This is a genomic window from Pseudomonas sp. 31-12, from assembly GCF_003151075.1.
Classification (GTDB): Bacteria; Pseudomonadota; Gammaproteobacteria; order Pseudomonadales; family Pseudomonadaceae; genus Aquipseudomonas.
The window spans coordinates 5,888,798-6,002,914 of record NZ_CP029482.1; the positions used below are offsets into that span (position 1 = coordinate 5,888,798).

104 protein-coding genes, 4 tRNA genes and 2 pseudogenes (1 of these 110 running past the window's edge) are annotated in these 114,117 nt (G+C 59.5%); 51 read left to right on the forward strand and 59 right to left on the reverse strand.

Annotation, left to right across the window (positions count from 1 at the left end):
- Positions 1-17: 17 nt before the first annotated feature.
- The 3 genes from ilvC to DJ564_RS27780 are packed head-to-tail and all read right to left on the reverse strand — an operon-like array spanning position 18 to position 3,301.
- A complete protein-coding gene (gene ilvC / locus DJ564_RS27770) occupies positions 18-1,034 on the reverse strand; it encodes a ketol-acid reductoisomerase (RefSeq protein ID WP_007948647.1) in 1,017 nt (338 codons plus the stop codon).
- A gap of 48 nt (positions 1,035-1,082) precedes the next feature.
- The gene (gene ilvN, locus DJ564_RS27775) at positions 1,083-1,574 is read right to left on the reverse strand and encodes an acetolactate synthase small subunit (RefSeq protein WP_003205610.1); all 492 of its coding nucleotides are present in this window, start codon (positions 1,572-1,574) and stop codon (positions 1,083-1,085) included.
- 2 nt (positions 1,575-1,576) lie between these two features.
- The gene (locus tag DJ564_RS27780) at positions 1,577-3,301 is read right to left on the reverse strand and encodes an acetolactate synthase 3 large subunit (RefSeq protein WP_109636224.1); all 1,725 of its coding nucleotides are present in this window, start codon (positions 3,299-3,301) and stop codon (positions 1,577-1,579) included.
- A 399-nt stretch (positions 3,302-3,700) separates the two neighbouring features.
- Between DJ564_RS27780 and DJ564_RS27785 the strand changes: the two genes are divergently transcribed.
- Positions 3,701-4,114, forward strand: a complete 414-nt coding sequence (locus DJ564_RS27785) for a DUF4124 domain-containing protein (RefSeq protein ID WP_109634862.1) — start codon at positions 3,701-3,703, stop codon at positions 4,112-4,114.
- An 18-nt stretch (positions 4,115-4,132) separates the two neighbouring features.
- On the opposite strand, the gene DJ564_RS27790 is transcribed toward DJ564_RS27785, so the two are convergent.
- The 3 genes from DJ564_RS27790 to mrcB are packed head-to-tail and all read right to left on the reverse strand — an operon-like array spanning position 4,133 to position 7,528.
- Positions 4,133-4,468, reverse strand: a complete 336-nt coding sequence (locus tag DJ564_RS27790; RefSeq protein WP_109634863.1) for a YqcC family protein — start codon at positions 4,466-4,468, stop codon at positions 4,133-4,135.
- Positions 4,468-5,187 carry a M48 family metallopeptidase gene (locus DJ564_RS27795; protein WP_109634865.1) on the reverse strand — a complete coding sequence of 240 codons (720 nt, stop codon included), beginning with the start codon at positions 5,185-5,187 and terminating at the stop codon, positions 4,468-4,470. The genes DJ564_RS27790 and DJ564_RS27795 overlap by 1 nt, the downstream gene beginning before the upstream one ends.
- 16 nt (positions 5,188-5,203) lie before the next feature.
- Positions 5,204-7,528 (reverse strand): penicillin-binding protein 1B, encoded by a 2,325-nt coding sequence (gene mrcB / locus DJ564_RS27800; protein ID WP_109634867.1) that lies wholly within the window; start codon positions 7,526-7,528, stop codon positions 5,204-5,206.
- Between the two features lie 118 nt (positions 7,529-7,646).
- Here mrcB and DJ564_RS27805 point away from each other — a divergent pair, with 118 nt between their 5' ends.
- The 3 genes from DJ564_RS27805 (at position 7,647) to DJ564_RS27815 (ending at position 10,152) form a co-directional block, all read left to right on the forward strand.
- Complete coding sequence (locus tag DJ564_RS27805) at positions 7,647-9,203, forward strand: bifunctional aminoglycoside phosphotransferase/ATP-binding protein (protein WP_109634869.1); 1,557 nt, start codon at positions 7,647-7,649, stop codon at positions 9,201-9,203.
- A 91-nt stretch (positions 9,204-9,294) separates the two neighbouring features.
- Entirely contained in the window at positions 9,295-9,639 is a 345-nt protein-coding gene (locus DJ564_RS27810) for a pentapeptide repeat-containing protein (protein WP_109634870.1), read from the forward strand.
- A gap of 240 nt (positions 9,640-9,879) precedes the next feature.
- Positions 9,880-10,152: a TfoX/Sxy family protein gene (locus tag DJ564_RS27815; protein WP_010467623.1), complete on the forward strand. Its 273-nt coding sequence runs from the start codon at positions 9,880-9,882 to the stop codon at positions 10,150-10,152.
- A 266-nt stretch (positions 10,153-10,418) separates the two neighbouring features.
- Here DJ564_RS27815 and DJ564_RS27820 read toward each other — a convergent pair whose 3' ends face one another.
- The 4 genes from DJ564_RS27820 to DJ564_RS27835 are packed head-to-tail and all read right to left on the reverse strand — an operon-like array spanning position 10,419 to position 13,963.
- Positions 10,419-11,270 carry a ChaN family lipoprotein gene (locus DJ564_RS27820; RefSeq protein ID WP_109634872.1) on the reverse strand — a complete coding sequence of 284 codons (852 nt, stop codon included), beginning with the start codon at positions 11,268-11,270 and terminating at the stop codon, positions 10,419-10,421.
- A gap of 19 nt (positions 11,271-11,289) precedes the next feature.
- Positions 11,290-12,057: a heme ABC transporter ATP-binding protein gene (locus DJ564_RS27825; RefSeq protein ID WP_109634874.1), complete on the reverse strand. Its 768-nt coding sequence runs from the start codon at positions 12,055-12,057 to the stop codon at positions 11,290-11,292.
- Entirely contained in the window at positions 12,057-13,040 is a 984-nt protein-coding gene (locus DJ564_RS27830) for an iron ABC transporter permease (RefSeq protein ID WP_178082361.1), read from the reverse strand. Before DJ564_RS27830 ends, DJ564_RS27825 begins: the two co-directional genes overlap by 1 nt.
- A gap of 50 nt (positions 13,041-13,090) precedes the next feature.
- Positions 13,091-13,963: a hemin ABC transporter substrate-binding protein gene (locus DJ564_RS27835; protein WP_109634877.1), complete on the reverse strand. Its 873-nt coding sequence runs from the start codon at positions 13,961-13,963 to the stop codon at positions 13,091-13,093.
- A 165-nt stretch (positions 13,964-14,128) separates the two neighbouring features.
- On the opposite strand from DJ564_RS27835, the gene DJ564_RS27840 reads away from it, so the two are divergent.
- The gene (locus tag DJ564_RS27840) at positions 14,129-14,446 is read left to right on the forward strand and encodes a Rieske (2Fe-2S) protein (protein ID WP_109634879.1); all 318 of its coding nucleotides are present in this window, start codon (positions 14,129-14,131) and stop codon (positions 14,444-14,446) included.
- On the opposite strand, the gene sfsA is transcribed toward DJ564_RS27840, so the two are convergent.
- Together sfsA and DJ564_RS27850 are read right to left on the reverse strand one after the other, a co-directional pair.
- A complete protein-coding gene (gene sfsA, locus DJ564_RS27845; RefSeq protein ID WP_109634881.1) occupies positions 14,443-15,156 on the reverse strand; it encodes a DNA/RNA nuclease SfsA in 714 nt (237 codons plus the stop codon). The two genes, DJ564_RS27840 and sfsA, sit on opposite strands and share 4 nt — an antisense overlap.
- The gene (locus tag DJ564_RS27850; protein WP_109634882.1) at positions 15,156-16,328 is read right to left on the reverse strand and encodes a pyridoxal phosphate-dependent aminotransferase; all 1,173 of its coding nucleotides are present in this window, start codon (positions 16,326-16,328) and stop codon (positions 15,156-15,158) included. The genes sfsA and DJ564_RS27850 overlap by 1 nt, the downstream gene beginning before the upstream one ends.
- A gap of 334 nt (positions 16,329-16,662) precedes the next feature.
- On the opposite strand from DJ564_RS27850, the gene dksA reads away from it, so the two are divergent.
- The 15 genes from dksA to DJ564_RS27935 all read left to right on the forward strand — a co-directional run bounded on the left by dksA (position 16,663) and on the right by DJ564_RS27935 (position 36,754).
- Positions 16,663-17,103 carry an RNA polymerase-binding protein DksA gene (gene dksA, locus DJ564_RS27855; RefSeq protein WP_109634884.1) on the forward strand — a complete coding sequence of 147 codons (441 nt, stop codon included), beginning with the start codon at positions 16,663-16,665 and terminating at the stop codon, positions 17,101-17,103.
- 288 nt (positions 17,104-17,391) lie between these two features.
- Positions 17,392-18,279, forward strand: coding sequence for a tRNA glutamyl-Q(34) synthetase GluQRS (gene gluQRS / locus DJ564_RS27860; RefSeq protein ID WP_109634886.1), 888 nt, complete (start codon positions 17,392-17,394; stop codon positions 18,277-18,279).
- Between the two features lie 77 nt (positions 18,280-18,356).
- Positions 18,357-18,533 (forward strand): hypothetical protein, encoded by a 177-nt coding sequence (locus DJ564_RS27865; RefSeq protein ID WP_003176118.1) that lies wholly within the window; start codon positions 18,357-18,359, stop codon positions 18,531-18,533.
- Complete coding sequence (locus DJ564_RS27870) at positions 18,517-21,471, forward strand: sensor histidine kinase (RefSeq protein ID WP_162556248.1); 2,955 nt, start codon at positions 18,517-18,519, stop codon at positions 21,469-21,471. The genes DJ564_RS27865 and DJ564_RS27870 overlap by 17 nt, the downstream gene beginning before the upstream one ends.
- 22 nt (positions 21,472-21,493) lie before the next feature.
- Complete coding sequence (locus DJ564_RS27875; RefSeq protein WP_109634889.1) at positions 21,494-22,930, forward strand: sigma-54 dependent transcriptional regulator; 1,437 nt, start codon at positions 21,494-21,496, stop codon at positions 22,928-22,930.
- A gap of 748 nt (positions 22,931-23,678) precedes the next feature.
- The gene (locus DJ564_RS27885; protein WP_109634893.1) at positions 23,679-25,079 is read left to right on the forward strand and encodes a polynucleotide adenylyltransferase PcnB; all 1,401 of its coding nucleotides are present in this window, start codon (positions 23,679-23,681) and stop codon (positions 25,077-25,079) included.
- 3 nt (positions 25,080-25,082) lie between these two features.
- Positions 25,083-25,568 (forward strand): 2-amino-4-hydroxy-6-hydroxymethyldihydropteridine diphosphokinase, encoded by a 486-nt coding sequence (gene folK / locus DJ564_RS27890; RefSeq protein WP_109634895.1) that lies wholly within the window; start codon positions 25,083-25,085, stop codon positions 25,566-25,568.
- A gap of 370 nt (positions 25,569-25,938) precedes the next feature.
- Positions 25,939-26,739, forward strand: a complete 801-nt coding sequence (panB, locus tag DJ564_RS27895) for a 3-methyl-2-oxobutanoate hydroxymethyltransferase (protein ID WP_109634897.1) — start codon at positions 25,939-25,941, stop codon at positions 26,737-26,739.
- The gene (panC, locus tag DJ564_RS27900) at positions 26,736-27,596 is read left to right on the forward strand and encodes a pantoate--beta-alanine ligase (RefSeq protein WP_109634898.1); all 861 of its coding nucleotides are present in this window, start codon (positions 26,736-26,738) and stop codon (positions 27,594-27,596) included. Before panB ends, panC begins: the two co-directional genes overlap by 4 nt.
- A 194-nt stretch (positions 27,597-27,790) precedes the next feature.
- On the forward strand, positions 27,791-28,171 hold the full coding sequence (gene panD, locus DJ564_RS27905; protein WP_003228271.1) for an aspartate 1-decarboxylase: 381 nt from the start codon (positions 27,791-27,793) through the stop codon (positions 28,169-28,171).
- A gap of 225 nt (positions 28,172-28,396) precedes the next feature.
- On the forward strand, positions 28,397-30,061 hold the full coding sequence (pgi, locus tag DJ564_RS27910; protein ID WP_109634900.1) for a glucose-6-phosphate isomerase: 1,665 nt from the start codon (positions 28,397-28,399) through the stop codon (positions 30,059-30,061).
- Between the two features lie 195 nt (positions 30,062-30,256).
- Positions 30,257-32,194, forward strand: a complete 1,938-nt coding sequence (gene acs, locus DJ564_RS27920; RefSeq protein WP_109634904.1) for an acetate--CoA ligase — start codon at positions 30,257-30,259, stop codon at positions 32,192-32,194.
- A gap of 196 nt (positions 32,195-32,390) precedes the next feature.
- Entirely contained in the window at positions 32,391-33,407 is a 1,017-nt protein-coding gene (locus tag DJ564_RS27925; protein WP_109634906.1) for a class I SAM-dependent rRNA methyltransferase, read from the forward strand.
- 105 nt (positions 33,408-33,512) lie between these two features.
- Complete coding sequence (locus DJ564_RS27930) at positions 33,513-36,455, forward strand: DUF748 domain-containing protein (RefSeq protein ID WP_109634908.1); 2,943 nt, start codon at positions 33,513-33,515, stop codon at positions 36,453-36,455.
- Complete coding sequence (locus DJ564_RS27935; protein WP_109634910.1) at positions 36,455-36,754, forward strand: DUF2845 domain-containing protein; 300 nt, start codon at positions 36,455-36,457, stop codon at positions 36,752-36,754. Before DJ564_RS27930 ends, DJ564_RS27935 begins: the two co-directional genes overlap by 1 nt.
- Positions 36,755-37,036: 282 nt before the next feature.
- Here DJ564_RS27935 and DJ564_RS27945 read toward each other — a convergent pair whose 3' ends face one another.
- Together DJ564_RS27945 and DJ564_RS27950 are read right to left on the reverse strand one after the other, a co-directional pair.
- The gene (locus DJ564_RS27945) at positions 37,037-37,390 is read right to left on the reverse strand and encodes a BON domain-containing protein (protein WP_109634911.1); all 354 of its coding nucleotides are present in this window, start codon (positions 37,388-37,390) and stop codon (positions 37,037-37,039) included.
- Between the two features lie 312 nt (positions 37,391-37,702).
- Positions 37,703-38,110: a pilin gene (locus tag DJ564_RS27950; RefSeq protein ID WP_010467585.1), complete on the reverse strand. Its 408-nt coding sequence runs from the start codon at positions 38,108-38,110 to the stop codon at positions 37,703-37,705.
- 225 nt (positions 38,111-38,335) lie between these two features.
- On the opposite strand from DJ564_RS27950, the gene pilB reads away from it, so the two are divergent.
- From pilB to yacG, 5 genes are read left to right on the forward strand one after another with little or no spacing between them, the layout of a single operon-like run.
- Positions 38,336-40,036, forward strand: coding sequence for a type IV-A pilus assembly ATPase PilB (gene pilB, locus DJ564_RS27955; protein WP_109634913.1), 1,701 nt, complete (start codon positions 38,336-38,338; stop codon positions 40,034-40,036).
- A gap of 2 nt (positions 40,037-40,038) precedes the next feature.
- Positions 40,039-41,256, forward strand: coding sequence for a type II secretion system F family protein (locus tag DJ564_RS27960; RefSeq protein ID WP_109634915.1), 1,218 nt, complete (start codon positions 40,039-40,041; stop codon positions 41,254-41,256).
- 1 nt (position 41,257) lies between these two features.
- Positions 41,258-42,130, forward strand: a complete 873-nt coding sequence (locus DJ564_RS27965) for an A24 family peptidase (protein WP_109634917.1) — start codon at positions 41,258-41,260, stop codon at positions 42,128-42,130.
- Complete coding sequence (gene coaE / locus DJ564_RS27970; RefSeq protein ID WP_109634918.1) at positions 42,127-42,750, forward strand: dephospho-CoA kinase; 624 nt, start codon at positions 42,127-42,129, stop codon at positions 42,748-42,750. Before DJ564_RS27965 ends, coaE begins: the two co-directional genes overlap by 4 nt.
- Positions 42,747-42,947, forward strand: a complete 201-nt coding sequence (gene yacG, locus DJ564_RS27975) for a DNA gyrase inhibitor YacG (RefSeq protein ID WP_109634920.1) — start codon at positions 42,747-42,749, stop codon at positions 42,945-42,947. The genes coaE and yacG overlap by 4 nt, the downstream gene beginning before the upstream one ends.
- A 3-nt stretch (positions 42,948-42,950) precedes the next feature.
- On the opposite strand, the gene DJ564_RS27980 is transcribed toward yacG, so the two are convergent.
- Positions 42,951-43,166 (reverse strand): hypothetical protein, encoded by a 216-nt coding sequence (locus DJ564_RS27980; RefSeq protein WP_033054332.1) that lies wholly within the window; start codon positions 43,164-43,166, stop codon positions 42,951-42,953.
- Between the two features lie 63 nt (positions 43,167-43,229).
- On the reverse strand, positions 43,230-43,919 hold the full coding sequence (locus tag DJ564_RS27985) for an energy-coupling factor ABC transporter permease (protein ID WP_109634921.1): 690 nt from the start codon (positions 43,917-43,919) through the stop codon (positions 43,230-43,232).
- Positions 43,920-44,562: 643 nt separating this feature from the next.
- On the opposite strand from DJ564_RS27985, the gene DJ564_RS27990 reads away from it, so the two are divergent.
- Positions 44,563-44,796, forward strand: a complete 234-nt coding sequence (locus DJ564_RS27990) for a DUF2790 domain-containing protein (protein WP_109634923.1) — start codon at positions 44,563-44,565, stop codon at positions 44,794-44,796.
- Between the two features lie 8 nt (positions 44,797-44,804).
- Here the strand turns inward: DJ564_RS27990 and DJ564_RS27995 are convergent, their stop codons facing one another.
- The 4 genes from DJ564_RS27995 to DJ564_RS28010 all read right to left on the reverse strand — a co-directional run bounded on the left by DJ564_RS27995 (position 44,805) and on the right by DJ564_RS28010 (position 49,424).
- Entirely contained in the window at positions 44,805-46,073 is a 1,269-nt protein-coding gene (locus DJ564_RS27995) for an OprD family porin (RefSeq protein WP_109634924.1), read from the reverse strand.
- 17 nt (positions 46,074-46,090) lie between these two features.
- Positions 46,091-47,311, reverse strand: a complete 1,221-nt coding sequence (locus DJ564_RS28000) for a benzoate/H(+) symporter BenE family transporter (protein ID WP_109634926.1) — start codon at positions 47,309-47,311, stop codon at positions 46,091-46,093.
- Positions 47,308-48,675: an aromatic acid/H+ symport family MFS transporter gene (locus DJ564_RS28005; protein WP_109634927.1), complete on the reverse strand. Its 1,368-nt coding sequence runs from the start codon at positions 48,673-48,675 to the stop codon at positions 47,308-47,310. The genes DJ564_RS28000 and DJ564_RS28005 overlap by 4 nt, the downstream gene beginning before the upstream one ends.
- 281 nt (positions 48,676-48,956) lie before the next feature.
- Entirely contained in the window at positions 48,957-49,424 is a 468-nt protein-coding gene (locus tag DJ564_RS28010) for an FAD/FMN-containing dehydrogenase (protein WP_109634928.1), read from the reverse strand.
- 129 nt (positions 49,425-49,553) lie between these two features.
- On the opposite strand from DJ564_RS28010, the gene DJ564_RS28015 reads away from it, so the two are divergent.
- The 5 genes from DJ564_RS28015 to DJ564_RS28035 all read left to right on the forward strand — a co-directional run bounded on the left by DJ564_RS28015 (position 49,554) and on the right by DJ564_RS28035 (position 53,007).
- Entirely contained in the window at positions 49,554-50,180 is a 627-nt protein-coding gene (locus tag DJ564_RS28015; RefSeq protein ID WP_109634930.1) for a DUF1780 domain-containing protein, read from the forward strand.
- A complete protein-coding gene (locus DJ564_RS28020) occupies positions 50,177-50,704 on the forward strand; it encodes an MOSC domain-containing protein (protein WP_109634932.1) in 528 nt (175 codons plus the stop codon). The genes DJ564_RS28015 and DJ564_RS28020 overlap by 4 nt, the downstream gene beginning before the upstream one ends.
- A gap of 52 nt (positions 50,705-50,756) precedes the next feature.
- Positions 50,757-50,930: a DUF3094 domain-containing protein gene (locus tag DJ564_RS28025; RefSeq protein WP_096820886.1), complete on the forward strand. Its 174-nt coding sequence runs from the start codon at positions 50,757-50,759 to the stop codon at positions 50,928-50,930.
- 60 nt (positions 50,931-50,990) lie between these two features.
- Positions 50,991-52,289 (forward strand): NAD(P)/FAD-dependent oxidoreductase, encoded by a 1,299-nt coding sequence (locus DJ564_RS28030; protein ID WP_109634933.1) that lies wholly within the window; start codon positions 50,991-50,993, stop codon positions 52,287-52,289.
- A gap of 319 nt (positions 52,290-52,608) precedes the next feature.
- Complete coding sequence (locus DJ564_RS28035) at positions 52,609-53,007, forward strand: hypothetical protein (protein ID WP_010467563.1); 399 nt, start codon at positions 52,609-52,611, stop codon at positions 53,005-53,007.
- A gap of 62 nt (positions 53,008-53,069) precedes the next feature.
- Here DJ564_RS28035 and DJ564_RS32995 read toward each other — a convergent pair whose 3' ends face one another.
- The 9 genes and pseudogenes from DJ564_RS32995 to rluD all read right to left on the reverse strand — a co-directional run bounded on the left by DJ564_RS32995 (position 53,070) and on the right by rluD (position 59,943).
- A complete protein-coding gene (locus DJ564_RS32995; RefSeq protein ID WP_371922091.1) occupies positions 53,070-53,933 on the reverse strand; it encodes a methyl-accepting chemotaxis protein in 864 nt (287 codons plus the stop codon).
- Positions 53,925-54,695 (reverse strand): annotated as a pseudogene (locus DJ564_RS33000) (MCP four helix bundle domain-containing protein); the annotation flags it as partial. The pseudogene DJ564_RS33000 and the gene DJ564_RS32995, both read right to left, overlap by 9 nt.
- Positions 54,696-54,848: 153 nt before the next feature.
- Positions 54,849-54,925 (reverse strand) — tRNA-Pro (locus DJ564_RS28045).
- A gap of 95 nt (positions 54,926-55,020) precedes the next feature.
- A tRNA-Lys gene (locus DJ564_RS28050) sits at positions 55,021-55,096 on the reverse strand.
- A gap of 5 nt (positions 55,097-55,101) precedes the next feature.
- Positions 55,102-55,178, reverse strand: a tRNA-Pro gene (locus DJ564_RS28055).
- A gap of 9 nt (positions 55,179-55,187) precedes the next feature.
- Positions 55,188-55,263 (reverse strand) — tRNA-Asn (locus DJ564_RS28060).
- A 300-nt stretch (positions 55,264-55,563) separates the two neighbouring features.
- Positions 55,564-58,128 carry an ATP-dependent chaperone ClpB gene (gene clpB / locus DJ564_RS28065; protein ID WP_109634937.1) on the reverse strand — a complete coding sequence of 855 codons (2,565 nt, stop codon included), beginning with the start codon at positions 58,126-58,128 and terminating at the stop codon, positions 55,564-55,566.
- Positions 58,129-58,258: 130 nt separating this feature from the next.
- A complete protein-coding gene (gene pgeF / locus DJ564_RS28070) occupies positions 58,259-58,984 on the reverse strand; it encodes a peptidoglycan editing factor PgeF (RefSeq protein ID WP_109634938.1) in 726 nt (241 codons plus the stop codon).
- A complete protein-coding gene (gene rluD / locus DJ564_RS28075) occupies positions 58,981-59,943 on the reverse strand; it encodes a 23S rRNA pseudouridine(1911/1915/1917) synthase RluD (RefSeq protein WP_007942311.1) in 963 nt (320 codons plus the stop codon). The genes pgeF and rluD overlap by 4 nt, the downstream gene beginning before the upstream one ends.
- Before the next feature lie 151 nt (positions 59,944-60,094).
- Here rluD and DJ564_RS28080 point away from each other — a divergent pair, with 151 nt between their 5' ends.
- The 4 genes from DJ564_RS28080 to DJ564_RS28095 all read left to right on the forward strand — a co-directional run bounded on the left by DJ564_RS28080 (position 60,095) and on the right by DJ564_RS28095 (position 64,387).
- Positions 60,095-61,117 carry an outer membrane protein assembly factor BamD gene (locus DJ564_RS28080; RefSeq protein ID WP_109634940.1) on the forward strand — a complete coding sequence of 341 codons (1,023 nt, stop codon included), beginning with the start codon at positions 60,095-60,097 and terminating at the stop codon, positions 61,115-61,117.
- Between the two features lie 114 nt (positions 61,118-61,231).
- Positions 61,232-61,465, forward strand: a complete 234-nt coding sequence (locus DJ564_RS28085) for a PP0621 family protein (RefSeq protein ID WP_109634942.1) — start codon at positions 61,232-61,234, stop codon at positions 61,463-61,465.
- Positions 61,455-63,044 carry a PAS domain-containing sensor histidine kinase gene (locus DJ564_RS28090; RefSeq protein ID WP_109634943.1) on the forward strand — a complete coding sequence of 530 codons (1,590 nt, stop codon included), beginning with the start codon at positions 61,455-61,457 and terminating at the stop codon, positions 63,042-63,044. The genes DJ564_RS28085 and DJ564_RS28090 overlap by 11 nt, the downstream gene beginning before the upstream one ends.
- Positions 63,041-64,387: a sigma-54 dependent transcriptional regulator gene (locus DJ564_RS28095; protein WP_109634945.1), complete on the forward strand. Its 1,347-nt coding sequence runs from the start codon at positions 63,041-63,043 to the stop codon at positions 64,385-64,387. Before DJ564_RS28090 ends, DJ564_RS28095 begins: the two co-directional genes overlap by 4 nt.
- Positions 64,388-64,435: 48 nt before the next feature.
- Here DJ564_RS28095 and thiO read toward each other — a convergent pair whose 3' ends face one another.
- From thiO to DJ564_RS28130, 7 genes are read right to left on the reverse strand one after another with little or no spacing between them, the layout of a single operon-like run.
- Positions 64,436-65,536, reverse strand: a complete 1,101-nt coding sequence (thiO, locus tag DJ564_RS28100) for a glycine oxidase ThiO (protein ID WP_109634946.1) — start codon at positions 65,534-65,536, stop codon at positions 64,436-64,438.
- A 57-nt stretch (positions 65,537-65,593) separates the two neighbouring features.
- Positions 65,594-65,995: a type IV pilin protein gene (locus DJ564_RS28105; protein WP_109634948.1), complete on the reverse strand. Its 402-nt coding sequence runs from the start codon at positions 65,993-65,995 to the stop codon at positions 65,594-65,596.
- 14 nt (positions 65,996-66,009) lie between these two features.
- Entirely contained in the window at positions 66,010-69,102 is a 3,093-nt protein-coding gene (locus tag DJ564_RS28110; RefSeq protein ID WP_109634950.1) for a pilus assembly protein, read from the reverse strand.
- Positions 69,089-69,559, reverse strand: a complete 471-nt coding sequence (locus DJ564_RS28115; protein WP_109634952.1) for a PilX N-terminal domain-containing pilus assembly protein — start codon at positions 69,557-69,559, stop codon at positions 69,089-69,091. Before DJ564_RS28115 ends, DJ564_RS28110 begins: the two co-directional genes overlap by 14 nt.
- Positions 69,556-70,269, reverse strand: a complete 714-nt coding sequence (locus DJ564_RS28120) for a PilW family protein (protein WP_109634953.1) — start codon at positions 70,267-70,269, stop codon at positions 69,556-69,558. The genes DJ564_RS28115 and DJ564_RS28120 overlap by 4 nt, the downstream gene beginning before the upstream one ends.
- Complete coding sequence (pilV, locus tag DJ564_RS28125) at positions 70,266-70,715, reverse strand: type IV pilus modification protein PilV (RefSeq protein ID WP_109634955.1); 450 nt, start codon at positions 70,713-70,715, stop codon at positions 70,266-70,268. The genes DJ564_RS28120 and pilV overlap by 4 nt, the downstream gene beginning before the upstream one ends.
- Positions 70,712-71,185 carry a GspH/FimT family pseudopilin gene (locus DJ564_RS28130; protein ID WP_109634957.1) on the reverse strand — a complete coding sequence of 158 codons (474 nt, stop codon included), beginning with the start codon at positions 71,183-71,185 and terminating at the stop codon, positions 70,712-70,714. Before DJ564_RS28130 ends, pilV begins: the two co-directional genes overlap by 4 nt.
- Before the next feature lie 131 nt (positions 71,186-71,316).
- Between DJ564_RS28130 and DJ564_RS28135 the strand changes: the two genes are divergently transcribed.
- Complete coding sequence (locus tag DJ564_RS28135; RefSeq protein ID WP_109634959.1) at positions 71,317-71,874, forward strand: GspH/FimT family pseudopilin; 558 nt, start codon at positions 71,317-71,319, stop codon at positions 71,872-71,874.
- Here the strand turns inward: DJ564_RS28135 and ispH are convergent.
- From ispH to murJ, 6 genes are all read right to left on the reverse strand, one after another.
- Complete coding sequence (gene ispH / locus DJ564_RS28140) at positions 71,843-72,790, reverse strand: 4-hydroxy-3-methylbut-2-enyl diphosphate reductase (protein WP_109634961.1); 948 nt, start codon at positions 72,788-72,790, stop codon at positions 71,843-71,845. The genes DJ564_RS28135 and ispH overlap by 32 nt on opposite strands.
- A gap of 193 nt (positions 72,791-72,983) precedes the next feature.
- Complete coding sequence (gene fkpB, locus DJ564_RS28145) at positions 72,984-73,421, reverse strand: FKBP-type peptidyl-prolyl cis-trans isomerase (RefSeq protein ID WP_178082362.1); 438 nt, start codon at positions 73,419-73,421, stop codon at positions 72,984-72,986.
- 7 nt (positions 73,422-73,428) lie between these two features.
- Entirely contained in the window at positions 73,429-73,941 is a 513-nt protein-coding gene (gene lspA, locus DJ564_RS28150) for a signal peptidase II (RefSeq protein ID WP_109634964.1), read from the reverse strand.
- Positions 73,934-76,765 carry an isoleucine--tRNA ligase gene (gene ileS / locus DJ564_RS28155; protein WP_109634966.1) on the reverse strand — a complete coding sequence of 944 codons (2,832 nt, stop codon included), beginning with the start codon at positions 76,763-76,765 and terminating at the stop codon, positions 73,934-73,936. The genes lspA and ileS overlap by 8 nt, the downstream gene beginning before the upstream one ends.
- Positions 76,766-77,716 carry a bifunctional riboflavin kinase/FAD synthetase gene (gene ribF, locus DJ564_RS28160; RefSeq protein WP_109634967.1) on the reverse strand — a complete coding sequence of 317 codons (951 nt, stop codon included), beginning with the start codon at positions 77,714-77,716 and terminating at the stop codon, positions 76,766-76,768.
- 129 nt (positions 77,717-77,845) lie between these two features.
- Entirely contained in the window at positions 77,846-79,384 is a 1,539-nt protein-coding gene (murJ, locus tag DJ564_RS28165; RefSeq protein WP_109634969.1) for a murein biosynthesis integral membrane protein MurJ, read from the reverse strand.
- Between the two features lie 252 nt (positions 79,385-79,636).
- Between murJ and rpsT the strand changes: the two genes are divergently transcribed.
- Entirely contained in the window at positions 79,637-79,915 is a 279-nt protein-coding gene (gene rpsT, locus DJ564_RS28175; RefSeq protein ID WP_008154937.1) for a 30S ribosomal protein S20, read from the forward strand.
- A 185-nt stretch (positions 79,916-80,100) separates the two neighbouring features.
- Here the strand turns inward: rpsT and DJ564_RS28180 are convergent, their stop codons facing one another.
- The 5 genes from DJ564_RS28180 to rplU all read right to left on the reverse strand — a co-directional run bounded on the left by DJ564_RS28180 (position 80,101) and on the right by rplU (position 83,875).
- The gene (locus tag DJ564_RS28180) at positions 80,101-80,565 is read right to left on the reverse strand and encodes a CreA family protein (RefSeq protein WP_109634971.1); all 465 of its coding nucleotides are present in this window, start codon (positions 80,563-80,565) and stop codon (positions 80,101-80,103) included.
- A 12-nt stretch (positions 80,566-80,577) separates the two neighbouring features.
- Positions 80,578-81,696: a glutamate 5-kinase gene (proB, locus tag DJ564_RS28185; protein ID WP_109634973.1), complete on the reverse strand. Its 1,119-nt coding sequence runs from the start codon at positions 81,694-81,696 to the stop codon at positions 80,578-80,580.
- Between the two features lie 137 nt (positions 81,697-81,833).
- Positions 81,834-83,057 carry an Obg family GTPase CgtA gene (gene cgtA, locus DJ564_RS28190; protein ID WP_010467530.1) on the reverse strand — a complete coding sequence of 408 codons (1,224 nt, stop codon included), beginning with the start codon at positions 83,055-83,057 and terminating at the stop codon, positions 81,834-81,836.
- Between the two features lie 193 nt (positions 83,058-83,250).
- Positions 83,251-83,526 (reverse strand): 50S ribosomal protein L27, encoded by a 276-nt coding sequence (rpmA, locus tag DJ564_RS28195; protein WP_003215862.1) that lies wholly within the window; start codon positions 83,524-83,526, stop codon positions 83,251-83,253.
- 34 nt (positions 83,527-83,560) lie between these two features.
- On the reverse strand, positions 83,561-83,875 hold the full coding sequence (gene rplU, locus DJ564_RS28200; protein ID WP_003176051.1) for a 50S ribosomal protein L21: 315 nt from the start codon (positions 83,873-83,875) through the stop codon (positions 83,561-83,563).
- A 240-nt stretch (positions 83,876-84,115) separates the two neighbouring features.
- Between rplU and DJ564_RS28205 the strand changes: the two genes are divergently transcribed.
- The 3 genes from DJ564_RS28205 (at position 84,116) to DJ564_RS28215 (ending at position 86,077) form a co-directional block, all read left to right on the forward strand.
- Complete coding sequence (locus tag DJ564_RS28205; protein WP_109634975.1) at positions 84,116-85,084, forward strand: polyprenyl synthetase family protein; 969 nt, start codon at positions 84,116-84,118, stop codon at positions 85,082-85,084.
- Positions 85,085-85,270: 186 nt separating this feature from the next.
- Complete coding sequence (locus DJ564_RS28210; protein WP_064675813.1) at positions 85,271-85,612, forward strand: zinc ribbon domain-containing protein YjdM; 342 nt, start codon at positions 85,271-85,273, stop codon at positions 85,610-85,612.
- 207 nt (positions 85,613-85,819) lie between these two features.
- Positions 85,820-86,077, forward strand: coding sequence for a hypothetical protein (locus DJ564_RS28215; RefSeq protein WP_109634976.1), 258 nt, complete (start codon positions 85,820-85,822; stop codon positions 86,075-86,077).
- 111 nt (positions 86,078-86,188) lie between these two features.
- Here the strand turns inward: DJ564_RS28215 and DJ564_RS28225 are convergent, their stop codons facing one another.
- From DJ564_RS28225 to DJ564_RS28235, 3 genes are all read right to left on the reverse strand, one after another.
- Positions 86,189-86,806, reverse strand: a complete 618-nt coding sequence (locus DJ564_RS28225; RefSeq protein WP_109634978.1) for an FKBP-type peptidyl-prolyl cis-trans isomerase — start codon at positions 86,804-86,806, stop codon at positions 86,189-86,191.
- 121 nt (positions 86,807-86,927) lie between these two features.
- A complete protein-coding gene (locus DJ564_RS28230) occupies positions 86,928-87,239 on the reverse strand; it encodes a DUF6482 family protein (RefSeq protein ID WP_109634980.1) in 312 nt (103 codons plus the stop codon).
- A gap of 120 nt (positions 87,240-87,359) precedes the next feature.
- A complete protein-coding gene (locus DJ564_RS28235; protein WP_007943976.1) occupies positions 87,360-87,848 on the reverse strand; it encodes a TIGR00645 family protein in 489 nt (162 codons plus the stop codon).
- 159 nt (positions 87,849-88,007) lie between these two features.
- Between DJ564_RS28235 and DJ564_RS28240 the strand changes: the two genes are divergently transcribed.
- A complete protein-coding gene (locus tag DJ564_RS28240) occupies positions 88,008-89,837 on the forward strand; it encodes a hypothetical protein (protein WP_109634982.1) in 1,830 nt (609 codons plus the stop codon).
- Positions 89,838-89,843: 6 nt separating this feature from the next.
- Here DJ564_RS28240 and DJ564_RS28245 read toward each other — a convergent pair.
- Both DJ564_RS28245 and DJ564_RS28250 read right to left on the reverse strand, forming a co-directional pair.
- A pseudogene (locus tag DJ564_RS28245) lies at positions 89,844-90,183 on the reverse strand (hypothetical protein).
- Positions 90,184-90,500: 317 nt separating this feature from the next.
- Positions 90,501-92,939 (reverse strand): Lon protease family protein, encoded by a 2,439-nt coding sequence (locus tag DJ564_RS28250; protein ID WP_109634985.1) that lies wholly within the window; start codon positions 92,937-92,939, stop codon positions 90,501-90,503.
- A gap of 276 nt (positions 92,940-93,215) precedes the next feature.
- Between DJ564_RS28250 and DJ564_RS28255 the strand changes: the two genes are divergently transcribed.
- The 4 genes from DJ564_RS28255 (at position 93,216) to DJ564_RS28270 (ending at position 96,728) form a co-directional block, all read left to right on the forward strand.
- Entirely contained in the window at positions 93,216-93,704 is a 489-nt protein-coding gene (locus DJ564_RS28255) for a DUF3015 domain-containing protein (protein WP_010467516.1), read from the forward strand.
- Between the two features lie 92 nt (positions 93,705-93,796).
- Positions 93,797-95,650 carry a DUF4105 domain-containing protein gene (locus tag DJ564_RS28260; RefSeq protein WP_109634987.1) on the forward strand — a complete coding sequence of 618 codons (1,854 nt, stop codon included), beginning with the start codon at positions 93,797-93,799 and terminating at the stop codon, positions 95,648-95,650.
- A 156-nt stretch (positions 95,651-95,806) separates the two neighbouring features.
- Positions 95,807-96,163: a hypothetical protein gene (locus tag DJ564_RS28265; RefSeq protein ID WP_109634988.1), complete on the forward strand. Its 357-nt coding sequence runs from the start codon at positions 95,807-95,809 to the stop codon at positions 96,161-96,163.
- Positions 96,164-96,233: 70 nt separating this feature from the next.
- Positions 96,234-96,728 carry a GreA/GreB family elongation factor gene (locus tag DJ564_RS28270; protein ID WP_109634990.1) on the forward strand — a complete coding sequence of 165 codons (495 nt, stop codon included), beginning with the start codon at positions 96,234-96,236 and terminating at the stop codon, positions 96,726-96,728.
- A gap of 165 nt (positions 96,729-96,893) precedes the next feature.
- Here the strand turns inward: DJ564_RS28270 and ettA are convergent, their stop codons facing one another.
- A complete protein-coding gene (ettA, locus tag DJ564_RS28275) occupies positions 96,894-98,558 on the reverse strand; it encodes an energy-dependent translational throttle protein EttA (protein ID WP_109634992.1) in 1,665 nt (554 codons plus the stop codon).
- A 283-nt stretch (positions 98,559-98,841) separates the two neighbouring features.
- Here ettA and DJ564_RS28280 point away from each other — a divergent pair, with 283 nt between their 5' ends.
- From DJ564_RS28280 to DJ564_RS28300, 5 genes are all read left to right on the forward strand, one after another.
- Positions 98,842-102,690 carry an EAL domain-containing protein gene (locus DJ564_RS28280; RefSeq protein ID WP_109634993.1) on the forward strand — a complete coding sequence of 1,283 codons (3,849 nt, stop codon included), beginning with the start codon at positions 98,842-98,844 and terminating at the stop codon, positions 102,688-102,690.
- 239 nt (positions 102,691-102,929) lie between these two features.
- Complete coding sequence (glyA, locus tag DJ564_RS28285; protein ID WP_109634995.1) at positions 102,930-104,183, forward strand: serine hydroxymethyltransferase; 1,254 nt, start codon at positions 102,930-102,932, stop codon at positions 104,181-104,183.
- A 281-nt stretch (positions 104,184-104,464) separates the two neighbouring features.
- Entirely contained in the window at positions 104,465-105,778 is a 1,314-nt protein-coding gene (locus tag DJ564_RS28290; protein WP_109634997.1) for a C4-dicarboxylate transporter DctA, read from the forward strand.
- Between the two features lie 67 nt (positions 105,779-105,845).
- Positions 105,846-106,550 (forward strand): FadR/GntR family transcriptional regulator, encoded by a 705-nt coding sequence (locus DJ564_RS28295; RefSeq protein ID WP_109634999.1) that lies wholly within the window; start codon positions 105,846-105,848, stop codon positions 106,548-106,550.
- A 25-nt stretch (positions 106,551-106,575) separates the two neighbouring features.
- Entirely contained in the window at positions 106,576-107,265 is a 690-nt protein-coding gene (locus DJ564_RS28300; protein WP_109635001.1) for a GntR family transcriptional regulator, read from the forward strand.
- 103 nt (positions 107,266-107,368) lie between these two features.
- Here DJ564_RS28300 and yjiA read toward each other — a convergent pair whose 3' ends face one another.
- The 3 genes from yjiA to DJ564_RS28315 form a co-directional block, all read right to left on the reverse strand.
- Positions 107,369-108,337 carry a GTPase gene (yjiA, locus tag DJ564_RS28305; protein ID WP_109635003.1) on the reverse strand — a complete coding sequence of 323 codons (969 nt, stop codon included), beginning with the start codon at positions 108,335-108,337 and terminating at the stop codon, positions 107,369-107,371.
- 163 nt (positions 108,338-108,500) lie between these two features.
- The gene (locus tag DJ564_RS28310) at positions 108,501-108,698 is read right to left on the reverse strand and encodes a YbdD/YjiX family protein (RefSeq protein WP_008154232.1); all 198 of its coding nucleotides are present in this window, start codon (positions 108,696-108,698) and stop codon (positions 108,501-108,503) included.
- A 14-nt stretch (positions 108,699-108,712) separates the two neighbouring features.
- A complete protein-coding gene (locus tag DJ564_RS28315; RefSeq protein WP_109635005.1) occupies positions 108,713-110,779 on the reverse strand; it encodes a carbon starvation CstA family protein in 2,067 nt (688 codons plus the stop codon).
- A gap of 158 nt (positions 110,780-110,937) precedes the next feature.
- Here DJ564_RS28315 and DJ564_RS28320 point away from each other — a divergent pair, with 158 nt between their 5' ends.
- Positions 110,938-111,306, forward strand: coding sequence for a PilZ domain-containing protein (locus tag DJ564_RS28320; RefSeq protein WP_109635007.1), 369 nt, complete (start codon positions 110,938-110,940; stop codon positions 111,304-111,306).
- A gap of 132 nt (positions 111,307-111,438) precedes the next feature.
- Here the strand turns inward: DJ564_RS28320 and radA are convergent, their stop codons facing one another.
- The 3 genes in view from radA to katB are tightly spaced (at most 59 nt apart) and all read right to left on the reverse strand, a layout consistent with a single transcriptional unit that may run on beyond the window.
- Positions 111,439-112,806 carry a DNA repair protein RadA gene (radA, locus tag DJ564_RS28325; RefSeq protein WP_109635008.1) on the reverse strand — a complete coding sequence of 456 codons (1,368 nt, stop codon included), beginning with the start codon at positions 112,804-112,806 and terminating at the stop codon, positions 111,439-111,441.
- 45 nt (positions 112,807-112,851) lie between these two features.
- Positions 112,852-113,394: an ankyrin repeat domain-containing protein gene (locus tag DJ564_RS28330; RefSeq protein WP_109635010.1), complete on the reverse strand. Its 543-nt coding sequence runs from the start codon at positions 113,392-113,394 to the stop codon at positions 112,852-112,854.
- A 59-nt stretch (positions 113,395-113,453) separates the two neighbouring features.
- A protein-coding gene (gene katB, locus DJ564_RS28335) for a catalase KatB (protein ID WP_109635012.1) crosses the window boundary here: on the reverse strand, positions 113,454-114,117 show its 3' end. The gene runs 878 nt beyond the window's last position; the window shows 664 of its 1,542 coding nt (coding positions 879-1,542); its start codon lies off the right edge, out of view; the stop codon is at positions 113,454-113,456.

Here is a 114,117-nt window from a genome sequence, read left to right on the forward strand (position 1 = left end):
TCGTACAAGTGCGCGACTTAGTTTTTAGCTTTGTCGACGATCTTGTTGGCACCGATCCACGGCATCATGGAGCGCAGTTGCTCGCCGATGATTTCGATACCGTGAGCGGCGTTGTTACGACGCTTGGCGGTCATCGAAGGATAGCCGGTCGCGCCTTCGCTGATGAACATCTTGGCGTATTCGCCGTCCTGAATACGTTTCAGGGCGTTGCGCATGGCCTGACGGGATTCGGCGTTGATCACTTCCGGACCGGTCACGTACTCGCCGTACTCAGCGTTATTGGAGATCGAGTAGTTCATGTTGGCGATGCCGCCTTCGTACATGAGGTCAACGATCAGCTTCAGTTCGTGCAGGCATTCGAAGTAAGCCATTTCCGGCGCGTAGCCAGCTTCAACCAGGGTTTCGAAACCGGCTTTGACCAGTTCAACGGTACCGCCGCACAGAACGGCTTGTTCGCCGAACAGGTCGGTTTCGGTCTCGTCCTTGAAGGTGGTTTCGATGATGCCGGTACGACCGCCACCCACGCCTGCGGCGTAGGACAGTGCAACGTTTTTGGCGTTGCCCGAAGCATCCTGGTAGATAGCGATCAGGTCAGGGATACCGCCGCCTTTGACGAACTCGGAACGCACGGTGTGGCCCGGTGCTTTCGGCGCGATCATGATCACGTCGAGGTCAGCGCGCGGAACAACCTGGTTGTAGTGGATCGCGAAGCCGTGGGAGAAGGCCAGGGTGGCGCCTTTCTTGATGTTCGGCTCGATTTCGTTCTTGTACAGGGCAGACTGGAACTCGTCCGGGGTCAGGATCATGACCAGGTCGGCCGCAGCAACAGCGGAAGCAACGTCGGTCACTTTCAGGCCGTGGGCTTCGGCTTTGGCAACAGTGGCCGAACCTTTGCGCAGACCGACAGTCACGTCAACGCCGGAGTCTTTCAGGTTGCACGCTTGAGCGTGGCCTTGGGAACCGTAACCAATGATGGCAACTTTCTTGCCCTGGATGATCGACAGGTCGCAGTCTTTTTCGTAATAAACTTTCATGAAATTCCCCTATATATCCAGGCCGTTCAGGCCGTTCGCTAATTTGGTTTAGATGCTGAGTACTTTGTCGCCGCGAGCGATGCCGGTCACGCCGCTACGGACGGTTTCCAGGATCGAGGCGGTGCCAATGGACTGAATGAAGCTGTCGAGCTTGTCGCTGGTACCGGTCAATTGAACGGTATACACGCTAGCGCTGACATCGACGATCTGCCCACGGTAAATATCGGTGGTGCGCTTGATCTCGGCGCGCTGGGCGCCGGTGGCCTTGACCTTGACCAACATCAGTTCGCGCTCGATGTGAGCACTCTCCGACAGGTCGACCAGTTTGACCACTTCGATCAGCTTGTTCAGGTTCTTGGTGATCTGCTCGATGATTTCATCGTGGCCGACAGTGGTCAGCGTCAGACGCGACAAGGTCGGGTCTTCGGTAGGGGCCACGGTCAGGCTTTCGATGTTGTAGTTGCGCTGCGAGAACAGGCCGACTACACGAGACAGAGCACCGGGTTCGTTTTCCAGAAGCAGGGAAATAATATGTCGCATGATTAAGTACGCTCCGTCTTGCTCAGCCACATATCGCGCATGGAGCCGTCTTTGATCTGCATCGGGTAGACGTGCTCACCGGCGTCGACCTTGATGTCGATGAACACCAGACGATCCTTCATCGCGAACGCTTGCTCCATCATCGGCTTCAAATCCTTCAAGTCCGTGATGCGCATCCCCACGTGACCGTAGGCTTCGGCCAACTTGACGAAGTCCGGCAACGATTCCATGTAGGAGTGCGAGTGACGCGCGCCGTAGCTCATGTCCTGCCACTGACGGACCATGCCGAGCACGCCGTTGTTGAGCAGGATGATCTTCACCGGCAGGTCATGCTGCAGGCAAGTGGACAGCTCCTGGATGTTCATCTGGATGCTGCCTTCACCAGTCACGCAAGCCACGTCCGCTTCCGGGAAGCTCAGTTTCACGCCCATTGCTGCCGGGAAACCGAAGCCCATCGTGCCCAGGCCACCGGAGTTGATCCAGCGATTAGGCTTGTTGAAGCGGTAGTACTGCGCCGCAAACATCTGGTGCTGACCCACGTCGGACGCAATGTAGGCGTCGCCCTTGGTCACTTCGTGCAGGGTTTCGATAACGGTCTGCGGCTTGATGATGCTGCCGTCCCCTTTGTTGTAAGGGAACATGTCGCGATCACCGCGCCACTCTTCAACCTGCTTCCACCAGGCAGCAACCGAGTCCTTGTTCGGGGTCTCGCCGATTTCCTTGAAGGTAGCGACCATTTCGGTCAAGACGCTTTCCACCGGGCCGACGATAGGAACGTCGGCCTTGATGGTCTTGGAGATCGAAGCCGGGTCGATATCGATGTGGATGATCTTGGCGCTTGGGCAGAACTTCGATGCACCGTTGATAACACGGTCATCGAAACGTGCGCCCACGGCCATGATCACGTCCGCATGGTGCATCGCCAGGTTGGCGGTGTAGCTGCCGTGCATACCAAGCATGCCGAGGAACTGACGGTCGCTGCCCGGATAGGCGCCGAGGCCCATCAAGGTATTGGTGACCGGCACGTTCAGCAGTTGCGCCAATTCGGTCAACGGCGCGGAGCCGTTGCCCAGAATGACGCCGCCGCCGGCATAGATGATCGGCCGCTTGGCCGCCAACAGCATTTCCACCGCTTTGCGGATCTGGCCCGAGTGACCACGAACCGCCGGGCTGTAGGAACGCAGCTTGGCTTTTTTCGGGAAGATGTATTCGAACTTCTCGGCCGGGTTGGTCATGTCTTTCGGGATGTCGACAACGACAGGACCAGGACGACCGGATTGCGCGAGGTAGAACGCCTTTTTCATGATCTCCGGGATTTCCGAAGCATGCTTGATCATGAAACTGTGTTTCACGATCGGCCGGGAGATACCGATCATGTCGGTTTCCTGGAAGGCATCGGTACCGACCATGGTGCTAGGCACCTGGGCGGTCAGGATCACCATCGGGATCGAGTCCATGTACGCAGTAGCAATACCGGTAATGACGTTGGTCGCGCCGGGACCGGAGGTCACCAGTACGACGCCGGCCTTGCCGGTAGCGCGCGCATAGCCGTCCGCCATGTGAGTGGCAGCCTGCTCATGACGAACGAGAATGTGTTGAACGGCTGGTTCTTTGAACAGCGCGTCATAGATATGCAATGCGGCACCACCCGGGTACCCATAGATATATTTAACGCCTTCGTCACGCAAAAAGCGGACGAGCATCTCACCGCCAGATAAAAGCTCCACGTTGTTCACCTCTAAAACGCCAGAATACCGCCCACATCAAAGAGGACGGGTCTTAATAGGTTTACTTCTCAGCAGAGCATGAGCGACGGTGGTCGCCGACTACGTCAGCACTGACTGAGCAAGTATTGGGATCGTCCCAAGTGTTGCGGGGCTTTCCCACCCAGCGCGAGGTAACGCGTTGCGGGTGTAACAGGTCGGCGCGGATGTGCGCCTCATGATCTGCTGAGTGGGCCTGCTTCTGGCAGTCCCTCTACAGCGGACTTTGGATTCTTCTGTTTCGTCCCCTGCAAGTCAAGCCGTCTATGTGCTTTATTGAAGTAAGCACATGAGAAAGCAAGAAAAAACCGCTAAACCGCAACTGTGTTAGCTTCAATTGCGCAACTCTGGCAAGGAAATGGCATGCGAACGTTCTTGATGGTCAGTCTGCTGATCAGCCCTTTGTGTATGGCCGGTCAGATCTATAAATGGGTCGACGCTCAAGGTGTAACCCACTTCGACGCGCAACCGCCGCAAGGCCAGGAGGCCACCACGGTGCTGACGCCCTCCCCGCCTGCCGGCAAACCCGCCGCTCCAACGCGCAGCACGACGATTGGCGATCAACAAGCCATCGACAACACAGTGAAAAAGCAGGTTGCCGAGCAGCAAGCCCAGCTAAAGGTATTTTGCGAGCAGGCGCGAACGAACCTGGCCCAGCTGCAGAACAATCCACGATTGCGGGAGGATGTCGACGGTGAGAGGCGCCGTCTGACCGATGAGCAACGTCAGGAGCGCACGACCGAAGCACAGAAACAGATTGCGGATAACTGCCAGTAGAACCTGGCAGTTTCCGTTTCAGCGAGAGGCGGTGATGAGCAGGTCGAACTCTTTGAGCAAGACCTGCAAATAGCGATCTTTGCCCTGGACATTACGGGCGGCGAAGACCATTTCGGCCATCTCCTGAATCCCTGATGCGTTAGGCAGCGGCAGATCCTGTTCGAGGATGATCTTCATCCGCGGCAAGAAGATCCATTGCAACCACTGCTCGAAATCCAGCGTATCCACCGAAAACGGCTCGACGCTGGATAATGCCTCAGCGGAGGGCGAAACCTCGTCCCACCAGCCCTGAATCCGCAACTCACGCTCGATCAACAACAGTTGCTCGGCAATCTTCGGAAAGCGTGCGTCCATCACGACGAAACCTTGGCCTTCTGACGGGCCAGTGCAGCACCTGAGGAATCACCCTGTTTCTCACGCGCCTGGGCGATCAATTCCCACAGGCTGGCCTGAAGCGCCGGACGACCACTTGCGAACGTCAGGCCACGACGGGCGAATTGTTCAGCCTGGGGTGCATCGCCTTGGGCCATGCGCACCTGAGCCAGTCGATAAAGCACTTGCGGCTCACGCGGCGCAACACGCTGGGCGCGCTCGAGACTGGAGGACGCACCATTGAGGTCGCCGCCGGCCTGTTGCTGCTGAGCCGTGGTCAACAACGCGAGTACCGGACCGTCCAGTTGCTCATCGGCAGACAAGCCTCCGGAGCTCGCCGAAGGAATCCCGCTCGGCGTCGACGGCATGCTGTAGCCGCCCTGATTGACCGGTGCCGACTGCACCGGCGAGGTGTCGATCGGGCCAGGCGTAATCGGCCCGGTGCTGATCGGTGCCGACGCCACTGCGCCGCCACCCGGGACCATCACGACAACACCTGTGTCACCTTGTGGAATCGCCTGAGTCTGGGCTTGCACAGGGCGTTTTGACGTCGTCTGACGGAAACCGCCATTTGCCGACACTCGCTCACTGTTGGAGACAGCGCTGCCGGAATCCACAACCGGGATCGAGCCGCGCTGTACGGAGGAGCAACCGCTGAGCAAAGCCACGGCGGTAACCGCTGGAATCAACCACTTGTTCACTTGAAACCCTCTTTGCTTAATTCATCCAGCCCTTGACCCAATCCATCACCGTTTCGCCGGATGCAGGGCTTTCGCCACCGCAAGCAGCGCCGGGAGGCGGTTCGCTGCCGCGAATATACGGCATCTGCACAGCGCCTGGGCAGCTGCCTTCGGAACCTTGCCCGGTCCGCGAATCCACCCAAGCTTGAACAACATTATCCGGCTGCGGCATGTCCAACGGCAGCGGATCGGCCTTGCGCATGAAACTGGTCCAGACCTGCAATGCACCGGTGGCACCAGTGAATGGCGTCTTGCCGTTGTCATCGCGGCCCAGCCACACCACCGCCAGCAAATCCTGGCTAAAACCGGCGAACCAGCTGTCTCGCGAGTCGTTACTGGTACCGGTTTTACCCGCCAGGGTCAGGGTTTTCGGCAGCACGTTATAAACCGAACTGCCGGTACCTTCACGCATGACCCGCTGCATGGCGCTCTGGATCAGGTAAATAGAGGCTGGGTCGAAACGCTGCTCAATCTGGAACGGATAACGCTTGAGCGGCTCGCCTTCGGCGGTCAGTACGCTACGAATCCCGCGCATCGGTGTATTGAAACCACCGTTGGCCAGCGTCTGGTACATGGTTGCGACTTCGATCGGCGTCAGACCACCAGCCCCCAGCAACATCGAAGGGAACGCCGGAAACTCGCGACTGACACCCAGGCGCGCCAGTGTCTTCAGGACATTTGGCACACCCACCGCCAACCCGAGACGCGCCGTCGACAAGTTGTAGGAATGGGCCAGGCCCTGGTACAGGAACACCGTGCCGTGGGATCGGCGATCATAGTTCTGGGGTTTCCAGACCTGACCGTCCGCACCTTTGACCGAGAAGGATTCGTCCGACAGCCAACTGGTCAACGTGTACTGGCTCGGCTTCTCCAAGGCTGTCAGATAAACCGCAGGCTTGATCAACGAACCGATCGGGCGCACCGCATCGAGCGCCCGGTTGAAGCCGGCAAAACTCGCCTGACGGCTGCCGATCATGGCCTGGACTTCACCGGTTTCCGGGTTGGTCACGACCATCGCCGCTTCAACCTCATCGGAACCCTTGCGCCCGGCCAGGCGTTTAAAGGTGTCGTTGACCGATGCTTCGGCTTTCATCTGCAGGATCGGGTCGAAACTGGTGAAGATCCGCAGGCCTTCTTCGGTCAAGTCTTCGTCGCGGTAGTCTTCGCGCAACTGACGTTTAACCAGATCGAGGAAGCCTGGGAAAGAACTGTCCGCCAGCTTGCCGCGCGTCGTCACGCCCAATGGCATTTTTTTCGCGGCGGCGACCTGCTCAGCGGTGGCTACGCCTTGCTGCTCAAGCACATCGAGCACCAGATTGCGTCGCTCCATCGCCCGTTCCGGGTTGCGACGCGGATTGTAATAAGACGGCCCCTTGACCATCCCCACCAGCATTGCGACTTGATGCAGTTTCAGCTCGGACAATGGCTGCCCGAAGAAGAACTGGCTGGCCAGGCCGAAACCGTGCACTGCGCGCTGACCATCCTGACCGACGAACACTTCATTGAGGTACGCCTCAAGAATTTCCCGTTTGTCGTAATGCAGCTCAAGCAGCATCGCCATCATGGCTTCGGTGAGTTTGCGAGTCAGGCTGCGTTCGCTGGTCAGGTAGAAGTTCTTTACCAACTGTTGGGTCAGCGTACTGCCACCCTGGGTCATCTTGCCGCCGGAGGTGTTGACCCACACGGCGCGGGCAATCGACTTGGGCGACACGCCCCAGTGGCTATAGAAATCCCGGTCTTCCACCGCCACCAGGGTTTCCAGCAGATACGGCGGAACCTGATCAATCTTGATCAGAATGCGATCTTCGAGGTTTTTCGGGTAGATCCCGCCAATCAGCAGCGGCTCCAGCCGCACGACCGAAAGCTTCGAACCGTTGATCGCCGAAAGTTCGGCCACATAGTCGCCGGAGAACCGCACGCGCACCTGCTGAGCGCTCTCCAAACCTTCATAGAACTGGAAGCCACGGGTATTCAAGTCGACGGTGTTGCCGTTGACCGCCGCAGCGCCGGGGCCGTTGCTCACCGCTTCACGGCGATAGCCCAAGGCGTCGAGCTCGGTCAGGAAGTCTTCCTTGCTCAGCTTCTGGCCGGTGAACAGCTCGAGCGGGCGCGCATACACCTTGGCCGGGATGGTCCAGCGCTTGCCGGAGAACTTCTCCTGGACCACGGCGTCGAGGTACACCGCGACCCCGGCGAGCACCACGAGGCCGACCAGACTGAGTTTAAGGGCCCAGCCCAGCCAAGGGCTCAAGCCCTTGGAAGGTGGTTTTTTTGGGGTACGGGGGGATCGAGTACGAGTCATGGCGGCGGATTATACGCACTTTATTCATACTCAACAGGAGCCCTCCGAGGTTTGCGTCAGGCGGACTTGCAGCCATAATGGCGGCCGTGAATTTTCCCCAGTCTTTGAAGGATCGCCTGTGAGCCAGTCCCTGATCGCCGCCCTGCAAAACCCGGCCCTCTACCCGCATCCGGTAGACGGATTCCAGGTCATCGAGACCCATATTTCCTGGGTCATCCTCACAGGTCCCTTTGCCTATAAAGTGAAGAAGCCCGTGAATTTCGGCTTCCTCGACTTCACCAGCCTCGATGCGCGCGAGCATTTCTGCGGCGAAGAGCTGCGCCTCAACCAACGGCTGACCAACGATCTGTATCTGGAAGTGTTGCCGATCACCGGCAGCGCAGAAGCACCACAACTGGGCGGCGACGGTCCGGTGGTCGATTTCGCGCTGAAGATGCGTCAGTTCCCACAGAGCCAGTTGCTCAGCACCTTGCAAGCCAACGGCGAATTGACCACCGCGCACATCGACGAGATGGCCGCGCAGATCGCCCAATTCCACCTCACCGCACCGAAAGTGCCTGGCGAACACGAAGCCGGCACCCCGGACAGCGTGATGGCGCCGGTACGCCAGAACTTCGAACAGATCCGCCCATTCCTCAGCGACAAGGCCGACCTGCTGCAACTTGATGCCCTGCAAGCCTGGGCCGAAAGCAGCTTCGAACGCCTCAAGCCGCTGTTTGCCCAGCGCAAGGCTGAAGGCTTCATCCGCGAATGCCACGGCGATATCCACCTGGGCAACGCCACCGTCATCGACGGCAAGGTCGTGATCTTCGACTGCATCGAGTTCAACGAACCGTTCCGCTTCACCGACGTGTATGCCGACACCGGTTTCCTGGCCATGGACCTGGAAGACCGTGGCCTGAAAAGCCTGGCACGTCGCTTCATCAGCCAGTACCTGGAACTGACCGGCGACTATCAGGGCCTTGAGCTGCTGAACTTTTATAAAGCCTACCGCGCTCTGGTTCGCGCCAAGGTCAGCCTGTTCAGCATGCCGGCCGAGGCCGACCCGGTGCAACGCGCCACCACCCTGCGCCAGTACCGCAACTACGCCAACCTGGCGGAAAGCTACAGCACCATCCCGTCGCGCTTCATGGCCATTACCCACGGCGTATCCGCTGTCGGCAAGAGCCACGTGGCCATGCGTCTGGTGGAAGCGTTGGGCGCCATTCGCCTGCGTTCCGATGTTGAACGCAAGCGCCTGTTCGGCGAGCAAACCGTCCCGAATGACCCGCAGGCCGGCATTTATAGTGCCGACGCCAGTGCCGCCACTTACAGCCGCCTGCATGAGATTGCCGCGGTCATCCTGCGCGCTGGTTTCCCGGTGGTCATCGATGCGACGTACCTCAAGCGCGACCAGCGCGACGGCGCAGCGAAAATCGCCGAGGCTACCGGTGCACCGTTCCTGATCCTCGATTGCAATGCGCCACAGGCGGTCATCGAGAGCTGGCTGGCCTTGCGTCAGGCAGACAAGAAGGATCCGTCCGACGCCAACCTCGCCGTTATTACCGCCCAGCAAGCGAGCCGTGAGCCCCTGACACCAGCAGAGATTCTGTGCAGCAAACGCGTCCAGACCAATGAAAGCGGGACGCTCGATACCGTCGTTGCGCAGATCCGCCAGCGCATGCCAGGCCTGTAAAAAACTATTTCAGCCGTGGAGCCTTTGCCGGCTTCACGGCTGTCAAATAGTGGCACTATACTGGCGTCATAAAACCATCAGGTGATGCGACATGAGCCAGCCGAAACTTCTCGACACCCCGCTTTATGCCTTGCTGCACAAAGACGACATCACAGGCTTCAATGCCGAACGCGCCAGTCATGCCTCGGTCGACATGGTCGGCGGCGATTTCCGTGGCCTGGACCTGCGTGAGCTGAACGCCGATGGCGTCGACTTCACCGATGCCTATTTCCGCTCCGCCGATTTGCGCGGCATCGACTTCCGCAACTCATGCCTGGAAGGCGCGAGCCTGGCTCACGCACAGATCTCCGGCGCCTACTTTCCGCCGGAACTGAGTGCTGACGAGATTTTGATGTCGATGAATTTCGGGACACGCCTGCGTTACCGCACCCGCTAACAACGACGTTCTACCGGACAAGTCCAGCGCCCCCGCTTTGCGCTGGACGCCGGTTTTTCTGTCCGGAAGTTGATTCCTCCGCACTTCCCTACCTCTCCCTCAGACGTTCACGCAGCTCTTTGAGCGCGCTTCTTAGAAGCTTTTGCGTCGAAGCCGACCAAACAATCACGCTTTTCCTACTGATGGCTACACTCCTGAGAGGCTCGCCCACGCACCGTTCGGCCGTCGCAAGGAGGCTTGATGAATGATGAACTGCAACACCTGAAGAATCTTGGCAAGACGTCGGCACAGTGGCTGCATGCCGTGGGCATCCACAGCGCGTCGGACTTGCGCCGCCTGGGAGCGGTGGATGCTTATCGGGCCGTGCGTACGCGCGGGTTCCGGGCGTCCAAGGTGTTGTTGTATGCGATCGAAGGCGCGCTGATGGACGTGCACTGGAACGACATTCCAGCCGATCGCAAAGAAGCCTTGAACAAACAACTGGAAGCCATCTCGTCCCGCCACAAGAACTGAACAGGCAGATTCACTTCAGGATTTAGTGCTCTGGGCACAATGATCATGGGCTCTTGAGCAAGAAAACAGAGGACTGCAAAGAAATCAAAAAAACAGCGGTTGACTTGGTAATGAGAATCGCTATGATTATCACAACTGGTCGCGAGACTGGTCGATATTTGAAAAGCCCTTGGTTCGGACTCTCAGATATCTCCTCATCAGGCTAATCACGGTTATTTGACCCGGCTCTTGCCGGGTCTTTTTTTGCCTGTGGAAAAGTCGCCCGTTTACTTCCCGAACTGCTTACGCATTTGTGCGCAGTAATCCTGCGCCGGTGTGGCGGGTGTGTACCAGACGAAATCAGCCATGGCCGGCGTGACCTCGCCACCCTGCTCCGCCAGCATCAGAACCGTGGGGGCTTCAGGCTCTCCAAGATCAAGCACGTGGATCGGCACGCCAACATCCTTGCGCGCGTGGTAGGCGCCAGCCAACAGCAGCGAAGGCATCGGAGCCGACAGCAAGCGCTCGGCCATCCGCCGATCACGTTGCTGCTGGACCGCCAGCATCGCGGGCATCTGCGATGTTGGCAGCAGGCCGCAATGGGAGTCATTGATCTGCGCCAGCAACTCATCCTTGACTGACGAGGCGTTGGAACGCGAACCGCTTACTGTCGGCGGTTTGCCATAAACAGTACGGACTTCATGATTGTCCAGGTTGGCCGCCAACAGCGGGTAGGGTTGAGTCAGGACAAAGCGCACGATCGGCCCGTAAAGATTCCAGTCCCAGCCCGACTGCCAGTTGAGCGCGCCGGACAGATCTGCAGGTAGCGTCGAGGCACGGCGCACTTCATCGATGCGCGGTTGTTGATCCGGCGTAAGCATTTCCAGCAGCAGACTGCCTTGGGGTCGACGCTCACCCAGCGACTGCAACAACCACAATTGAAGTTGATGGTGATCAGGGTTGTCGTGCTGCTCGCCGACGATCAGCCGTGACGACTCGGCAAGTCGTTCAACCAACTCCTGGGGCGTCAGGATCTGGCCGCTGCGCAGGTCCTGAATCTCACCGACAACCGGAGGCTGCACCGAGACGTGCTGGCAGGCACTCAACAACAATACCGCCAGTAGCAAAATCCCTCGCATACTCACCTCAATGTCATTCTCAACGGGCGATGATCAGCGGATGCCCACGTTCCGGGTGCTGCTGCACCAAAACCTCCAGCCCGAACACGGCCTTGAGGGGTTCCGGACGCAAGACCTGCTCCGGCGTATCAAGCGCCACCGGTCGCCCACCTTCGAGTAGCAACAGGCGATCACAATAGCGCGCCGCCAGGTTCAGATCATGCAGGATCACCAGCACCGCCGCGCCGTGATCGGCGAATTCACGCACCGCTTGCAGGGTGGTGTGCTGGTGCAGCGGATCGAGCATAGAGGTCGGCTCATCGAGCAACAGCGTCTGCCCCGCTTCGCCCGGCCAGAGCTGCGCCAGCACCCGCGCCAGATGCACCCGCTGACGCTCGCCGCCGGACAGCGCCAGATAACTTCGACCACTCAGGTGTCCCGCATCGGCAGCGTGCAAGGCGGCGGCGACGATCTCGTCATCCCGCACTCGTCCGCTCTGGTGCGGCAAACGGCCCATGCCGACTACTTCTTCGACACGGAAGGCGAAGTCCAACGTCGACACCTGCGGCAATACCGCCAGCCGCTGGGCTCGCTGCGCGCCGGTCCAATGCCTCAACTCGCGATCATCGAGCCAGACGCTGCCGTGGTCAGCCTTCAACTCGCCACACAAGGCGCCGAGCAAGGTGCTTTTGCCGGCACCGTTGGGGCCCAGCACGCCAAGGACTTCGCCCGGATTGAGTTCAAGTGTGATGTCCGTCAGAACGATCTTGGTGCCTCGACGGATTTGCAGGCTCTGGGTTCGCAACATCAGGCTCGCCCTCTGAGCAGTAAATACAGGAAGAACGGCGCACCGATGAAGGCCGTAACGATCCCGATCGGCAGCTCCGCCGGCGCCAGCGCTAACCGCGCCACCAGATCGGCAAATAGAAGAAGACTGGCACCCGCCAGCACCGAGGCCGGCAACAACACTCGATGATCAGGGCCGGCCAGCAGGCGCACCAGATGCGGCACTACCAGGCCGACAAACCCGATCATCCCCGCCGCCGCCACGGCCGCGCCAACGCCCAGCGCAGTGCAAAATACCAGTTCGCGCTTGAGCCCTTCGACGTCAATGCCCAAGTGACCGGCCTCCGATTCGCCGAGCAACAACGCGTTCAAGGCCTTGGCCCGACGCGGCAACCAGAGTGCCACACCGGCGCTCACCAACAGTAACGGCCAAAGGCGCGAATAGCTGGCGCCGTTGAGGCTGCCCAGGTTCCAGAACGTCAGTGTGCGCAAGGTCGCGTCGTCGGCCAGATAGGTGAACAAGCCGACCGCTGAACCCGCCAGCGCAGTCAATGCAATGCCGGCCAGAAGCATGGTTGCCACGTTCGTCTGCCCGTTACGCCGCCCTAGCCGATAGACCAGCGCCGTCACGCCCAGCCCGCCGAGAAATGCGCATACCGACAACAGATAAGGTCCGAACGATTCAGGCAGTCCGCCAAACACCGAACCGCCGACAATCGCGATAGCGGCGCCCAACGCTGCACCACTCGACACCCCGACCAACCCCGGATCAGCCAGAGGGTTACGAAACAATCCCTGCATCGCCACGCCGGACAATGCCAGCACGCCACCCACCGCCAGGCCCAACAAGGTTCGAGGCAGGCGGATTTGCCCGAGGATCAGCTCGGCCTGTTCCAGTCCATCGGGTGCAATGGGCACGCCGATCATGCGCAACGCCGCACGCAAGGTATCGAACAACGGCAGGCTCACCGGCCCCAGCGCCAACGACAACCAGATCGCCAGCAAACACAGCAGGCTCAAGCCAATGAACAAGGCACGGGGTTTAACCAGAATGGTCATTGGGTGGCTTTACCGGGGTAGAAACCTTCAGACAGCGTTTTCAACGCATCGGGCAAACGCGGTCCCAATCCACCCACCAACAAGGTCGGATCAAGCTCCATGACGCGCCCGTCCCTGGCCGCGCGGGTCGCGGACAGAATCGGGTTTTCCTTGAACAACGCCGCACGCGCGGCATCGCCGGTCAGCGCTCGGTCCGCAAACACCAAGACGTCCGGGTCAAGACTGACCAGCGATTCAACAGAAAAGGGTTTGTAGCCGGTGTGCGTGGCCAGATTGTGCCCGCCCGCCTGCTGGATCAACCAATCGGCAGCGGTGTCCTTGCCGGCGATGAGCGGTTTGCCGCCCGCATGGCCGAGCAGCATCAGCACGCCCGGCGATTTTTCCTTCAACTGCGCGCGAGTGACCCGGACCTTCTGCAGCTCAAGTTGCTGCTGATAGGACTGGAGCAACTGCGCAGCCTTATCTTCAGCCCCGAGCAACTTGCCCAGATGCGCCAGGTTGCCCTGCAACGTCGGCAGATCGGGCTTGGCCGAGAACAGCTCAACCTGCACGCCCGCGCTACGAACCTGCGACAGCACCGGCGGCGGCCCCATTTCCTCGGTGCCGATCAGAATCTGCGGGCGTAAGCTCAAGATGCCCTCCGCCGACAGTTGCCGCTGATAACCGATGCTCGGCAGCGCCTTCAACGATTCCGGATGCTGACTGGTGGTATCGACGCCGACCAGTTTCGACTCGCCGCCCAGCGCGCTCACCCACTCCGACAGAGCGCCACCGGCACTGACCCAACGCTGTGGCAGCTCGGCCGCTGCGGCGTGGTGGCTGACGAAGAGTCCGACACACAGCGCAGCAACGCGGGTACTCAGGCGCATAAACAGCTTCCTTTTAAGTTTCCCCAGGCATCGAGATGACAGGCCAAGTATCCTCGGCATCCGGCACCTGCGCCCGATGGGCGAAGCGGCCATTTGATAATTGTTTGCATTTGAACGTCAAGCTCGGACATATCCGGTCACGAGCCGCCGGAATTGAGGATAGACATGAAGTGGCTTTGCACAGGTGCCGAATTGGCTGACAACAGCAGTCGCGGATTCGACGTGGACGGTCAGAAACTCTTCGCCGTGCGCCGGGGCGGCCAAGTGTACGTTTATATCAATCGCTGCCCGCACCGGGGCGTCGGGCTGGAATGGAAACCCGACCAGTTTCTCGACCCCAGCAACAGCCTGATCCAGTGCGCCACCCACGGCGCACTGTTCCTGATCGAAGACGGCGAATGCGTCGCCGGCCCGTGCGCCGGGCAATCTTTGACCACCGTTGCCAGCCGCGAAGACGAACAAGGGATCTGGATCAGCCTTTAGCCGTTCAGCAGCACTTCCAGACGTCGATCGACCACCATTTCTTCGTGCGTCAATCGCACACCATAGGCCAGCACCTCGACTCCGCACGCCACCGCCTCGCGCAAGGCCGCCGCGTAGGCCGAATCGATCTCGTCTGCCGGACGCACCGCTTCAATGCCGGTCAGGTTGACGCAATACAACTGCACCGCGCGAATCCCGTCCCGGGCCAGATGCGCCAGTTCCCGCAAATGCTTGGCGCCCCGTTGCGTCACCGCATCGGGAAACGCCGCCACCGATGACCCGTCGAAGCCCAGGGTTACGCTTTTGACTTCCACATACGCCGGCCCGCCCGGGTAATCGAGACGAAAATCGATGCGGCTGCTTTCCTGTCCGTAGGCCACTTCGGTTTTCAACCCGGTAAAGCCGTTCAGTTCGGTAATCACACCCGCCCGCAACGCTTCTTCGATTAGCCCGTTAGCACGCCCAGTGTTTACGCAAAACTGCCGGCCCTGCGGGGTTTCACCGATTTCCCAAGTGCCAGGCAACTTGCGTTTCGGGTCGTTGGAGCGACTGAACCAGACCTGCCCGCCCTCTACCTGGCAATTGAGCATCGAGCCGGTGTTGGGGCAGTGAATTGTCAGCAACTCGCCGTCAACGGTTTCGATATCGGCAAGAAAACGCTTGTAACGTCGGATCAGACGACCTTCTTCGAGGAGAGGAGAAAAACGCATCAGCCTTGCCAGCTCCGCAATCCACGAGCGATCCGCTCAACCGCTTCTTCCAGGCGCGGCAGGCTTTGAGTGTAGGCAAAACGCACATGATGCCCGGCCTGATAGCGCCCGAAGTCCAGCCCCGGGGTAATTGCCACGTGCTCGGTTTCAAGGAAATGTCGGCAGAATGCGAAGGCATCACCGCCGAACTTGCTGATATCGGCGTACAAATAGAACGCGCCTTCAGGCTCAACGGCGATCCCGAAGCCCAGCTCCCGCAGGGCCGGCAACAGGAAATCCCGACGACGACCGAATTCGGCGCGACGCTCCTCCAGGATACTGATCGTGGCCGGTTCAAAGCAGGCCAATGCGGCATGCTGGGCCATGCTCGGGGCGCTGATGTAGAGGTTTTGCGCGAGTTTTTCCAGCTCGCCGACCGCCGCTTCAGGCGCGACCAGCCATCCCAACCGCCAACCAGTCATGCCGAAATACTTGGAAAAACTATTCAAGACGAAGGCGCTGTCATCGACTTCCAGCACACTGGCGGCATCGGTGCCGTAAGTCAGGCCATGGTAGATCTCGTCCACCACCAGATGACCGTGGCGCGCCTTGATCGCCGCCGACAAGCCGGCCAGCTCGTCGCGGGTCAGGATGGTTCCGGTCGGGTTGGCGGGCGAGGCCACCAAGGCGCCGACGCTGTCTTGATCCCAATGGCGCGCCACCAAGTCCGGCGTGAGCTGATAACGCACATCCGGGCCGACCGGCACCAATTGCGCAGCGCCTTCGACCAAGCGCAGGAAGTGCCGGTTGCACGGGTAACCCGGGTCCGCCAGCAGCCAGTGTTTGCCAGGGTCGACCAGCAAGGCGCTGGCCAGCAACAGCGCGCCCGAACCGCCAGGCGTGATGAGGATTCGCTGCGGATCAATGCTCAAACTGTAACGCTGTTGATAGAAATTCGAGATCGCTTCACGCAACTCGGGGATGCCGCGCGCAGCGGTGTAACGGGTCTTCCCCGCCGTCAGTGCGGCCTGGCCGGCCTGGATGATCGGTTCGGCGGTGGTGAAGTCCGGTTCGCCGATTTCCAGGTGGATCACATCGTGACCCGCAGCCTGCAGTTCATTGGCCCGCGCCAGCAGCGCCATGACGTGGAAAGGTTCGATCGCGCGACTGCGGGCACTGTAGGACTGAGCCATTAGCCTTCCTTACAACGGAGAAAAGAATCGATTCTACCCAAGCGCCGGAACGAGCGAGAACCTAAAGCGGTCAGAGCCGATATATCCCTGGCCACAAACGACTCAAGCGCGTACCCCAGGTTTGACTAAAATCAATAATTGATCAGGCCTCCAACGCCGCCAGACAAGGCTTTGCAATCATTTGCAAGCCCTTGGGGCCACTACCTCGACATCCGGGAGTAGCGCGCCCCGATTTGATCTGGTAAGTTCGCCCGCTTGCAGCCGCAGGGCCGGCAGGTGTCGGTGATGGAGCAATCCTGCGCAATGGATTACAAGAGTAGAGGCGGTCCATTTCATGCCCACCCAAGCAAAGCAGCAAAATACGTCGATCAGCGGCTTCGAACCCTACAAAGAAGTAAAGGGCGAGGAGTACATGGGCAAACCCATGCGCGCTCACTTCACCAAGATCCTGAATAAGTGGAAACAGGACTTGATGCAGGAAGTCGACCGTACGGTTGATCACATGAAAGACGAAGCGGCCAATTTCCCGGACCCGGCAGACCGTGCCAGCCAGGAAGAAGAGTTCAGCCTTGAACTGCGAGCCCGCGACCGCGAGCGCAAGTTGATCAAGAAGATCGACAAGACGCTGCAGCTGATCGAAGACGAAGAATATGGCTGGTGCGAGTCCTGCGGCGTCGAGATCGGCGTCAAGCGACTGGAAGCCCGTCCTACCGCCGACATGTGCGTTGACTGCAAGACCCTGGCGGAAATCAAGGAAAAGCAAGTCGGCAAGTAATGTCGCCTTGAACGAACAACGGAGCGTGCGAACGCTCCGTTTTTGTTTCTGAAATTCGCCCCAGCAAAAAACCTGAGGGAGGGAGCCTTTGTGGCGAGGGGATTATCCCCGTTGGGTCGCGTAGCGGCCCCAAACGCTGCAATCGAGAGGCGTCAGAAAAAACGCATCCACCGGGTTTGCGACTGCTCCGCAGCCGAACGGGGCGGTGCGACGTTTCGCTAAATCCCCTCACCACAAAGGCTCGCTCCCACAGCGACTTGCGTACGCCGGACAACATAGATCGCCTTTATGACCGCCACCACCTACATCGGGCGCTTCGCCCCCACGCCCAGTGGACATCTGCATTTCGGTTCGCTGGTCGCAGCGCTGGCTTCGTACCTTGACGCGCGCGCGGTGGGTGGCCGCTGGCTGATGCGCATGGAAGACCTCGATCCGCCACGGGAGGAACCCGGCGCTCAAGCGGCGATTCTTAAAGCCCTGGAAAGCTACGGTTTCGAATGGGACGGCGAAATGGTCCGCCAGAGCGATCGGCACGAGGCTTACGCTGAAGTACTCAATCGCCTGTTCAATCAAGGCCTCGCTTACGCCTGCACCTGCTCGCGCAAGCAATTGGAGCCGTATCACGGCATCTACCCGGGCCTGTGCCGAAATGCCGGCCACGGCACTGAAGACGCCGCGATTCGACTGCGTGTACCCGAGCTCGACTACCACTTCATCGACCGCGTGCAAGGCGAGTTTCGCCAGCATCTGGGCCGGGAAGTCGGTGACTTCGTGATCCGCCGCCGCGACGGGCTCTACGCCTATCAACTGGCGGTGGTACTGGACGATGCCTGGCAAGGCATCACCGATATCGTCCGGGGCGCTGACCTGCTGGACTCCACGCCGCGCCAGCTCTACCTGCAAGAACTGCTTGGCTTGCGGCAACCGCGCTATCTGCACATCCCGCTGATTACCCAGCCCGATGGCAACAAGCTCGGCAAATCCTACCGCTCGCCGCCATTGACCGCCGATCAGGCCACGCCTTTGTTGCTGCGTGCGTTGCGCGCACTCGGGCAAAACCCGGGCAAGGAACTGGCCTATGCGTCACCACGGGAAGTGCTGGATTGGGGCATCGCCCACTGGGATGCCTCATTAATCCCGCGCACACTCACCCTGCCCGAAGCGCAACTACAGTGATCACACTTGCAGTGGCGCGCCCATCCGTTACCATCGCCGCACGTTTTCGGGCACACGCCTAAAAAAGAGAGGCCGGGATGTACATCTATCGCTTGGTCCTGCTCCTGGTAGTGGGGATTTATCTGTTCTCCCCGGCCATCATGGATTGGTGGATCGACGCCACTGGCGCCTGGTATCGCCCTTATCTGCTCTGGCTGATTCTGATCGTCGTGACCTTCATCCTGCAGAGCCAAAAAGATGCCGATGAGCTTTAGCCTGACCCAGATGATCCTGATCAGCGCCGCCTACCTGGCGGTGCTGTTCGGCGTGGCCTGGATCAGCGAACGGGGCATGATCCCCCGGGCGATCATTCGCCACCCGCTGACGTACACCCTGTCGCTGGGCGTGTATGCCAGCGCCTGGGCGTTTTACGGCACGGTGGGCCTGGCCTATCAGTATGGCTATGGCTTTCTGTCCAGCTACCTGGGGGTTTCCGGGGCATTTTTGCTGGCACCGGTGTTGCTGTACCCGATCCTGAAAATCACCCGCACCTATCAACTGTCGTCCCTCGCCGACCTGTTCGCCTTCCGTTTCCGCAGCACCTGGGCCGGGGCACTGACGACGATTTTCATGCTGATCGGCGTGCTGCCGTTGCTGGCGCTGCAGATTCAGGCGGTCGCCGACTCCATCGGCATCCTCACGCGCGAGCCGGTGCAACACCGCGTGGCCCTGAGTTTCTGCGCACTGATTACCCTGTTCACGATCTTCTTCGGCTCGCGCCACATCGCCACCCGCGAGAAGCATGAAGGCCTGGTGTTCGCGATTGCTTTCGAGTCGGTGATCAAGCTGATCGCCATCGGCGGCGTCGGCCTCTATGCCCTTTATGGGGTATTCGATGGCCCGCAACAGCTGGAGCTGTGGCTGCTGCAAAACCAGACCGCCCTCGCCGCTTTGCACACGCCGTTGCAGGAAGGCCCATGGCGCACGCTGCTGTTGGTGTTCTTCGCTTCGGCGATCGTGATGCCGCACATGTACCACATGACCTTTACCGAAAACCTCAACCCGCGCTCGCTGGTCAGCGCAAGTTGGGGTTTGCCGCTGTTCCTGCTGCTGATGAGTCTGGCGGTGCCGCTGATCCTCTGGGCCGGCCTGAAACTTGGCGCCACGACCAATCCGGAATATTTCACGCTGGGCATCGGCATCGCCGCCAACAGCAAAGCCCTGGCATTACTCGCCTATATCGGTGGATTGTCGGCCGCCAGCGGGCTGATCATCGTCACCACCCTGGCGCTGTCCGGGATGGCGCTGAACCACTTGGTGCTGCCGCTCTATCAACCACCGGCCGAAGGCAACATCTATCGCTGGCTGAAGTGGACCCGCCGCGCACTGATCGTTGCGATCATCATGGCCGGTTACGGCTTCTACCTGTTGCTGGGCGCCGAACAGGACCTGGCCAACCTCGGCATCGTCGCGTTTGTCGCCACGCTGCAATTCCTGCCGGGCGTGTTGTCGGTGCTGTATTGGCCGACCGCCAACCGTCGTGGATTCATCGCCGGTTTGCTGGCGGGGATTCTGGTGTGGCTGGTGACCATGCTGTTGCCGCTGGTCGGCAATCTGCAGGGCTTTTACATTCCGCTGCTGAACATGATCTACGTGCTGGACGACACCAGTTGGCACATGGCCGCAATCGCATCCCTGGCCGCCAACGTGCTGATGTTCACCCTGATCTCGCTATTCACCAACGCCAGCCCCGAAGAGGCCAGCGCTGCCGAAGCCTGCGCCGTGGACAACGTGCGCCGGCCGCAACGCCGCGAGCTGCACGCTGCCTCGCCTCAGGAATTCGCTACGCAACTGGCCAAACCATTGGGCGCGAAAGCCGCACAAAAAGAAGTCGAACAGGCACTGCGCGATCTTTATCTGCCGTTCGACGAGCGCCGGCCGTACGCCTTGCGCCGTTTGCGTGACCGTATCGAAGCCAACCTGTCCGGCCTGATGGGCCCGAGTGTGGCGCAAGACATGGTCGAAACCTTCCTGCCGTACAAGGCCGGCGGCGAAAACTACGTCACCGAAGACATCCATTTCATCGAAAGCCGCCTTGAGGACTATCACTCGCGCCTCACCGGCCTTGCCGCCGAACTCGATGCCCTGCGCCGCTATCACCGCCAGACCTTGCAGGAATTGCCGATGGGCGTGTGCTCGCTGGCCAAGGATCAGGAAATCCTCATGTGGAACAAAGCCATGGAGGAGCTGACCGGGATTGCCGCGCAGCGTGTGGTCGGTTCACGCCTGAGCACCATCGCCGATCCGTGGAAAGAACTGCTGCAAGGCTTCATCAATCTGCCGGACGAGCATTTGCACAAGCAGCACCTGGCGCTTGATGGCCAGACGCGCTGGCTGAACCTGCACAAAGCGGCGATCGATGAACCGCTCGCGCCGGGTAACAGTGGCCTGGTATTGCTGGTGGAAGACCTGACCGAAACCCAGATGCTCGAAGACAAACTGGTGCACTCCGAGCGCCTGGCCAGCATCGGCCGCCTCGCCGCGGGTGTGGCCCATGAAATCGGCAACCCTATCACCGGCATCGCGTGCCTGGCGCAGAACCTGCGCGAAGAGCGTGAAGACGATGGCGAGCTGAAGGAAATCAGCGGGCAGATCCTCGAGCAGACCAAGCGCGTGTCACGCATCGTTCAGTCGCTGATGAGCTTCGCCCACGCCGGCAGCCATCAGCACAGCGACGAGCCCGTCTGTCTGGCCGAAGTGGCCCAGGATGCGATCGGTCTGCTGGCCCTGAACCGACGCAATTTCGAAGTGCAGTTCTATAATCTGTGCGACCCCGATCACTGGGTCGAAGGCGATCCACAGCGCCTCGCCCAGGTCTTGATCAACCTGCTCTCAAACGCCCGTGACGCCTCGCCTCCCGGCAGTGCGGTGCGGGTCAAAAGCGAAGCCGGCGAACACACGGTCGATCTGATCGTGGAAGACGAAGGCAGTGGTATTCCGAAGAACATCATGGACAGATTGTTCGAACCTTTCTTCACCACCAAGGATCCTGGCGAAGGCACCGGTCTGGGCCTTGCACTGGTCTATTCCATCGTTGAAGAGCATTATGGACAAATCACCATCGACAGCCCGGCTGATGTACAAAGCCAACGCGGCACCCGTATCCGGGTGACTTTGCCGCGTCATGTCGAAGCGACGTCCGCTGTGAACTGAGACCGTCGAGAGTATCGAATCAATGCCGCACATTTTGATCGTCGAAGACGAAACAATTATCCGCTCCGCCTTGCGCCGCCTGCTGGAACGTAACCAGTACCAGGTCAGCGAAGCCGGTTCAGTGCAGGAAGCACAAGAACGCTTCACCATTCCCACGTTCGACCTGATCGTCAGCGACTTGCGTCTGCCGGGCGCCCCGGGCACCGAGTTGATCAAACTCGGCCAGGGCACTCCGGTGCTGATCATGACCAGCTACGCCAGCCTGCGTTCGGCCGTAGATTCGATGAAGATGGGTGCGGTGGATTACATCGCCAAACCTTTCGACCACGACGAAATGCTCCAGGCCGTCGCCCGAATCCTGCGTGACCGCCAGTCGCTGCCAGCCAGCGGCGAACCGGTCACCGGCAAAGCCGGCAATGGCGCAGCAAAACCAGGTGTCGATAACAGCAACGGCGAAATCGGCATCATTGGTTCATGCCCGCCGATGCAGGACCTGTACAGCAAGATCCGCAAAGTCGCGCCGACCGATTCCAATGTCCTGATCCAGGGCGAATCCGGTACCGGTAAAGAACTGGTGGCCCGCGCCCTGCACAACCTGTCCCGACGCGCCAAGGCGCCGATGATTTCGGTGAACTGCGCAGCCATTCCGGAAAGCCTGATCGAGTCCGAACTGTTCGGCCACGAAAAGGGCGCATTCACCGGCGCCAGCGCCGGGCGTGCCGGTCTGGTGGAAGCGGCCGACGGCGGCACCTTGTTCCTCGACGAAATCGGCGAACTGCCGCTGGAAGCCCAGGCTCGCCTGCTGCGCGTATTGCAGGAAGGTGAAATTCGCCGGGTCGGCTCAGTCCAGTCGCAAAAGGTCGATGTGCGTTTGATCGCCGCGACTCACCGCGACCTCAAGAGCCTGGCGAAGATCGGTCAGTTCCGTGAAGACTTGTACTACCGCCTCCACGTGATCGCCCTGAAACTGCCGGCCTTGCGCGAGCGCGGTGCCGACGTCAACGAGATCGCCAATGCCTTCCTGGCGCGACAGAGCGCGCGGGTCAACCGCACCGACCTGAAGTTCGCCGCGGATGCCGAGCAGGCGATTCGTCATTATTCCTGGCCGGGTAACGTTCGTGAACTGGAAAACGCCGTCGAGCGCGCCGTCATCCTGTGTGAGAGCCCGGAGATTTCCGCCGAGCTGCTGGGGATCGACATCGAACTGAGCGATCTGGAAGACGACGACTTCATCGGCCTGCCCCCGCAACAGGGCAACGGCGCCAGCAACAACAATCATGAGCCGACCGAAGACCTGTCGCTGGAAGACTACTTCCAGCACTTCGTGCTTGAGCATCAGGACCACATGACGGAAACCGAACTGGCGCGCAAACTCGGGGTGAGTCGCAAATGCCTGTGGGAACGTCGTCAGCGCCTGGGCATTCCGCGGCGCAAGACCGGGGTGGCCAGCGAGAGCTGAACGTCACCTGTCAGGTGTGCGGGTAACACGTGACTTTGTGAAAAAACTGTTACCCCAGTCTTTTCACGTAACAGAAGCCGGGGCTTACGGTAACGAAGCCCCGGTTTTTTTGGGCCTCGAAAAACCCCATCAACCCGCCTAACCCCTTGTTCTACTGGGTCTCGCAAAAGTTGGCACGCACCCTGCTATATGTTTAGTACAAGAACAATAACAAGCAATGCACAAGACAATAAAAATAAGACGAATCGACTCACGCACAATAAAAACAAGACGGCGAGAGGCGCAGCTAACTGATTCTTTTGGAGAGGCGTTGTATTTGGGGCTTGCCCCACGACCAGGCCGAGAATAATAAAAAACTGTCCTAAGACAGTGCCTGAACTGGTTGGATCGCAAGATCACTGCAACACAGCGACCAAAGCAATCCGTTTGCTCTTGGCTCCCGATTGGGAGGGTCATGAAGGAAAAGCTTCATGGCGAGGGCACTTAACAAAAACAAAAAGCCCGAATCAAAAATAAAAATAGAGCATGCAACTACTTTCTTGGGGAGCTTCGGCTCCCCTTGTAGTTTCTGGCGTTTGAGCTCTTGTAGCAGCTGCTACACGGTTCGCTACACAAACTCGCCTTCCAGACATCCCCTTCAAGTGCTTGCGCAGCTTCCTACACCATCCCCCGACTAAATGCTAGAATCCCCGCCCATCATGCGGTCATTCTTCGTTATGGCCGAACATTCCTTCAAACAGTGCATCCCATGCTGAAGAAGTTGTTCCAGTCATTCCGTTCTCCCAAGCGTCATACGCAACACATTCGCAGTACGCCTGAAGTGCTCAACAGCGGCCAACATTCGCTGCAAAAGGGTCAGTTCAGCCGTTACGCGGTGAACATCGTCGAACGCCTGCAGAACGCCGGTTACCAGGCTTACCTGGTTGGCGGCTGTGTGCGTGACATGCTGCTTGGCATCACGCCAAAAGATTTCGACGTCGCCACCAGTGCCACCCCTGAACAGGTGCGAGCCGAATTCCGCAATGCGCGGATCATCGGTCGCCGCTTCAAACTGGTGCATATCCACTTTGGCCGCGAAATCATCGAAGTCGCGACCTTCCGCGCTAATCACCCGCAAAACGACGACGAAGAAGACAGCAACCAGTCTTCCCGTAACGAGAGCGGGCGTATCCTGCGCGACAACGTCTACGGCACGCTGGAAGAAGACGCGCAACGCCGCGACTTCACCATCAACGCCCTGTATTACGATCCGGTCAGCGAGCGCATTCTCGATTACGCCAATGGCGTACACGACATTCGCAATCACCTGATCCGTCTGATCGGCGACCCGAAGCAACGCTACCAGGAAGACCCGGTACGGATGCTGCGGGCCGTGCGTTTCGCCGCCAAGCTTAATTTCGGCATCGAAAAACACAGCGCCCAGCCGATCCGCGACTTGGCGCCGATGTTGCGCGAGATCCCGTCAGCCCGTCTGTTCGAAGAAGTGCTCAAGCTGTTCCTCTCCGGCCATGCCGCGGACACCTTCGAGATGCTGGTCGACCTGCAGCTGTTCGATCCGCTGTTCCCGGCCAGTGCCGAGGCGCTGGAATACAACCCGACGTACACCCACACCTTGATCAGCGAAGCGTTGATCAATACCGACCTGCGCATCAAGCAGAACAAACCGGTTACCCCGGCGTTCCTGTTTGCAGCCCTGTTGTGGCCTGCCCTGCCGGCCCGCGTACTGCGCCTGCAAGAACGTGGCATGCCGCCGATTCCGGCGATGCAGGAAGCGGCTCATGAGCTGATTGCCGAACAGTGTCAGCGGATCGCGATCCCGAAACGCTTCACCATGCCGATCCGCGAAATCTGGGACATGCAGGAACGTCTTCCGCGCCGCAGCGGCAAGCGGGCCGACCTGTTGCTGGATAACCCGCGGTTCCGCGCCGGTTACGACTTCTTGCTGCTGCGCGAAAGCGCTGGCGAGCAGACCGATGGCCTGGGCGAATGGTGGACTGACTATCAGGACGCCAACGACAGTGAGCGTCGGGACATGATCCGCGACCTCAGCGGCAAGGATGAAGGCACCGGCGCTCCACGCAAACGTCGTCGCAGCGGTGGCGCCAAGCGCAAACGCGCGGCCGGCGCACCGAGTGCCACGGGCGAGTAATCCATGGAACGCATCTACATCGGCATGGGCAGCAATCTGGCTGACCCCGCCGAACAATTGCGCAGCGCCGTCGAGGCGCTGGCTCGGTTGCCGCAGACCGAACTGATCGGTGTGTCCGGGTTTTATCAAAGCGACTCGCTCCTGCCCGGCCAACCGCGTTACACCAACGCGGTCGCCGCCCTCGACAGCACGCTCACGCCGCTGGACCTGCTCGATGCGCTGCAAGCCATCGAGAACGGACAGGGCCGCGAGCGTCTTGAGCGCTGGGGGCCGCGCACGCTGGACCTCGACATCGTGCTGTTTGGCGATCGGCTGATCGACGAACCACGCCTCAAGGTGCCGCACTATCACATGCAGGAACGGGCTTTCGTACTGTATCCGCTGGCCGAACTCGCGCCGACGGAGCTGCATCTGGCCGATGGTCGCAGCCTGAAGGCACTACTCGCCGATTGCCCGTTCGTCGGCCTGGAACGCCTCCCCCAAAATTAACACCGATCCCTGTGGGAGCAGGCTTGCCCGCGATGGCGGACTACCAGTCAGCATTGATGTTGAATGTAAAGTCGCCATCGCGGGCAAGCCCGCTCCCACAGTGTTTTGTACAAGGCTCAAGATCGACCGCAAACCTGCTGAAACGCATCAGTTACCCCGGTAACACCGACCGCGTAACAATGCGGTAACACATGCAATTGACTTCCCGAGTTCTCCTCACGACTATAGGCGTCCCGCTGCCGCCAACACGGCATTGAAGGGCGCAATCCAGGCCTTAAAAGCACGACAACAGACCGTGCGCCTGTATTTAACGAAGAATCACGCGCGTTACTCGCAGTAGTTTCCACAGCGCCTGAATGAGGAACTTTTCATGCCAGCCATTACCCTGACCACTCTGCAAGGTCTCAAGCAAAAAGGTGAAAAGATCACCATGCTGACCTGCTATGACGCGACCTTCGCCCACGCCTGCAATCAGGCTGGCGTAGAAGTGCTGCTGGTGGGCGACTCCCTCGGCATGGTTCTGCAGGGTCACGACAGCACCTTGCCGGTGACCACCGCGGAAATGGCTTACCACGTGGCAGCCGTCAAACGCGGTAACGCCGATGCGCTGATCCTCGCCGACCTGCCGTTCATGGCCTACGCCACCACCGAACAAGCCATGAGCAACAGCGCCCTGTTGATGCAGGCCGGTGCGCACATGGTCAAGGTTGAAGGGGCCTTGTGGCTCGCCGACTCGATCCGTCTGCTGGCCGAACGCGGTATCCCGGTGTGCGCGCACATGGGCCTGACGCCGCAATCGGTGAACATCCTGGGCGGTTATAAAGTCCAGGGCCGCAGCGAGAACCAGGCACGGCAAATGCGCGCCGACGCCATCGCCCTGGAGCAGGCCGGTGCAGCCATGTTGCTGCTGGAGTGCGTACCGAGCGAACTGGCCCAGGAAATCACCCAGGCGGTAGGCATTCCGGTGATCGGCATCGGCGCCGGCAGTGGCACCGACGGCCAGGTCCTGGTCCTGCACGACATGCTGGGCCTGTCGATTACCGGCCGTGTGCCTAAATTCGTAAAAAACTTCATGAACGGCCAGACCAGTATTCACGCTGCGTTGAGCGCCTACGTTTCTGAAGTCAAGGCAGCCACTTTCCCTGGGATCGAACACGGATTCTCTGCATGAACACCGTAAAAACCGTACGCGAACTTCGGGCCGCTGTCGCCCGTGCCCGCAGCGAAGGCAAGCGCATCGGCTTCGTGCCGACCATGGGCAACCTGCACAGCGGTCATATCGCGCTGATTACCAAAGCGACCCAACGGGTGGATTTCGTGGTCGCGAGCATTTTCGTCAACCCGCTGCAATTCGGCGCCGGCGAAGACCTCGACAAGTACCCGCGGACCCTGGCCGCCGACCAAGAGAAACTGCTCCAGGCCGGTTGCCACCTGCTGTTCGCGCCAAGCGTCGAAGAGATGTACCCCGACGGCATGGCCGGCCAGACCCGCGTCAGCGTCCCGCAACTCTCCGAAGGCCTGTGCGGCGCCAGCCGTCCCGGGCATTTCGAAGGGGTGGCGACGGTGGTCAGCAAGCTGTTCAACATGGTCCAGCCGGACCTGGCGATCTTCGGCCAGAAAGATTTCCAGCAACTGGCGGTGATCAAATCCCTGGTCCACGACCTGAATATGCCGATCCAGATCATTGGCGAACCGACCGTACGTGCGCCCGATGGCCTGGCGCTGTCGTCGCGCAATGGTTTCCTCAGCGAAGAGCAACGGGCCGTTGCGCCGACGGTATATCGCGGCCTGAGCCAGATTGCCGAGGCGATCAAACAGGGCGACCGGGATTTCCCGGCGCTGATCGACGCACAGATCAAGCAGCTCGAAGCGGCGGGATTGCGCCCTGATTACCTGGAGATTCGTCACGCGCAAACTTTGCGCCCGGCGACCCCTGAGGATCGGGACCTGGTGATTCTGGTGGCGGCGTTCCTGGGGACTACGCGGTTGATCGACAACCTGCACCTGAACCTCGACGCCACCGCCTGAACACCACAAAACCCCTGTAGAAGCGAGCCTGCTCGCGATGAGGCCATCACTTCAACATCTATGTTGAGTGGAAAGCCGCCATCGCGGGCAAGCCCGCTCCCACAGGGGATCTGCGTCAGTTTTTACATCGTATTGCTGCCTCTGAAGCCTTCGGGCAAACTGCCCGCCGTTCGATTCCGACCTGGGAAACCCTCATGCACGCCATCATGCTCAAAGCCAAGCTGCATCGCGCCGAAGTCACTCACGCCGTACTCGATTACGAAGGTTCTTGCGCCATCGACGGCGAATGGCTGGACTTGTCCGGTATCCGTGAATACGAACAGATCCAGATTTATAACGTCGACAACGGCGAACGCTTCACCACCTATGCGATTCGTGGTGAAGAAGGCTCGCGCATGATCTCGGTCAACGGCGCCGCCGCGCACAAGGCCAAGGTCGGTGACCGGGTGATCATCTGCGCCTACGCGCATTACAGCGAAGCCGAGTTGCTCAACTTCAAGCCGCGCATGCTCTACATGGCGCCGGGCAATGAACTGAGCCACACCAGCAATGCCATTCCGGTTCAGGTCGCCTGATCGAACCGCCGCCCCTCCCGCTTGTCGAAACGTTCCCTGCTTTGTGTATAAAAAAGTACCGGGAACGTGTTAGACAAAGTCAAGACAGATCGCAGCGCGAGGTTTACTGTATTCGCCCTGTGTCATTGAAATCGTGTCGACGCAGTTGACCGGACGCCTGCCCACGGCGCTCCGGGATTTTCAGTGTTCAAAAAAGCCGTTCAAGTAAAAAGGAAACCCGCAGCGATGGCGTACTACCGCACTCCTCATGACGTTACCGCTCTGCCCGCCTGGCAAGCGTTGAATGACCACCGCCAAGCCATGCAGGATTTCAGCATGCGCGAGGCCTTCAATGCCGATCCGCAGCGCTTTACTCAATTCACCCTCAGCAGCTGCGGCCTGTTTCTCGATTACTCGAAGAACCTGATCAACGCCGAGACCCGCAATCTGCTGGTGGGCCTGGCCAATGAAGTCGACCTCAAGGGCGCGATCAAGTCGCTGTTCGACGGCGAAATCGTCAATTCCTCGGAAGGTCGCCCGGCCCTGCACACCGCCCTGCGCCGCCCGGTCGGCGACAAACTGTCGGTGAACGGCGTCAACGTGATGCCTGAAGTGCACAAGGTGCTGAACCAGATCACCGACCTCGTCGGCCGCATCCACGACGGTCTGTGGCGCGGTTATACCGAGAAGCCGATCACTGACGTGGTGAATATCGGCATCGGTGGCTCGTTCCTCGGCCCTGAGCTGGTCTCTGAAGCGCTGCTGTCCTACGCCCAGAAAGGCGTGCGCTGCCATTACCTGGCAAACATCGACGGCAGTGAATTCCACGAACTGACCATGAAGCTGCGCGCCGAGACCACGCTGTTCATCGTTTCGTCGAAATCCTTCAATACCCTCGAAACCCTGAAGAACGCGCAAGCCGCTCGCGCCTGGTACCTGGCTCAGGGCGGTTCGGAAGCCGAGCTGTATCGTCACTTCATCGCCGTCTCCAGCAACAACGCGGCGGCGGTGGCATTCGGTATCCGCGAAGAAAACATCTTCCCGATGTGGGACTGGGTCGGCGGCCGTTACTCGCTGTGGTCGGCTATTGGCTTGCCAATCGCACTGGCCATCGGCATGTCGAACTTCAAGGAACTGCTGTCCGGTGCCTACACCATGGACCAGCACTTCCAGAGCGCGCCATTCGACCAGAACATGCCGGTGCTGCTGGCCTTGCTCGGCGTCTGGTACGGCAACTTCTGGGGCGCGCAAAGCCACGCGATCCTGCCGTACGACCACTACCTGCGCAACATCACCAAGCACTTGCAACAGCTGGACATGGAGTCCAACGGCAAGAGCGTACGCCAGGACGGCACGCCAGTGTCCACCGACACCGGCCCGGTCATCTGGGGCGGCGTGGGTTGCAACGGTCAGCACGCGTATCACCAGTTGCTGCACCAGGGCACCCAACTGATTCCGGCCGACTTCATCGTGCCGATTGTCAGCTTCAACCCGGTCTCCGACCACCACCAGTGGCTGTATGCCAACTGCCTGTCGCAGAGCCAGGCGTTAATGCTCGGCAAGACCCTGCCGGAAGCCGAAGCCGAACTGCGCGACAAAGGCATGAGCGAAGAAGACGTGCATAAAATCGCGCCGCACAAGGTGATCCCGGGCAACCGTCCGAGCAACACCATTGTGGTCGAGCGCATCAGCCCGCGTCGTCTTGGCGCGCTGGTGGCGATGTACGAACACAAAGTCTTCGTGCAAAGCGTGGTCTGGGGCATCAATGCCTTCGACCAGTGGGGCGTGGAGTTGGGTAAAGAGCTGGGCAAGGGCGTCTACAACCGCCTGGTCGGCAGCGAAGAAACCCCGGCTGACGATGCTTCCACCCAAGGCCTGATCAACTATTTCCGCGGTCGTCACCGCGGTTGATCTGACGCATTATCGCTATCCCCTGTGGGAGCGGGCTTGCTCGCGAACGCGGTGGGTCATTCAACGATGATGTTGACTGACCCGCCGCTTTCGCGAGCAAGCCCGCTCCCACATTGGTTTTTGTGTCTGGCTTGAACCCTTTGGCTACTCGGCGCATCTTTATTACTTGTCGCAAAACAAGAATAAGGAACCGTCATGTTCGATATCAGCACATTCCCCAAAGCCGATGCCGTCCGCCGGGCTGCAAACCTGAGTCAAGATGACTACCACCGCCTCTACCGCCAATCCATCGAACACCCCAGCACCTTCTGGGCCGAGCAGGCGGGCCGCTTTCTCGACTGGAGCACGCCATGGGAAACCGTCCAGCGCTATAACCTGAAAACCGGCGAGGCCAGCTGGTTTGCCGGTGGCAAACTGAACGTCAGCTACAACTGCATCGACCGTCACCTGGAAAAACGCGGCGATCAGATCGCCATCCTCTGGGAAGGCGACGACCCCGCCGAATCCGCCCAGATCACCTACAAAAAACTCCATCACAACGTCTGTCGCCTGGCCAACGTGCTCAAAAGCCGTGGCGTGAAAAAGGGCGACCGCGTGTGCATCTACATGCCGATGATTCCTGAAGCGGCCTACGCCATGCTTGCCTGCACGCGGATTGGCGCGGTGCATTCGGTGGTGTTCGGTGGCTTTTCGCCAGACTCGGTACGCGACCGGATTCTCGACGCCGACTGCCGCACGGTGATCACCGCCGACGAAGGCGTGCGCGGCGGAAAATTCGTGCCGCTCAAACAGAAAGTCGACCAGGCGCTGCAAAGTTGCCCGAACGTCAGCACCGTCATCGTCGTCGAGCGCACCCATGGCGAAGTGGATTGGGTCGAAGGTCGCGACCTCTGGTATCACCAAGCGCTGCGCGACGTCAGCGACGATTGCCCGCCGGAACCCATGGACGCCGAAGACCCGCTGTTCATCCTTTACACCTCCGGCAGCACCGGCAAACCCAAAGGCGTGCTGCATACCACCGGCGGCTATCTGCTGCAAGCGGCAATGACCTTCAAGTACGTGCTCGACTACCGCGATGGTGAAGTCTTCTGGTGCACCGCTGACGTCGGCTGGGTCACCGGCCACAGCTATATCGTCTATGGCCCGCTGGCCAACGGCGCGTCCACGCTGATCTTCGAAGGCGTGCCGAGCTACCCGAGCAGTTCGCGTTTCTGGCAGGTGATCGACAAACACCACGTCAACATTTTCTACACCGCCCCGACCGCGCTGCGCTCGCTGATGCGCGAAGGCCCGGAACCGTTGAAGGATACTTCGCGCCAGAGCCTCAGATTACTCGGCAGCGTCGGTGAGCCGATCAACCCGGAGGCGTGGGACTGGTACTTCAACGTCGTCGGCGACCAGCGTTGTCCGATCGTCGACACCTGGTGGCAGACCGAAACCGGCGGCATCATGCTCAGCCCGCTGGTCAGCGCGCAACGGATCAAGCCCGGCTGCGCCACCCAACCGATGTTCGGCGTGCAACCGGTGCTGCTGGATGAAACGGGCAAGGAAATCAAAGGCGCCGGCAGCGGCGTACTGGCGATCAAATCCAGCTGGCCGGCGCAGATCCGCAGCGTCTATGGCGACCCGCAACGCATGGTCGACACCTACTTCAAGCCCTACCCCGGCTACTACTTCACCGGCGACGGCGCGCGGCGTGATGAGGATGGCGATTACTGGATCACCGGCCGCATCGACGACGTGATCAACGTCTCCGGGCACCGCATCGGCACTGCCGAGGTAGAAAGCGCGCTGGTGCTGCACGACAGCATCGCCGAGGCCGCCGTGGTCGGTTATCCCCACGACCTCAAGGGCCAGGGCATCTATGCCTTCGTCACGCCCATGAACGGCACCGAGGCCAATGACGAACTGAAGAAAGAACTGCTGGCCCACGTCAGCAAGGAAATCGGCAGCTTCGCCAAACCGGACTTGATCCAGTGGGCACCGGCTTTGCCGAAAACCCGGTCGGGCAAGATCATGCGGCGCATCCTGCGCAAAATAGCCTGCAACGAACTGGACAGCTTGGGGGACACCTCGACCCTGGCCGACCCGAGCGTGGTGCAAGAGTTGGTCGATAAACGCCTGAACCAGTAACTTCTGTTGCTATGCACTAACTGTGGCGAGGGGGCGATGCGGCGTTCCGACAAGCCCCCTCGCCACAAAAGCCCTTGGTCCACAAAACCCTATTGGCCATAGAAAGCCACTGACCATGGGGAACGATCAGTGGCTCGGGATCAGGTGCAATGCTGTTAAACTCCCGCGCCAAATTCCCTCCTGCAAGGCGCCCAGCATGTCTTCCTTGAATCAGGCGCTGCGCGCCGCCCTCGATCATCGCCAGGACCTGCTCGCCGAGCTGCATCAGCAAGGCACCGATTGCTATCGCCTGTTCCACGGCAGCCAGGAAGGCGCCGGCGGCCTGACCATCGACCGCTACGGCCCGCAACTGCTGGTGCAAAGCTTCCACCAGGCACTGGAGCGTGAGGCGCTGCTGCAACTGCACGAGATCATCAATCAACACCTGGGCCTCGAAACGCTGCTGGTCTACAACGACCGCTCCCGGGGCAACTCGCGCATCGACCGCGAAGACACCGTCTACCGCGCCGACGAGGCCGCCCTGCAAGACTTGATCGGCCACGAATGGGGTCTGAACTACCGGGTTTGCGGGCGCCATGCCGGCCAGGATCCGCTGCTGTTCCTGGACCTGCGCAACACGCGCGGCTGGGTCAAGGAACACAGCAAACACAAAAGCGTACTCAACCTGTTTGCCTACACCTGCGGCGTCGGCCTGAGTGCTGCCGCCGGTGGGGCAAGCGAGGTGTGCAACCTGGATTTTGCCGAGGGCAATCTGGCGGTCGGCCGTGAGAACGGTCTGCTCAATCCGCAGTTGCCAGCCATGGAATTCATCCAGTCCGATTACTTCCCGGCCATTCGCCAGCTGGCGGGCCTGCCGATCAGTCAACGGCGCGGGCAGAAACTGCCGAGTTACCAACGTCTTGAGCAACGTCAGTACGACCTGGTGCTGCTCGATCCACCGGCCTGGGCCAAGAGCGCGTTTGGCACGGTCGATCTGCTGCGCGACTACCAGAGCCTGCTCAAACCCGCGCTGCTGACCACCGCCGACAACGGCGTGCTGATCTGCTGCAACAACCTGGCAAAGGTCAGCATGGACGATTGGCGCGAACAGGTTTTGCGTTGCGCCGAGAAGGCCGGCCGGCCCGTCCGCGAGTGGACAGTGATGAAACCTGGCGCGGATTTCCCGTCGATGGATCAACAGCCGCCGCTGAAAACACTGATTCTGCAACTCTGAAATTTCACCGCAAAATCAGATTAATCCTATAAAGCAGGATCACTTCGGAACCGGATTCGCGTGCCATACTCCAACGCACTCCGATTCAGACAGATGAAGCCGCACATGCCCAAAGGATTGATTCGCGCTATTGGCGCATTGTTGACTGCTCTGGCCCTTTATAGCCTGCTGGGGTTTCTGATTTTACCGGGCATCGCGTTGCGGGTCGCCAATCAGCAATTGGCCAATTACGCCACGATGCCCGCCACGATTTCCCGCATCGAACTCAACCCTTTCAGCCTGGAAGTGACCCTTTGGGGCTTGGTCATCGGCGAGCCGGGCAAAGAACAGGTCGGCTTTGAACGCCTGTATGCCAACTTGCAGATCGACAGCCTGTGGACCAAAGCGCTGCACCTGTCCGATATCGAACTGGACAAACCCAAGACCGAAATCCTCTTCGGCAAGGACGGCAAACTCAATCTGTTGGGCCTGTTCAAGATCCCCGCCAGTGAGCCAACTCCCGCCGACCCGGACGCCAAGCCGTTTCCGTTGCGCATCGAGCGGATCAAACTGGCTGGCGGCAATGTGCACTTTCAGGATTTGCGCCCCAGCGAACCCATCGAGTTTCTCTACGACAAACTCGACTTCGAGCTGAAGAACCTCAGCACCCTGCCCGAAGACAGTGCCGACATGACCCTGGTGGCCGTCGGCCCGGCCGGTGGACAGCTCGACTGGACCGGTAACTTCAGCCTGATCCCGATTGCCTCCGAAGGTAAGTTGAAGATCACCGACGGCAAGATGAAAGCCTTTTGGCCCTATGTGCGTGACGCATTGCCGCTGGTGCTGGAAGACGGCGTCGTCAACCTGAGTACCGACTACAAGCTCAACTTGTCCAAGGAAACCGAACTGCTGCTGAGTAACGTCGCCGTCAGCGTCGCGCCCTTCGCCATCAAGGCTCCGGACGGTCGACCGCTGGCGAAACTCGAGCGTCTGGACATCAGCGAAACCACCGTGGATCTGGCCAAACAGCAAGTGGTGGTCGGCAAGATCCGTAGCAATAAACTGGAAACCTGGGCCGCCCTGGAAGCGGATGGCCAACTCGACTGGCAGAAACTGTTCGCCAGTCAGCCTTCCAAGGCGACGGTCAAAGCCAACGCCGAACCGACCAGCACTCCAGCCGCCGCTGATTCACCGAAACCTGAACCCGCGCCACCCAGCAAACCGTGGCAAGTGCTGCTCAAAGACGTGCAACTGCGTAATTACCAGGTGCATCTGGCCGATCGCAAGGCACAACCCGTCGTGGCGCTGGATGTCGGCCCCCTGAACCTGGACCTGCAGAATTTCGACAGCCTCAACGGCTCGCCTTTTAACCTCAAGCTCGACACCGGCGTGGGTAAACAGGGCAAGCTCATGGCCGACGGAGTGGTCAACCTTGCACCGGTCAGCGCCAAATTGAACGTGCAGACCAAGGACATCGACCTGCGTATCGCCCAGTCCTACATCAACCCGTTCATTCGCCTGGAACTGCGCAGTGGCATGCTCGGCAGTGATCTGGCGGTCGACCTGAAAAGCACCGAGCCATTGGCGTTCAGCGTCACCGGCAAAGCGCAGGTCGATCAATTGCATACTCTCGACACCCTCAAGACCCGCGACTTCCTCAAGTGGCAGCAACTGGTGCTCGAAGGCCTGAATTATCAGCACGGCGACAGCCTGACGATCGACAAGGTCAACCTGTTCCAGCCGTATGCGCGCTTCATGATCAACGATGACCGCACCACCAACATCGATGACCTGCTGATCCCGCAACCGGCCGACACCGGCGTTGCCAAGACCGCCGCTGCCAAACCCGCCAGCAAGGAAAAACCGCTGGGCATCCACATTGGCGGCATTGCGATCAATGACGGTTCGGCGAACTTCGCCGACTTCAGCCTGACCCCGAACTTCGCCACGGCCGTGCAACAGCTCAACGGGCAGATCGGCACTATCGACAGCCGTCAGGCGAAACCGGCCACCGTCGATATCAAAGGCAAGGTCGATCGCTATGCGCCCGTGACCATCAAGGGGTCGGTCAACCCATTCGACCCGATGGCCAGCCTCGACATCTCCACCAGTTTCAAACGCGTGGAACTGACCACGCTGACGCCCTACTCCGGCAAGTTCGCCGGTTACCGCATCCGCAAGGGCCGACTCAATCTCGACCTGCATTACATCATCGTCAAGGGCCAGCTCAAGGCCGAGAACAAAGTAGTGGTCGAGCAACTGCAACTGGGTGAAAAAGTCGACAGTCCGGACGCTGTCAGCCTGCCGCTGAAACTGGCGATCGCCTTGCTCAAGGACGTCGATGGCAAGATTTCCATCGAGCTGCCGGTGACCGGCGACTTGAACAACCCGCAATTCAGCGTCATGCCGATCGTCTGGCAGACCCTGCGCAACCTGATCGTCAAAGCCGCTGCCGCCCCGTTCAAAATGATTGGCGGGCTGGTCAGTGGCGGTGGTTCGCAAGATCTGGGCACCGTTTCGTTTGCACCGGGTTCAAGCGATCTGAGCAAGGACGCCGAGGCTTCGTTGGTCAAACTGTCCCAAGCCCTCAAGGAACGTCCTGCCCTGCGCCTGGAAATCGAAGGCACGGCCGCCGCCAGCAGCGACGGCCCGCTGATTGCCGAGCAACGGCTTGAACGCGAATACCAGTACAACTACTACAAAATGCTCCAGCGGCGCGGCGACAAGGTTCCGGCCCAGGCTTCACTGTTGCAAGTGCCGGACGGCGAGAAAGGTCCGCTGCTGGAAGGGATCTACCGCACACGCCTGAAGACCCAGCCACCCGCCGAATGGAAGGACCTGGGCAAGGAAGAACGCACCGCAAAAATGCGCGCAGACGTGATCAAGTTCTGGAGCTCCAGCGACGTACTGTTGCGCCAGCTCGGTCAGGAACGCGCCAGCAGCATCAAGGATTACCTGGTGGACAAGACGCAGATGGCCGATGACCGCGTCTACTTCATCGACGCCCAACTGGGTGAGGCAGAAAGTGACGGTCGGGTGGTGACGCCAATGCACCTGGATGCCGAGTGATGATCAGACGAGTGCTGATGAGCCTGACCCTCCTGGCACTGGCGGCCAGCCAGGCCTCGGCGGCCGATACCTTGCGCTGCGGCAGTCAATTGGTCAGCGTCGGCGACCGGTCCAGCGAAGTGCTGCAGAAATGCGGTGAACCGGTCAGCCGCGATCTGCTGGGCTACAAGCGCAGCGCCAACCGACGGGAAGAGTTTCAGGTTGAGGAATGGACCTACGGGCCCAATGGCGGGATGTATCAGTACCTGCGGTTTGAAGGCAATCGGCTGAGACAGATCACCAGCAAACGCGGGAACTGAACCCACCATCCAAAGTGGGCACATACAAATGTGGGAGCGGGCTTGCTCGCGAAAGCGGTGCGTCATTCAGCATTGATGTTGGCTGACACACCGATTTCGCCAGCAAGCCCGCTCCCACAGTGGTTTTTGCGGCGCCCACAATAGAACAGGCCCCCGACACGAATGTCGGAGGCCTGTAATGACCACATCCTTGTGGCCGTCGCATGAACTCTCCAGATGCGGCTGGCGTATTACTCGGCCCGCCTGCCGCGCCTTCTCCCAGTCCAGGCGAGAAGTCTTGCCTTACTCGGCTTTCAGGCCGTCAGCGGAGACCGCCTGGACGCCTTTGATTTTCTTGGCGATAGCCACGGCGGTGGCTTTCTGAGCGTCAGTCACCGCAACGGTGGACGACAGAGACACAACACCTTTGTTGGTTTCGACTTTGATGTCGGTACCAGGAATGCCTTTTTCGGTTACCAGGTCTGCTTTGACTTTGGTGGTGATCCAGGTGTCGGAGGTAGCTTCTTTGGCTTGGGTCACTTCACCGGCGGCCAGGACCATTGGCGCCTGGGTCGCTTGGGTTTGAGCGAATGCAGCGTTGGCCATGGTCAGGGTCAGCGCGGTAGCAGCAGCGGCAGCGATAGCGAACTTCTTCATACGAGTAACTCCTGTTTTTCTAGAAAGTCTGCTGTGTGTCTTGTCAGCAGGGTTACTGGGTATATTGCGAACGCTGTGCCAACTTTGAGACAGCCAATAAATCCTTATAAAACAGTCTCTTATGAAATAGCCCGATTTTCGGAATCATGCAAATTGCATGACTTCGAGATTCTCTACATGCAAGTTGCGGGTTTTGAGGCGGGCCTAAGGCCATGAATTGTCGAGAATTTCTTTCTATTACGAGTTTTTCCCTTCGACAGAAAAAAAAATGCCCCACCTCGTGAAAGGCGGGGCATTTGTTAACCGCGAGTATCAGACGCCTGTGCAGCCTTTAGGCGCGTACTCCTGAGCGACTGTGGTAGCGCAAGTCCAGCCAGTCAGAGAGCGCGTCAGGGTAATGGTTTTGCTCAAGACCGGACCTGGAGCGTTGAGAATCGTGCAACCGATGGTGCCGGTACCATCAGTCGCGACACCCGCTGCCGTGGTCGTGCAATTGGAGGTCGTGGCGGTTCCGCCAACCTTCGTCAGATCCGGATTGGTGCCGGAGTTCATAAGGTCCTCAAACGGGACTTTCAACGCCGTGATCTCTGCCAGGCCGGCCGTCACCTTGGCACGCGCTTGATACTTCGAGTAAGCCGGCAACGCAAACGTCGCCAGAATCCCGATGATCGCCACCACGATCAGCAGTTCGATCAGGGTAAAACCTTTTTGAGTATTCATAGACAGGCTCCATGCATGAGTCGAAATCTCATGATCTGAATGAGCTTCAGCACAGCCCGTGCCAAGCGCTGCACTCCCTGTTTTCGGGGCACAAAACCAAGGTATGGAGCTTTCCTACCCCCAGGATCCGCACTATCTGACACTATTTGTCACCTGACGGCCGCTGGTTTGGCTCAGCTCCTTGACTAGGCTATAAGTCATGAACTGTCTGCGTCCGGTATCCCAATGAATGACATCGCCCTTAGCGGTCTGGCCAAGCAATTGGTTCTGGCCGAACTGCTCACTGACCAAAGCGCGCAACAGGCGTATCAGCAAGCTCAACGCAACAAAATCTCCCTGGTCAGTTATCTGGTGCAGAACAGACTGGTGAAGAGCCGACAGGTCGCCGAGATTGCCTCGGAGCATTTCGGCATGCCGCTGCTCGACCTCAATTGCCTGGATAAAGAAACCCAACCCCGAGGGCTGGTCAGCGAGAAACTGGTCCGTCAGCACCACGCCCTGCCCCTCTGGCGACGCGGCAACAAGCTGTTCGTGGGGGTTTCCGATCCGACCAATCATCAAGCCATCAATGACATCCAGTTCAGCACAGGACTGAACACCGAAGCCATTCTGGTGGAGGACGATAAACTCGGCGATGCCATCGATAAATTCTTCGACAGCCAATCCACCGGCCTGGAAGACATGGCCGATGTTGACCTTGACGGGCTGGACATCGAGTCGGTCGATGACAATAAAAAGGACTCCATCGCAGGCCAGGATGCCGATGACGCGCCGGTGGTGCGCTTCGTCCACAAGATGTTGCTCGATGCGATCAAGAGCGGTTCGTCCGACCTGCATTTCGAGCCCTACGAAAAAACCTACCGGGTGCGGATGCGCACCGACGGCATGCTGCGCGAAGTCGCCAAGCCGCCGAGCCAACTGGCCAACCGCATTGCGGCGCGGCTGAAAGTCATGGCCAGCCTCGACATCTCCGAGCGGCGCAAACCCCAGGACGGACGGATCAAGATGCGCCTGTCCAAGACCAAATCCATCGACTTCCGGGTCAACACCCTGCCGACCCTGTGGGGCGAGAAAGTGGTGATCCGGATCCTCGACCCGTCCAGCGCGCAAATGGGCATCGACGCCCTCGGCTACGAGCCTGAGCAGAAAGCCTTGTACATGGCTGCGCTGAAGCAGCCACAGGGCATGATCCTGGTCACCGGGCCGACCGGTTCGGGCAAGACCGTGTCGCTCTACACCGGGCTGAACATCCTCAACACCGTGGACATCAACATCTCTACCGCCGAAGACCCGGTGGAGATCAACATGGAAGGCATCAACCAGGTCAACGTCAATCCCAAGCAAGGGCTGGATTTCGCCCAGGCGCTGCGCTCGTTTCTGCGTCAGGACCCGGACGTGATCATGGTCGGTGAAATCCGCGACCTCGAAACCGCCGAGATCGCCATCAAGGCCGCCCAGACCGGGCACATGGTGCTTTCCACCCTGCACACCAACAGCGCCGCGGAAACCCTGACCCGCTTGCACAACATGGGCATTAAGGGCTTCAACATTGCCACCTCGGTGACCCTGATCATCGCCCAGCGGCTGGCGCGCAAACTGTGCAGCCATTGCAAGAAACCCATCGAGATTCCCCGCGAGGCGTTGCTCAAGGAAGGCTTCCCCGAGGAACGCATCGGCTTGTTCACGATCTATGAGCCGGTCGGCTGCGATCAGTGCAACCGCGGTTACAAAGGGCGAGTGGGGATTTATGAAGTGGTGAAGAACACACCGGACCTGCAACGGCTGATCATGGCCGAAGGCAATTCACTGGAAATCGACATCCAGATGCGCAAGGACGGTTTCAACGACTTGCGCACTTCGGGATTGAGCAAGGCCATGCAAGGCATCACCAGCCTTGAAGAAATCAACCGGGTCACCAAGGACTGAACATGGCGGTCAAAGCAGCAAAAATCAGTGTCTACGCCTGGGAAGGTACGGACCGCAAAGGCTCCAAAATGACCGGCGAGTTGAGCGGACTCAACCCAGCGTTGATCAAGGCTCAGCTGCGCAAGCAGGGAATCAACCCCGGCAGGGTGCGCAAGAAATCCGCCTCGATTTTCAGCTTCGGCAAACGTATCAAGGCTCAGGAAATTGCCCTGTTTACCCGGCAGATGGCGACCATGATGAAAGCCGGCGTGCCACTGCTGCAGTCGTTCGACATCATCGGCGAAGGCTTCGACAACCCGGCCATGCGCAAACTGGTGGACGAGGTGAAACAGGAAGTCGCGGCGGGTAACAGCTTCGCCGCGTCCCTACGCAAAAAGCCGCAGTATTTCGATGAGCTGTACTGCAACCTCGTCGATGCCGGTGAACAGGCCGGCGCGCTGGACACCCTGCTGGAACGGGTAGCGACCTACAAGGAAAAGAGCGAAAGCCTGAAAGCGAAGATCAAGAAAGCCATGACCTACCCGCTGGCCGTGGTCTTCGTGGCGATCATTGTCACCGGGATTCTGCTGGTCAAGGTGGTGCCGCAGTTCGAGTCGGTGTTCAAGGGCTTTGGCGCGGAGTTGCCGGCCTTCACCGTAATGGTCATAGGCCTGTCGGAGTTCATGCAGGCGTGGTGGTGGATGATGCTGGGCGTGTTGGTCGCCGCCATCTTCGGTGTGCGCCACGCCTTTAAAACCTCCCAGGGCTTTCGGGACCGGATGGACACCTGGCTACTGAAGCTGCCGCTTATCGGCACCTTGATGTACAAGTCTGCCGTGGCCCGTTACGCCCGCACCCTGTCGACCACGTTCGCCGCTGGCGTGCCGTTGGTCGAAGCCCTGGAGTCAGTGGCTGGCGCGACCGGCAACATCGTATTCAAACGTGCCGTGCTGCGCATCAAGCAGGACGTGTCGACCGGCATGCAGCTGAATTTTTCCATGCGCACCTCGGGCATCTTTCCCAGCATGGCGATCCAGTTGACCGCCATTGGCGAAGAATCCGGTGCACTGGACGACATGCTCGATAAGGTCGCGAGCTTCTACGAGGATGAAGTGGACAATATGGTCGATAACCTCACCAGCCTGATGGAGCCGTTCATCATGGTGGTGCTGGGTGTTATTGTCGGTGGCCTGGTGGTTGCGATGTACCTGCCCATTTTCCAACTCGGCTCAGCGATCTGACATGCCCTTGAACGACATCCTGATCCTCTATCCGCTGGTGTTCGTAGGCATCGCCCTGGCGGTCGGCCTGCTGGTTGGCAGCTTCCTCAACGTGGTGGTTTGGCGCCTGCCGAAAATGCTCCACCGCGAATGGCGGCTGCAAGCCCATGACGTGTTGGGCGTGCCGCCCGAGGCGCCGGGCCCGGCCTATAACCTGATGCTGCCTCATTCCCACTGCCCGCATTGCGACCATCAAATCCGCGCCTGGGAAAACATTCCGCTGCTCAGCTATCTGTTTCTACGGGGGCGATGCTCGAACTGCGCCACGGCGATCAGCAAGCGTTATCCGCTGACTGAACTGGCCTGTGGTCTGCTCTCGGCGTTTATTGCCTGGCATTTCGGCTTCGGCTGGCAGGCCTGCATGGTGCTGGTGCTGACCTGGGGCTTGCTGGCCATGAGCCTGATCGACGCCGAGCACCAACTGCTGCCGGATGTACTGGTGTTGCCGCTGCTGTGGCTGGGGTTGATCGTCAACAGCTTCGGGTTGTTCGTGTCATTGCATGAGGCGTTGTGGGGCGCGGTGGCCGGTTATATGACGTTGTGGACGGTGTTCTGGCTGTTCAAGCTGCTCACCGGCAAGGACGGCATCGGTCACGGCGATTTCAAGCTGCTGGCCATGATCGGCGCTTGGGGCGGCTGGCAGATATTGCCCCTGACCCTTCTCCTTTCATCCCTTGTGGGGGCCATCATCGGCGTGATTTTGCTGCGCCTGCGCAACGCAAAAACTTCGACACCGATCCCCTTCGGACCCTTTCTGGCGATTGCCGGCTGGATTGCCTTGCTCTGGGGTGGTCAAATAACCGGCTTCTATTGGCAGTTTGTCGGTTTGAAATGAATACCCCTGTGGAAAAACCCTGGATTCTCGGCCTGACCGGCGGCATCGGCAGCGGCAAAAGCGCGGCTGCCCAGCACTTTATCGACCTCGGTGTACACGTTGTGGACGCCGATCATGCGGCGCGCTGGGTGGTGGAACCGGGTCGCCCGGCATTGGCGCAAATCGCTGAACACTTTGGCCCCGGCGTGTTGCAAGCCGACGGGCAACTGGATCGCGCTGCGTTGCGCAAGCTGATCTTTGAAGTGCCGGAGGAACGCCGCTGGCTCGAAGCGTTGCTGCATCCGCTGATCGCCAAAGAAATCGCCGATCACCTGGCCAAGGCACAATCGCCTTACGCGATTCTGGTTTCGCCGTTGCTGATCGAGTCCGGGCAGTACGCCATGACCCAACGGGTCCTGGTGATCGATGCCCCGGAACAGCTACAGATTGAACGCACCTTGCAGCGTGACCAGACCAGCGAGCAACAGGTCCAGGCGATCCTCAAGGCGCAATCCAGCCGCCAGGACCGCGTGAGCCACGCCGACGATGTGGTGGTCAACGACCGCGACCTCGCCTGGCTGCACAGCGAGGTCGAACGCCTGCATCACTTTTACCTTACTTTGCGTGGAGGCCAGTCATGAGCCAGACCCCAATCGTCAATTGCCCAACCTGTGGCGCCCCCGTTGAATGGAGCGCCGAGAGCACGTTCCGGCCGTTCTGTTCGGACCGTTGCAAACTGATCGACCTGGGCGCCTGGGCGTCGGAAGAACACAAGATTCCGGTCAGCCCGGATGCCGAAGACGAGATGTTCAGCGAAGACTTCGAGCCGCGTCACTGATCTTCAAGGCCGCATAAAACCGTAGTCCTGGCTGTCATCGAGGTTTTCCGCGAGAAAACGCAACTCATCGGCCAGGTCTTCGGCGCTGCGCACCGCCTTGCTCTGTTGCACCACCGCACTGAGCAAGGCACGCAGGCTCAACCCCGGATCAAAACCCACTTCCTGCGCCCCATCCAGACTTTGACGCAACTCCTGCCTTGCCCATTCGTAGACACTCATTTCGATGCTCCTGAAGGTTTTGCGGAGCATGGAAGCGTCAGCGATGGTTGGATTTGATGTGGATCAAGACTTGGGATCGTCGTCTTTCCAGGGCGCCGAAAGGTAACGTGTGCGGTTGAAGGTCTCCAGCCACTCGGGGCAGAACACCACCAGTGCGCTGACCACCATGCCGTTGATGAACGCCTCCGGAAAAATGATCAGCCACAGGTAACCGACAAAATCCTCGAGCCAATAAGGCATGGCGAAACGCTCGTCATACCACAGCAACGTCAGCGCCAGCACCAGGCACAACAACGCCGAAAGCGCTGCAGCCGAGAACCCGGAAACAAAGATATACACGAAGGGATTACGCGGCTGCGCTCGCTCCACCAGGATCGCGCAGCATTCGGTGACCAGCACCGGCAGCAGAATAAACAGCGCACCATTGACCCCCATCGCCAGCAGATCCTGGCGCCCGAGCAGCACTAACCCCGCTTGCGCGACCAACCCGCCGACAATCGCCAGTGGCCAGTCGAGCAACAGCGTCACCGCGGTCATGCCGATGAAGTGGTAGGACACGCCGGTATCGAAATCGCGACGCACCAGCCACAGCATGAACAGCGCGAACACCGTGCCGAACAGCAGATGCTGGCGGCGTCTGTCGCTGAACAGCTCGACCCACGGCGCTCGCGCAACGGCCCAGACCAGCACCGGTATATAGATCAACCACCCTGCTGCGAGGGTTTCAGGTGACAGTAACTCGGCGCCGATCATGTCTGGGCACACTCCTTTGTCTTGCCAAAAGAGAACAGGCCCTCAGTCTACACCGGGCTTTGAGTGCGCTTCGATTTCGGGAGGGGGCTCCATGATTGGGGGCGTATCCGTTCCTGCGGTAACGGCTGCTATTGGTTCCGGCCTTCCGACGGGGCAGATCAAGATCAAAAGCAAAATCGAGTCTGTAGTCCCGCCCCCCCTTCAAGTCTAAACATACAAGCGAGCCTGCTCGCGAAAGCGGACTGGCATCCGCCATGATGTCGACTGACACGGCCCCTTCGAGAGGCCGAGTGGAGGTTCTGCGCAGCGGGCAACCCGGCAAGGATGCCGGGTTAGCTGCCCCCGGCCATGGATGGCCGATGGCGGCGGGCCCACGGAGCAGGACCGGAGCGAGGGCATGCCGAGCCTGGGCGAGGCACCGAACGTCAGGGGCAAGAGCCCTTTGGTTACTTTGGAGCTTTTCCAAAATGACCCGCCGTAAGGGCGGAACCAATAGCTGCCGTTACCGCAGAAACGGATATGACCTCAACCAAAAACAGCGATTGTTACGTTCCCTGCAACGCTGAATCAAACCCAGCCCCCTTTATCACTCACTGCCAAAGACTAAACTTCAAACATCAGAATCAACCCCGAGCCCACAAAAATGAAAACCCTGACCAGCCTGTTTCTGACCCTGATCGCAACCTCCGCCATGGCTGCCAGCAACGAGCCGGCCGCCCCCCCATCACAGTCGCTGGACATCGCCGAAGTGGTGTCAGTAACAGACACCGCAACGGCCTGCGACGTCGTGCCAGCCACCATGGTCTACATCGATCACCAGGGACAGACGCATCAAGTGACCTATCAAGTCATGGGCAACTGCACGAGCAACCTGTAACTAGCGCCTCATAGCAACGTCCACGTATAGCTGAGGATCAAACGGTTCTCGTCGATATCGCTGCGGTAGTTGGAACGCGCCATCACGTTGCGCACGCGAATCCCGAGGCCTTTGAGGCTGCCGCTCTGCAACACATAGCCGAGATCGAGATCGCGCTCGCGGTCCTTGCCCTCGAACCCTTGCCCGGTATCGACATTGCCCCCGCTGATGTAGCGCACGGTGCTGGTCAGCCCAGGCACGCCAAGCGCGGCAAAATCGTAGTCGTAGCGCGCTTGCCAGGATCGCTCGTCGGTGTAGGCGAATTCATAGGTTGGCACCTCGTTGCCCAGCGGTGAGATGTTGGCAAACACCCTCGGGAACGCGCTGTCGCCGAACATGCCCTGATAGCCGAGATAAAACGTGTGCCCACCGCGCTTGGCTGACAGCAAGGAGAAGAACGCCTGGTTGTCGATGTTACCCAGCAGTTTTTTGCCGTCTTCGCGCGAGTCGTAATAGCCTAGGTTGGCGCCCAGGGTCCATTTACCCAACGGTTCGCTGTGCTTGAAGCCGAGAAAACGCTGGTTGTAGATATCTTCCAGTTGCCCGAACCAGGCGCTGACCGAGCTGCGTTTATCGTTGAAGGCGTAATCGGCGCCGGCAAAATTGAAGCCGTCGCTGCTGACCTGACGCTGCGGCACATGACCGAGCATGGCTTGCATCTTTTCGTCGCCAGCCTCGTTACGCAGGCTGGTCGAGTTCAAGTGTCCCCCTTGCACCGTCAGGCCATTGATTTCGTTCGAGCTGATGCTTGCGCCCTGATAGCTGGGCGGCAGCAAACGGATATCGCTGAAGGCCAGCACCGGCAGGTTCGGTTGCAGCTCACCCACTTTCAGTTCGGTTTTGGAGAAGCGCACCTTCAATGCGCCTTCCAGACGGCTGTAATCATTCGCCGCGCGCCCGTCATCCTTTACCGGCAGCAAACCGGTATTGACCCGGTCCGGGCTGCTGTCGAGCTTGAGGCCGAGCAGGCCAATGACATCCACACCAAAACCGACGGGGCCTTGGGTATAACCGGATTTGACGTTGAGGATGAAGCCCTGCGCCCACTCTTCGGCCTTCGATTGCTGGTTGGCCCCGACGATGTCGGAGAAGTCCCGGCTGAAGTAGTAATTGCGCGCTTGCAAGGTGGCCGTAGTGTCTTCGATGAAGCCACCCTCGGCCGCCATCGCACCGGAGGAGAAACCCGAGACGACCGCCATGGACAACACCGAACCGGTTGTTGGAAAAATCTGTTTCATCGTTATTTCTCTTATTTTTATTGATCGACAGGTTGAAGTGCTTCAGCCGTAGCGCATTCGCGGCGAGGAACGGGACGACGGGCGTTTAACAACAAGTGCGTGACCATGCCGAAAATCAGCCCCCAAAAAGCGGCGGACAACCCCAGCAACGACATGCCCGACGCGGTGGTCAGAAAAGTCACCAAAGCAGCTTCGCGATCACTCGGCACGGCCATTGCGCCGGCCAATGCCCCGGCAATCGCGGCGAACAGCGCCAGCCCGGCCAGGGCTGCGATCAGTTCCTTGGGAAAGGCCGAAAACAGAGAAACCAGGGTGGCGCCGAAGATCCCCAGCACCAGGTAACACAGCCCGCCGACAACCCCGGCCACATAGCGTTTGCCGGGATCTTCATGGGCCTCGCGCCCGGTACAAATCGCCGCGGTGATCGCCGCCAGATTCAGCCCGTGACAACCGAACGGAGCCAGCAGTGCTGTACCCAATGCACTGCTGGCGATGATCGGGCTGGCCGGCGTTGAGTAACCGCTGGCGCGCAGCACCGCCATGCCGGGGACAAACTGTCCGGTCAGCGCCACCATCACCAGCGGCAAAGCGATATTCAGGGTCGCGCTCAGGCTGAACGCGGGCGTGATCCACACCGGCGTGGCCAAACCGATCACCAGCGCTTCGCGGTGCAAATCACCGACGAGAAAGGCAATGGAACAACCCACCAGCAGCACCATCAACACCGCATAACGCGGCATCACCCGCTTGCAGATCAGGTACGTGGCGAACATCGCCAGCACCAGCAACGGCTTGCCCTGCAGCGACACGAACAAACCGGTGCCGAAGCTGAACAGAATCCCCGCCAGCATCGCTGCCGCAATGGCCGCGGGCAGTTTGCTGATGATCCGGTCAAAGGCCCCCGATACCCCAATCAGAAAGATAATCAGGCTGCTGACCAGATAAGCACCCACCGCCTCCGGCATGGAGATCCCCGGTAACAGCGCCACCAGCAACGCCGAACCCGGCGCCGACCACGCGATGATCACCGGGACGCGGTAACGCAGGCTCAATCCGATACCGAGCACGGCACTGCCGATGGAAATCGCCCAGACCCAGGACGACAACACCTCTCGCGAGAGATGCGCCGTCTCGGCAGCCTGAAAGATGATCACCAGCGGCCCGGCGTAGGAAATCACCGTGGCGATAAATCCGGCGACTGCCGCAGACAGGGAAAAATCCCGGACTAACGCTCTCATGAAACGTCGCCAACAGACCCGTCGATCGAACCGTGGCGCAAGCCCGACAGCGCTTGTTTAGCGCTGTGCCGACTGCTGATGGCAAACACGGTCATGGCAATCGCGGCCACCGCCCCGGGCAAGGCAAAGGCCATGAAGTTCAGTTGCAGCGGCAGGCTGATCCCGAGTAATGCACCGCCCAGCAGCGGGCCGACGATGGCACCGTTGCGCCCGATGCCCGACGCCCAACCCAAACCGGTAGAGCGAATGGTCATGGAGTAGAACTGCGCGGCGCAGGCGTACAACAGGATCTGCGAGCCAATGGTGGTGGCGCCGGCAATGGCGATCAGCAGGTACAACAGCGGCATCGGGCTGTTGAATCCCAGCAAGGTGATCGACACGGCCGCCACGGCGAAGAACACCGCCAACACCCGCGGCAGGTTGAGTTTGTCCCCCAACACACCGCCGCCGACCGCGCCGAAAATGGCGCCGAAGTTGAGCACCAACAGGAATGACAGACTCGAGCCCAGGCTGTAACCGGCATTGGCCATCAGTTTCGGCAGCCATGAACTCAAGGCGTAGACCATCAGCAGGCAGCAGAAAAACGCCAGCCACAACATCAGCGTGCGCAGCGCGCGACCTTCGCGAAACAGTTGCAACACCGGCGTGCCGGTGCCCTTCACTTCGCTCATGTGCAACAGATCGCCGGTTTGCGCGACGTAAGCCGGGTCAATCCGCTGCAGGATGTTGCGAGCCTCTGCATTGCGCCCCTGACGCAGCATGAAACCCACCGACTCGGGCAGGAAGTACATGATCAGCGGCAACAACAGCAACGGCAGCACTGCCACGTAAAACACCGATTGCCAGCCAAAACTCGGGATCAGCACGATGCCGAGCCCCGCCGAGAGCATGCCGCCCACCGAGTAGCCGCTGAACATGATCGCCACCAGCGTGCTGCGGATTTTCTTCGGCGCGTATTCGTTCATCAACGCCACGACGTTGGGCATCACCCCGCCGATGCCGAGCCCGGCAATGAATCGGCAGAGGCCAAATTCGGTGGGATTGCGGGCAAAACCGTTGAGCACGGTAAACCCGCTGAACAGCATCACGCAGATCGTGATGGCTTTCTTGCGGCCGATCTTGTCCGACAGCGGACCGAAAAACAGCGCACCGAACATCATGCCGAACAGTGCGTAACTGCCCAGTGCGCCCGCTTGCAGGGGACTGAGCCCCCACTCTTTCATCAGCATCGGCAACACCACGCCGTAGATCACCAGATCGTAACCGTCGAAAATGATGATCAGGGCACACCAGAACAGCACCATCCAGTGAAAGCGGTTGAATCGTGCGTTGTCGATAACCTCATGTACGTCAATCTTGCGCATGGCATTGATCTCTTGTTGTTGTTTTTTTAAGAGCGTCGGTAACGCGGCGAACGTCCGTACAGCCGAGGGTAAAGGTGCCAGGCACGGGGCAATATCCGCTTTGCGCAGATCGCTATCCGTTTTGTGCGTTGCCCTGAACCGGGCGGGGATGAGGAGTGTTGCGGGGATTTCAGGTGGTAAATCCGGTAGATCGGAACCTCTCCGATGGACTGCCTACGCCAAGCGCAGCCCTGTGGATGACCCGGATGTCAGCCTTTGCGGTCGCGGGAGCCCTGTGTCAATCAAGGCAGGGCCTTCTCCAGCGCCTCATGCAATTGCGCCGCCGTGGCATATTCGGACTGCCCCACCAATTGACCGTTCCTGAGCTGCAGCCACAGCACTTTATCCACGGCCCCGGGGTAGCGCGGCGCCACACGACCATCACGGTCAAGCATCACTCGATAGGAATAATCGCGCATGGCCGGCACCGCGAACATTTTCGCGATCAATCGAGGCATGCGCTGGATGTCCGCGACAAATATGGTGTGCCGAGCCTCCAGGTAGCCCTTGGGCTGGCCCTGCAGAGCGGCGTCGACCAGTTTGGCGGCGTCCATGCTGCGCGCTACCAGCAGCGTCTGCGTCTGGTTATCGAGCGTATCGGCCTGATCGAACTGATCAAGCAAGGTCCACGGCGCCAGCCGCTCACCCACCTGCAGCGCCTGCGCCCAAAGAGGCAGAAGACTGAGCAACAACACGGGCCAATATTTCACGTTCTACTCCTCGTTCGAGCGCCTAGGCGCAATGGCCATCAGTCTACACCGCCCGTTCCAAGCCTCCTGTCCTACTGTTTACCGTTTCACGCTTTCTGCTTGTCGCAAATGAACGCTAAGCTTGGGCCTATGGATGACTCAGATTATTTACGCCTGCTGACCATCGCGGCCGAGCAAGCCAACGCGTTCCTGTCCAATGCCCGCAAATGGGAGCGTGAGCGTTGGGTCTGCCAGCGCCTGCTGCAAGGCCTGAACATTCCCTATCGCGCCGACGAGTTCGCCCCGGCCGGGGAGCCGCCGGACGTGCTGTTTCGTGACGCCAGTTTCGAGGTGTTCTTCGTGCTCGACGAGGGCCGGCGCCTCAATGACGAATGGCGCGATGAGCTGCAACGTCGGCGCAGCGCGTTTTCCTTGAGCCAGCTGGTGCGTCGCGAGGCCAAGCCCCGGCGCATCCCGGCCAATGAGTTTTTGCTGAGACTGGCGCCGACCTTGCGTAAAAAAGCACACAACTACAAAGAGCGCGGCATGGACCTGGGGGAACTGGACATCATCGCGTTCGCCAGCCTCAAGCGTGAAGTGCTGGACCTCAACAGCCATTTCCCGCCGCCCACCGAATACCTGCGTCAAGGCTGGCGTTCGCTGTCGCTGGTCGGTCCGACGTTCGCCCGTGTGCTGTTTGCCCACCCGGACGCCCCGGATTTCCTGCGTAACAACCTGGGTCGCAGCATCGTCTTCGACGTCGGGATCAGCCTGTGAGCCCGATGCAGGAATTAATCGCCGAAGTCCCGCAAACCGGCCGCGTGCGCTGGATCGGCGTGCGCCCGGAACCCCATGTGCCGATGATCGAACTGGATGCCGTAGAGGCGCGACTTGAAGCCGGTTTGACCGGCGATCGAGCCCGCCCCGGTGTACGTAACGCGCGGCAGGTGACGTTGATTCAGTGGGAGCACCTGGCGGTGATCAGTTCGCTGATGGGCCGCCCGCACGATAAACCGGTATTGCCTAATGATTTGCGGCGCAACCTCGTTATCAGCGGTATCAACCTGTTCAGCCTCAAGGGTCGGCGCTTCCGCATCGGCCAGGCGATTTTCGAAACCACCGGCTGGTGCCAGCCGTGCGCACGCCTGCAAAACAACCTCGGCCCCGGGACGTTTCAGGCGGTGCGCGGACATGGCGGAATCACGGCCCGGGTGTTACAAGGTGGAATCATTCGCCTGGACGATACGGTGAGCGTCGAGCCTGTTCCAGCCAGCGGCTATGCTCCGTTCAACGTTCGTTGAGTCACTCTGTAGCTTCTACACATTCAGCAACGTCTACCTGACGAGGCCCAATATGACCAGCCGCCTGAACCCCGACGACCAGAAGCATGTCGAAGAGTACCTGCAACTGTCCCAGCACCGAGTCGAGCGCCGGCCCTTCCGGCCGTGGATGCTCCTGGTGGTGGTGTTGGCAGTGACCATTGGATTAGGCCTGTTGAGCCGATTTATCAGTTACCTGACGCTATGAGCTGCCTCGCGCTCGCTCGGTTGACTGCACCGATTTCTTTTAGCCTTGCGAGATATCCCTATGACTCATCGTATTGTCATCGTTGGCGGCGGCGCCGGCGGTCTGGAGTTGGCTACCCGTCTGGGTAAGACTCTGGGCAAACGTGGCACGGCCAGTGTGATGCTGGTCGACGCGAACCTGACCCACATCTGGAAGCCGTTGTTGCACGAAGTGGCGGCCGGGTCGTTGAACTCTTCCGAAGACGAACTCAACTATGTTGCCCAGGCGAAATGGAACCACTTCGAGTTCCAGCTCGGGCGCATGAGCGGGCTTGATCGCGCGCAGAAGAAAATCCAGCTGGCCGCCACTTACGACGAAGCCGGCCTGGAACTGGTGCCAGCGCGTGAAGTGGCTTACGACTCGCTGGTGATTGCTGTCGGCAGTACCACCAACGATTTCGGCACTCAAGGCGCGGCGCAGCATTGCCTGTTCCTCGACACCCGCAAACAGGCCGAGCGTTTCCATCAGCAATTGCTCAATCACTACCTGCGCGCCCATGCCGGACAAACCGACAAGGTCGAGCAGATCAGCGTCGCCATCGTCGGCGCCGGTGCCACCGGGGTTGAGCTGGCCGCTGAGCTGCACAACGCCGCCCATGAATTGGCGGCTTACGGCCTGGACCGGATCAAACCGGAAAACATGCACATCACCCTGATCGAAGCCGGCCCACGAGTATTGCCAGCTCTGCCGGAACGCATCGGCGGGCCTGTGCATAAAACCCTGGAGAAACTCGGGGTCAATGTGATGACCAATGCCGCGGTCAGCGAAGTGACTGCCGACAGCTTGATCACCGCCGACGGCAAAGTGATCAACGCCAGCCTGAAAGTCTGGGCCGCCGGCATTCGTGCACCGGGTTTCCTCAAGGACATCGACGGTCTGGAAACCAACCGCATCAACCAGCTGCAAGTGCTGCCGACCCTGCAAACCACCCGCGACGAGAACATCTTCGCCTTCGGTGACTGCGCGGCGTGCCCGCAACCGGGTACCGATCGCAACGTACCGCCGCGCGCGCAGGCCGCGCATCAGCAGGCTTCGTTGCTGGCCAAATCGCTGAAACTGCGGATCGAAGGCAAGGCGTTGCCGGAGTACAAATACACCGACTACGGCTCGCTGATCTCGCTGTCGCGTTTTTCGGCTGTGGGTAACTTGATGGGCAACCTGACCGGGAGCGTGATGCTCGAGGGCTGGCTGGCGCGGATGTTTTACGTGTCGCTGTATCGCATGCACCAAATGGCGCTGTATGGCGCGTTTCGTACGGCGATGTTGATGTTGGGCAGCAAGATCGGACGCGGGACTGAGCCGCGGTTGAAGCTGCACTAATCCCAACCACTGTGGGAGCGGGCTTGCTCGCGAAGAGGGAGCGTCAGTCGACCTATAAGTTGTCTGACCCACCGCTTTCGCGAGCAAGCCCGCTCCCACATTTGGTCTGCATTGTTTTTGGAGATCTGTGTCTCACTGTATCTCCCGCCACGAATTCTCCCCTTCGCTTACAAACTCCCCCTTGCGCGACACAGTAGCGATACACCCCGCCCTTTAAATGGCCACATCCGAGCAAGGCAACTCGCCCGCTACGGTTATCGCCGCACTCACGTGGCGTCCTTTATCGAACGGTTGTGTCGTGCAACCCAGGAGTATTGAAATGTCCCGTACTACCAAAAACACTATTGGTCTGCTCGGCGCTGTTCTGGCCGGCGGCATGATGTTGTCCGGTTCCGTATTCGCTGCGCAGCCGTTGACTCAGGGCTACCTGCTGGCCTCGGCTGAACAAGTGGTAAAAACCCCTGAAGGCAAGTGTGGCGAAGGCAAGTGTGGCGATGCGTCGATGGCGAAGACCGATACGGATGGCGACGGCAAAGTCTCCCGCGCCGAATTCCAGAAAGTCGCGCCGAAGTCCAACTTCGACAAGATCGACACCAACCATGACGGCTTCATCGACGAGCAAGAGGCTTACGACAACGTGAAAGCCAACTTCGAAGCCAATGGCAAGAAAATGCCAAAAGGTCTGTTCGAGCACCTGAAAGACCAAGACGGCGCCTAAGCCTTCAAGTACAAAACCGCGCTTTTCCTTCGGGAAGCGCGGTTTTTTTTCGTCTGGCGGATTTACACCTGGAAGCGCTGGACCATGGTCCGCAAGGAATTGGCCAATTGTGAAAGCTCATGGCTCGAAGCGCTGGTCTGATCCGCACCGGCAGCGGAACGAACCGACAGGTCGCGAATGTTCACCAGGTTGCGATCGACTTCCCGCGCCACTTGCGCCTGTTCTTCAGCCGCGCTGGCGATCACCAGGTTACGTTCGTGAATTTGGTGGACCGACGCCGTGATGGTCTGCAACGCCTCGCCCGCACGCTCGGCCAAAGCCAAAGTGCTGGCTGCTCGGGTCGAGCTGGCTTGCATGGAATCCAGCGCCTGGGTTGAGCCACTGCGCATGCCCTGGACCATTTGCTCGATTTCCTGGGTCGATTGCTGCGTGCGATAGGCCAGCGCACGTACTTCGTCGGCCACGACCGCAAACCCTCGACCGCTTTCCCCGGCCCGCGCGGCTTCAATGGCCGCGTTGAGCGCCAGCAGATTGGTTTGCTCGGCGATCGCCCGAATCACATCCAGCACCTTGCCGATGTCCTGCGACTGGTTGGCCAGGGATTGCACCAAACCGCCGGTAATCTGCACATCGCTAGCGAGTGCGCTGATGGCCGTGACGGTTTCGCTGACGCGCTCCTGGCCAACGTGTGCGGACTCACTGGATTGGCGCGTGGCATCGGAGGTCGACACGGCATTGCGGGCAACCTCCTCCACTGCCGTGGTCATTTCTGTCACGGCGGTGGCCGCTTGTTCAATTTCGTTGTTCTGTTGTTGCAGGTTCTGCGTGCCGTCGAGGGTGACCGCGTTCAACTCATCAGCCGCCGTGGCCAATTGCGCCGCCGAACCGCTAATACCTTGCAGGGTTTCCCGCAGATTCTGTTGCATGGTCGCGAGGGCCTTGAGCAAGCGGCTCACTTCGTCGTTGCCATGAGATTCGATGGGGCGAGTCAGATCGCCTCGGGCTACGTTTTCTGCGGCGTGCAAGGCTTCGCCCAGCGGTTTGACGATGCTGCGGGTCAGCAGCATGGCCAGGCCAACGGTGGCCAAGGCTGCAAGGGCGATGAACAGGCTGACGATCATTCGCGATGTTTCGTAATGCGCTTCGGATTTCTGGCTTTCGGCGGCGACCTGTCTGGCGAACAGATCGGCCAGGTCATTGAGTTGTTTACCGGAGCCATCGACCACGGTTTTCATATCAATCAACAGCAGCTTGGTCAGTTCGTCACGGCGTCCCTGCTCCGCCAATGAAAACGATTGAGCAATGCCGGCACGATACGCCGCGAAGGTGGTTTTGAACTGGTCATACAAGGCCTTGCCGTCGACGGTGTTGACCAACTGGTCGTAGGCCGCAATCTTCTCGCTCAGCTCTTTGTCACGGGTGTCCATCTGGCCGCGATAGACAGGAATGTTCTTCGGGTCTTGATCGAGGGCCATGCGCAGGGAAATGGTGCGGATGCGCAGCATGATCTCGCGGATCTCGTCACCGCCGCGGATACTCGGCAGCCATTGTTTCTCCACGGCCACTTCACTGTCGCGAATGCTCGACATCTGCCCCAGTGCGAAAACCCCGAGCAAGGCGACCAACACAGCAATCAGAGCAAACCCCAAGGCTGCCCGAGGTGCGATATTCAACTGACGAAGCAACATAGCGAACGCCCTATTTTTGTAATGGCCTGGATAAGGGGCGTTGTTTCGTCAGTACCCCGTCGCCTCGTTATCGGCAAGTTGTACGATGACTGAAGTGTGTTTTTATGAAGACAAAAAAAATCCCCGTATCTTTCGATACGAGGATTTTTAATATGGTCGGGGTAAGGGGATTCGAACTCCTGACATCCTGCTCCCAAAGCAGGCGCGCTACCGGACTGCGCTATACCCCGGTAAAAAAAAGGCACCTTTTAAAGGCGCCTTCTGCGAACAGAGCTTTTGGCGTCTGATCTTAAGATCTGATCCCAGCGTTAACTGGTTTCAAAAATGGTGGGTCGTGTGGGATTCGAACCTACGACCAATTGGTTAAAAGCCAACTGCTCTACCAACTGAGCTAACGACCCAAAAATGGTCGGGGTAAGGGGATTCGAACTCCTGACATCCTGCTCCCAAAGCAGGCGCGCTACCGGACTGCGCTATACCCCGGTTTGAAATTGGCTCCGTGACCAGGACTCGAACCTGGGACCCAATGATTAACAGTCATTTGCTCTACCGACTGAGCTATCACGGAACTACATATTTCAATTACAACGTTTGACGCTTTGTTGCACTCTCTTCGACCCGTTCGCATCGCTGCGTTCGTGTGTCTGAGGCGCGCTATTCTACAATCTTAAGCACCTCTGTCAACCCCTTAAATTGCATTCAAGTTAATGATTTGCAACTTATTTCAGATTCCTGCTTGGGGAGCAGAAACCCTTACGGGCGACTTACTGCGGGGCGCACTTTACAAGCCTTTTCCTTTCAGTTCAACAACCTGACGAAAAAAAGGCCTCGCGATGCGAGGCCTTGTTTATTTCACCGCCGTGACGGGTCAGGCAAATACGATCTCGTCGTTCTCCACCTTGCCGACAGCCGTGTCGCCAGGCATGAATCGACCGGACAGAATCAGCTGTGCCAGCGGGTTCTCGATCCAGCGCTGAATCGCTCGTTTGAGCGGTCGTGCGCCGTACACCGGGTCGTAACCTACCGCGATCAGCTTGTCCATGGCCTCTGGACTCAGCTCCAGTTTCAACTCGCGCTCAGTCAGGCGACTGCGCAGACGACCCAACTGGATCTCGGTAATGCCCGCGATCTGATCCCGCGCCAACGGCTCGAAGATCACCACTTCGTCGACCCGGTTGATGAACTCCGGCCGGAAGTGCGTGGAAATCGCATCCATCACTGCCGCACGTTGCGCCTCGCGATCACCAACCAGTTCCTGGATCTGCACCGAGCCCAGGTTGGAGGTCATGACGATCACGGTGTTCTTGAAATCCACCGTGCGGCCATGGCTGTCGGTCAAGCGGCCATCTTCCAGCACTTGCAGCAAGATGTTGAACACATCCGGGTGGGCCTTCTCGACCTCGTCAAGGAGGATCACCGAGTAAGGCTTGCGACGCACCGCCTCGGTCAGGTAACCGCCCTCTTCATAGCCCACGTAGCCTGGTGGCGCACCAATCAGCCGGGCCACGGAATGTTTCTCCATGAACTCGGACATGTCGATCCGCACCATCGCCTCTTCAGTATCAAAGAGGAACTCGGCCAGCGCCTTGCACAGCTCGGTTTTACCAACACCGGTCGGGCCGAGGAACATGAAAGAACCACTCGGGCGATTCGGGTCGGACAACCCGGCCCGGGAACGCCGCACCGCGTTGGAAACGGCGATCACCGCTTCGTCCTGGCCGATCACGCGCTGGTGCAACAGGCTTTCCATCTTCATCAGCTTGTCGCGCTCGCCTTCGAGCATTTTCGACACTGGAATGCCGGTCCACTTCGAGACGACTTCGGCGATCTCTTCCTCAGTCACCTTGCTGCGCAGTAACTGGTTCTCGCTTTTACCGTGCTGATCGACCATTTGCAGGCTGCGCTCCAGATCCGGGATAACCCCGTATTGCAGCTCGGCCATGCGGTTCAGGTCGCCTTTACGGCGCGCGGCTTCCAGTTCCTGACGGGACTGTTCAATTTTCTGCTGGATCTGTGCAGAACCCTGAACCTCGGCTTTTTCCGAGTTCCAGATTTCTTCGAGGTCCGAGTACTCACGTTCGTGGCGAACGATTTCCTCCTGGAGTTTCTCCAGACGTTTCTTCGCCGCGTCGTCGCTTTCTTTCTTCAGCGCCTGTGATTCCACCTTCAGTTGAATCAGACGGCGCTCCAGACGATCCAGTACTTCCGGCTTGGAGTCGATCTCCATGCGGATGCGGCTGGCCGCTTCGTCGATCAGGTCGATGGCCTTGTCCGGCAACTGACGGTCTGTAATGTAGCGATGGCTGAGTTTGGCCGCGGCGATGATAGCGCCGTCAGTGATCGCCACTTTGTGGTGGACCTCATAACGCTCTTTCAGACCACGCAGAATAGCGATGGTGTCTTCTTCGCTCGGCTCGTCCACCAGGACTTTCTGGAAGCGCCGTTCGAGGGCCGCATCCTTCTCTATATATTGGCGGTACTCATTGAGCGTGGTCGCGCCGACACAATGCAACTCGCCGCGCGCCAACGCAGGCTTGAGCATGTTGCCCGCATCCATCGAGCCTTCGCCCTTACCGGCGCCGACCATGGTGTGCAGTTCGTCGATGAACAGAATGATCTGCCCTTCCTGCTTCGACAGTTCATTGAGCAAGGATTTGAGGCGCTCTTCGAACTCGCCGCGGTACTTGGCGCCGGCAATCAGCGACCCCATGTCCAAAGACAGCAAGCGCTTGCCCTTGAGACCATCCGGCACTTCACCGTTGATGATGCGCTGGGCCAGGCCTTCGGCGATGGCGGTTTTACCCACGCCGGGCTCACCGATCAGCACCGGGTTGTTCTTGGTGCGGCGTTGCAGCACCTGGATGGTCCGGCGAATTTCGTCGTCACGGCCGATCACCGGGTCGAGCTTGCCTTCTTCGGCACGCTTGGTCAGGTCGACGGTGTACTTGTCCAGCGCCTGGCGCGACTCTTCGTGGTTGGCGTCATTGACCGCCTCACCGCCGCGCAGGTTGTTGATTGCGTTTTCCAGGGCTTTTTTGCTCACACCTTGGCCGAGCAGCAACTTGCCGAGTTTGCTGTTCTCATCCATCGCCGCGAGCAACACCAGCTCACTGGAGATGAACTGATCGCCCTTCTGCTGAGCCAGGCGATCGGCCTGGTTGAGCAGGCGCGCCAAGTCCTGCGACATGTTCACGTCGCCGGTGGGGTTCTGGATTTTCGGGAGCTGGTCGAGCTCTTTGGTCAGCTCTTTACGCAGGCTATTGACGTCAAAACCGACCTGCATCAACAGGGGTTTGATCGAACCGCCCTGCTGCTCAAGCATCGCCTGCATCAAGTGCGCCGGCTCGATACCGGGATGGTCAAGGCCGACGGCCAGCGATTGGGCGTCGGATAGAGCTAACTGCAATTTGCTGGTTAAACGATCTATACGCATGGGTCACCTTCCTTTTGAGCAGGCCGGACCTATAAAACATCCTGAATGAAGAAACCTGCCAGATACCGTTATAGATGCGGTCGATTCTGGGAGTTTCAAGCGTCGAACAGTTGATGTAGATCAGGAAAGCTTAGTCTTCGAGCCAGATAAGGGAGGCAAACCGACCAGTGCGTGGACTGCGGCGGTAAGAAAAGAAGCGAGGATCGGTCACGGTACAGAAACCGCCACCATAAACAACGGTGACACCGCGCACAGCCAGACGCAAACGCGCCAGCTCGTAGATGTCAGCCATGAATTTGCCAGCATTTTGGCTCGGCACAAAGGCTTTGGCCGCTTCAGGCAGTTGCTGGACGAAAGTCTCGCGCACTTCGGCGCCGACTTCGAAGGCTTGCGGGCCAATGGCCGGGCCAAGCCAGACCAGCACGTCTTCCGGAGGTACGGCCAAACTGTCGAGCGTTGCTTCGAGCACACCCGCCGCCAACCCGCGCCAACCGGCATGGGCCGCCGCAACGCGAGTGCCCGCGCGGTCGCAAAACAATGCGGGCAGGCAATCGGCGGTCATCGCGGCGCAGGCGATTCCGGGTGTGGAAGTCCAGCTGGCGTCGGCGGTGGCCGTGATGCCTGGATCCGCGTGGGCCACGGCGATGCCGTGAACCTGCTTTAACCAGGCCGGTTGAATAGAAAAATGATCGGTGAGGCGACGGCGGTTTTCGGCAACCGCTTCGGGGCTGTCGTCGACGTGATCGCCGAGGTTGAGGCTGTCGAACGGCGCCAGACTGACGCCGCCCGCACGGGTGGTCACACAGGCTTTCACCCCGGCAGGCGCAGGCCAGTCGGGAATCAGCCAGTCACTCATCCGATGAACGCCTCACGGTCTTGCTTGAGCAGAGTCAGCAACCAGACGAAGTCGTCCGGCAGTGGCGATTCCCAGCTCATGCGTTTACCGGTGGTCGGGTGATCCAGCTCCAGGAACCGAGCATGCAGGGCCTGACGCGGGAACGCCTTCAACGATTCGACCATGGTCACACTGGCTGCCGGCGGAATGCGGAAACGACCGCCGTAGGCAGGGTCTCCGACCAACGGATAGTTGATGTGAGCCATGTGCACACGAATCTGGTGCGTACGACCGGTTTCCAGCTTCACCCGCACATGCGTGTGGGAGCGGAAACGCTCAAGCACGCGGTAATGGCTGACGGCTTGCTTGCCCCCTTCCATCACGGCCATGCGCTGGCGTTGCTGGCCGTGACGACCGATCGGCGCGTTGATCTTGCCGCCGGCAGTGACCACACCGATCACGATGCATTCGTAGATCCGGCTTACGCTGCGGCTCTGCAATTGCGTGACAAGCTGTGTCTGCGCCTGAATGGTCTTGGCCACCACCATCAGACCGGTGGTGTCCTTGTCGAGGCGATGCACGATACCGGCGCGGGGCACATTGATAATGTCCGGCACGTGGTGCAGCAAGGCGTTGAGCAGGGTGCCATCGGCGTGACCGGCGGCAGGATGCACCACCAGGCCCGCAGGTTTGTTGATCACCAGGATGTCGTCGTCTTCATAGACGATGTCCAGCTCGATGTCTTGAGCGATCCATTCACCCTGAGCTTCCTGCTCGGCAGTCAGCTCAAGAATGGCGCCACCATGAACGATGTCTCGCGGGCGGATAACCGCCCCATCCACAGTCAGGCGGCCGTCTTTGATCCAGGCGGAAAGGCGCGAGCGCGAGTGCTCAGCGAATAATTGTGCGGCGACTTGATCGAGGCGTTGGCCGCCCAATTCGGACGGCACCTCTGCGCGAAGTTCAATTTTATCGGACATGCTCAGACTAGGCGTCGGCACAGCCTTTGGTTTCGGCTGCGCGCTTGTGGTTAAATACGGCGTCTTTTGCCCCGAGGCTATTCAACGGGGCGCTCATCATAACAGGACGGCCCCGCCCAAGACAGCGGCCGTCATAGGGACGCAAGCCGCCATGCAAGTGAAACACCTGCTGCTGATCGCCATCCTCGCATTGACCGCTGCTTGCTCATCGAAGGAAGTCGTAGACGAAAACCTTAGCGAAGTCGAGCTGTACCAGCAGGCTCAGACCGACCTGGACAACAATAGCTACACCGCCGCCACAGCCAAGCTGAAGGCGCTGGAGTCGCGTTATCCGTTTGGGCGCTACGCCGATCAGGCTCAACTCGAGTTGATCTACGCCAACTACAAGAACGCCGAGCCTGAGGCTGCCAAGTCTGCCGCGGAGCGTTTCATTCGTTTGCACCCACAGCATCCGAACGTGGATTACGCGTATTACCTCAAAGGCTTGACCTCCTTCGACCAGGACGTCGGCCTGCTGGCGCGCTTCCTGCCGCTGGACATGACCAAGCGTGACCCGGGTGCTGCCCGCGACTCGTACAACGAGTTCGCCCAGCTGACCAGCCGCTTCCCGAACAGCCGCTACTCGCCGGATGCCAAGCAGCGCATGATCTACCTGCGCAACCTGCTGGCCTCCTACGAAATTCACGTCGCCGACTACTACCTGACCCGTCAGGCCTATGTCGCCGCCGCGAACCGTGGTCGTTACGTGGTGGAAAACTTCCAGGAAACCCCATCGGTCGGCGACGGCCTGGCGGTGATGACTGAAGCCTATCAGCGTCTGCACCTGGACGATCTGGCAGCCACCAGCCTCGAAACCCTGAAGCTCAACTACCCGAACCACCCAAGCCTGGTGGACGGTCAGTTCAAGCCTTCGGTCGACGAAGCCGACAACCGTTCGTGGTTGAGCAAGGCCACCCTGGGCCTGATCGAATCCCGTCCGCCGCTGCCGCCGGGCGAAACCCGCGCCAACCAGGACGTGCAGAAGCAGTTCCAGGATGCCAAGGATGCGATTCCGAACGATCTCAAGCCTAAAGATGCAGATGGCGACGTGATCGAAGAAGAGGAACACGAGTCCGAAGCCAACAACGAAGACCGCTCGTGGTTCAGCTACATGACCTTCGGCGTGTTCGACTGACACATCGGGTTGTGCAAAAAAGGGAGACTCTTGAGTCTCCCTTTTTTATTGCGCTGTGCGCGGGTCAGGTCCTTGGCTAAACTGCCTGTTCATTAGCCAATAAAGCTGCTCACCATGCTTCGTTTACTGTTCTGGATTGCCTTGATTGCCGCTGCGGTATGGTTCTGGCGCAAGTTCAAGGCTTCGACTTCCGCGCCCAAGTCCCCCGCCGAGCGGGATGCCGCGCCCATGGTCCGCTGCGCGCATTGCGGCGTTCACCTGCCCCGCGACCGCGCGCTGAGCCTTCAACAACAGTGGTATTGCAGCCAGGCTCACCTCGAGCAAGGCCCGGGCTCAAGTGATCGCTGAGACGTCCAGTCCCGGCGGCAAACAGGCTCAGCGACTGCTGCGCCTTTATCATCTCTACCGTTTAAGCGTCGGCATCACTCTGGTGCTGTTGATCTCCAGCAACATGGACAACCAGTTGCTGGCTTTCGCCGAGGACGAACTGCTGCGCAGTGGCAGCTGGTTATACCTGGTGCTGAACATCCTGCTGGTGGTCTTTTGGGAGAACACCCGACGGCCGGCCCAGCTTTTCAGCCTTGCCCTGGTCGATGTCCTGCTGCTGTGCGGCCTGTTCTATGCCGCGGGCGGCGTGGCCAGCGCCATCGGCAACTTGCTCATCGTTTCGGTGGCGATCAGCAACACCCTGTTGCGCGGGCGTATCGGCCTGTTGATCGCGGCGGTTGCTGCTCTGGGCATCGTCGGTTTCAGCTTCCTCCTGAGCTTCAGCCACCCCGTCAGTCCCAGCGAGTACCTGCAAGCCGGCACCCTCGGCGCGCTGTGTTTTGCCGCTGCATTGCTGGTGCAGGGCCTGATCAGTCGACTGGAGGTCAGCGAACACCTCGCCCGGCAGCGCGCCAGTGAAGTGGTGGGCCTGGAAGCGCTCAACGCGTTGATCCTGCACCGCATGCGCACGGGCATTCTGGTGCTCGACGACCAGCGGCGGGTCCAACTGGCCAATCACAGCGCCTTGAGCTTGCTGGGGCAGAAAAACCTCGACGGCCAGTTGATCGACGATTACTCACCAGCCTTGGTCGAACGCCTGCAACTATGGTTCAACAACCCAACGCTGCGCCCGCAAAGCCTGAAAATCGCCAGCAGTGGCCTGGAACTGCAACCCAGCTTCATTGCCCTGGACCAAAGCCCGAATCATCAGACTCTGGTGTTTCTCGAGGACCTTGCCCAGATCGCTCAACAAGCGCAGCAACTGAAACTCGCCGCACTCGGTCGTCTGACTGCCGGTATCGCCCATGAAATCCGCAATCCACTGGGCGCCATTAGTCATGCCGCGCAGCTATTACAGGAATCCGAGGAACTGAAGGGCGCAGATCGGCGTCTGACGCAGATTATCCAAGACCACTCTCAGCGAATGAATCGGGTTATCGAAAACGTCCTGCAACTGTCCCGCCGCCAGCAAACCGTGCCACAAAGGCTCGATCTGAAGCCGTGGCTGGAGCACTTCGTCGCCGAAACCCGTGAAGGGGCAACTGATCGTCAATTGATTCACCTGCACATCGGATCGGGCGACTTCAAAACCCTGATGGACCCGAATCAGCTGACCCAGATTCTCGACAACCTGTTGCGCAACGCCTGGCGCCATAGCGCGCTGAATCACGACCTGGCGCAAGTATGGCTCGAATTGTTTGTCGAACCCGACAGCCAGTTACCGACGCTCGAGGTCCGGGACAACGGTCCCGGTGTGGCGCCGGACCAACAGACGCATTTGTTCGAACCCTTCTTCACCACCAGTAGCCAGGGCACTGGCCTGGGGCTTTATCTGTCCCGTGAGCTGTGCGAAAGCAACCAGGCCCGCCTAGACTTCAATCCACGCCAAGGCGGCGGCTGCTTTCGCATCACTTTTGCTCACGGACGGAAACAAAGTTGAACACGAGCCCACGGCCAAAAGTCCTGATCGTCGACGACGAACCGGATATCCGCGAACTCCTGGAGATCACCCTGGGACGGATGAAACTCGATACCTACAGTGCCCGCAACCTTGGCGAAGCCCAGGCCTTGTTGACACGGGAGACATTCGACCTGTGCCTGACCGACATGCGCCTGCCCGACGGCACGGGTCTTGAGCTGGTGCAGTACATCCAGCAGCGTTACCCACAAGTGCCGGTGGCGATGATCACCGCCTACGGCAACCTCGAAACGGCGATCAATGCACTCAAGGCAGGCGCCTTCGACTTCCTGACCAAGCCGGTCGACCTGACACGCCTGCGCGAACTGGTCACCAGCGCCCTGCGTTTGACGGCCGCGGGCAGCGCCAGTAACGCAATCGATCGCCGGTTGCTGGGCGATTCACTGCCCATGCGCAACCTGCGCAAACAAATCGACAAACTCGCCCGCAGCCAGGCGCCGGTGTACATCAGCGGCGAATCCGGCAGCGGCAAGGAATTGGTCGCCCGACTGATTCACGAACAAGGCCCGCGGTCTGCTCAACCATTCGTCCCGGTCAACTGCGGGGCGATTCCGTCGGAGTTGATGGAAAGCGAATTCTTCGGTCATCGCAAAGGCAGTTTCAGTGGCGCCATCGAAGACAAACCCGGGCTGTTTCAGGCAGCCCATGGCGGCACACTGTTTCTCGACGAGGTCGCTGACTTGCCCTTGGCGATGCAGGTCAAACTGCTCCGGGCCATTCAGGAGAAGGCCATTCGCAGCGTCGGCGGGCAGCAAGAAGTGGTGGTCGACGTGCGTATCCTGTGCGCCACCCACAAAGACCTCGACGCTGAAGTCAGCGCCGAACGCTTTCGCCAGGATTTGTACTATCGGTTGAACGTGATCGAACTCCGCGTTCCCCCATTGCGCGAGCGCCGCGACGACATCGAACCGCTGGCCAGTCATGTGCTCAAGCGTCTGGCGGCCGGCAGCGGCCAACCCGCCGCGAAGCTCCACCCACTCGCTCTCGACGCGCTGAAAAGTTACCGCTTCCCAGGCAACGTGCGGGAGCTGGAGAACGTGCTGGAGCGGGCTTACACCCTGTGCGAGAACAAACAGATCGAAGCCAGCGACCTGCGACTGGCCGAAGGCAACTGCACCGCAGAGAACGGCGTGGCGGACCTGACGCAGATCGACAACCTGGAAGACTATCTGGAAAACGTCGAACGCAAACTGATCCTGCAGGCATTGGAGGAAACCCGCTGGAACCGCACAGCGGCGGCTCAGCGGTTGAATCTCTCATTCCGGTCGATGCGCTACAGGCTCAAGAAACTCGGCCTGGATTGAGGGCCCCATCGCGAGCAGGCTATCTGACCGTCACCGAAGATCCTTCGGCTAGATCCGCCCGGTCGGCGCATAAGGCGCCGGATCAATAATCGGCGCCCTCCCCAACATCACATCCACAAACAACTGACACGACGCTGGCGCCAGCACCAGCCCGTTACGGTAATGCCCGCAATTGAGCCAGAGTCCGTCGAAGCCCGGCACTCGGCCAATGTAGGGAATGCCCTCCGGCGACCCCGGCCGCAATCCAGCCCAATGCCCCACCACTTCGGCATCCGCCAACGCAGGAATCAGCTCCACCGCCGACGTTTTCAGACTCTCCAGCGCCGAATCGGTCGGCGTCTTGTCATAGCCTTCATGTTCCAGCGTGCTGCCAATCAGAATGTGTCCGTCGCGCCGGGGAATCGCGTAACGCCCCTTGGCCAGGACCATGCTCGGCAAGAAGTCCGCCGCGCACTTGTACAAAATCATCTGACCTTTCACCGGCTCGACCGGCAATTCAAGCCCCAGACTCTTGAGCAAGTCACCACTCCAGGCGCCCGCCGTCAGGACCACCTGATCACCGAGAACAGGGCCCGTCGAGGTCTGCACACCGACGACCCGATCGCCTTCACGAACAAACCCGCTGACTTCGCACTGCTCACGAATCGTCACGTTCGGCAGCGCCAGCAAAGCAGCCTTGAGGGACTTCACCAGCCGCGGATTACGCACGTTGGCCACATCGGCCATGTAGATCGCCCGGGAAAAACCGGCGCCCAACACCGGTACAGCATCATGTGCCGCCGAGATATCCACAGCCCGCAGCGGACGGTTTTCCCGCTCGGCCCAGGCCAGCGCCTCGGCCTCGTCATCCAGATCCAGCCAGTACAGGCCGGTGGTGTGCACTTCAGGATCAACCCCGGTCGCGGCGAACAGTCGCTCACCGAGCTGTGGATAAAAATCCTGGGACCAATGCGCCAGCGCGGTGACTGCCGGGCTGTAGCGCCACGGATAGAGCGGCGAAACAATTCCGCCACCGGCCCACGACGATTCCTGACCGACGTTCGAACGATCCAGCAACACGATACTTTGCACTTCGGACGCGAGATTGAACGCCGTCAGCAACCCAATCACGCCGCCGCCGACAATCACCACTTGCTGTTGCCTGCTCATGTTCTGATCCAACCGATAAATAGACAGAGGACGCAAAAAGGCGCCCGAAAAAGAAACTCAGCGACCCCAGCAATCTTTGGTGACGAGCCCGGATGTCGCATTGACCATGCTTCTGACGCCAGTGTTGGTGAGGGTGAAATCCCCACACTTGTCGGTCGCCATGGCAGCGCCGGTCTTGCGCGTTGCCGTCAGCAAAAAGGTTTGATCGGTCAGGGTCGGGGTGATGGTGTAGAAGTCGTTGCCGGCGCTCAATCCGGTGGCAGCGGTGTAGACATTGTTTTTCGAGTAGAACCGCTCAAGGATTTGCGCCTGCTCGGAAAGCAGCCCGGCCACCTCAGTGCGGCGGCCCTTTTTCACGTACTCCGTGAGGTTTGGGGCGGCAATGGTTATGACGATCCCGATGATCGCAATCACGATCATGATTTCGATCAGGGTGAAACCTCGGTTGGATCTGCGCATTCCTAAACTCTCACTTACTGTATTTGTCGCCACATGATGCGACGGCTGCCGCCGCCGGATTTTTCCACCAGGGTGCTGATGCCGCCACTGGAATCGTTCACGATCTTGCGGGTCGCACCGTTGACGATGGCGTTCAGCGTCGGGATGCCGCCGGTGAAAATCACGCCGCTGGACACCGTGTCCTTGGTGTCGACTGTCCCGTCGTTATTGGTATCGAGCACCGCGTAGTTGAGCATCTTACCGCTGAACGCATCCAGTTCGACCAGTTTGCCCGTACCGAAGCTGGCGCATGGGTCGGTGGTGTCCACACTCGCCGTGGTAAAGACGATTCGCCCCAGCACCAGATTGGCCTGATTGATCACCCGCTCCCCCGTCAGCGCGCTGTTGTACACCAGCGGCAAGTACCAGCCCTTCTCCCCTGGATAGATCACGTCGTTCTGGCTGGTGGTGATGAATTGCCCGGTGCTGCCCGAGAACACACCGGTCACCGCTTGCGCCTGCAAACTGGAGACGGTGATCTGGCCGGCCCCGCCTTCCGCATCCCACACGGCGTAGAACGCCTGCAAATCCTTGTTGGTCTTGTCGGCAGTCTCGTTGAATTTGCCGGTGCCGAAGAATACTTCCTTGCCGCCCAGTGAGTTGTCCGCCAGCAACGGCTGCACGGTAATCGGCTGGGTGGCGCCACCCGCCGTGGTAAACAACGGCTTGCCGGCAAACGCCACGCCCCAGCTATTGGGGGCGGTAGCGCTCAAATCAAACTTCCATAACCGCCCTTTCAGGTCGCCACCATAGGCGGCCTGCACCACATTCTGCGAGTTGACCCTGAGCTTCACCGACGATAGGCCGTTGGTGGTGTCGGTGCTGTCGACCACGATTTTCTTGATCAACGAACCGTCACGAACATCCACCACGTACAACGCCGCCACCCCGGAGTTGCTGCCATAACCGTTGGAAATGAACGCAGCCCAGCGACCGTCGGCCAAGCGTGCCACTTCCGGTCGTGCGTAGGCATAACCCAGATCATTGAAAACGTTCGCGGTGTTGGCCGTGGCCGGTGCGCTGAACTCCCACAATGCCTTGAACACGTTGCCCGCAGACGCATCGAACAGCTGCAATGCATAGAAAGTTCTGCCGCCGGCCCCGGTCCCGCCAATGGCCAGGGTTTTCCAGGCGCTGCCGAACTGGGCATCGAACACCCCGAGCTGACCGTCGACCAGAAACTTGTGGCTCACACCGTTGATGTAGGTCGGGTCGGCGATGTAGCGCAGCGATGGCAACACACTGGAAGGCATGTAGGCATAACGCCGGGTGCCATTGGCCGAGTTGATGACATTCACGAACCCGTCGTTGGCGTTCACCACCAGGCTGGTACTCATGGTGGCAGCCTTGGTGGTCAGGTAGGTGCTGTAGGTGGTGTCGCCCGTCAGATCAGAGGCGGTTTTGTCCGTGGGTGACGCCAGTACAAGGGGCGAATTGATGATGTCGCCGAGCAGCACGCTACGCACCTTGAGCCCGGCTTTGTTGGTGCCCTTGCTCCATTCCACCAGATCGCTGCCGGTGATGCCCGTAGGCAGGCCTTGGCTGAGGGAGGTCTGCTGCGTCGGGGAGAAGCTGGTATACGCCAAGCTGACCACCGTGTTGGTCAGGGTGTTCCAGGACTGGTAAGTCGGTGCGGTGGCACCGGGAACGATGGTGGTGTCGGTGGTCCACAACGCTGCCGCGGTGTTGACCGTACCGGCCGTGGTGAAGCCGAAGGATTTGATCGTGCCGCGCCAGTCTTTAGGGTCATAACTGGTCTGGAAGTAACTTGAATTGCTGGCCAGGGTAGTGCCGCTGGTGACACCGCTGCCACCGGAGCCGGCCTTCGAGGTGATGTCGCTCAGGGCCGAGGACAATGCACTGTTGAGCCCGGCGCTGTCGGTCGCCTGATAGTACTTGCCCTGTCCGTAGCTGGCCGCGTCCGACAACATCTGATTCGCGGCGGTAAAGCCCACGGTGTAGGTGTTGATGTTCTGTTTCGGGAAGTCCACCGCGTTCCAGCTTTTGCCTGCCGCGTCGGTGCCGGTGGAGCGCATGTCGATGTCGAAAGCGAACTTGGCGATGTCATCCAGATAAAGGGTGTCGCCTTCGCCATCACCGTTGAGGTTGTTGCCATCGTTGTTCACGCCGTCCCAGTTTGGAAGCCGGCCGGTGCCCAGTGGATCGTTGGTCGGGAAGGTCCGGTCGAACGTCGGCAAGCCATCGGTGATCACCACGCCGTAGTTCTTCTGGCAGCGGTACTGGATCGGGCTGGTGTACGTCGCCGGGGTCGAGTTGTAGTACGGCGTCAGCCCACGAAAATAGCGGCTGATCTCGTAGTAGGTTTCCGCCAGCGGCGTATTGGCCACGGCACTCAACCCGTTGATGGAGGCGATCAGATTGTTGTAATTGGTATCGGCCTGGGCCTGGGTAACGCTGCCGCTCACCAGCGACAGATCGCTGATCGACCGGGCGATAAAGCCGCCATTTCCGGAGTTGTTGCTGGTGGCTGGGTTGAACGTCGCAAGGCCGATGCGCAACGCCCGGTTGCTGGCCACCAATGCCGTGGACACGTTTCGCGCCACGTTCATGCGGTAATCGTTAGGGATCGAGCCATTGGTGAAGTCACGGTTGCTGCCATTCGCCAGCCCCACCAGATACGACAGATAGTCGTCGGTATACCGGGTATTTTCGCCTCCGACCGGGTCCGGAAGCTTGAGGCACAGGGGCGCCAGGCTGTTGTTGTAAAACGCGTAGGCACCACCGGAACAACCAGACTGCGCAAGGCTGGAGAGGAAAATCGAGTCGCCGACGATGTCGCTCCCGCTCAAGCACAGGCCGAAGAAAAAATTGCATTGCCTGGCCGGTGTGCGTCCGGTGACCGTCGGATCGAACCCGGGGGCATAGAGGATGCTGTTCATGCTCCCCGAGTCGTCGATCAGCAACATCACGTTCGGCACGACCGCTGCCGCGCTTAACAGCGGTGAATCCGACGGTGTGAAGGCGTAAGCAGGAGCGGACAGGTAAAGCCCCAGCACCATGCCGCAGATCAGCTGCCACAACCCGCCACGCCTCTCAGTACTTCGCATAAATACTCTCCACGACGCTGCGCGAGTTGCCCGCGATGCCGACGGCGGTCACCCGGTAAAGCGTCGCCGAGGTGTTGCTCGGCACATTTACCGCGTTGACTGTGGTGCCGATATTCTGCACCGCGTAAAAGCCCTTGCCCGAGGCGATCCAGGTCACGCCGGAGGTGGAGCTGGAGCCGGCGGCAGTGACCGTCGACGCGTCGGCCGGTGGTGCGCACTGGCTGCAGACCGGCAATGAATAGCTGTCCAGCTGGACCGCGCTTTCGCCCACGCGTAACGCCGCTTCAGCGCCCTGGAACGACTGATTGCGCAAGCTCACACTGCCGGCCATTTTTTCCTGCAGGGTGGCGTTCTGCATCGATGAAAGGCCGATCAGCGTCAGCAACAACAGAAACACCAGGCTGACCAGCAGCGCCATACCCCGCTGGGCGTGAAAAGTCATGGAGGCCTTCCTCATGGCAACCTGTTGCGCAAGGCGGCAACCACGTTGAACGTTTGATTGCGCACCCGGTTGTTCGGGTCGGTGAGGGTCAGGCTCAGGCGGACGCTGCGAATCCGCGCGGGGTCGGACGGGTTAGGGCTGTAGCTGGAAGCGGCGACGTCAGTGGCAGAATTGGCGAGGCCGAAGCTCACGCTGAAGGCACTGACGTTGTCGATCAGCACAAACTGGGCCGGCGTGCCGGTACCGGAGCCCATCATGATTTTGTTATTGCTGAAGCTGTAGATCAGGCGCCGGATCGGGAATGCCAGAAACCCCGAGGCCGCTACCCGCGCACCCGTGTAGGCCGTCGCCGTGTTCCGACAGTCGGAGATCACCGTCCAGGCGGGCACCCCGCCACTGCTTCCGATATCAGCGGTCACCAGCGTCAACTTGAGGTTGGCGTTGTCCCAACTGATGGGCGTTATCTGGCCAGCGCTGAAGTCGCCGGCAGTACTTGAGTCAGTGATCGTCCCCAGGCAGCCAAACATGCCGACCATGCGGAGTTCCTGAATCATCTTGCTCAACACAAACCGCGCATCTTCCTGCATGGCGGCGGAGGTGTTCTGGCTGACGTAGGTGTTCTTGGCGGCGATGAAAACCTGCACCACGCCCAGCACCACAATCAGGCTCAACGCGAGGGCGATCAACAACTCGATCAGCCCGAAACCTCTGCTGGACCGATTCATGGCGTTGCCACCGGGTCGACAGCGGCACGACTGGTCAAAACGAAGCTGCGACGTGAATTGGCGGTATTGGCGGCGCGCGAGTCGTCCCAGGTGATGGTGATGGTGTAGACCCGCTGGCTCAGCGTAACGGCACCGGTGGCCGTCGCGCCGCCGAAATTGACGATGTTGGTGGTGAAATCGTAAAGGTCCTGATCCCGGGCAACGTTCAGGTTGCCTGACGTTGGTGGCGTCACGGTATAGTCGGCGCCGGAGTTGGCGCGGATACGGTCCATCATGTCGTAGGCGATAAAACTCGCCTGGCTAGTCATCCGCGAACTGTCGGTGTACTTCAGCGCATTGAGCTGAATCGCCGCCGCGCCCAGCAGCCCCACGGTCAGAATCACCAACGCGACCAGCACTTCGATCAGCGTCATGCCCTCCTGTGCATGTTTGCTCCGTTCCCTCATCCGCAATTTCCACCCAATAGAATTCGTCCGTTCAAACACACATTCAGCGTCCTGCTTTGCGCCCCCAATACATAGCTGATCACCACGGGTGTGGGCGGCGCCGCCAAACCGCCCAGATTGTTGAAATCAATGGCGGTCACTCCCAAGGGTAGCGTCAGAGCCGCGCCGCTGCTCATCGCTGGAACAACCCGCAATACATTGGCCGGCGTGTTCGTACTGTCATAGACCGCCAACTCACCGGTCCAGACGCTGCCACCCGCGGTCGGACGAATCCGAGTAGCGACGCCCCGGTCGATGGCCTCAAGCCGGGCGAAATTGAGTCCGCGTTGCAGGTCGCCAATTTCGGTGTCGGCCTTGGTGCCTTGCACCGACCGGGTAAACGCGGGCACGGCCAGGGTGATCAGGATCAAAAAAACCGCGAGCGAGACCAGCAGCTCGATCAGCGTGAAACCTTTTGTACGATGATCCATCAGTGCCCTCCGTTGCCGTCGGCTATACCTGCTTCTACACGCTAGAACATTCGACCGGACGGCGTACGGTTGATTTGCCATTACTCGCGCACGGATTGCGCGGGCCGCAGCACTCCACGGAGGGAGATGATATGCATCAGCGAGGCTTCAGCCTGATCGAACTGCTCATGGGACTGACAATTGCCGGGATTGTTCTGCTGTTGGTCAGTCCGGCGTTCGCGGCGCTTACAGAATCGAATCATCGCGAGGAGGCGGCGAAGTCTCTTGCCAGTGGTATTCGCAGTGCCCGAAGCGAAGCACTCGCGCGTAATCAGACCACCGTCATCCATGGCATCAACGACGACTGGGGCCAGGGCTGGCGAATCATTCTGGATATCAGCGGCAAAGGGCCGGAGGACAGCAGCAATCCGATGCTGATTGAGCGCGTAAGTGGCGCTCGGGTGCCGATTGTCGGTAATTGGCCGGTCAAGCGATTCGTGCGTTTCAGCCGTATTGGCGAACCACAAATGCCTGGCCGGGCCTTTCAAGCGGGGACGCTGCACATTTGCGCAGCCCGCGAACCGGTCAGCCAGCGCCAGGTGGTGCTGGCCGCGACCGGTCGCGTCAGCCTGCGCAGCGATAAGGCTGAGCAGGCGCTGTGTCCGGGAGAGAAAAAAGTTAAAGCAGGGAGCGCACGCGCAACTCTTTAGGCATGGAGAACGTGATGTTCTCCTCCCGACCAGCCAATTCATCGGCCCCGGTAGCGCCCCAGGCCTGCAACTGCTGGATCACGCCACGCACCAGCACTTCCGGAGCAGAGGCGCCAGCGGTGATACCGATACGCTCGACACCGTCGAACCAGCTCTTTTGCAGGTCTTCGGCGCCGTCGATCAGGTAAGCCGGGGTGGCCATGCGTTCGGCGAGTTCACGCAAGCGGTTGGAGTTGGAGCTGTTCGGGCTGCCGACCACCAGTACCACATCACATTCGTCGGCCAGTTGCTTGACGGCGTCCTGACGGTTTTGCGTGGCGTAGCAGATGTCGTCCTTGCGCGGGCCACCAATCGCCGGGAAGCGTGCACGCAGGGCGTCGATCACGCGGCTGGTGTCGTCCATGGACAGGGTGGTCTGGGTCACGAACGCCAGTTTGTCGGGGTTGACCACCTGCAACGAGGCAACGTCTTTCTCGTCTTCAACCAGATAGATCGCGCCACCATTGCTGCCATCGTACTGGCCCATGGTGCCTTCGACTTCCGGGTGACCGGCGTGGCCGATGAGGATGCATTCACGGCCGTCACGGCTATAGCGCGCGACTTCGATGTGCACCTTGGTGACCAGCGGGCAAGTCGCGTCGAACACTTTCAGGCCTCGGCCGGCGGCTTCGGTACGCACAGCCTGGGAAACGCCGTGGGCACTGAAGATCACGATGACGTCGTCCGGCACCTGATCCAGTTCCTCGACGAAGATCGCCCCGCGAGCACGCAGGTCTTCGACGACGAATTTGTTGTGGACCACTTCGTGGCGCACATAGATCGGCGGCCCGAAGACTTCCAGGGCGCGGTTGACGATTTCGATCGCCCGGTCCACGCCGGCGCAGAAGCCACGGGGGTTGGCGAGTTTGATTTGCATGCTGTGCCTCGTGTCTTGCGCGCAAGAAATAGTAGTGCCACCTGTCATACGAACACCGGGTTCGAAAACAGTAAAAATCTTAATGTGGGAGCGGGCTTGCTCGCGAAGGCTGCTTCACATTCAACAAAAATGTTGGCTGATACACCGCTTTCGCGAGCAAGCCCGCTCCCACAATTAGACCGCATTCGGTCAGTTACAGCGATTTGACGCTGATGATCTCGACGTCAAAGGTCAATGTCTTGCCGGCCAGCGGGTGATTGAAGTCGATGGTCACTTGCTCGTCATCGAATTCTTTCACAACACCCGGCAGCTCAGTATTGGCCGCATCGTTGAAGATCACCAGCAAACCCGGCGACAGGTCCATGTCCTTGAACTGCGAACGCGGGATGATCTGCACGTTTTGCGGGTTTGGCTGGCCAAACGCGTTTTCCGGTTGAATCGTCAGCGTGCGCTTATCGCCCGCCTTGAAGCCGAACAGCGCCGCTTCGAAACCCGGTAACAGGTTGCCATCGCCGACCTTGAAGGTCGCCGGGGCTTTGTCGAAGGTGCTGTCGACCGTGTCGCCGTTCTCCAGGCGCAGTGCAAAGTGCAAGGTGACTTCCGTGTTCTGGCGGATGCGTTGCTCAGCCAATACCTGTTCAGTCATGAACGGTTTCTCCGGTTTTCTTGCTTTTGAACATATCTAGCGCAAGCATCACGGCACCGACGGTAATTGCACTGTCGGCGAAGTTGAACGCCGGGAAGTACCAGCGGTTCTGCCAATGCACCAGAATGAAATCGATCACATGGCCCAAGGCAATGCGGTCATACAGATTGCCCAGCGCCCCGCCCAGTACCAGCGCCAAAGCGACGGCCAGCCAGGTTTCGTTGCGCCCCAGACGCTTGAGCCAGACCACCAGAACCGCACTCACCCCAATGGCGATCAGGGCAAACAACCAACGCTGCCAGCCAGAACTGTCAGCCAGGAAGCTGAAGGCCGCGCCGGTGTTGTAGGCCAGGGTCCAACTGAACAGATCGGGAATGATCACGATCTGCTGGAACATTTCGAGCTTGTTTTCGAAGTAGAACTTGCTGGCCTGGTCGATGACCAGGACCAGCAAACTCAACCAGAGCCAGCTCAACCGTCCGAAACGGCCAGCAGCATTAGGCATAATGACGAACCTCGCCAGCGCCGCTGATGTTGTCGACGCAACGACCGCAGATTTCCGGATGCTCCGGGTTCACGCCGACGTCTTCACGGCAGTGCCAGCAACGGGCGCACTTGGCGAAGGCCGACTTGACGATTTTCAGCTTCAGGCCGCTGACTTCGGTGACTACCGCGTCCGCAGGTGCCTGAACAAAAGGCGCCACACTCGCGGTCGAGGTGATCAGCACGAAGCGCAGTTCGTTGCTCAGCTGGGCCAGGTCGGCGCTCAGAGCGTCTTCGGCGAACAGCGTCACTTCGGCTTGCAGGTTGCCACCGACGGCCTTGGCCGCGCGCTGGATTTCCATTTCCTTGTTGACCGCGACCTTCACCGCCATGATCCGCTCCCAGTAGGCGCGGCCCAGTTCGACGTTGTCCGGCAATTCGGTCAGGCCTTCGTACCAGGTGTTGAGCATCACCGATTCGTTACGCTCGCCCGGCAGGTATTCCCACAGTTCGTCGGCGGTGAAGGCAAGGATCGGCGCGATCCAGCGCACCAGCGCTTCGGAGATGTGGTACAGCGCGGTTTGCGCCGAACGGCGGGCCTTGCTGTTGGCGCCAGTGGTGTACTGACGGTCCTTGATGATGTCGAGGTAGAAACCGCCCAGCTCCTGCACGCAGAAGTTGTGGATCTTGGAGTAGACGTTCCAGAAGCGGTATTCACCGTAGTGCTCTTGCAACTCGCGTTGCAGCAGCAAGGTGCGGTCCACGGCCCAACGGTCCAGCGCAAGCATTTCTTCGGCCGGCAGGATGTCGGTGGCCGGGTTGAAACCGGTCAGGTTGGAAAGCAGGAAGCGCGCGGTGTTACGGATCCGCCGGTAGGCGTCCGCACTGCGTTGCAGGATCTGGTCGGAAACCGCCATTTCACCCGAGTAATCGGTGGAAGCGACCCACAGACGCATGATATCTGCGCCCAGAGTGTCGTTGACCTTTTGCGGCGCGATCACGTTGCCCAGGGACTTGGACATCTTGCGACCGGACTCGTCGACGGTAAAGCCGTGGGTCAGAAGCTCGCGGTACGGCGCGTGGTTGTCGATGGCGCAACCGGTCAGCAACGACGAGTGGAACCAGCCACGGTGTTGGTCCGAACCTTCCAGGTACAGGTCGGCACGCGGGCCGGTTTCGTGGCCCATCGGGTGCGAACCGCGCAGGACGTGCCAGTGCGTGGTGCCCGAATCGAACCAGACGTCCAGGGTGTCGCTGATTTTGTCGTATTGTGGCGCTTCGTCACCGAGCAACTCGGCGGCGTCCATCTTGAACCAGGCTTCGATGCCTTCGACTTCGACGCGCTTGGCGACTTCCTCCATCAGCTCGGCGGTACGTGGGTGCAGCTCGCCGCTTTCCTTGTTCAGGAAGAACGGGATCGGCACGCCCCAGTTGCGCTGACGGGAGATGCACCAATCCGGCCGGTTGGCGATCATCGAGTGCAGGCGCGCCTGGCCCCAGGCCGGAACGAACTGAGTCTCTTCGATGGCTTTGAGCGCGCGCTTGCGCAGGGTGTCGCCGCTGACAGGCTCTTTGTCCATGCCGATGAACCACTGCGCAGTGGCGCGGTAGATCAGCGGGGTCTTGTGACGCCAGCAGTGCATGTAGCTGTGTTCGATGATGGTGGTGTGCAGCAGCGCGCCGACTTCGGTCAGCTTGTCGACGATGGCCGGGTTGGCTTTCCAGATGAACTGGCCGCCGAAGAACTCCAGCGATGTCACGTAAACGCCGTTGCTCTGTACCGGGTTGAGAATGTCGTCGTTGACCATGCCGTATTTCTTGCAGGTCACGAAGTCGTCCACGCCGTACGCCGGAGCGGAGTGAACCACGCCGGTGCCAGCGCCCAGTTCAACGTAGTCGGCCAGGTAAACCGGCGACAGACGATCGTAGAACGGGTGACGGAAGTTGATCAGTTCCAGTTCTTTACCGGTGGTGGTCGCGATGACCGAGCCTTCCAGGCTGTAACGGGCCAGGCACGACTCGACCAGTTCTTCAGCCAGCACCAGCAGTTTGTCGCCGACATCGACCAGGGCGTAGTTGAATTCCGGGTGAACGTTCAGCGCCTGGTTGGCCGGGATGGTCCACGGGGTGGTGGTCCAGATCACGATCGAAGCAGGCTTGGCCAGGGACGCCAGACCGAAAGCGGCAGCCAGTTTGGCTTCATCGGCAATCGGGAAAGCCACGTCGATAGTCGAGGACTTTTTGTTCTCGTACTCGACTTCCGCTTCAGCCAGGGCCGAACCGCAATCGAAGCACCAGTTCACAGGCTTCAAGCCCTTGAACACGAAACCGCCCTTGACGATTTCGGCCAAAGCGCGGATTTCACCAGCTTCGTTCTTGAAATCCATGGTCTTGTACGGGTTGGCGAAGTCGCCCAGCACGCCCAGACGGATGAATTCGGATTTCTGCCCTTCGATCTGCTCGGTGGCATAGGCGCGGCACAGTTCGCGGGTTTTGTCCGCGCCCAGGTTTTTGCCGTGGGTCACTTCGACTTTGTGCTCGATCGGCAGGCCGTGGCAGTCCCAACCCGGAACATAAGGCGCGTCGAAACCCGACAGGGTTTTCGAGCGGATGATCATGTCCTTGAGAATCTTGTTCAACGCATGACCGATGTGAATCGTGCCGTTGGCATACGGAGGACCGTCGTGCAGGACAAACTTCGGACGATCCTTGCCAATCTCGCGCAACTTACCGTACAGGCCAATGCTGTCCCAGCGCTGCAGGATCTGCGGTTCGCGCTGAGGCAGGCCGGCCTTCATTGGGAAGGCGGTGTCCGGAAGGTTTAGCGTGGCTTTATAGTCGGTCATTTAAGGCTCTTCATTAGCGATTGGCGCTAGGTGCGACAGGGCACGGGCGGCGGCAACATCCGCATTGATCGCCGTCTTAAGCGCCTCCAGAGAGGCGAAACGCTGCTCTTCACGCAGCTTGTGGTGGAAAACCACCGTCAAACGCCGGTCATACAGATCGCCGGCAAAATCTAAAAGGTGTACTTCGAGGTGGGCTTTGCCATCCCCTTGTACCGTTGGCCGCACGCCAATGTTGGCGACACCTGGCCAGGTCTTGCCGTCGATGTCGACGTTGACCAGGTAAACCCCGGTCAGCGGCACGCGACGACGCTTGAGTTGAATGTTGGCAGTTGGCGTACCCAGTTGGCGCGCCAGCTTCTGACCGTGCAGGACCCGCCCGGTGATCTGGAACGGTCGCCCGAGCAGTCGCTCGGCCAAGGCAAAATCGGCAGCGGCCAAGGCATTACGGACCTGGGTGCTGCTGACGCGAATGCCGTCCAGCTCGACGGTTTGCGCCGCTTCGACGGTAAAGCCCTGAACGATGCCGGCCTGCTGCAGGAAATCGAAATCCCCTACCCGGTCACAGCCGAACCGGAAGTCGTCACCGACCTCCAGGTGCTGGACGCCGAGGCCGTCGACCAGAATCGTATCGACGAACTCACTGGCGCTGAGCTTGCTCAGACGATGATTGAAGGCCAGGCACAGGACCCGGTCGACACCTTCGTCGGCCAGCAGCTGCAGTTTGTCCCGCAGCCGGGCCAGACGGGCCGGGGCCGTGTCCGGGGCGAAGAATTCTCTCGGCTGCGGCTCGAAAATCACCACGCAGCTGGGCACGCCCAACTCGATAGCGCGCTCACGCAGCCTCGCCAGGATAGCCTGGTGGCCACGGTGAACACCGTCAAAGTTGCCAATAGTGGCGACACAGCCCCGATGCTGGGGGCGCAGGTTGTGGAGGCCTCGAACCAGCTGCATAACGCGCTTCTTGCTCATAAAGTGGTCGATTATAACCACACCCGGCGGCCGACGACAGGCAACACCGTAACCCAAAGTAATCGAGCCGACAAAACCGCCGGTTCGCCCATGTTTATCGAGGCAAAAGCCTCAGCTCAACGCCTTGCGATTGAAGTCGCGCAAACGAAAGCCCATCAACAGCAGCATGCCGAAATAACTGACCACGCCGGCAGCGACCAACGCGCCCAGGCGCAGGAACCGCTCCAGCATATGCCCCTGATCCCAGGCCGGCATGAAGTGCATCCCGGCCAGCAGCACAGCAGACATCACCAACACCGCAATCACAAGCTTGGCGCCGAACTTGGCCCAGCCCGGTTGCGGCTGATACATCTGTTGCTTGCGCAGCTGATAGAACAATAGCCCGGCGTTGATGCAGGCACCGACGCTGATGGCCAGGGCCAGACCAGCGTGAGCCAGCGGACCGATCAGCACCAGGTTGAACAACTGGGTAACGACCAGCGTGAAAATCGCGATTTTTACCGGGGTGCGGATGTTTTGTTGCGCATAAAAGCCCGGCGCCAGCACTTTGATCACGATAATCCCGAGTAAACCGACGGAGTAAGCGATCAACGCCCGCTGGGTCATGGAAGCATCAAACGCACTGAATTGCCCGTACTGGAAAAGCGAAACCGTCAGCGGTTCGGCCAGAATCCCCAGTGCCAGCGAACACGGTAGCACCAGCACGAAGCACAGGCGCAGGCCCCAGTCGAGGATGCGCGAGTATTCCTGGCGATCCTTGCTGGCATAGGTCTTGGCCAGGGTCGGCAGCAAAATCGTACCCAATGCCACGCCCAACACACCGGACGGCAACTCCATCAAACGGTCTGCGTAATACATCCACGACACGGAGCCGGCGACCAGAAACGAAGCAAAAATGGTGTTGATGATCAAAGAAATCTGGCTCACGGACACACCGAGAATTGCCGGCAGCATCTGTTTCATTACTCGCCAGACGCCGCTGTCGCGCAGATTCAGGCGTGGCAGCACGAGCATGCCGATCTTTTTCAGGTGCGGCAGTTGATAGAGCAACTGCGCCAGACCACCCACCAGCACCGCCCAGCCCAGGGCCATGACGGGAGGATCGAAGTACGGTGTCAGGAACACCGAAAAGACGATCATGCTGACGTTGAGCAGGGTCGGCACGAAGGCCGGCACCGAGAAGCGGTTGTACGTATTGAGGATCGCACCGGCCAATGAGGACAGGGAGATCAGCAATATATAAGGGAAGGTCACCCGCAACAGATTTGAGGTCAGCTCGAATTTTTCCGGGGTATCGGTGAAACCCGGTGCGGTGGCCCAGATGACCCACGGCGCGGCGAGTATGCCCAGCGCGGTGACCAGGGCCAGCACCAGCGTCAGCAGGCCGGAGACGTAAGCAATGAAGGTTCGCGTCGCCTCCTCGCCTTTCTGGCTCTTATATTCAGCCAGGATCGGCACGAATGCCTGGGAAAAAGCCCCTTCGGCGAAGATTCGCCGCAGCAGATTGGGCAGTTTGAAGGCGATAAAGAAGGCGTCAGTCGCCATCCCGGCACCAAATGTGCGTGCGATGAGGGTGTCACGAACGAACCCCAGAATCCGGGAAAGCATCGTGATAGAGCTGACGGCGGCCAACGATTTGAGCAGATTCATTGAAAGAGTTTGTGCCTGTCGATAAACAGCAGGCGAACAAAGCGCCTACTTATGCGATACTCCGCGCCGCAGCAGCACAGAGCCAAAGCTCGCGAGTTTACAGGTCAAGCGCCGGAAATAAATATCCCGCCTCTTTATACCTACCACTTAGCGGAACGTCTCAACCGCCCTTGACAAGACATCAACTCATCGGCATGATTCGCGGCCTATTTTGTTTGCTATTTCCTAAAAAGTCTTTCGAGGAGCTCGACGGTGGCCAACACACCTTCCGCCAAAAAACGTGCAAAACAGGCTGAGAAGCGTCGCAGCCACAACGCCAGCCTGCGTTCCATGGTTCGTACCTACATCAAGAATGTAGTTAAGGCCATCGACGCAAAAGACGCTGAAAAAGCTCAAGCAGCTTACGTTCTGGCTGTGCCAGTTATCGACCGTATGGCCGATAAAGGCATCATCCACAAGAACAAGGCAGCTCGTCATAAGAGCCGCCTGAACGGTCACGTCAAGGCTCTGAACCTTGCTGTTGCCGCATAAGCGATAAGCTTGTTGAAAAACCGACCTCAGGGTCGGTTTTTTATTGCCTGCGATTTGGTAAACGCTGCGCAAAAAAAATGTGGGAGCGGGCTTGCTCGCGATAGCGGTGCAACACTCAACATTGATGCCGACTGTTACACCGCTATCGCGAGCAGGCTCACTCCCACATTTCGATTTGCGCCAGCTTATTGGGCGTGCGTCCACGGCAGGATCGGGATCGCCGTCACCGCATTCTGCGGGCTGCCTTCGATCAAGCGATCGCTGTAGACCAGATACACCAGCGTATTGCGCTTCTTGTCGAGGAAGCGCACCACTTGCATGGTCTTGAACACCAGCGACGTGCGCTCCTTGAACACCTCGTCACCGTCCTTCAGTTCACCCTTGAAGTTGATCGGACCGACCTGGCGGCAAGCAATAGATGCCTCGGCGCGATCTTCAGCCAAGCCCAAACCACCCTTCACGCCACCCGTCTTGGCCCGCGACAGGTAGCACGTCACGCCCTCGACCTTCGGATCATCAAATGCTTCGACGACGATACGGTCGTTCGGGCCAACGAATTTGAACACCGTCGACACCTGACCAATCTCCTCGGCCGAGGCCAGCAGCGGCATTGCCAACAGCAGACCCAACAATCCTTTTGCCACACGCATTCAAATATTCCTTCAGACCAGAATCAGGTTATCGCGGTGAACCAGTTCTGGCTCAGCCATGTAACCCAACAGACCGACAATCGCCTCAGACGACTGACCGATGATTTTTTGTGCTTCCAGCGCGCTGTAGTTGGCCAGGCCGCGGGCGATCTCACGACCGTCCGGGGCCACGCACACCACCATTTCACCGCGCCGAAAACTGCCCTGGACCAGTTTGACACCAACCGGCAGCAGACTTTTGTTGCCTTGGGACAGCGCCGTCACCGCCCCCGCATCCAGCACCAGCGTGCCTCGGGTTTGCAAGTGACCAGCCAACCATTGCTTGCGCGCCGCCAGCATGCCGCGCTCAGGCGACAACAGGGTGCCGATGCGCTCACCCGCCTTCAGACGATCCAGCACGCGCTCAATGCGCCCGCCGACGATGATGGTGTGCGCACCGGAACGCGCTGCCAGGCGCGCAGCGCGCAATTTGGTCTGCATGCCGCCACGACCCAATGCACCACCGGTACCGCCAGCGACGGCGTCCAATGCCGGATCATCGGCGCGAGCTTCGTAAATCAGGTTCGCATCAGGGTTGTTGCGCGGATCAGCGTCGAACATGCCGTCGCGGTCGGTAAGGATCACCAGCAAGTCTGCTTCGACCAGGTTGGCCACCAGCGCCGCCAGGGTGTCGTTGTCGCCGAAGCGGATCTCGTCGGTGACCACGGTGTCGTTTTCGTTGATCACCGGAATCACTTTCAGCTCGACCAGCGCACGCAGGGTGCTGCGGGCGTTCAGGTAGCGCTTGCGGTCCGACAAGTCATCGTGTGTCAGGAGAATCTGCGCGGTATGCCGGCCATGCTCGGCAAAGCTCGACTCCCAGGCCTGCACCAACCCCATCTGACCGATCGCAGCGGCAGCCTGGAGCTCGTGCATCGCACTGGGTCGTACGCTCCAGCCCAAGCGGCTCATCCCCGCCGCTACTGCCCCGGAGGACACCAGCACCAGTTCGACGCCGGCTTCATGCAAAGCCACCATCTGCTCGACCCAGACACCCATTGCCGCGCGATCCAGGCCTTTGCCGTCCGCCGTCAGCAAAGCGCTGCCGATCTTCACGACCCAACGCTGCGCACCTGTCACCTTGCTCCGCATCATCTTCAACCTTAGCTTGAGGACAGCGCGACCTAGCACTGCCCGTAACGTTATTCGTGGTTACTCGTGACCAACTATCGATTTCCAGATACTAAAACGCCGCTCGATTGAGCGGCGCTTAAGTTTACTGCAACGAATCAGTCACGCACGTAAATGATTTCCGGACCGTCTTCGTCATCCACATCTTCTTCGTCCCAATCATCGTCGCCGATATCGTGAACCGACTTCACGCCGCTGCGACGCAGGGCACGCTGGTCATCCAGCGCCTGCAGCTGAGCACGAGCTTCGTCTTCGATGCGCTGATCGAGCTCGGCCAGTTCTTCTTTGTAGACAGGGTCGTTCGCCAGACGATCAGCGCGATCTTCCATATAACGCATGATGTCGTGGCACAGACGCTCGGTGCCCAGCTTGGAGATGGCGGAGATCACGTAGACCGGACCAGTCCATTCCAGGCGATCAACGATCTCCTTGACGCGAGCATCGTGCTCTTCTTCAAGGATCTGGTCGCACTTGTTCAGCACCAGCCAACGATCACGCTCAGCCAGGGACGGGCTGAACTTGGTCAGCTCGCTGACGATCACTTCAGCAGCATCCGGAGCGCTGGCGTCATCCAGCGGCGCCATGTCCACGAGGTGCAGCAGCAGACGGGTACGCGACAAGTGCTTGAGGAAGCGAATCCCCAGGCCCGCGCCATCGGAAGCGCCTTCGATCAGACCCGGAATGTCCGCGACCACGAAGCTCTTCCAGCGATCGACGCTGACCACACCCAGGTTCGGCACCAGCGTGGTGAACGGGTAGTCGGCGACTTTCGGCTTGGCGGCCGAGACCGAGCGGATGAAGGTACTTTTACCGGCGTTCGGCAAGCCCAGCAGACCGACGTCAGCCAACACTTTCATTTCCAGCTTGAGATCACGCGCCTCACCCGGTTTGCCCGGAGTGGTCTGACGCGGAGCACGGTTGGTACTGGATTTGAAACGGGTGTTGCCCAGACCGTGCCAGCCGCCATGAGCCACCAGCAGTTTCTGGCCCGCCTTGGTCAGGTCGCCGATCACTTCCTGAGTGGCGGAGTCGATGACGGTGGTGCCGACCGGAACACGCAGGACCAGCTCTTCACCTTTTTTACCGGTGCAGTCGGTGCTGCCGCCGTTGGAACCGCGCTCGGCATCGAAGTGCCGGGTGTAACGGTAGTCCACCAGTGTGTTGAGGTTTTCGTCGGCGATCATGTAGACCGAGCCGCCGTCACCACCGTCACCACCGTTCGGACCGCCGTTTTCAATAAATTTCTCGCGACGGAAGCTCATGCAACCGTTGCCGCCGTCACCGGCCTTTACTCGAATCGATACTTCATCAACAAACTTCATAACAAAACGCCTCTCGTCATACGGACGAGCCGAAAAAATCCAGACATAAGACTCTTGCAAAAATGAGCGCAGCGACCTCAATCAACGACCGAAAATCCAGCGCTGGAGCCCATCACAAACAGCTTTGCAAGAGACTCACCCCACAAACGAAAAAGCCCCGTCGCGAGACAGGGCTTTTCCAGCATCTACGTAATTATGCCGCGACGACTTCAGTCTTCGGGACAATGCTCACGTAACGGCGGTTGAAAGCGCCTTTTACTTCGAACTTGATCACGCCGTCGATTTTAGCGAACAGAGTGTGATCTTTACCCATGCCAACACCGTAACCGGCGTGGAATTGGGTGCCGCGCTGACGCACGATGATGTTGCCCGGAATGATAACCTGGCCGCCATACATCTTCACGCCAAGGCGTTTGGCTTCTGAGTCGCGACCGTTACGGGTACTACCACCAGCTTTTTTGTGTGCCATGAGTCAATTCTCCTAGTGAGGAATTAGGCTGAAATTAAGCCTGAATACCGGTGATTTTGATCTCGGTGTACCACTGGCGGTGGCCCATACGCTTCATGTGGTGCTTACGACGACGGAACTTGATGATGCGGACTTTATCGTGACGACCTTGGGAGATCACTTCAGCCACAACGGTAGCGCCAGCAACAACTGGAGCGCCGATGTTCACGTCATCGCCATTGGCGACCAACAGAACGCGATCAAAAGTAACGGATTCGCCGGTAGCGATTTCCAGTTTTTCGATCTTCAGGTATTCACCTGGGGCGACCTTGTATTGCTTGCCACCAGTAACAATTACTGCGTACGACATGGTATTTCTCCGATAATCCTGCTCACCCAGCTCTTTATAAGAAGAGGTATTGGCTGGCATGGCTGCATAAGGCTGGAAGGCCTGTTTGCAATTGCGTAAGGCAGGTGCTGCCCAGGAAGTTCAGGGTGCGCGATTGTACGCAAGCTGCCGGGGTGATGCAAGAGGCCGTCCATCGTGCCTTGACACCCGCCGACGTGGGTCCTAGCATGCCGCGCAACCCTTCTGGAGCAACTGTCGCTGATGCAACCCCAAGCTTTCTACCGCGCGGTGGCGGACGATTTTAGCGCCGTCGACGGCATCATCAAGAAGCAGCTGACTTCCCGAGTGCCGCTGGTATCGAAAATCGGCGATTACATTACCTCGGCTGGCGGTAAACGCCTGCGTCCTCTATTAGTGCTGCTGTGTGGCAAGGCCCTGGGTCGCGAAGGCGATGACCTGCGCCTGCTGGCCGCAACCATTGAGTTCCTGCACACCGCCACCCTGCTGCACGACGACGTGGTCGACATGTCCGGCATGCGTCGTGGCCGCTCGACCGCCAACGCCATGTGGGGCAATGCGCCAAGCGTACTGGTGGGCGACTTCCTGTACTCACGCTCCTTTGAAATGATGGTCGAACTGGGCTCCATGCCGGTGATGAAGATCCTTTCGCAAGCCACGCGCATCATCGCCGAAGGCGAAGTGTTGCAGCTGTCCAAGGTCCGTGACGCCAGCACCACCGAAGAAACCTACATGGAAGTCATCCGCGGCAAGACCGCGATGCTCTTCGAAGCTTCGACCCACAGTGCGGCGGCCCTGGCCGGTGCCACACCGGAACAGAGTGAAGCGCTGCGTACCTTCGGTGATCACCTGGGCGTGGCTTTTCAACTGGTCGACGACCTGCTGGACTACAAGGGCGACGCGCAAACCCTGGGCAAGAACGTCGGTGACGATCTGGCCGAAGGCAAACCGACCCTGCCGCTGATCTACACCATGCGTGAAGGTACGCCGGAGCAGGCTGCCCTGGTGCGCAAGGCAATCCAGAAAGGTGGCATCGAAGACCTGGAAAGCATCCGCGAAGCGGTAGAAGCGTCTGGCTCGCTGGATTACACCGCAAATCTGGCCCGTGATTACGTGGCCCGTGCGATCAAATGCCTCGATGCGCTGCCAGCCAGCGAGTACCGCGATGCATTGGTTGAATTGAGTGAGTTCGCGGTAGCCCGCACGCACTGACAACCACCACCTCTTGTGGGAGCGGGCTTGCTCGCGAAAGCGGCATAACAGTCAACATCAACGTTGAATGTTAGTCCGTCTTCGCGAGCAAGCCCGCTCCCACAGGTTATGCATTCCGTGCGCCTCCTCACGCTAAAACCCTATATAATGTGCGCTTTTTAGCGGTCCTGAATCCAAGGAGCTTTAGTGAGCACGTTGCCACCCTGCCCAAAATGCAATTCCGAATACACCTATGAAGACGGCGCACAGCTGATCTGCCCCGAGTGCGCCCACGAGTGGTCCGCCGGCGGCGAAGCCGAAGCGGCGTCCGATGACACCGTGAAAAAGGATTCGGTCGGCAACGTCCTGCAGGACGGCGACACCATCACCGTGATCAAGGACCTGAAGGTCAAAGGCACGTCGCTGGTGGTCAAGGTCGGCACCAAGGTCAAGAACATCCGCCTGTGCGATGGCGATCACGACATCGACTGCAAGATCGACGGCATCGGCCCGATGAAGCTCAAATCCGAGTTCGTCAGAAAAGTCTGAATCTGCTGTCTTCCATCCCGCGCCCTGCGTGGGATGGCGCCTCACCTTCTCCGTTTCCCCCCTAACATTTCCTCGCAATAGCCAAACGCCAGCCGTTTTGACCTTACGCAATTTTTACCCTCAAAAAATCACAAATCGCCAATAGGTCCTTGCTATTTGATGAATAAGAATTATTCTCATTGAAACACATCAATGGAGATGAGACCCATGACTTATTTGATCGACGCCTGGCTGGACCGCCCACACCCGTACCTCAGGATTCTGCATCGGGAAACCGGGGAAGTCTGTGCCGTACTTGAAGAAGAAGCCTTGAGCGAGCTGCAGGATCAGGGTGACCTGGACGTCAACGGCTTGAGTTCCAGCGAGCCGGTGGTGCTCAAGGAACTGGTGCGCAATCTGTTTCTGTTCTGCTACGCCCGGGCGTTGCGCCCGACGAACGATCTGAACCATAAGATCGAAGTATGAAACACCGCAAAAAACTGTGGGAGCGGGCTTGCTCGCGAAGAGGCCATAACATTCAGCATCATCGTTGAATGACACACGGCTTTCGCGAGCAAACCCGCTCCCACATGGGTATTACAGAACGTCGAGCAGTTCGACGTCGAATACCAGTACGCTGTGCGGCGGAATGCTGCCAACGCCTTGAGCGCCGTAAGCCAGTTCGCTCGGCACGTACAGACGCCATTTGCTGCCGGCATTCATCAGTTGCAGGGCTTCGGTCCAGCCAGCGATCACGCCGCCGACCGGGAATTCTGCAGGCTGACCACGATCGTAGGAGCTGTCGAACACAGTGCCGTCGATCAGGGTGCCGTGGTAATGAGTGCGCACTTGATCTTCACGGGTGGGCTTGGCGCCTTCACCTTGAGTCAGCACTTCGAATTGCAGGCCGGAAGCCAGGGTGGTGATGCCATCACGCTTGGCGTTTTCAGCCAGGAAAGCCAGGCCTTCGCCAGCAGCCGCTTCAGCTTTGGCAGCCGCTTCGGCTTGCATGATTTCGCGGATCACCTTGAAGCTGGCGGACATTTCTTCCTGACCCACACGGCTAGGCTTACCGGCGAACGCGTCGGTCAGGCCAGCCAGGATCGCATCCAGGCTAACGCCCGGTGGCGGGTTGTCGCGCAGTTGATCGCCCAGCTGACGGCCAATACCGTAGCTGACGCGGGTTTCGTCGGTGGACAGATTTACTTCGGACATGACACTGCTCCGCTGTGCGGACGGCCCTGGAACTTGCCGTGCGTGCACAGCGCGTCCCGGAGCGCCCGGAACCAAAAGGGCCAGCAGACTAGCACAGATGCCGTTGCGTTGATGAGCGCTGTCAGTGGTGCCAGGCAGAGCGGAAGGCAATCGGCACTTTCAGGCTTTCCTCTGCACCGGAGCCCAGCCCACACATCTCGTCATGAACAGACGTGTGGACAAGGTTGAACGACAAGGAGGGAAAGTCATGAAGAACTTCGCGCGCGTGCTCGACCGAGCGAAGGTGAAACATCTCGCCGCGGGCATCACTCAAGGGATACGCCGCACCGTGCATGCGCGCTTCCAGCAGATAGATCCCGCCTTCCATGGAAATCAGGTTCAGCTCATCGATTTTCCCGGCGATGGCATACGCACGCAACTCAACGAAGTTCATGAAGGCACCTCTTACAGTGTCGAGCCAATATCAATACATGCATAGGCCTCGGCACCTCAAAGTACAAGCCACAAACAACACCGCCCGTCTGTTTGCGTCTGACTGTAGGAGCGTGTGAAGTCAGTGCTTGGTGAGTTTGTCCAGGTAGCCCATGGCGAACGCCGACACGACGAAGGTCATGTGAATGATCACGTACCACTTCAAATGCTCGGGATCGACGTTCTTGGCGTCCATGAAGATCCGCAACAGGTGGATCGACGAAATGGCCACGATGGAAGCGGCCACTTTCATCTTCAGCGAAGACGAATCCATGGTGCCCAGCCAGTTGAGCTTTTCCTTGCTGTCGTCGATGTCCAGTTGGGAGACGAAGTTCTCGTAACCGGAAATCATCACCATCACCAGCAAACCACCCACCAGCGCCATGTCGATCAGCGACAGCAGCACCAGAATCAGGTCCGACTCGGCCATCGAGAATACGTTAGGGATGACGTGGAAAACTTCCTGGAAGAATTTCAGCGCCAGCGCCAGTAGCCCGAGGGACAGACCGAAGTAGATCGGCGCCAGCAGCCAGCGGGAGGCGTACATTGCATTTTCGATAAAGCGTTCCATTGAATCTCACACGTGGGCTGGAAATGGCCGCGAGTATAACAGTCCCCCGTTACAGCCAGAAACCGTCGGGAAATCCGCAACCTGCGCGTGTGTCACAAAGTTTTTCTGCTAGTGTCCAGACTATTGACAGCTCAGCGACATCGGACAGGAAGACTGGAAATGGATCTGCGATTGCCAATAACGAGTGCCGGTTTTTGCCTGGCGCTGCTGCTGAGCGGCTGCTCACCCAGCGACGAGAAGCGCCAGACCAGCCTCGAGGAAAAGACCGCGCAGTTCGAGAAGTCTCTGGATGCGATTGAGGATCCGAAGCTCAAGGATGCCGCTGCCGAACTCGGTGGTTCGCTGCTGTTGCTTGAGCGCGCGCAACTCAAGCTCGACAGCAAACCCGTGGAAACCGAATACGGCGAAGACGCCCTCGCCGTGCTCAAGCACTACCTCACGCCTCAGGCCCTGGTCGATACCTACATCAACGGTCTGTTCGTGCTGCACAAGGATTCCAGCTCCGACTACCTGACCGATCTGCAACCGGTGTTCCCCTTCAATTTCAACATTCCGGCCGCGTTTCTCTTTCCCCATGGCCTGGAATGGCAATCGGTGACCCTGAGCAACAAGCGTGTCATCGCGTTCCAGCCGGAATGGTCGGAAACCGATCCGGGCATTCAGCTGAGTCCGTCGAGTTCCAACGTGACTAACCCGGATGATCTGACGGTGACCTATCCGTTCATCGACGGCCTGGACGTGGACAACAAGCACCAGCCCCAGCCGGTAAGCCTGCAAGGCAAGGTCGAGGTCATCGCCCCGCGCAGGCTCTACACCTTCGACCTGAGCAAAAAAGACGTCGGCCAGACCCGCACCAACGACAACCTCAGCGTCACCTTGCTGAAACTGGGCAACAACTACGCCGAAATCGAATTCAACAACAGCGCGCCACTGGCCCCGGAAGTCAGCGAAACACCGTTGAACCCACTGATCGTCCAGGCCAAGGACATCACCGGGCAATTCCTCTCGCGCTCGGGTTCGATCAATGAAACCGCCGCGCAAATTGCCTTCTATCAAAAACAACTGGCGAAAATTCAGCAGCAGAAGGCCTGGAGCGAGACGTTCGAACAACAGGTCAATGAAGAACAGCGCACTTTCGAGGCGCAACAGAAGAATCATTACAGCAAAGTGTATTTCAACGGACCGGTCGAAACCGTTGAGGTCAGTGTGCTGGACTTCTCAGCCGCCACGGTGACCCGCAAGGACCTGAACCTGCCCGTGCGTCGCTTCGACTCACACACCACGGAAAAAACCATCCAGCCACTGACTTTGCCGGTGGTGGTATATGACGATCAGGCCCCGAACTGGCTCAAGGGCGCGACATTGAGCGAGGAACAATTGAAGAAACGCATCATCGTCAGCCAATCGGTGGAGGACCCCAGCGCCGCACGCATCGAGTTCGATCACCCCAAAAGCTTCAATGATGAGCTGCTCGGCACATCGTTCAGCGCTGGCAATAGCCCGGTCACTTTCTTTACAGAGGATGGCAGCGGCAAACGCGATGAGCCGATCGAGCGGCCACAAGAGGCTTATGAGGTCGACCCGCTAAGTGGCGCCATCACCTATGACCTGAACCTGTTTCCGGAAACACCGGCCTATGCAGTGGGCTCCATGCCGCTGTTCCTGGCGACAGTGGCCAAACAAACGTTCGACGCCCCTGCGCTACCCAAGGGCCTGGAACTCAAAGGCAATGCGCTGGTGGTTGATTTGAAGCTGTTTCCTGCCCAGGACTGGCGATTTTTCGCCAAGGACGGCTCCGGAAACTATCTGAAGGAAATTCTTTCCGTCACACACGACGCGAGCGCAGAAGGCCCGGCGTTATTTGCCGTGCATTACTTCTATGGCCAGCCAACGCGTCTGGAAAGTTATCAGCGAACCGACCTCACCACGGTCCAGTATGGTTTCGAGGTCAAACTGGCCAAGGCTGATCTGTCTCACCTGGATCAATAGGCGGAATCAGTGCCCGGGTCGAAAATCAGCCGCCGAGGTTGCGGCAACGGCCGCCGTTGATTTCCCGCAGTTGGGCTTGCAGGTGCAGGCACCAGATCTGTGGGTCATCGGCCAGCTCGTAGCCATGCAGCGTCAGGCTTTCAACAATCGTGTCGAGGATGGATTCAGCCACGAAAGGCCCATGGAACGGGCCCTGTGCCTTGATGGCGGAAGGTTGTTCGCCGGCCATTCCGGCGGCAAAAAGCAAGGTCCACATGCCCGTATCCCCCGCCAACGGGCGGATGGCACACTCGATACGGGTCACAAGGCCCAAACATTGACGGGTGAGGCAGAGGTTGCGCGACATGGCGGCGACCCTCGGTAGATCCGGTATTCAGCCCCCACGAGAAGGCTGTCTCGATCCAGTGATTACTGTCGATATCCTTGAGCTGAGAATAGAAGAAAAGTCTGACTAGCACGCCAAGTAGAACCAGAAGGCGCCGAATGGTCATTGTGTGAATATTGACGCCAGAGTGATGGCACTTTCTTGTGCTTCACACAAACAAATGTGGGAGCGAGCCTGCTCGCGATGAGGGCGTATCAGTCAACAATGATGTGACTGATACACCGCTATCGCGAGCAGGCTCGCTCCCACAGTGGGTTGAGGGTGACCTCAGGTTGGCGTCAGGCCGGTTTTGCTTCGACCAATGCTTCCAGCGCCGCTTCCTTCTCGGCTTCCTTGAGGTCTTCTTCGCTGATCATTTCCGCGATTACCCGCAAGCGTTCCACCACCCGCGCGTTGACGCTGCCTTCAGGGAACTGGCCATCGGCATCCGGCGCACCGGCCGGTTCGCCGACCAACAAGCTCAACGCCTCGTCAGCCTGGCGCACGGCGTAGACATGGAACTGCCCCGCCCGCACCGCCGACAACACCTTCTCGTCGAGCATCAGCGTGGCCACGTTGGCCTGCGGAATGATCGCCCCCTGCTCACCGGTCAACCCGCGGGCTTCGCAGAGCCGGAAGAAACCTTCGATCTTCTCGTTGACCCCGCCCACCGCCTGCACTTCACCGAACTGGTTGATCGAGCCGGTAATCGCGAAGCACTGCTTGAGCGGCGTCTTCGACAGCGCCGAGATCAGCGTACACGCCTCGCCCAGCGACGCACTGTCGCCATCGACATAACCGTAGGACTGCTCCAGCGCGATACTCGCGGAAATCGCCAGCGGGAATTCCTGAGCGTAACGACTGCCCAGATACCCGGTGAGGATCATCACGCCCTTGGAGTGAATCGGCTGGCCGAGGTTGACCTCACGCTCGATGTCGACGATGCCGCTGCCGCCCGGGTAGACCGTGGCGGAAATCCGCGCCGGCACACCGAACGCCGAGTCGCCGACTTCCAGCACGGTCAGTCCGTTGCACTTACCGACGGCGGCGCCGTCCGTGTCGATCAGGATGATCCCGGCCAGCATGTCATCGAGAATCCGCGCCGAGACCCGCCCGGTACGCGTGGCCTTGGCCTTGAGCGCCCGTTCGATATGCCCGGCATCGGTCATCTCGTCACCCGCCAGGTGACGGATGAAATCCGCCTCGCTGACCAGCTGGAACAGATCACCGATACGCGCCGACAAACGCCCCTGGTGTTCGGCCAGACGCGCGCTGTACGTCGCCAGTCGCGCCACGGCATCGGCGGTCAGCGGTGCCATGCCTTCTTCCGAGGTACGGGTTTTGAGCAATTGGGCGAACTGCTCCAGGCTCTCGTCGACCATCGGGATGTCTTCGTCGAAGTCCACCAGGACGCGGAACATCTCCTGGAAGTCCGGATCGAGATCTTGCAGCGTGTAATACAGCTGACGCGCACCGATGATGACGACTTTGACCTGCAACGGAATATGTTGCGGCGTCAGGGTCACCGTGGCCAGACGGCCCAGTTCACCGAGCGGCGATTCCATTTTCAGCTTGCGCGATTGCAGGGCGCGCTTGAGCGCATCCCACACGAACGGCTCGCTGAGCATTTTTTCCGCTTCAAGGATCAGGAAACCGCCGTTGGCCCGGTGCAGCGCACCCGGCCGCAGCTGCCGATACGTGGTGTAGAGCGCGCCCTGATCGGTGCTGTATTCAATGCGGCCAAACAGGTTTTCGTAAGTCGGGTGCGGCTCGAAGACCACCGGCGCACCGCCGCTGGACGAATGACCGACCACCAGGCTCGGGGCGTATTGCTCTTCCAGCAACTTGCGGGCGATGGCGTCGGTCTTGCTGTCGTCCACCAGTTGCTCGACCACGGTCTTGAGCAGGTAGACCTGCATGGCTTGCAGGTAACCGCAAACGGCGGCGTTCTCGGCGTACTTCTCCGACAACGGCGACAGCAACGGCTGCAAGGCCAGGGTGATGGTTTCTTCGTTGAGGTGGCGCAGTTGATTGCTCGACTCGCGCTTCCATTGCGGCAGGCTGGCGAGCTCTTCGTTCAGTCGCTCCTCCAGACCGGAAATATCGTCGTGGAAACGCTCACGATCGGCTTCCGGCAACTGGGCGAATTCCGCTTCGTCCAGGGCTTTGCCTTCGCTCATCGGCGTGAACGCGATGTTGCTGGCGTCGCGGTACAGCGCGACTTCCTTCTCCAGCGCCAGGCGCTCGATCACGTCCAGCGCCTTGTCGTAGCGCTGGTTGAAGGCGCGGTCGATGGCGCTTTTTTTCTGCTGGTAGGACGGATGCTCGAAGACAGCCGGAAAGGTTGCCAGCAGGTTGTCGATCAATCCGTTGATATCACCGATGAAGGCGCCGGCGGTGCCCGACGGCAATTCTAGCGCACGAGGTTCGCGAGGCTCATCGAAATTGTTGACGTAGACCCAGTCTGCCGGGGTCTGCAGGCGTTTGCCTTCGGCTTTCAGGTAGCGTTTGACGAACGAAAACCGGCCGGTGCCGGGCTCACCCATGACGAATACGTTGTAACCGGGGCGTGGCATGGCCACGCCGAACTGCAAGGCTTCGACAGCACGTTCCTGGCCAAGCACACCGCGGAAGGGCTCCAGATCATTGGTGGTAGAGAAGCTGAACTGTTCAGCGGAAAACGGACGGGTCAGCGCTTCAGGCGCTAGACGCAAGCTGGCAGCAACAGGATCAGGCATCGGGCTTCCTTACATCAGGCGGGGCAGATAGCGGCATTCTGGCGCTGCCCATACCTCACTTGCAAGGCGCACCTCCAGCCAAAGCATAGTCAAACCGTCATCTCCAGTCCGGCCGGGCGCAAATCAACGATTTCAACGAATGTTTCGCAAAAAATCACGGAACCCCGGGAACGTGCCTAAACTCCAAACTGCGCGGCTGGATTAATAACTGGCCCACTGGCGCCGGATTGGGCCAGACCCCTTGTCCATTGGTATGCACATAAAGAGAACAAAGCTATGAAACGGATTCTTCTCGGTACTCTCTTCACCGCTGTATCCATCAACGCCATGGCGCAAGCGCCAGGCGGCCCGGATTGCGGTTGGGGCAACATGCTGTTCGAAGGTCAGCGTGGCACCCCGGCTCACTTCCTGGCATCCACCACCAACGGCACTTCCGGTAACGCAACGTTCGGTATGACTTCTGGTACCAACGGTTGCTCGACTAATGCGTCGCTGACGTATGGCGGCAAATCCTGGTTTGCCATGAATGGCATGATGAACGAGCTGTCCGAAGACATGGCCAAAGGTAACGGCGAAGCGCTGACTACCTACGCTGTGGTACTGGGCGTGGCGCCGGAAGACCGTGCGCATTTCGCCGCTGTGACTCACCAGCACTTCCAGCAGATCTTCAGCAAGGCTGACGTGACCGCTGACGACGTGCATACCAACACCCTGGCCGTTCTGAAGAACGATCCACGTCTGGCCAAGTACGCGACTCAAGCTTAAGCTCGACTCGCCCGCTCCTTTCGGGGAGCGGGTTTTATTTTTTGGACCTGGCCCTTTTTGGTCTTTGTTTCTTTCGACTTAAGTTGCCCACTATGCTCAAACGCCTTGCCTGGTTGGCGCTCTGTGTCTGCGCCCCGCTGTCCGCCGCGCCACCTATCGACAATCAACGTTTGCAGCAACTGGCCAACGACCCCTTCTGGATTTCCCTGGGCCACTACGAAACCGCCAAGCTGGGTGGCTGGCGCAGCTATGTCAGCGACAAGAAATTCTTTCTCGCACCCGACGGTAACGAACACCCCGACCGTGAACTGGCAGCCACCGTGCAGGCGATATACGCCCCGGCCAGTGCGGGCGAAACACATGCGCAATGCGTCTATCCGGCCCGCACCCGCTGGCTGAAGTCGCAACTCAATCTGACTGATTTGCCAACGTTGGATTGCAGCGAATTCAAACAATGGTTCAAGGATGTTTCGCCCCACAGCGCGGTGATGATTTTCCCGGCGGCGTACCTGAACAGCCCCTCATCGATGTTCGGCCATACCTTGTTGCGCATCGACCAGGCTGACGTTCAGAGCGATCACACGGCACTGCTCAGTTACGCGATCAACTTCGGCGCCTACATCGAAGGCTCGGACAACAGCATCCTCTACGCCTGGAAAGGCTTGATGGGCGGCTATCCGGGGCTGTTCGCGCTGGTGCCGTATCAGGAAAAACTCTCCGAATACCGCAGCCTCGAGAACCGGGACCTGTGGGAATACCGGCTGAACCTGACCCAGGCAGAAACCGAGCGCATGGTCGAGCACGTCTGGGAACTGAAGCAGATCCAGTTCGACTATTTCTTCTTCGACGAAAACTGCTCCTATCGCCTGCTTGAGCTGCTGCAAGTGGCGCGACCGAGCCTGCGCCTGACCGAACAGTTCCCGCTGACTGCAATTCCAACTGACACCGTCAAAGCGGTGAAAGAAGCCGGGCTGGTGGAATCCATTCAGTATCGTCCGTCTCGTGAACGGGAACTGCTGAGCCGCGCCGAGCCGTTGACTGACGAAGAACAGGAGTGGGTGCTGAAGGTCAGCGCCGACCAGAAGCTTTTGCAGACGCCGGCCTTCAAGGCCCAGCCCCGCGCGCGTCAGGCGCTGATCATCGATGCGGCCTATCGACTTGAGCGCTACCGCGCCAACGGTCAGGAGCGCGATCCAGAGCGGGCGCAGCGCAGTTTCGAATTGCTGCGGGCGATCAACCAGAACCCGGCGCCGGAGCTGGACATCCCACGGCCCGGCCTGCCCGAGGACGGCCACGAATCCCGCACCTGGCAAGCCGGAATCGGCACTCGGGGCGACAAGGCCTTCGGCGAATATGGCCTGCGCATGGCTTATCACGATCTCAACGATAACGCCGAGAGCTTCCCGCTGGGTGCGCAGATCGAAATCCTGCAGATGAAACTGCGTCAGTACGAAGGCAATGAGTGGCAGTTCCAGCAATTGGACCTGGCGACCATCCGCTCGCTGACGCCGCGCAATGAGCTGTTGCAGCCGCTCTCGTGGCAAGTCACCGGCGGTCTGGAGCGCGTGCCGGGCAAGCATGACGATGAAACGTTGGTCAGCCACGTCAACGGCGGCGGCGGCGGTACCTGGCAACTGGGCGAAGACATGCTCGGCTTTGCACTGGGCACCGTGCGCGTCGAGCACAACAACGACTTCGCGGGTTTTATCGCGCCAGCCGCAGGCTTCAATAGCGGTGTGCTGTGGAAAAACCCGATGGGCAACTTCAGCCTGGAAACCAAAGGGGATTTCTTCACCAATGGCGAAGTGCGCCGCAGCGTGAGCCTGAACCAGCAGTGGGAATTGTCGCGAAACCTGGGCTTGCGCCTGAGCGCCCAGCGCGAATTCAGCCACCTCGCCTCGCCTGAGAACGAAGTGATGCTTGAGGTGAAGTGGTATCACTACTGACCCGAATCCACTGCAAAACCAATGTGGGAGCGAGCCTGCTCGCTCCCACAGGGGATTTGTGGTGGTCAACAGATTGATCACACGCCTTTCACGATCGCCTGACAATTTCACTCGTAGACTTCACCCATTGGCCGTCTAACGGCCCGGGAGTCCGAGATGTGGCGTTGCGCAGGTGTGTTGGGGATGTTGATGTTGATCGCGGGTTGCCAGACCACCCACGAGAATTTGATCGCCAAGGGTTACCCACCGGCGTTCGCCGATGGTTTCGATGACGGTTGCAGCAGTGGCCGGCAAGCCGCCGGGGCAATCACCGGGGAATTTCGCAAGAACGTGCCGCGTTACCTCAAAGACAAGCAATACGCCGAAGGCTGGAGCGACGGCTTTCGCCAGTGTCAGGCCATGCGCGAAAGCGAGGATCGCGAAGACTATCGCAGCCACCATTGGGATGACCGGGACAAGGCCTGGCGGCAACAGAAGGACCAGGACGCCGCCCGTGCCTATCGCTCGCAATGAGTCGCTGACAGACATCCGTCGAAACTAATAGCCTGCAACCATGGCCCAAACCCTATAACGGGAGAAAACCATGAGTCGCGCCTTCGTCAATGAAGATAACGCCGCCGCGCAAGCCGATCAGCCAGTCGAACGGCAGGTCAGCGCGCAGCCCAATTACGTCACGCCCGCCGGGCTTGCGCAGCTTCAGGCGAAAGTCGCCGAGGTGCAAAACCTGCTCAATGAACAGAATGCGAAGGGTGAACTGGCGGACAAACAGCGCCAGGCAGACCTTGAGCGTGACTGGAGGTATTTCAATCAACGCCTGCAAAGCGCTCAGCTGGTTGTACCGGCCTCTTCGACCGACAACGTGCAGATCGGCGCGTGGGTGACCTTTGCTGATGAGCACGGCAACGAACAGCGTGTGCAGTTGGTGGGTGAGGATCAGGCGGAGGCTGCGAGCGGGCTGATCAACTGGGGCTCGCCACTGGGGCGGGCGTTGCTGGGCGCGCAGGTTGGGGATGAAGTGGTGTGGAAGCGGCCGGTGGGGGATTTGGTGATTGAGGTTCTGGGCATAGAAATCGGGTGATCTTCAGGTCGCCATCGCTAGCAGGCTAGCTCCCACAGTGGATTTGTGTCGCTCTCATACCCCCTGTGGGAGCCAGCCTGCTGACGATGGCCGCACCACGGTGTAACTTAAGCCCATAAAAAACGGAGCCCCGAAGGCTCCGCTTTTCATGCAACCAACCCGATATCAGGCCAGTTTCTTGTGCCGTACACGATGCGGCTGGGATGCAGCTTCGCCGAGGCGTTTCTTGCGATCGGCTTCGTACTCGGTGTAGTTGCCTTCGAAGAACACGGCTTGCGAGTCGTCTTCGTACGCCAGGATGTGGGTCGCGACGCGGTCAAGGAACCACCGATCGTGAGAGATCACAATGGCGGCGCCCGGGAAGTCCAACAGGGCTTCTTCCAGGGAACGCAGGGTTTCAACGTCGAGGTCGTTGGACGGTTCGTCGAGCAGCAGGACGTTGCCGCCCTCTTTCAGGGTCAGGGCCAGGTGCAAGCGACCGCGCTCACCACCGGACAGGTCCTTGACGAACTTCTGCTGGTCGCCGCCCTTGAAGTTGAAGCGGCCGACGTAGGTGCGCGACGGGATCTCGTAGTTGCCGATGCGGATCTGATCGGAACCGTCGGAGATTTGCTGGAACACAGTCTTGCTGCCGTCCAGGTCGTCGCGACTCTGATCGACACACGCCAGTTGCACGGTTTCGCCGACTTCGATGCTGCCCGAATCCGGTTGTTCCTTGCCCATCAGCATGCGGAACAGGGTCGATTTACCGGCGCCGTTACCACCGATCACGCCAACGATGGCGCCTTTGGGCATGGAGAACGACAGGTTGTCGATCAACACGCGATCGCCATAGCCCTTGGAAACGTTCTTGAACTCGATGACCTTGTCACCCAGGCGCGGACCGGCCGGGATGTAGATCTCGTTGGTTTCGCTGCGCTTCTGGAATTCCTGCGATTGCATTTCTTCAAAGCGTTGCAGACGAGCCTTGGATTTGGACTGGCGGGCCTTGGCGCCTTTGCGCACCCACTCCAGTTCTTCCTTCATGGCTTTTTCGTGGGCCGACTGCTGCTTGGATTCGGCAGCCAGACGATCGGACTTGGCTTCGAGCCAACCCGAATAGTTGCCCTCGTAAGGGATACCGGCGCCGCGGTCGAGCTCGAGGATCCAGCCGGCAACGTTGTCCAGGAAGTAACGGTCGTGCGTGATCGCGACCACGGTGCCCGGGAAATCGTGCAGGAAGTGCTCCAGCCAGGCGACGGAATCGGCGTCCAGGTGGTTGGTGGGTTCGTCGAGCAGCAGCATGTCGGGGGCGGACAGCAGCAGGCGGCACAGGGCCACACGACGCTTTTCACCACCGGACAGGAATTCGACCTTGGCATCCCAGGCTGGCAGGCGCAGCGCATCGGCGGCGACTTCCAGTTGGCGATCCAGGTTGTGGCCGTCGCTGGCTTGCAGGATGGCTTCGAGCTTGGCCTGTTCGGCGGCCAGTTTGTCGAAGTCGGCATCTTCATCGGCGTAAGCGGCGTAGACCTCGTCCAGGCGCGCCTGGGCGTTCTTGATCACGCTGACCGCTTCCTCGACCACTTCCCGCACGGTTTTGCTCGGGTCCAGGATCGGCTCTTGCGGCAGGTAGCCGATGTTCAGCTCCGGCATCGGACGAGCTTCGCCCTCGAACTCGGTGTCGACGCCCGCCATGATTTTCAACAGCGTGGACTTACCCGAACCGTTGAGACCGAGCACGCCGATTTTGGCGCCGGGGAAGAAGGACAGAGAAATGTTTTTCAGGATTTCCCGCTTCGGCGGAACAACTTTGCCCAGCCGATGCATGGTGAAGACGTATTGAGCCATGGAGAACCTTGGGTCAGTGACAGATGAATGATTGGAGCGCAGGCGAAGCCCGGCCAGACTGTGCGCGTCGTCCGCTTGGAAAGACCCTGCGTGCGCGCTGAAAAAGTCTGATTCTAGGAGCTGGAACGCCCCCACGTAACCCGCAAAGCTACCTTAATGACAGATGGCAGTCCAGCCGGGAGGGGCTGGCACTTAGCCACAACTCAAGGCATGCTAGCCGCCCTTCGGGCGTCCGGCTTATAGTGCACGTCGCGCCAGTCCAGCCAAACCGCAGGATTACAGTTTGTCTAATGTCTCTCCGCCTTCGTCCGTGAGCGCACCCCATCCTGCGACCGGCTCGCCCCTGCGCGGATCCTTGAAGGGTGCGCTGGCAACGCTCGTGCTGTTGCTGCTCGCACTGCTGTTCTGGCAGTTGCTGGATCAGCTTCGCGAAACCCAGAAACATCAGCGCCAATACACCATCGACTACACCGCCGACCTGGCCGCGCAAGTCAGCCTGAACATGGCGCTCAACGCCCAGATCGCGCTGAACCTGCTACCGATCGTCGAACAACCGCAAAGTGCCGACGAACAGCAGGCGTTGCTGCGCAAGCTGCAGCAATCGCTGCCTGAACTGCGCAGCCTGGCGTTGCTCAGCCCGTCCGGCAAAGTCCTTGGCGACAGCGCCGCCGATAGCCAGGACGCCGATTATCTGAGCGATCTGGTCCGGCGCAGCCGCGCCCAGGCCCACTATTTCAGCAATGCCGACGACGGCTCAGTGGTGCACCTGCTGCTGCATCAGGCCAGCGGCAGCACTCGCGGTTACTGGGTCCTGCGCCTGACACCGACCTTTTTCTCGTCACTGACCAAACAAAACGAAGCCGGCATCCGCCCGTTGTGGCTGGTGGAAAACCGGGTCAATCATCAGATTGTCAGCCGTGATGAAGGGGTGCCTTCAGTCAACCCCGGCGCAGTGACCCCGGACGATCTGGCCAACAGCGTGCTGACCGTTCCCCTAAGCAGCAGCGACTGGCAAATGCGCGGGCTGTTCGATCGCCAGCAAGTGCTTGAACACCTGTTGCCGGCGTTCATCGGCAAATGCCTGTTGGGTCTGGCCTTCTCCCTGCTGCCGTTCATCGCGCTGCTGAACATTCGCCGCCGTCAAAGCCAGCTGCACGAAGGTCGCCGGCGCTATCACGATATTTTCGAAGGCACTGGCGTCGCTCTGTGCGTACTTGATGTCTCGGGGCTCAAGACCTTTTTCGACAAGGCCCACCTGCACAACAGCGAGCAACTCAAAGCCTGGCTCGACGTACCGGAGCAACGCCAGCAACTGCTCCAGGAACTGCGCATCACCGAGGTCAACCAGGTCGCACTGCAACTGCTGAACGTCAACTCCTGCGAGCAGGCCTGGAAACTGTTGATTAACGGCTGCCCGCTGGATGGCACCGCCATCGGCCATCAAGTGCTCGAAACGGTGCTCAACCAGCAGCGACAGCTTGAGCTGGAAATCAAACTCCAGGATGCCAATGGCCGTGACCAGCACCTGTGGCTGGTGCTGCGCCTGCCGGAAGATCACGCCGACTATAAAGCGGTGATCCTGAGCATCACCGACATCACCAGCCGCAAACTCATCGAGCTGTCGCTGCTGGAACGTGAAGGCTTCTGGTCCGATGTGGTGCGCACCGTGCCGGATCACCTGTACGTGCAGGACGTGATCAGCCAGCGGATGATTTTCAGCAACCACCACTTGGGCCAGACCCTCGGTTACAACCGAACCGAACTGCACCAGATGGGCGAGTATTTCTGGGAAATCCTCCTGCACCCCGAAGATGCCGATTACTACCACCGCTCGCGCCAGACTCAGCGCCGCGCGGGTTACACCCAATTGCTGCAATGCCAGCTGCGCTTCCGTCATCGCGATGGCAAGTGGCGGCGTTTCGACATTCGCGAACAGGCACTGGCGCGGGACAAACACGATCAAGTCACGCGGATCATCGGCGTGGCCAAGGACATCACCGATCAGATCGAAGCCAGCGAATCCCTGCGTGACAGCGAGCAGCGCTACCGGATGCTCGCGGAAAGCATCAGTGACGTGATTTTCTCCACCGACAGCAAGATGAAGCTCAACTACGTCAGCCCGTCGGTGCATGCGGTACTGGGCTACGACGCCGAGTGGATCTTCCAGAACGGCTGGCAGTCGACCATCGCCAACCCGCAACAACTGACCGGCATTTACAGCCTGATGGACCGGGTCAGCAAAGCGCTGGATAAACCCGAGCAACTGGCGCTGCTGCGCAGTCAGGTGCAGACCCAGCTGTTCCTGTTCGATTGCCTGCGGGCCGACGGGCGCAAGATCCCGATCGAACTGCGGTTGGTGCTGGTCTGGGACGAACACGGCGCCTTCGAAGGCGTGCTGGGCGTCGGTCGCGACATCAGCCAGCAACGCCGGGCCGAGAAAGACCTGCGCATGGCGGCGACGGTATTCGAGCATTCGACCTCGGCGATCCTGATCACCGACCCGGCCGGCTACATCGTCCAGGCCAACGAAGCGTTCAGTCGCGTCAGCGGTTATGCCGTGGAGCAGGTACTGGACCAGTTGCCAAACATGCTGACCGTCGACGAGCAGCAGGAAGCCCACCTGCGTTATGTGCTCAAGCAACTGCATCAGAACAGCACCTGGGAAGGCGAAGTCTGGCTCAAGCGGCGCAATGGTGAACATTACCCGGCCTGGGTCGGCATCACGGCGGTGCTCGACGATGAAGGTGATCTGGCCAGTTACGTGTGTTTCTTTAGCGACATCAGCGAGCGCAAGGCCAGCGAGCAGCGGATTCACCGCCTCGCCTACTACGACGCCCTGACTCACCTGCCCAACCGCACGCTGTTCCAGGACCGCCTGCACACCGCGCTGCAATCGGCCGAACGGCAGAAGTCCTGGGTGGTGCTGATGTTCCTCGACCTCGACCGTTTCAAGCCGATCAACGATTCCCTCGGCCACGCCGCCGGCGACCGCATGCTCAAGGAAATGGCCACGCGCCTGCTCGGTTGCGTCGATGACGACGACACCGTGGCGCGCATGGGCGGCGATGAATTCACCTTGCTCCTGCAACCGCGGGTCAACCGTGAAATCGCCTTGAACCGGGCGATTCATGTGGCCGAGCAGATCCTCGCCAGCCTGGTGAAACCGTTCGTGCTGGAAGGCCGCGAGTTTTTTGTCACCGCCAGTATCGGCATCGCCCTGAGCCCGCAGGACGGTAACGAACTCAGTCAGCTGATGAAAAACGCCGACACCGCGATGTACCACGCCAAGGAACGCGGCAAGAACAACTTCCAGTTCTATCAGGCGGACATGAACGCCAGCGCCCTGGAACGCCTGGAACTGGAAAGCGACTTGCGCCATGCCCTGGAACAAGACGAATTCGTTCTGTACTACCAGCCGCAGTTCAGCGGCGACGGCAAACGCCTGACCGGCGCCGAAGCGCTGCTGCGCTGGCGCCATCCACGTCGTGGCCTGGTGCCGCCGGGGGATTTCATTCCGGTGCTCGAAGAGCTCGGACTGGTGGTGGATGTCGGCGACTGGGTGATCAGCGAAGCCTGCCGTCAGCTCAAGACCTGGCACCAGGCCAAGGTGCGGGTGCCGAAGGTGTCGGTGAATATCTCGGCCCGGCAGTTCTCCGACGGCCAGCTGGGGACGCGGATCGCCACCATCCTCAAGGAAACCGGCCTGCCGCCGGCGTGCCTGGAGCTGGAACTGACCGAAAGTATCCTGATGCGCGAAGTCAGCGAAGCGATGCAGATCCTCGCCGGGCTGAAAAACCTCGGGCTGAGCATTGCGGTCGATGACTTCGGCACCGGTTATTCATCGCTCAACTACCTCAAGCAATTCCCGATCGACGTGCTGAAAATCGACCGCACCTTCGTTGATGGCCTGCCGTCGGGCGAACAGGATGCGCAGATTGCCCGCGCGATTATCGCCATGGCTCATAGCCTGAACCTGGCGGTGATCGCCGAAGGTGTGGAAACCCATGAGCAGCTCGATTTCCTGCGTGAGCATGGTTGCGATGAGGTTCAGGGGTATCTGTTCGGGCGGCCGATGCCGGCCAATCGGTTCGAAGCGCAGTTCAGCAATGATGCGCTGTTCATGTTCGACTGAAATTCTGTGGGGAGGCCATCGCCAGCAGGCTGGCTCCCACAAGAATCTATGTCGGTCAGGGAATTTGCAGGTTATCGCGATTACTGTGGGAGCCAGCCTGCTGGCGATTGGGCCAGCATGATCACCGCTGATCCCGTCATGAAGCCCACTTGTCTGCGACATGATGTCCTTTCATATGCCATCTAAAACCCATTGGGTTAGAATGCCCCCCTTTTCTGCCCCGATCCTTGAGGACCGCCATGTTCAGCCGTGATTTGACTATTGCCAAGTACGACGCCGATCTTTTTGCCGCCATGGAGCAAGAAGCTCAGCGCCAGGAAGAACACATCGAGCTGATCGCTTCGGAAAACTACACCAGCCCAGCGGTGATGGAAGCTCAAGGCTCGGTACTGACCAACAAGTACGCCGAAGGCTACCCGGGCAAGCGCTACTACGGTGGTTGCGAGTTCGTCGACGTGGTTGAGCAACTGGCCATCGACCGTGCAAAAGAGCTGTTCGGCGCTGATTACGCCAACGTTCAGCCGCACGCCGGTTCCCAAGCCAACAGCGCCGTTTACCTGGCTCTGCTGCAAGCGGGCGACACCATCCTGGGCATGAGCCTGGCCCACGGTGGTCACCTGACCCACGGTGCCAGTGTTTCCTCCTCCGGCAAGCTGTACAACGCCGTTCAGTACGGCATCGACGCCAATGGCCTGATCGACTACGACGAAGTCGAGCGCCTGGCTGTTGAGCACAAGCCGAAAATGATCGTGGCCGGTTTCTCTGCCTACTCGCAGATTCTGGACTTCCCGCGCTTCCGCGAAATCGCTGACAAGGTTGGCGCATACCTGTTCGTCGACATGGCTCACGTAGCCGGTCTGGTCGCCGCTGGCGTCTACCCGAACCCGGTTCCTTTCGCTGACGTCGTGACCACTACCACGCACAAGACCCTGCGCGGTCCACGTGGCGGTTTGATCCTGGCTCGCGCCAACGCCGACATCGAGAAAAAGCTGAACTCCGCCGTATTCCCGGGCGCCCAGGGTGGCCCGCTGGAGCACGTGATCGCCGCCAAAGCGATCTGCTTCAAGGAAGCGCTGCAGCCTGAGTTCAAGACCTACCAGCAACAAGTGGTGAAAAACGCCCAGGCCATGGCCAGCGTCTTCATCGAACGCGGTTTTGACGTGGTGTCCGGCGGAACTGAAAATCACCTGTTCCTGCTGTCGCTGATCAAGCAGGAAATCTCCGGTAAAGACGCCGATGCCGCTCTGGGCAAAGCGTTCATCACCGTGAACAAGAACTCCGTACCAAACGATCCACGCTCCCCGTTCGTCACTTCCGGCCTTCGCTTCGGCACTCCGGCTGTGACCACTCGTGGCTTCAAGGAAGCAGAGTGCAAAGAGCTGGCCGGCTGGATCTGCGACATCCTGGCTGACCTGAACAACGAAGCGGTGATCGACGCCGTTCGTGAAAAGGTCAAGGCCATCTGCAAGAAGCTGCCGGTGTACGGCGCTTAATTGCACCGCTGAACCGCAGCACTGAAAAACCGGCCACGTGATGGCCGGTTTTTTTTCGTCCGCATTTTTTTCAAAAGGCGAAAAGGCTCAAGGTCGGGCTATTGCGCTCAACTGGTAAGACCGGTCATGCCAATTCCATAATTTCCGCTTGCGATCACCCAAAAACAGCGCCTAGACTGCGCCTGCACTGGACATACCGGTAAGACCACAATAATTAAGTCCTGAATCTGATGCGGCCACCCAAGCGCACGGCAGCCAGGACACCGACCAGGATTCCTCCCATGCTCAGATGGTGCTCGCGTTCAATCTTCCTCCAAGTGGTTCTCGGACTGGTGCTCGGCATCGTCTGCGGGCTGACCCTTCCTGAATACTCCGCCCAGCTCAAACCGCTCGGCGATGGCTTCATCAAACTGATCAAGATGCTCATCGGTCTGATCGTGTTCTGCGTAGTGGTCAGCGGCATCAGCGGGGCCGGCGACCTGAAGAAGGTCGGACGCATCGGCCTGAAATCGGTGATCTACTTCGAAATCCTCACCACCATCGCCCTGGTGATTGGTCTGGTGTTCGCTTTCACCACCGGCATCGGCAGCGGCGCGAACATTCATCTGGAACAGCTCTCCGCCGCCGACATGGGCGATATCGCCCAGCGCGGTCAGCACATGCAAACCACCTCGCAGTTCCTGATGAACCTGATCCCGACCTCGGTCATCGGCGCCTTCGCGGAGAACAACATCCTGCAAGTGCTACTGTTTTCAGTGCTGTTCGGCAGTGCGCTGAACCTGGTGGGCGAAGCGGCTTCCGGCATTTCGCGTTTGATCAACGAGCTCAGCCACGTGATCTTCCGCATCATGGGCATGATCGTGCGTCTGGCGCCGATCGGCGTGTTCGGCGCCATTGCTTTCACCACCAGCAAATATGGCCTGGATTCGCTGCAGCACCTGGGCAGCCTGGTCGGCCTGTTTTACCTGACCTGTGTGGCGTTTGTGACCTTGATTCTCGGTCTGGTGATGCGCCTTTCGGGCCTGAAGATGTGGCCGCTGCTCAAGTACCTGCGCGAAGAATTGTTGATCGTCATGGGCACCGCTTCTTCCGACGCCGTGCTGCCACAAATCATGCGCAAGCTTGAGCATCTGGGCATCGGCAGTTCGACGGTCGGGTTGGTGATTCCTACGGGTTATTCGTTCAACCTCGACGGCTTCTCGATCTACCTGACCCTCGCCATCGTCTTCATCGCCAACGCCACCGGCACGCCGCTGGCCATGACCGACCTGCTGACGATTCTGCTGGTGTCGTTGATTACCTCAAAAGGGGCCCACGGGATTCCCGGCTCGGCGCTGGTGATTCTGGCGGCGACACTCACGGCGATCCCGGCGATTCCGGTGGTCGGCCTGGTGCTGGTACTGGCAGTGGACTGGTTCATGGGCATCGGCCGCGCGCTGACCAACCTGATCGGAAACTGCGTCGCCACCGTGGCCATCGCCCGCTGGGAGAAGGACATCGATATTCAAAGGGCCAACAAAGTGCTTTCCGGCCAGGTGGGGTATACCTTCCAGCCGAGAAAACCCGTCGCCCCGGCGCATCAGCAGGAATTTTGAATCATCGCCGTGCCTGCCTGGGGGCAGGCACGGTCATCAACCGTTTTGGATGCTCATGGAGCGAACAGTGATTACCTCGTCGACCGTTGTGAACTCAGTCGTAGAAAAACTCCGGGCCGCTTTGGCCCGTGGTCAGTGGCGCTCCGGCGAAATGCTGCCGGGGCAGCGTGAACTGGCCGAACAACTGGGCATCAGCCGCCCGAGCCTGCGTGAAGCGGTGATCGTCCTGGAAACCCTCGGCCTGGTGCGCTCGATGCCCGGCAAAGGCGTGGTGGTGCTGGACGCCCACCTCAGCGACAGCCAAAGCCACGACAGCGCAGTCGCCGGCGCGAGCCTGGAAGATGTCTTGCAACTGCGCTACACGCTTGAGCCATTTATCGTCGGCCTGGTCGCACAATCGATCAGCAGCAAGGAAGTCGGGCAACTGCGCCTGACCCTGATGGACATGCGCGAAGCGCTGGAGGCCAACGACAGCGAGGCTGGGGTCAACGCCTATATCGCGTTCCACGAGGAGCTGTTCACCCTGACCTCGAACCCGATCTTCCAGAGCGTGGTGCAGCAAACCAGCAACGCCCTCAAGCAAAGCGCCGAGGTGCTGCGCAATTCGCCGGAACATCTGGCAGAACGTCTCGAAGAGAACGAAGCCGTGGTGCGGGCGATCCGCAGCAAAAACAGCGCCCAGGCCAGCGCCGAGATGCGTCGGCACATCCTTCGGGAAGGCCAGCGGATGGGCATCGAACTGAATATTCCGGACGACAACCTCGGCAGCTAAAACTTCTTCGAACTGGAGACAGGCCATGAACAGCTTCGCTTCACCGCAGACACTCACTGCCCTGCCCTTTCCAGCGCGGGCGGACGATCTCTACTCGCGGCTCTTCGACGCCATTCTCGAACAGCGCCTCACTGCGTCCAGCCGCTTTACCGAAGAAAGCCTGGCACAGATGTTCAGCGCTCGACGCAGTGATATTCGTGGCGTGCTGACGCACCTGTCCCATCAGAAGATCATCGTCCTTCGCCCGAACCACCGGCCTCGCGTTGCCACGCTTGATGTCGAGCAGACCCGCCAGACGTTGCATGCCCGGCGGCTGACCGAGATGACGTTGGTGCGACTGGCTTGCCGGCAACCCCGTGCGCAAGACTTGAATCGCCTGTGTGCCCTGATTGATAGCGAACGCAGCTGTACGGCGCGTGGGCCGGCGATTCGGTTGTCGGGGGAGTTTCATTTGCAGTTGGCGGAGATGGCGGGAAATGCGCCGTTGGCGCATTTTCTGGGCAGTCTGGTGCCGCTGACTTCGTTGGCGATCGCGCAGTTTGATGCGCAGGTAGAGGGTGATTGCGGGTGGCAGTTACATCAAGGAGTTCTGGAAGCAGTGGAGCGTGGCGATTCAGTCATGGCCGAAACGCTGCTAAGCCAGCATCTGGACCACCTTGAGGAAACACTGCTGAACTCAGGATCAAGATCCAGCCTGAATCGTGTTGCCGGTTAGATCGCTATCGCGAGCAGGCTCGCTCCCACATTTGGAATGCATTCCCCTGTGGGAGCGAGCCTGCTCGCGATGACGGCATAAGATTCACTGAAAATCTTTTATTTTAGTCCGCAGCCACCCGCGCAAACCCTTCTCGAATCTTCTCTTCCGGCAAATCATCGGCAATAAACACAATCACGCTTTCCCGCGCCTCGCCGTCCGCCCATTCGGTGTCCCAGTCGAACCCGTACAACTTCAGTACCCCTTGAAACACCATCCGCCGCGGCTCGCCAACGATGTTCAACACGCCTTTGTAGCGCAGCAATTGCTTGCCATGGTCTTCCAGCAGTTGGTTCATGAACTCGCTGAGCTTGTCGATATCCAGCGGCTGGTCCGTGCGCAGCACCAGGCTGGAAATCCGGTCGATGGACGGTGCCTTGCCCACTGGGCGCAGGCTGATGCCGCCGAGGTCGGCATTCAGGTTGAAACCGCGCACGTCGAGCAGTTCGGCCAGGTCGATCTTGCCGTGTTCGACCACGCGAATCGGCGCGTGACGGTTGATGCGGGTCAGGCGCTCGCTCAGCGCGGTAAACGTCGCTTCGTCCACCAGATCGCGCTTGCTGATCAGCAAGCGGTCGGCAAAACCGATCTGTGCCTGGGCGATGGTCTGGGTCAGGTGAGTGTCGGCATGCGCCGCGTCCACCAGGGTGATGATGCCGTCGAGAATGTAGCGCTCGCGCAGCTCCTCATCGATAAAAAAGGTTTGTGCGACCGGTGCAGGATCGGCCAGGCCGGTGCATTCGATCACCAGGCGATCGAAGGCGATTTCGCCGCTGTCCAGGCGTTCGAGCAGCAGGTACAAGGCCTTGGTCAGGTCGGTGTGGATGGTGCAGCAGACGCAGCCGTTGGACAGCGTCATCACTTGCACGGGTTCGTCGCCCAACAGCTGGGTGTCGATACCGGCGTCGCTGAATTCGTTCTCGATCACGGCGATTTTCAGGCCGTGTTCGGCTTTGAGCAGGTGGCGCAGCAGCGTGGTCTTGCCGGCACCGAGGAAGCCGCTGAGGATCGTGACGGGGATGGGAGAGGACAACGGGAGTCTCCTGTTTCACAAAATTAGAAAGCAACACAAAAACAAATGTGGGAGCTAGCCTGCTAGCGATGGCGGACTGTCAATCAACAGTGATGTTGAATGTTCAGCCGCCATCGCTAGCAGGCTAGCTCCCACAGGGATTGCTGTTAACCCGACAACCGGGTCAACAGCACTTCGGCCCACCCTTGCCACCGTAACGCGCTTCCTGACGTTCCCTGAAGAACATCTCGTAAGTCATCACCGGTTTGTCCGGGTGTTTGGTTTGCATATGCTCGACGTAGTTGTCGTAGTCGGGCATGCCGACCATCAGGCGCGCGGCCTGACCGAGGTATTTACCGAGGCGACTCAGGTCATTGAACATCGTGCATTCCTCGATTACGCATCCGGCAGCACCTGGAACGGTGCTTCTTTATCCGTACGTTCTTTGCTGCCCCAGGCGGAAATACCGACCTTGAGCGCATAGAACAGGATGCTGAAGACCACGAACAGGAACAGCGCGGTGAGCGTTGCGTTGGTATAAGCGTTGAAAATCACGTGCTGCATTTGAGTGATGTCCTTGGCCGGGGCGAGGATCTGACCGTTGGCCAGCGCATCGCTGTATTTTTTCGCCAGCGACAGGAAGCCGATCGCCGGGTTGGCGTCGAACAGCTTGATGAAGCCCGCGGTGGTGGTGCAGACCAGAAGCCAGACCGCTGGCAGCATGGTTACCCAGACATAGCGTTGGCGTTTCATTTTGATCAGCACGACGGTGCCGAGCATCAGTGCGATACCGGCCAGCATCTGGTTGGAGATACCGAACAATGGCCACAACGTGTTGATGCCGCCCAGTGGATCAATCACGCCCTGGTACAGCAACCAGCCCCACATCGCCACACAACCGGCAGTTGCGATCAGGTTGGCGGTCCAGGATTCGGTGCGTTTCAGCGCCGGCACGAAGGAGCCGAGCAAGTCCTGGAGCATGAAACGTCCGGCACGGGTGCCGGCGTCGACGGCGGTCAGGATGAACAGCGCTTCGAACAGGATCGCGAAGTGGTACCAGAACGCCATGGTGTTTTCACCCGGCAGGACACTGTGCAGGATCTGCGCAATACCGACCGCCAGGGTCGGCGCACCGCCGGCACGGGCCAGGATAGTGGTTTCACCGATGTCCTTGGCCACTGCTTGCAGCGCTTCGGGGGTAATTGCAAAGCCCCAACTGCTGACGGTTTGAGCCACGGCCACCACATCACCACCGACGACTGCCGCCGGGCTGTTCATGGCGAAGTACACGCCTGGCTCGATCACCGAAGCAGCGACCATCGCCATGATGGCCACGAAGGATTCCATCAGCATGGCGCCGTAACCGATGTAACGGGCGTTGACTTCGTTATCCAGCAGTTTTGGCGTGGTGCCGGAGGAGATCAGCGCGTGGAAACCGGAGACCGCGCCACAGGCAATGGTGATGAACAGGAACGGGAACAGACCGCCCTTCCACACAGGGCCGGTGCCGTCGACGAACTGGGTCAATGCCGGCATTTTCAGCTCGGGCATAGTGACCAGAATGCCGATCGCCAGCGCCACGATGGTGCCGATTTTCAGGAAGGTCGACAGGTAGTCACGCGGCGCCAGAATAAGCCAGACCGGCAGCGAGGCGGCCACGAAACCGTAACCAACCAACATCCACGTAATCTGCACACCAGTGAAGCTGAACGCCTTGGCCCAGACCGGATCAGCGGCAATCTGCCCGCCCAGCCAGATCGAACCGAGCAGCAGCAACACGCCGACCACGGAGATTTCACCAATGCGGCCCGGGCGGATGTAGCGCATGTAAATGCCCATGAACATCGCGATCGGGATGGTCGCCATTACCGTGAAAATCCCCCATGGGCTTTCGGCCAGGGCTTTCACGACGATCAGCGCCAGCACCGCGAGGATGATGATCATGATCAGGAAGCAGCCGAACAGCGCAATGGTCCCGGGGATACGGCCCATTTCTTCACGGACCATGTCGCCCAGGGAACGGCCGTTGCGGCGGGTGGACATGAACAGGACCATGAAGTCCTGAACCGCACCGGCCAGCACCACACCGGCAATCAGCCACAGCGTACCGGGCAGATAACCCATCTGTGCGGCCAACACCGGACCGACCAGCGGACCCGCGCCCGCGATGGCGGCGAAGTGGTGACCGAAGAGGATGTGTTTGTTGGTAGGGACGTAGTCCAGACCATCATTGTTGAGCACGGCGGGAGTGGCCCGTCGCGGGTCGAGTTGCATCACATTGTTGGCGATGAACAGACTGTAGTAGCGGTAGGCAACCAGATAAATGGCCACGGCCGCGACCACAATCCACAAGGCGTTGATCGCCTCACCTCGGCGCAATGCCACGACACCAAGGGCGCACGCCCCTACGATTGCCAGCAGCAGCCAGGGTAGATGGCGTAGCAGGCTATTATTATTTTTCATTTTATGATTCCAGCCAGAGTGGACAAGAAAGACAGCCACCCCGAGTTTAGCTCGCCTGACGGCAAAGGCCATACCCGACATAGGTCGAGAGCCATCACTTTGCTGGCAAGCTTTAACAAGGCGGGTCTATAGTCAGCGGACATTCAGAGGATTGCGCCATGAGCGAACACCCTGCCGATCGCCGCCGCTTCAAACGAATTGCGTTCGATGCCAAAACCGAATTGAGCCAGGGGGAATTCATCTGGCCGGTGAAGCTGATTGACCTGTCACTCAAGGGGCTGCTGATCGAGAAGCCCGAGCCGTGGCTGGGTAATCCAGACTGGCATTTCCTGGTCGATGTTCATCTGACCGAGGATGTCGAGATCAAGATGGATGTGATGTTGAACCACGATGACCATGGTCAACTCGGGTTTGTCTGCAAGCACATCAGCCTGGAATCGATTGAACGCTTGCGGCGGTTGATCGAGTTGAACTTGGGAGATCCCGAGGAACTGGAGCGCGAATTGGGCGCCTTGATCGAAATCTGAAGCCCAACACTAATCCATATGTGGGAGCGGGCTTGCTCGCGAAGGCGGTGTGTCGGACAACATCATTATTGAATGTCAGTCCGCCTTCGCGAGCAAGCCCGCTCCCACGAGGTTTGTGTTCTATCTGAAAGGTTATTCGAACAGGGCATCGAGGGCCTGTTCCAGGCGGGTCACGGCAATAATCTGCAACCCCGGCGGCGCTTCCTTGGGCGCATTGCCCTTGGGCACGATGGCGCGTTTGAAGCCGTGCTTGGCCGCTTCCTTCAGGCGTTCCTGGCCACTCGGCACCGGGCGTACTTCGCCCGACAGCCCAACCTCGCCAAACACCAGCAAATCATGCGGCAGCGGGCGGTTGCGCAAACTGGACATGACCGCCGCCATCAACGCCAGGTCGGAGGCCGTTTCCAGCACCTTCACCCCGCCGACCACGTTGAGGAACACGTCCTGGTCGTGAGTCGGAATCCCGCCGTGACGGTGCAGCACCGCCAGCAACATCGCCAGGCGATTCTGATCCAGCCCCAGCGTGACCCGGCGCGGGTTCGCCAGATGGCTGTCATCCACCAGCGCCTGGACTTCCACCAGCATCGGCCGCGTCCCTTCCCACGTCGCCATGACCACACTGCCCGGGACTTCTTCCTGGGCACGGGTGAGAAAAATCGCTGACGGGTTGGAGACTTCTTTCAGGCCCTTGTCGGTCATGCCGAACACGCCCAGTTCGTTGACGGCACCGAAACGGTTTTTCACCGCACGCAGCAATCGCAAGCGCCCATCGGATTCGCCTTCGAAATACAGCACCGTATCGACCATGTGCTCCAGCACGCGCGGTCCGGCCAAGGCGCCTTCTTTTGTCACGTGGCCGACGAGGAAAATCGCGGTGCCGCTCTGCTTGGCATAACGCACCAGCAACGCCGCACTTTCCCGGACCTGCGACACGCCGCCCGGTGCCGATTGCAACTGTTCGGTAAAGATCGTCTGGATCGAGTCGATCACCATGACCTTGGGTTTTTCGACCCGAGCGGTGGCAATGATGGTTTCGATGCAGGTTTCAGTCATCACCCGCAGCTGGTCCTGAGGCAAACCGAGACGGCGGGCGCGCATGGCCACTTGCTGCTGGGATTCTTCGCCGGTGACATACAGCGCGGGCATGACTTTGGCGAGGTTGCACAAGGTTTGCAGGAGAATGGTCGACTTGCCGATGCCCGGATCACCGCCGATCAGCACCACCGAACCATCCACCAGGCCACCGCCCAACACTCGATCGAGCTCGCTGGACGCGGTGGAGAAGCGCGGAATCTCTTCGACGCTGACTTCGGCCAGGGTCTTGATCTGCGCCTGTTGGCCGGTCCAGCCGGTGCGACCGCTGGGTGGCGCGGCACCGCCGCTCTCGACCATGGTTTCGGTCAACGTGTTCCAGGCCCCACACTCGCCGCACTGGCCGGCCCACTTGGGGAAGGTTGAGCCGCACTCGGTGCAGCCGTACATGCGCTTGGCCTTGGCCATCTGAACTCCCGGCAAAAACCGCGATGATAGCTCAGCTGACGCGGATCAGCGCGGCGCCGCTGTGCGGATTTCACCCTTGGCCAGACGCGCGGCGCTGTTGCCCAACGGATCTTCAGCATTAAGGTCGGCGCCCTTGGCCTTGAGCTCATCCAGCAATTCGACCCGTTTGAACAGGCCGGCGTACATCGCAGCGGTCTGGCCGGCGCCGTTACGTTGGTCGGGACTGCAATGAGCGGCCAACAGGGTTTTGGCGATCTGGATTTCGCCCTTGAAAATAGCGCCCATCAGGGCGGTGTTGCCGCGCTGGTCCTGAGCGCAGGCATCGGCCCCGGCCGCGAGCAAACGGTCCACGGCGGCTGTCTGGCCGTGATAGGCCGCTAGAATCAGCGCGGTGTAACCCTTGCTGTCGCGGGTATCGAGGGAGTAACCGGCCTCAATGAACGTATCGAGCATCGGCACATCGCCACGGCGAGCGGCGTCGAAGTAGTAATCCTGTAGTTGAACCTTCAGCGTTGCGGGATCTTCGGCCGGCCCGCCGAATACGCTGTACGACACGCACGCCAGAAACATCGATAGACAAAAACGCATGGCAAACTCCTTGGTCTGACGGGACCTCGTCAGAGGCCCCGCTTCTCAGGCAAACGCGATCAGTCGGCCAGCTTGGCCGCCAGTGCCTTGACCCGGCTCAGATCCCCCTTGGCCACCTTGGTCACGCCGCTCCCGTATTCCGGGTCGGCCTTATAAAGGAAGGACAGGATGATGTGCTTGCTCTCGTCATCGGTGGTGGCCAGTGAGCCGCCGAAGCTCTCGATCAAGTCCTTGCGTTCTTTCTTGCTGAACGAGCGGTACAGATCCCCGGCCTGCTTGAAGTTCTGCTCTCGCTGGATTTTCGCTTGCTGCGTGCTGCCCGACAGGACCGACTGGCTGTAACGCGCAGTTTGCGGCTCGTCACGCGGCAGCAAACGGCTCGGCTGATAATTCACACCGCTGCTGCTGTGGCCGATGTTCATCGCGCCATCCTGGTTACCGTTGTTCACGGCGATCTTGGGTGCATTGATCGGCAATTGCAGTGCATTCGCGCCCAGGCGATACAGTTGAGTATCGGCATAAGAGAACACCCGCCCCTGTAATAAGCGATCTTCGGAAGGCTCGATACCTGGAACAAGATTGGCCGGTGCCATGGCAACTTGTTCCGTTTCCTGGAAGACATTTGCCGGGTTACGGTTCAACACCATTTGTCCAACTTTTCGCTCAGGAACTCCGGGCCAGATTTTGGTGGCGTCCAATGGATCGAAATCAAACTTGTACAAA

Excerpts from the sequence above, each read along its gene's own strand:
- sfsA (WP_109634881.1), bottom strand. The coding sequence starts at position 15,156 with ATGCGTTTTTCTCCTCTCCTCGAAGAAGGTCGTCTGATCCGACGTTAC.
- ilvN (WP_003205610.1), bottom strand. The coding sequence starts at position 1,574 with ATGCGACATATTATTTCCCTGCTTCTGGAAAACGAACCCGGTGCTCTG.
- DJ564_RS28120 (WP_109634953.1), bottom strand. The coding sequence starts at position 70,269 with ATGAATCGGTCCAGCAGAGGTTTCGGGCTGATCGAGTTGTTGATCGCC.
- panD (WP_003228271.1), top strand. The coding sequence starts at position 27,791 with ATGCACGCCATCATGCTCAAAGCCAAGCTGCATCGCGCCGAAGTCACT.
- rplU (WP_003176051.1), bottom strand. The coding sequence starts at position 83,875 with ATGTCGTACGCAGTAATTGTTACTGGTGGCAAGCAATACAAGGTCGCC.
- DJ564_RS28130 (WP_109634957.1), bottom strand. The coding sequence starts at position 71,185 with ATGGATCATCGTACAAAAGGTTTCACGCTGATCGAGCTGCTGGTCTCG.
- DJ564_RS27950 (WP_010467585.1), bottom strand. The coding sequence starts at position 38,110 with ATGAATACTCAAAAAGGTTTTACCCTGATCGAACTGCTGATCGTGGTG.
- DJ564_RS28310 (WP_008154232.1), bottom strand. The coding sequence starts at position 108,698 with ATGTTCAATGACCTGAGTCGCCTCGGTAAATACCTCGGTCAGGCCGCG.
- cgtA (WP_010467530.1), bottom strand. The coding sequence starts at position 83,057 with ATGAAGTTTGTTGATGAAGTATCGATTCGAGTAAAGGCCGGTGACGGC.
- proB (WP_109634973.1), bottom strand. The coding sequence starts at position 81,696 with ATGCGGAGCAAGGTGACAGGTGCGCAGCGTTGGGTCGTGAAGATCGGC.
- DJ564_RS27840 (WP_109634879.1), top strand. The coding sequence starts at position 14,129 with ATGAAGTGGCTTTGCACAGGTGCCGAATTGGCTGACAACAGCAGTCGC.
- DJ564_RS32995 (WP_371922091.1), bottom strand. The coding sequence starts at position 53,933 with ATGCAACAGAATCTGCGGGAAACCCTGCAAGGTATTAGCGGTTCGGCG.
- DJ564_RS27865 (WP_003176118.1), top strand. The coding sequence starts at position 18,357 with ATGTACATCTATCGCTTGGTCCTGCTCCTGGTAGTGGGGATTTATCTG.
- DJ564_RS28315 (WP_109635005.1), bottom strand. The coding sequence starts at position 110,779 with ATGAAAAATAATAATAGCCTGCTACGCCATCTACCCTGGCTGCTGCTG.
- DJ564_RS28110 (WP_109634950.1), bottom strand. The coding sequence starts at position 69,102 with ATGCGAAGTACTGAGAGGCGTGGCGGGTTGTGGCAGCTGATCTGCGGC.
- DJ564_RS28180 (WP_109634971.1), bottom strand. The coding sequence starts at position 80,565 with ATGCGTGTGGCAAAAGGATTGTTGGGTCTGCTGTTGGCAATGCCGCTG.
- DJ564_RS28230 (WP_109634980.1), bottom strand. The coding sequence starts at position 87,239 with ATGAACTTCGTTGAGTTGCGTGCGTATGCCATCGCCGGGAAAATCGAT.
- DJ564_RS28235 (WP_007943976.1), bottom strand. The coding sequence starts at position 87,848 with ATGGAACGCTTTATCGAAAATGCAATGTACGCCTCCCGCTGGCTGCTG.
- pilV (WP_109634955.1), bottom strand. The coding sequence starts at position 70,715 with ATGAGGGAACGGAGCAAACATGCACAGGAGGGCATGACGCTGATCGAA.
- ispH (WP_109634961.1), bottom strand. The coding sequence starts at position 72,790 with ATGCAAATCAAACTCGCCAACCCCCGTGGCTTCTGCGCCGGCGTGGAC.
- ettA (WP_109634992.1), bottom strand. The coding sequence starts at position 98,558 with ATGGCTCAATACGTCTTCACCATGCATCGGCTGGGCAAAGTTGTTCCG.
- DJ564_RS28270 (WP_109634990.1), top strand. The coding sequence starts at position 96,234 with ATGAGTCGCGCCTTCGTCAATGAAGATAACGCCGCCGCGCAAGCCGAT.
- lspA (WP_109634964.1), bottom strand. The coding sequence starts at position 73,941 with ATGCCTAATGCTGCTGGCCGTTTCGGACGGTTGAGCTGGCTCTGGTTG.
- folK (WP_109634895.1), top strand. The coding sequence starts at position 25,083 with ATGGAACGCATCTACATCGGCATGGGCAGCAATCTGGCTGACCCCGCC.
- panB (WP_109634897.1), top strand. The coding sequence starts at position 25,939 with ATGCCAGCCATTACCCTGACCACTCTGCAAGGTCTCAAGCAAAAAGGT.
- rpmA (WP_003215862.1), bottom strand. The coding sequence starts at position 83,526 with ATGGCACACAAAAAAGCTGGTGGTAGTACCCGTAACGGTCGCGACTCA.
- DJ564_RS27810 (WP_109634870.1), top strand. The coding sequence starts at position 9,295 with ATGAGCCAGCCGAAACTTCTCGACACCCCGCTTTATGCCTTGCTGCAC.
- DJ564_RS27835 (WP_109634877.1), bottom strand. The coding sequence starts at position 13,963 with ATGCGCCTGAGTACCCGCGTTGCTGCGCTGTGTGTCGGACTCTTCGTC.
- DJ564_RS28300 (WP_109635001.1), top strand. The coding sequence starts at position 106,576 with ATGAACAGCTTCGCTTCACCGCAGACACTCACTGCCCTGCCCTTTCCA.
- coaE (WP_109634918.1), top strand. The coding sequence starts at position 42,127 with ATGAATACCCCTGTGGAAAAACCCTGGATTCTCGGCCTGACCGGCGGC.
- gluQRS (WP_109634886.1), top strand. The coding sequence starts at position 17,392 with ATGACCGCCACCACCTACATCGGGCGCTTCGCCCCCACGCCCAGTGGA.
- DJ564_RS28080 (WP_109634940.1), top strand. The coding sequence starts at position 60,095 with ATGCAAGTGAAACACCTGCTGCTGATCGCCATCCTCGCATTGACCGCT.
- DJ564_RS28000 (WP_109634926.1), bottom strand. The coding sequence starts at position 47,311 with ATGAGAGCGTTAGTCCGGGATTTTTCCCTGTCTGCGGCAGTCGCCGGA.
- pgeF (WP_109634938.1), bottom strand. The coding sequence starts at position 58,984 with ATGAGTGACTGGCTGATTCCCGACTGGCCTGCGCCTGCCGGGGTGAAA.
- DJ564_RS28005 (WP_109634927.1), bottom strand. The coding sequence starts at position 48,675 with ATGCGCAAGATTGACGTACATGAGGTTATCGACAACGCACGATTCAAC.
- DJ564_RS28265 (WP_109634988.1), top strand. The coding sequence starts at position 95,807 with ATGTGGCGTTGCGCAGGTGTGTTGGGGATGTTGATGTTGATCGCGGGT.
- DJ564_RS28215 (WP_109634976.1), top strand. The coding sequence starts at position 85,820 with ATGACTTATTTGATCGACGCCTGGCTGGACCGCCCACACCCGTACCTC.
- glyA (WP_109634995.1), top strand. The coding sequence starts at position 102,930 with ATGTTCAGCCGTGATTTGACTATTGCCAAGTACGACGCCGATCTTTTT.
- DJ564_RS27980 (WP_033054332.1), bottom strand. The coding sequence starts at position 43,166 with ATGAGTGTCTACGAATGGGCAAGGCAGGAGTTGCGTCAAAGTCTGGAT.
- DJ564_RS27825 (WP_109634874.1), bottom strand. The coding sequence starts at position 12,057 with ATGTTGCGAACCCAGAGCCTGCAAATCCGTCGAGGCACCAAGATCGTT.
- DJ564_RS28025 (WP_096820886.1), top strand. The coding sequence starts at position 50,757 with ATGACCAGCCGCCTGAACCCCGACGACCAGAAGCATGTCGAAGAGTAC.
- DJ564_RS28320 (WP_109635007.1), top strand. The coding sequence starts at position 110,938 with ATGAGCGAACACCCTGCCGATCGCCGCCGCTTCAAACGAATTGCGTTC.
- ilvC (WP_007948647.1), bottom strand. The coding sequence starts at position 1,034 with ATGAAAGTTTATTACGAAAAAGACTGCGACCTGTCGATCATCCAGGGC.
- DJ564_RS28330 (WP_109635010.1), bottom strand. The coding sequence starts at position 113,394 with ATGCGTTTTTGTCTATCGATGTTTCTGGCGTGCGTGTCGTACAGCGTA.
- DJ564_RS27790 (WP_109634863.1), bottom strand. The coding sequence starts at position 4,468 with ATGGACGCACGCTTTCCGAAGATTGCCGAGCAACTGTTGTTGATCGAG.
- thiO (WP_109634946.1), bottom strand. The coding sequence starts at position 65,536 with ATGAGCAGGCAACAGCAAGTGGTGATTGTCGGCGGCGGCGTGATTGGG.
- DJ564_RS27885 (WP_109634893.1), top strand. The coding sequence starts at position 23,679 with ATGCTGAAGAAGTTGTTCCAGTCATTCCGTTCTCCCAAGCGTCATACG.
- DJ564_RS28225 (WP_109634978.1), bottom strand. The coding sequence starts at position 86,806 with ATGTCCGAAGTAAATCTGTCCACCGACGAAACCCGCGTCAGCTACGGT.
- DJ564_RS27925 (WP_109634906.1), top strand. The coding sequence starts at position 32,391 with ATGTCTTCCTTGAATCAGGCGCTGCGCGCCGCCCTCGATCATCGCCAG.
- dksA (WP_109634884.1), top strand. The coding sequence starts at position 16,663 with ATGCCCACCCAAGCAAAGCAGCAAAATACGTCGATCAGCGGCTTCGAA.
- DJ564_RS27965 (WP_109634917.1), top strand. The coding sequence starts at position 41,258 with ATGCCCTTGAACGACATCCTGATCCTCTATCCGCTGGTGTTCGTAGGC.
- DJ564_RS27985 (WP_109634921.1), bottom strand. The coding sequence starts at position 43,919 with ATGATCGGCGCCGAGTTACTGTCACCTGAAACCCTCGCAGCAGGGTGG.
- radA (WP_109635008.1), bottom strand. The coding sequence starts at position 112,806 with ATGGCCAAGGCCAAGCGCATGTACGGCTGCACCGAGTGCGGCTCAACC.
- mrcB (WP_109634867.1), bottom strand. The coding sequence starts at position 7,528 with ATGACTCGTACTCGATCCCCCCGTACCCCAAAAAAACCACCTTCCAAG.
- DJ564_RS27875 (WP_109634889.1), top strand. The coding sequence starts at position 21,494 with ATGCCGCACATTTTGATCGTCGAAGACGAAACAATTATCCGCTCCGCC.
- DJ564_RS27850 (WP_109634882.1), bottom strand. The coding sequence starts at position 16,328 with ATGGCTCAGTCCTACAGTGCCCGCAGTCGCGCGATCGAACCTTTCCAC.
- DJ564_RS28085 (WP_109634942.1), top strand. The coding sequence starts at position 61,232 with ATGCTTCGTTTACTGTTCTGGATTGCCTTGATTGCCGCTGCGGTATGG.
- acs (WP_109634904.1), top strand. The coding sequence starts at position 30,257 with ATGTTCGATATCAGCACATTCCCCAAAGCCGATGCCGTCCGCCGGGCT.
- DJ564_RS28015 (WP_109634930.1), top strand. The coding sequence starts at position 49,554 with ATGGATGACTCAGATTATTTACGCCTGCTGACCATCGCGGCCGAGCAA.
- pilB (WP_109634913.1), top strand. The coding sequence starts at position 38,336 with ATGAATGACATCGCCCTTAGCGGTCTGGCCAAGCAATTGGTTCTGGCC.
- DJ564_RS27785 (WP_109634862.1), top strand. The coding sequence starts at position 3,701 with ATGCGAACGTTCTTGATGGTCAGTCTGCTGATCAGCCCTTTGTGTATG.
- DJ564_RS28135 (WP_109634959.1), top strand. The coding sequence starts at position 71,317 with ATGCATCAGCGAGGCTTCAGCCTGATCGAACTGCTCATGGGACTGACA.
- DJ564_RS28260 (WP_109634987.1), top strand. The coding sequence starts at position 93,797 with ATGCTCAAACGCCTTGCCTGGTTGGCGCTCTGTGTCTGCGCCCCGCTG.
- yacG (WP_109634920.1), top strand. The coding sequence starts at position 42,747 with ATGAGCCAGACCCCAATCGTCAATTGCCCAACCTGTGGCGCCCCCGTT.
- DJ564_RS28105 (WP_109634948.1), bottom strand. The coding sequence starts at position 65,995 with ATGCGCAGATCCAACCGAGGTTTCACCCTGATCGAAATCATGATCGTG.
- murJ (WP_109634969.1), bottom strand. The coding sequence starts at position 79,384 with ATGAATCTGCTCAAATCGTTGGCCGCCGTCAGCTCTATCACGATGCTT.
- DJ564_RS27945 (WP_109634911.1), bottom strand. The coding sequence starts at position 37,390 with ATGAAGAAGTTCGCTATCGCTGCCGCTGCTGCTACCGCGCTGACCCTG.
- ileS (WP_109634966.1), bottom strand. The coding sequence starts at position 76,765 with ATGACCGACTATAAAGCCACGCTAAACCTTCCGGACACCGCCTTCCCA.
- rluD (WP_007942311.1), bottom strand. The coding sequence starts at position 59,943 with ATGTCCGATAAAATTGAACTTCGCGCAGAGGTGCCGTCCGAATTGGGC.
- DJ564_RS28205 (WP_109634975.1), top strand. The coding sequence starts at position 84,116 with ATGCAACCCCAAGCTTTCTACCGCGCGGTGGCGGACGATTTTAGCGCC.
- clpB (WP_109634937.1), bottom strand. The coding sequence starts at position 58,128 with ATGCGTATAGATCGTTTAACCAGCAAATTGCAGTTAGCTCTATCCGAC.
- DJ564_RS27930 (WP_109634908.1), top strand. The coding sequence starts at position 33,513 with ATGCCCAAAGGATTGATTCGCGCTATTGGCGCATTGTTGACTGCTCTG.
- ribF (WP_109634967.1), bottom strand. The coding sequence starts at position 77,716 with ATGCAGCTGGTTCGAGGCCTCCACAACCTGCGCCCCCAGCATCGGGGC.
- DJ564_RS28035 (WP_010467563.1), top strand. The coding sequence starts at position 52,609 with ATGTCCCGTACTACCAAAAACACTATTGGTCTGCTCGGCGCTGTTCTG.
- DJ564_RS28250 (WP_109634985.1), bottom strand. The coding sequence starts at position 92,939 with ATGCCTGATCCTGTTGCTGCCAGCTTGCGTCTAGCGCCTGAAGCGCTG.
- DJ564_RS27820 (WP_109634872.1), bottom strand. The coding sequence starts at position 11,270 with ATGCGAGGGATTTTGCTACTGGCGGTATTGTTGTTGAGTGCCTGCCAG.
- DJ564_RS27960 (WP_109634915.1), top strand. The coding sequence starts at position 40,039 with ATGGCGGTCAAAGCAGCAAAAATCAGTGTCTACGCCTGGGAAGGTACG.
- DJ564_RS28115 (WP_109634952.1), bottom strand. The coding sequence starts at position 69,559 with ATGAGGAAGGCCTCCATGACTTTTCACGCCCAGCGGGGTATGGCGCTG.
- DJ564_RS28030 (WP_109634933.1), top strand. The coding sequence starts at position 50,991 with ATGACTCATCGTATTGTCATCGTTGGCGGCGGCGCCGGCGGTCTGGAG.
- DJ564_RS27995 (WP_109634924.1), bottom strand. The coding sequence starts at position 46,073 with ATGAAACAGATTTTTCCAACAACCGGTTCGGTGTTGTCCATGGCGGTC.
- DJ564_RS27990 (WP_109634923.1), top strand. The coding sequence starts at position 44,563 with ATGAAAACCCTGACCAGCCTGTTTCTGACCCTGATCGCAACCTCCGCC.
- DJ564_RS28240 (WP_109634982.1), top strand. The coding sequence starts at position 88,008 with ATGGATCTGCGATTGCCAATAACGAGTGCCGGTTTTTGCCTGGCGCTG.
- DJ564_RS27870 (WP_162556248.1), top strand. The coding sequence starts at position 18,517 with ATGCCGATGAGCTTTAGCCTGACCCAGATGATCCTGATCAGCGCCGCC.
- DJ564_RS28255 (WP_010467516.1), top strand. The coding sequence starts at position 93,216 with ATGAAACGGATTCTTCTCGGTACTCTCTTCACCGCTGTATCCATCAAC.
- DJ564_RS27935 (WP_109634910.1), top strand. The coding sequence starts at position 36,455 with ATGATCAGACGAGTGCTGATGAGCCTGACCCTCCTGGCACTGGCGGCC.
- panC (WP_109634898.1), top strand. The coding sequence starts at position 26,736 with ATGAACACCGTAAAAACCGTACGCGAACTTCGGGCCGCTGTCGCCCGT.
- DJ564_RS28290 (WP_109634997.1), top strand. The coding sequence starts at position 104,465 with ATGCTCAGATGGTGCTCGCGTTCAATCTTCCTCCAAGTGGTTCTCGGA.
- DJ564_RS27815 (WP_010467623.1), top strand. The coding sequence starts at position 9,880 with ATGAATGATGAACTGCAACACCTGAAGAATCTTGGCAAGACGTCGGCA.
- pgi (WP_109634900.1), top strand. The coding sequence starts at position 28,397 with ATGGCGTACTACCGCACTCCTCATGACGTTACCGCTCTGCCCGCCTGG.